Source organism: Aestuariibacter sp. GS-14, assembly GCF_006494365.1.
Lineage (GTDB): Bacteria > Pseudomonadota > Gammaproteobacteria > Enterobacterales > Alteromonadaceae > Alteromonas > Alteromonas mangrovi.
The window spans coordinates 173,014-288,356 of sequence record NZ_VHIP01000001.1; the positions used below are offsets into that span (position 1 = coordinate 173,014).

General features: G+C 47.5%; 103 protein-coding genes, 4 tRNA genes, 1 other RNA gene and 1 riboswitch (2 of these 109 only partly in view). Of the genes, 24 read left to right on the forward strand and 84 right to left on the reverse strand.

Annotated elements, in window-relative coordinates; all coding sequences use genetic code 11:
* Both FJ444_RS00695 and FJ444_RS00700 read right to left on the reverse strand, forming a co-directional pair.
* Positions 1–1,101, reverse strand: partial view of a TonB-dependent siderophore receptor gene (locus FJ444_RS00695; protein ID WP_140955991.1) — the 5' end (the start) only. Its footprint begins 1,479 nt before the window's first position; only the first 1,101 of its 2,580 coding nucleotides appear in the window; its start codon is at positions 1,099–1,101; its stop codon lies off the left edge, out of view.
* 380 nt (positions 1,102–1,481) lie between these two features.
* The gene (locus FJ444_RS00700; protein WP_181405015.1) at positions 1,482–1,829 is read right to left on the reverse strand and encodes a Grx4 family monothiol glutaredoxin; all 348 of its coding nucleotides are present in this window, start codon (positions 1,827–1,829) and stop codon (positions 1,482–1,484) included.
* Positions 1,830–2,313: 484 nt separating this feature from the next.
* Here FJ444_RS00700 and sodB point away from each other — a divergent pair, with 484 nt between their 5' ends.
* From sodB to FJ444_RS00720, 4 genes are all read left to right on the forward strand, one after another.
* Positions 2,314–2,898: a superoxide dismutase [Fe] gene (gene sodB / locus FJ444_RS00705; protein ID WP_140955992.1), complete on the forward strand. Its 585-nt coding sequence runs from the start codon at positions 2,314–2,316 to the stop codon at positions 2,896–2,898.
* A gap of 314 nt (positions 2,899–3,212) precedes the next feature.
* Positions 3,213–5,135, forward strand: coding sequence for a PrkA family serine protein kinase (locus FJ444_RS00710; protein ID WP_140955993.1), 1,923 nt, complete (start codon positions 3,213–3,215; stop codon positions 5,133–5,135).
* 42 nt (positions 5,136–5,177) lie between these two features.
* Entirely contained in the window at positions 5,178–6,467 is a 1,290-nt protein-coding gene (locus FJ444_RS00715) for a YeaH/YhbH family protein (RefSeq protein WP_140955994.1), read from the forward strand.
* Positions 6,467–7,984: a SpoVR family protein gene (locus FJ444_RS00720; protein ID WP_140955995.1), complete on the forward strand. Its 1,518-nt coding sequence runs from the start codon at positions 6,467–6,469 to the stop codon at positions 7,982–7,984. Before FJ444_RS00715 ends, FJ444_RS00720 begins: the two co-directional genes overlap by 1 nt.
* Before the next feature lie 85 nt (positions 7,985–8,069).
* Here the strand turns inward: FJ444_RS00720 and FJ444_RS00725 are convergent, their stop codons facing one another.
* The 3 genes from FJ444_RS00725 to prmB are packed head-to-tail and all read right to left on the reverse strand — an operon-like array spanning position 8,070 to position 11,322.
* Positions 8,070–9,254 (reverse strand): MFS transporter, encoded by a 1,185-nt coding sequence (locus tag FJ444_RS00725; RefSeq protein WP_140955996.1) that lies wholly within the window; start codon positions 9,252–9,254, stop codon positions 8,070–8,072.
* Positions 9,255–9,279: 25 nt separating this feature from the next.
* Positions 9,280–10,383, reverse strand: coding sequence for a chorismate synthase (gene aroC, locus FJ444_RS00730; RefSeq protein WP_140955997.1), 1,104 nt, complete (start codon positions 10,381–10,383; stop codon positions 9,280–9,282).
* Positions 10,384–11,322, reverse strand: a complete 939-nt coding sequence (gene prmB / locus FJ444_RS00735; protein WP_140955998.1) for a 50S ribosomal protein L3 N(5)-glutamine methyltransferase — start codon at positions 11,320–11,322, stop codon at positions 10,384–10,386.
* Between the two features lie 112 nt (positions 11,323–11,434).
* On the opposite strand from prmB, the gene smrB reads away from it, so the two are divergent.
* Entirely contained in the window at positions 11,435–11,989 is a 555-nt protein-coding gene (gene smrB / locus FJ444_RS00740) for an endonuclease SmrB (RefSeq protein WP_140955999.1), read from the forward strand.
* A 15-nt stretch (positions 11,990–12,004) separates the two neighbouring features.
* On the opposite strand, the gene FJ444_RS00745 is transcribed toward smrB, so the two are convergent.
* The 5 genes from FJ444_RS00745 to FJ444_RS00765 all read right to left on the reverse strand — a co-directional run bounded on the left by FJ444_RS00745 (position 12,005) and on the right by FJ444_RS00765 (position 18,087).
* Positions 12,005–12,130, reverse strand: a complete 126-nt coding sequence (locus FJ444_RS00745; protein ID WP_083271529.1) for a DUF3149 domain-containing protein — start codon at positions 12,128–12,130, stop codon at positions 12,005–12,007.
* Positions 12,131–12,293: 163 nt separating this feature from the next.
* The gene (locus FJ444_RS00750) at positions 12,294–12,710 is read right to left on the reverse strand and encodes a hypothetical protein (RefSeq protein ID WP_140956000.1); all 417 of its coding nucleotides are present in this window, start codon (positions 12,708–12,710) and stop codon (positions 12,294–12,296) included.
* 94 nt (positions 12,711–12,804) lie between these two features.
* Positions 12,805–13,443 carry a hypothetical protein gene (locus tag FJ444_RS00755; RefSeq protein WP_140956001.1) on the reverse strand — a complete coding sequence of 213 codons (639 nt, stop codon included), beginning with the start codon at positions 13,441–13,443 and terminating at the stop codon, positions 12,805–12,807.
* An 85-nt stretch (positions 13,444–13,528) separates the two neighbouring features.
* On the reverse strand, positions 13,529–15,115 hold the full coding sequence (gshA, locus tag FJ444_RS00760; protein WP_255438851.1) for a glutamate--cysteine ligase: 1,587 nt from the start codon (positions 15,113–15,115) through the stop codon (positions 13,529–13,531).
* Between the two features lie 113 nt (positions 15,116–15,228).
* Positions 15,229–18,087 (reverse strand): pitrilysin family protein, encoded by a 2,859-nt coding sequence (locus tag FJ444_RS00765; protein WP_140956003.1) that lies wholly within the window; start codon positions 18,085–18,087, stop codon positions 15,229–15,231.
* Positions 18,088–18,248: 161 nt separating this feature from the next.
* Between FJ444_RS00765 and FJ444_RS00770 the strand changes: the two genes are divergently transcribed.
* Genes FJ444_RS00770 through FJ444_RS00780 form a run of 3 tightly spaced genes read left to right on the forward strand, consistent with a single transcriptional unit; the run spans position 18,249 to position 20,424 of the window.
* Positions 18,249–18,812 carry an Hpt domain-containing protein gene (locus tag FJ444_RS00770; protein ID WP_140956004.1) on the forward strand — a complete coding sequence of 188 codons (564 nt, stop codon included), beginning with the start codon at positions 18,249–18,251 and terminating at the stop codon, positions 18,810–18,812.
* Positions 18,813–18,826: 14 nt separating this feature from the next.
* Positions 18,827–19,531 carry a TIGR01621 family pseudouridine synthase gene (locus FJ444_RS00775; RefSeq protein WP_255438852.1) on the forward strand — a complete coding sequence of 235 codons (705 nt, stop codon included), beginning with the start codon at positions 18,827–18,829 and terminating at the stop codon, positions 19,529–19,531.
* A gap of 11 nt (positions 19,532–19,542) precedes the next feature.
* Positions 19,543–20,424, forward strand: coding sequence for a ketopantoate reductase family protein (locus tag FJ444_RS00780; protein WP_181405016.1), 882 nt, complete (start codon positions 19,543–19,545; stop codon positions 20,422–20,424).
* 13 nt (positions 20,425–20,437) lie between these two features.
* Here the strand turns inward: FJ444_RS00780 and lysS are convergent, their stop codons facing one another.
* The 5 genes from lysS to prfC all read right to left on the reverse strand — a co-directional run bounded on the left by lysS (position 20,438) and on the right by prfC (position 27,163).
* Entirely contained in the window at positions 20,438–21,982 is a 1,545-nt protein-coding gene (gene lysS, locus FJ444_RS00785) for a lysine--tRNA ligase (protein WP_140956006.1), read from the reverse strand.
* Between the two features lie 26 nt (positions 21,983–22,008).
* Positions 22,009–23,107, reverse strand: a protein-coding gene (gene prfB / locus FJ444_RS00790) for a peptide chain release factor 2 (protein WP_140956007.1) whose coding sequence is annotated in 2 segments (ribosomal slippage) — positions 22,009–23,031 and positions 23,033–23,107 — 1,098 coding nt in all. Because the reading frame shifts where the segments join, the coding sequence is not laid out codon by codon here.
* A gap of 94 nt (positions 23,108–23,201) precedes the next feature.
* A complete protein-coding gene (locus FJ444_RS00795) occupies positions 23,202–23,777 on the reverse strand; it encodes an NADPH-dependent FMN reductase (RefSeq protein WP_140956008.1) in 576 nt (191 codons plus the stop codon).
* A 60-nt stretch (positions 23,778–23,837) separates the two neighbouring features.
* The gene (gene argS / locus FJ444_RS00800; RefSeq protein WP_140956009.1) at positions 23,838–25,571 is read right to left on the reverse strand and encodes an arginine--tRNA ligase; all 1,734 of its coding nucleotides are present in this window, start codon (positions 25,569–25,571) and stop codon (positions 23,838–23,840) included.
* Between the two features lie 8 nt (positions 25,572–25,579).
* On the reverse strand, positions 25,580–27,163 hold the full coding sequence (gene prfC, locus FJ444_RS00805; protein WP_140956010.1) for a peptide chain release factor 3: 1,584 nt from the start codon (positions 27,161–27,163) through the stop codon (positions 25,580–25,582).
* A gap of 313 nt (positions 27,164–27,476) precedes the next feature.
* Between prfC and FJ444_RS00810 the strand changes: the two genes are divergently transcribed.
* Both FJ444_RS00810 and FJ444_RS00815 read left to right on the forward strand, forming a co-directional pair.
* Positions 27,477–29,753 carry a CHRD domain-containing protein gene (locus FJ444_RS00810; protein WP_140956011.1) on the forward strand — a complete coding sequence of 759 codons (2,277 nt, stop codon included), beginning with the start codon at positions 27,477–27,479 and terminating at the stop codon, positions 29,751–29,753.
* Between the two features lie 264 nt (positions 29,754–30,017).
* Positions 30,018–30,749, forward strand: a complete 732-nt coding sequence (locus tag FJ444_RS00815) for a glycosyltransferase family 25 protein (protein ID WP_140956012.1) — start codon at positions 30,018–30,020, stop codon at positions 30,747–30,749.
* On the opposite strand, the gene rimI is transcribed toward FJ444_RS00815, so the two are convergent.
* The 7 genes from rimI to FJ444_RS00850 form a co-directional block, all read right to left on the reverse strand.
* The gene (gene rimI, locus FJ444_RS00820) at positions 30,729–31,202 is read right to left on the reverse strand and encodes a ribosomal protein S18-alanine N-acetyltransferase (protein ID WP_140956013.1); all 474 of its coding nucleotides are present in this window, start codon (positions 31,200–31,202) and stop codon (positions 30,729–30,731) included. The two genes, FJ444_RS00815 and rimI, sit on opposite strands and share 21 nt — an antisense overlap.
* Positions 31,195–31,689 (reverse strand): hypothetical protein, encoded by a 495-nt coding sequence (locus tag FJ444_RS00825; RefSeq protein ID WP_140956014.1) that lies wholly within the window; start codon positions 31,687–31,689, stop codon positions 31,195–31,197. Before FJ444_RS00825 ends, rimI begins: the two co-directional genes overlap by 8 nt.
* A 57-nt stretch (positions 31,690–31,746) precedes the next feature.
* Positions 31,747–31,823 (reverse strand) — tRNA-Trp (locus tag FJ444_RS00830).
* Positions 31,824–31,928: 105 nt separating this feature from the next.
* A complete protein-coding gene (locus FJ444_RS00835) occupies positions 31,929–32,714 on the reverse strand; it encodes a phosphotransferase (protein WP_181405017.1) in 786 nt (261 codons plus the stop codon).
* Positions 32,672–33,295 carry a nicotinamide riboside transporter PnuC gene (gene pnuC, locus FJ444_RS00840; RefSeq protein WP_140956016.1) on the reverse strand — a complete coding sequence of 208 codons (624 nt, stop codon included), beginning with the start codon at positions 33,293–33,295 and terminating at the stop codon, positions 32,672–32,674. The genes FJ444_RS00835 and pnuC overlap by 43 nt, the downstream gene beginning before the upstream one ends.
* A gap of 6 nt (positions 33,296–33,301) precedes the next feature.
* Positions 33,302–33,556, reverse strand: coding sequence for a YkoF family thiamine/hydroxymethylpyrimidine-binding protein (locus FJ444_RS00845; RefSeq protein WP_140956017.1), 255 nt, complete (start codon positions 33,554–33,556; stop codon positions 33,302–33,304).
* Between the two features lie 11 nt (positions 33,557–33,567).
* Positions 33,568–35,631 (reverse strand): TonB-dependent receptor, encoded by a 2,064-nt coding sequence (locus FJ444_RS00850; protein WP_140956018.1) that lies wholly within the window; start codon positions 35,629–35,631, stop codon positions 33,568–33,570.
* A gap of 57 nt (positions 35,632–35,688) precedes the next feature.
* Positions 35,689–35,788: riboswitch (TPP riboswitch) on the reverse strand.
* A 408-nt stretch (positions 35,789–36,196) separates the two neighbouring features.
* On the opposite strand from FJ444_RS00850, the gene FJ444_RS00855 reads away from it, so the two are divergent.
* Positions 36,197–37,987 carry a helix-turn-helix domain-containing protein gene (locus FJ444_RS00855; protein WP_140956019.1) on the forward strand — a complete coding sequence of 597 codons (1,791 nt, stop codon included), beginning with the start codon at positions 36,197–36,199 and terminating at the stop codon, positions 37,985–37,987.
* Between the two features lie 65 nt (positions 37,988–38,052).
* Here the strand turns inward: FJ444_RS00855 and FJ444_RS00860 are convergent, their stop codons facing one another.
* Positions 38,053–38,469 carry an acyl-CoA thioesterase gene (locus tag FJ444_RS00860; RefSeq protein WP_140956020.1) on the reverse strand — a complete coding sequence of 139 codons (417 nt, stop codon included), beginning with the start codon at positions 38,467–38,469 and terminating at the stop codon, positions 38,053–38,055.
* Positions 38,470–38,576: 107 nt separating this feature from the next.
* On the opposite strand from FJ444_RS00860, the gene FJ444_RS00865 reads away from it, so the two are divergent.
* The gene (locus FJ444_RS00865; protein ID WP_140956021.1) at positions 38,577–40,775 is read left to right on the forward strand and encodes a GNAT family N-acetyltransferase; all 2,199 of its coding nucleotides are present in this window, start codon (positions 38,577–38,579) and stop codon (positions 40,773–40,775) included.
* 70 nt (positions 40,776–40,845) lie between these two features.
* On the opposite strand, the gene FJ444_RS00870 is transcribed toward FJ444_RS00865, so the two are convergent.
* Genes FJ444_RS00870 through FJ444_RS00895 form a run of 6 tightly spaced genes read right to left on the reverse strand, consistent with a single transcriptional unit; the run spans position 40,846 to position 45,798 of the window.
* Positions 40,846–42,114 carry a lipopolysaccharide assembly protein LapB gene (locus tag FJ444_RS00870; RefSeq protein WP_140956444.1) on the reverse strand — a complete coding sequence of 423 codons (1,269 nt, stop codon included), beginning with the start codon at positions 42,112–42,114 and terminating at the stop codon, positions 40,846–40,848.
* Between the two features lie 2 nt (positions 42,115–42,116).
* Positions 42,117–42,728, reverse strand: a complete 612-nt coding sequence (locus FJ444_RS00875) for an energy transducer TonB (RefSeq protein WP_140956022.1) — start codon at positions 42,726–42,728, stop codon at positions 42,117–42,119.
* 1 nt (position 42,729) lies between these two features.
* Positions 42,730–43,128 (reverse strand): biopolymer transporter ExbD, encoded by a 399-nt coding sequence (locus tag FJ444_RS00880; RefSeq protein WP_140956023.1) that lies wholly within the window; start codon positions 43,126–43,128, stop codon positions 42,730–42,732.
* Between the two features lie 11 nt (positions 43,129–43,139).
* Complete coding sequence (locus FJ444_RS00885) at positions 43,140–43,664, reverse strand: MotA/TolQ/ExbB proton channel family protein (protein WP_140956024.1); 525 nt, start codon at positions 43,662–43,664, stop codon at positions 43,140–43,142.
* Between the two features lies 1 nt (position 43,665).
* Positions 43,666–45,027, reverse strand: coding sequence for a MotA/TolQ/ExbB proton channel family protein (locus FJ444_RS00890; protein ID WP_140956025.1), 1,362 nt, complete (start codon positions 45,025–45,027; stop codon positions 43,666–43,668).
* A gap of 6 nt (positions 45,028–45,033) precedes the next feature.
* On the reverse strand, positions 45,034–45,798 hold the full coding sequence (locus FJ444_RS00895; RefSeq protein WP_140956026.1) for a DUF3450 domain-containing protein: 765 nt from the start codon (positions 45,796–45,798) through the stop codon (positions 45,034–45,036).
* A gap of 564 nt (positions 45,799–46,362) precedes the next feature.
* Between FJ444_RS00895 and FJ444_RS00900 the strand changes: the two genes are divergently transcribed.
* Complete coding sequence (locus FJ444_RS00900) at positions 46,363–46,926, forward strand: 2OG-Fe(II) oxygenase (protein WP_140956027.1); 564 nt, start codon at positions 46,363–46,365, stop codon at positions 46,924–46,926.
* A gap of 36 nt (positions 46,927–46,962) precedes the next feature.
* Here the strand turns inward: FJ444_RS00900 and FJ444_RS00905 are convergent, their stop codons facing one another.
* From FJ444_RS00905 to FJ444_RS00930, 6 genes are all read right to left on the reverse strand, one after another.
* Positions 46,963–48,753, reverse strand: coding sequence for a putative 2OG-Fe(II) oxygenase (locus FJ444_RS00905; protein ID WP_140956028.1), 1,791 nt, complete (start codon positions 48,751–48,753; stop codon positions 46,963–46,965).
* Positions 48,754–48,759: 6 nt separating this feature from the next.
* Entirely contained in the window at positions 48,760–49,719 is a 960-nt protein-coding gene (locus tag FJ444_RS00910; protein WP_140956029.1) for an aspartyl/asparaginyl beta-hydroxylase domain-containing protein, read from the reverse strand.
* 61 nt (positions 49,720–49,780) lie between these two features.
* A complete protein-coding gene (locus FJ444_RS00915; RefSeq protein ID WP_140956030.1) occupies positions 49,781–50,044 on the reverse strand; it encodes a hypothetical protein in 264 nt (87 codons plus the stop codon).
* 2 nt (positions 50,045–50,046) lie between these two features.
* Positions 50,047–51,114, reverse strand: coding sequence for a 2OG-Fe(II) oxygenase (locus tag FJ444_RS00920; RefSeq protein ID WP_181405018.1), 1,068 nt, complete (start codon positions 51,112–51,114; stop codon positions 50,047–50,049).
* Positions 51,115–51,249: 135 nt separating this feature from the next.
* Positions 51,250–54,084, reverse strand: a complete 2,835-nt coding sequence (locus tag FJ444_RS00925; RefSeq protein ID WP_140956032.1) for a TonB-dependent receptor — start codon at positions 54,082–54,084, stop codon at positions 51,250–51,252.
* 346 nt (positions 54,085–54,430) lie between these two features.
* Entirely contained in the window at positions 54,431–57,367 is a 2,937-nt protein-coding gene (locus FJ444_RS00930) for a TonB-dependent receptor (RefSeq protein WP_140956033.1), read from the reverse strand.
* Between the two features lie 505 nt (positions 57,368–57,872).
* On the opposite strand from FJ444_RS00930, the gene FJ444_RS00935 reads away from it, so the two are divergent.
* Positions 57,873–58,145, forward strand: a complete 273-nt coding sequence (locus FJ444_RS00935; RefSeq protein ID WP_140956034.1) for a late competence development ComFB family protein — start codon at positions 57,873–57,875, stop codon at positions 58,143–58,145.
* A 27-nt stretch (positions 58,146–58,172) separates the two neighbouring features.
* Here FJ444_RS00935 and ffs read toward each other — a convergent pair.
* Together ffs and FJ444_RS00945 are read right to left on the reverse strand one after the other, a co-directional pair.
* Positions 58,173–58,269, reverse strand: an RNA gene (gene ffs / locus FJ444_RS00940) — signal recognition particle sRNA small type.
* Positions 58,270–58,336: 67 nt separating this feature from the next.
* The gene (locus FJ444_RS00945) at positions 58,337–59,395 is read right to left on the reverse strand and encodes a Glu/Leu/Phe/Val dehydrogenase dimerization domain-containing protein (RefSeq protein ID WP_140956035.1); all 1,059 of its coding nucleotides are present in this window, start codon (positions 59,393–59,395) and stop codon (positions 58,337–58,339) included.
* Positions 59,396–59,586: 191 nt separating this feature from the next.
* On the opposite strand from FJ444_RS00945, the gene FJ444_RS00950 reads away from it, so the two are divergent.
* Positions 59,587–60,054 (forward strand): Lrp/AsnC family transcriptional regulator, encoded by a 468-nt coding sequence (locus FJ444_RS00950; protein WP_140956036.1) that lies wholly within the window; start codon positions 59,587–59,589, stop codon positions 60,052–60,054.
* 45 nt (positions 60,055–60,099) lie between these two features.
* On the opposite strand, the gene maiA is transcribed toward FJ444_RS00950, so the two are convergent.
* From maiA to pspA, 9 genes are all read right to left on the reverse strand, one after another.
* Positions 60,100–60,753 carry a maleylacetoacetate isomerase gene (gene maiA / locus FJ444_RS00955; protein WP_140956445.1) on the reverse strand — a complete coding sequence of 218 codons (654 nt, stop codon included), beginning with the start codon at positions 60,751–60,753 and terminating at the stop codon, positions 60,100–60,102.
* A 112-nt stretch (positions 60,754–60,865) separates the two neighbouring features.
* The gene (locus tag FJ444_RS00960) at positions 60,866–61,876 is read right to left on the reverse strand and encodes a fumarylacetoacetate hydrolase family protein (protein ID WP_140956037.1); all 1,011 of its coding nucleotides are present in this window, start codon (positions 61,874–61,876) and stop codon (positions 60,866–60,868) included.
* Between the two features lie 12 nt (positions 61,877–61,888).
* Positions 61,889–63,019 (reverse strand): homogentisate 1,2-dioxygenase, encoded by a 1,131-nt coding sequence (locus FJ444_RS00965; RefSeq protein ID WP_140956038.1) that lies wholly within the window; start codon positions 63,017–63,019, stop codon positions 61,889–61,891.
* Positions 63,012–64,106, reverse strand: coding sequence for a 4-hydroxyphenylpyruvate dioxygenase (gene hppD / locus FJ444_RS00970; RefSeq protein WP_140956039.1), 1,095 nt, complete (start codon positions 64,104–64,106; stop codon positions 63,012–63,014). The genes FJ444_RS00965 and hppD overlap by 8 nt, the downstream gene beginning before the upstream one ends.
* 201 nt (positions 64,107–64,307) lie before the next feature.
* Entirely contained in the window at positions 64,308–65,864 is a 1,557-nt protein-coding gene (tyrR, locus tag FJ444_RS00975) for a transcriptional regulator TyrR (RefSeq protein ID WP_140956040.1), read from the reverse strand.
* Between the two features lie 157 nt (positions 65,865–66,021).
* Complete coding sequence (gene phhA / locus FJ444_RS00980; protein ID WP_140956041.1) at positions 66,022–66,819, reverse strand: phenylalanine 4-monooxygenase; 798 nt, start codon at positions 66,817–66,819, stop codon at positions 66,022–66,024.
* Positions 66,820–67,039: 220 nt separating this feature from the next.
* On the reverse strand, positions 67,040–67,489 hold the full coding sequence (gene pspC / locus FJ444_RS00985) for an envelope stress response membrane protein PspC (RefSeq protein WP_140956042.1): 450 nt from the start codon (positions 67,487–67,489) through the stop codon (positions 67,040–67,042).
* Positions 67,486–67,725: an envelope stress response membrane protein PspB gene (gene pspB, locus FJ444_RS00990; protein ID WP_140956043.1), complete on the reverse strand. Its 240-nt coding sequence runs from the start codon at positions 67,723–67,725 to the stop codon at positions 67,486–67,488. Before pspB ends, pspC begins: the two co-directional genes overlap by 4 nt.
* A 53-nt stretch (positions 67,726–67,778) precedes the next feature.
* Complete coding sequence (gene pspA / locus FJ444_RS00995) at positions 67,779–68,471, reverse strand: phage shock protein PspA (RefSeq protein WP_140956044.1); 693 nt, start codon at positions 68,469–68,471, stop codon at positions 67,779–67,781.
* Positions 68,472–68,668: 197 nt separating this feature from the next.
* On the opposite strand from pspA, the gene pspF reads away from it, so the two are divergent.
* From pspF to FJ444_RS01025, 6 genes are read left to right on the forward strand one after another with little or no spacing between them, the layout of a single operon-like run.
* Positions 68,669–69,775 (forward strand): phage shock protein operon transcriptional activator, encoded by a 1,107-nt coding sequence (gene pspF / locus FJ444_RS01000; RefSeq protein WP_140956045.1) that lies wholly within the window; start codon positions 68,669–68,671, stop codon positions 69,773–69,775.
* A 2-nt stretch (positions 69,776–69,777) separates the two neighbouring features.
* Positions 69,778–71,400: an ABC transporter substrate-binding protein gene (locus FJ444_RS01005; RefSeq protein ID WP_140956046.1), complete on the forward strand. Its 1,623-nt coding sequence runs from the start codon at positions 69,778–69,780 to the stop codon at positions 71,398–71,400.
* Positions 71,393–72,424, forward strand: coding sequence for an ABC transporter permease (locus tag FJ444_RS01010; protein ID WP_140956047.1), 1,032 nt, complete (start codon positions 71,393–71,395; stop codon positions 72,422–72,424). The genes FJ444_RS01005 and FJ444_RS01010 overlap by 8 nt, the downstream gene beginning before the upstream one ends.
* Entirely contained in the window at positions 72,411–73,304 is an 894-nt protein-coding gene (locus FJ444_RS01015) for an ABC transporter permease subunit (protein ID WP_140956048.1), read from the forward strand. Before FJ444_RS01010 ends, FJ444_RS01015 begins: the two co-directional genes overlap by 14 nt.
* The gene (locus FJ444_RS01020) at positions 73,304–74,299 is read left to right on the forward strand and encodes an oligopeptide/dipeptide ABC transporter ATP-binding protein (RefSeq protein WP_140956049.1); all 996 of its coding nucleotides are present in this window, start codon (positions 73,304–73,306) and stop codon (positions 74,297–74,299) included. The genes FJ444_RS01015 and FJ444_RS01020 overlap by 1 nt, the downstream gene beginning before the upstream one ends.
* Positions 74,296–75,102 carry an ATP-binding cassette domain-containing protein gene (locus FJ444_RS01025; RefSeq protein ID WP_140956050.1) on the forward strand — a complete coding sequence of 269 codons (807 nt, stop codon included), beginning with the start codon at positions 74,296–74,298 and terminating at the stop codon, positions 75,100–75,102. The genes FJ444_RS01020 and FJ444_RS01025 overlap by 4 nt, the downstream gene beginning before the upstream one ends.
* Positions 75,103–75,119: 17 nt before the next feature.
* Here FJ444_RS01025 and FJ444_RS01030 read toward each other — a convergent pair whose 3' ends face one another.
* The 11 genes from FJ444_RS01030 to FJ444_RS01080 all read right to left on the reverse strand — a co-directional run bounded on the left by FJ444_RS01030 (position 75,120) and on the right by FJ444_RS01080 (position 83,602).
* On the reverse strand, positions 75,120–76,250 hold the full coding sequence (locus FJ444_RS01030) for a sodium ion-translocating decarboxylase subunit beta (protein WP_140956051.1): 1,131 nt from the start codon (positions 76,248–76,250) through the stop codon (positions 75,120–75,122).
* Between the two features lie 4 nt (positions 76,251–76,254).
* Complete coding sequence (gene oadA, locus FJ444_RS01035; protein WP_140956052.1) at positions 76,255–78,039, reverse strand: sodium-extruding oxaloacetate decarboxylase subunit alpha; 1,785 nt, start codon at positions 78,037–78,039, stop codon at positions 76,255–76,257.
* Between the two features lie 18 nt (positions 78,040–78,057).
* Entirely contained in the window at positions 78,058–78,324 is a 267-nt protein-coding gene (locus tag FJ444_RS01040) for an OadG family protein (RefSeq protein ID WP_140956053.1), read from the reverse strand.
* Between the two features lie 265 nt (positions 78,325–78,589).
* On the reverse strand, positions 78,590–78,814 hold the full coding sequence (locus tag FJ444_RS01045; protein WP_140956054.1) for a helix-turn-helix transcriptional regulator: 225 nt from the start codon (positions 78,812–78,814) through the stop codon (positions 78,590–78,592).
* Positions 78,814–79,239: a hypothetical protein gene (locus FJ444_RS01050; protein WP_140956055.1), complete on the reverse strand. Its 426-nt coding sequence runs from the start codon at positions 79,237–79,239 to the stop codon at positions 78,814–78,816. The genes FJ444_RS01045 and FJ444_RS01050 overlap by 1 nt, the downstream gene beginning before the upstream one ends.
* Before the next feature lie 295 nt (positions 79,240–79,534).
* Positions 79,535–79,611 (reverse strand) — tRNA-Arg (locus FJ444_RS01055).
* 19 nt (positions 79,612–79,630) lie between these two features.
* A tRNA-Arg gene (locus FJ444_RS01060) sits at positions 79,631–79,707 on the reverse strand.
* 20 nt (positions 79,708–79,727) lie between these two features.
* A tRNA-Ser gene (locus FJ444_RS01065) sits at positions 79,728–79,818 on the reverse strand.
* 237 nt (positions 79,819–80,055) lie between these two features.
* Complete coding sequence (gene csrA / locus FJ444_RS01070) at positions 80,056–80,247, reverse strand: carbon storage regulator CsrA (protein WP_140956056.1); 192 nt, start codon at positions 80,245–80,247, stop codon at positions 80,056–80,058.
* 124 nt (positions 80,248–80,371) lie between these two features.
* Complete coding sequence (gene alaS / locus FJ444_RS01075; protein WP_140956057.1) at positions 80,372–82,969, reverse strand: alanine--tRNA ligase; 2,598 nt, start codon at positions 82,967–82,969, stop codon at positions 80,372–80,374.
* A gap of 204 nt (positions 82,970–83,173) precedes the next feature.
* Entirely contained in the window at positions 83,174–83,602 is a 429-nt protein-coding gene (locus FJ444_RS01080; RefSeq protein ID WP_255438863.1) for a regulatory protein RecX, read from the reverse strand.
* Between the two features lie 94 nt (positions 83,603–83,696).
* Between FJ444_RS01080 and FJ444_RS01085 the strand changes: the two genes are divergently transcribed.
* Together FJ444_RS01085 and FJ444_RS01090 are read left to right on the forward strand one after the other, a co-directional pair.
* Positions 83,697–84,920 (forward strand): GNAT family N-acetyltransferase, encoded by a 1,224-nt coding sequence (locus tag FJ444_RS01085; RefSeq protein ID WP_140956059.1) that lies wholly within the window; start codon positions 83,697–83,699, stop codon positions 84,918–84,920.
* Between the two features lie 14 nt (positions 84,921–84,934).
* The gene (locus FJ444_RS01090) at positions 84,935–87,001 is read left to right on the forward strand and encodes a M13 family metallopeptidase (protein ID WP_140956060.1); all 2,067 of its coding nucleotides are present in this window, start codon (positions 84,935–84,937) and stop codon (positions 86,999–87,001) included.
* Between the two features lie 58 nt (positions 87,002–87,059).
* On the opposite strand, the gene FJ444_RS21700 is transcribed toward FJ444_RS01090, so the two are convergent.
* The 6 genes from FJ444_RS21700 to metA all read right to left on the reverse strand — a co-directional run bounded on the left by FJ444_RS21700 (position 87,060) and on the right by metA (position 94,438).
* Positions 87,060–88,550, reverse strand: a complete 1,491-nt coding sequence (locus FJ444_RS21700) for a methyl-accepting chemotaxis protein (protein WP_140956061.1) — start codon at positions 88,548–88,550, stop codon at positions 87,060–87,062.
* Positions 88,551–88,558: 8 nt separating this feature from the next.
* Positions 88,559–89,080, reverse strand: a complete 522-nt coding sequence (locus FJ444_RS01100; protein WP_140956062.1) for a PAS domain-containing protein — start codon at positions 89,078–89,080, stop codon at positions 88,559–88,561.
* A gap of 146 nt (positions 89,081–89,226) precedes the next feature.
* Positions 89,227–89,814, reverse strand: coding sequence for a DUF938 domain-containing protein (locus tag FJ444_RS01105; RefSeq protein WP_140956063.1), 588 nt, complete (start codon positions 89,812–89,814; stop codon positions 89,227–89,229).
* A complete protein-coding gene (gene metH, locus FJ444_RS01110; RefSeq protein WP_140956064.1) occupies positions 89,807–92,431 on the reverse strand; it encodes a methionine synthase in 2,625 nt (874 codons plus the stop codon). The genes FJ444_RS01105 and metH overlap by 8 nt, the downstream gene beginning before the upstream one ends.
* Before the next feature lie 9 nt (positions 92,432–92,440).
* Positions 92,441–93,496: a homocysteine S-methyltransferase family protein gene (locus FJ444_RS01115; protein ID WP_140956065.1), complete on the reverse strand. Its 1,056-nt coding sequence runs from the start codon at positions 93,494–93,496 to the stop codon at positions 92,441–92,443.
* A 3-nt stretch (positions 93,497–93,499) separates the two neighbouring features.
* Positions 93,500–94,438 (reverse strand): homoserine O-succinyltransferase, encoded by a 939-nt coding sequence (gene metA, locus FJ444_RS01120; RefSeq protein WP_140956066.1) that lies wholly within the window; start codon positions 94,436–94,438, stop codon positions 93,500–93,502.
* A gap of 262 nt (positions 94,439–94,700) precedes the next feature.
* Here metA and FJ444_RS01125 point away from each other — a divergent pair, with 262 nt between their 5' ends.
* Positions 94,701–96,140: a glycoside hydrolase family 28 protein gene (locus FJ444_RS01125; protein WP_140956067.1), complete on the forward strand. Its 1,440-nt coding sequence runs from the start codon at positions 94,701–94,703 to the stop codon at positions 96,138–96,140.
* Between the two features lie 10 nt (positions 96,141–96,150).
* Here the strand turns inward: FJ444_RS01125 and FJ444_RS01130 are convergent, their stop codons facing one another.
* The 21 genes from FJ444_RS01130 to FJ444_RS01230 form a co-directional block, all read right to left on the reverse strand.
* A complete protein-coding gene (locus FJ444_RS01130) occupies positions 96,151–96,504 on the reverse strand; it encodes a DUF2802 domain-containing protein (RefSeq protein ID WP_181405019.1) in 354 nt (117 codons plus the stop codon).
* A gap of 78 nt (positions 96,505–96,582) precedes the next feature.
* Complete coding sequence (locus FJ444_RS01135; protein WP_140956069.1) at positions 96,583–97,071, reverse strand: chemotaxis protein CheW; 489 nt, start codon at positions 97,069–97,071, stop codon at positions 96,583–96,585.
* Between the two features lie 18 nt (positions 97,072–97,089).
* On the reverse strand, positions 97,090–97,944 hold the full coding sequence (locus tag FJ444_RS01140; protein ID WP_140956070.1) for a chemotaxis protein CheW: 855 nt from the start codon (positions 97,942–97,944) through the stop codon (positions 97,090–97,092).
* 2 nt (positions 97,945–97,946) lie between these two features.
* On the reverse strand, positions 97,947–98,717 hold the full coding sequence (locus FJ444_RS01145) for a ParA family protein (RefSeq protein WP_140956071.1): 771 nt from the start codon (positions 98,715–98,717) through the stop codon (positions 97,947–97,949).
* A 37-nt stretch (positions 98,718–98,754) separates the two neighbouring features.
* Entirely contained in the window at positions 98,755–99,924 is a 1,170-nt protein-coding gene (locus FJ444_RS01150; RefSeq protein ID WP_140956072.1) for a chemotaxis response regulator protein-glutamate methylesterase, read from the reverse strand.
* 17 nt (positions 99,925–99,941) lie between these two features.
* Positions 99,942–102,188, reverse strand: a complete 2,247-nt coding sequence (locus tag FJ444_RS01155) for a chemotaxis protein CheA (protein WP_140956073.1) — start codon at positions 102,186–102,188, stop codon at positions 99,942–99,944.
* Between the two features lie 12 nt (positions 102,189–102,200).
* Complete coding sequence (locus FJ444_RS01160) at positions 102,201–102,953, reverse strand: protein phosphatase CheZ (protein ID WP_140956074.1); 753 nt, start codon at positions 102,951–102,953, stop codon at positions 102,201–102,203.
* 35 nt (positions 102,954–102,988) lie between these two features.
* Positions 102,989–103,372, reverse strand: a complete 384-nt coding sequence (gene cheY / locus FJ444_RS01165; protein WP_140956075.1) for a chemotaxis response regulator CheY — start codon at positions 103,370–103,372, stop codon at positions 102,989–102,991.
* A gap of 59 nt (positions 103,373–103,431) precedes the next feature.
* Complete coding sequence (locus FJ444_RS01170; protein WP_140956076.1) at positions 103,432–104,160, reverse strand: RNA polymerase sigma factor FliA; 729 nt, start codon at positions 104,158–104,160, stop codon at positions 103,432–103,434.
* Positions 104,161–104,162: 2 nt separating this feature from the next.
* Positions 104,163–105,023 carry a MinD/ParA family protein gene (locus FJ444_RS01175; protein ID WP_140956077.1) on the reverse strand — a complete coding sequence of 287 codons (861 nt, stop codon included), beginning with the start codon at positions 105,021–105,023 and terminating at the stop codon, positions 104,163–104,165.
* On the reverse strand, positions 105,020–106,393 hold the full coding sequence (gene flhF / locus FJ444_RS01180; protein ID WP_140956078.1) for a flagellar biosynthesis protein FlhF: 1,374 nt from the start codon (positions 106,391–106,393) through the stop codon (positions 105,020–105,022). The genes FJ444_RS01175 and flhF overlap by 4 nt, the downstream gene beginning before the upstream one ends.
* Positions 106,394–106,422: 29 nt before the next feature.
* Entirely contained in the window at positions 106,423–108,519 is a 2,097-nt protein-coding gene (gene flhA, locus FJ444_RS01185) for a flagellar biosynthesis protein FlhA (protein ID WP_140956079.1), read from the reverse strand.
* Positions 108,520–108,674: 155 nt separating this feature from the next.
* Complete coding sequence (gene flhB / locus FJ444_RS01190) at positions 108,675–109,799, reverse strand: flagellar biosynthesis protein FlhB (protein ID WP_140956080.1); 1,125 nt, start codon at positions 109,797–109,799, stop codon at positions 108,675–108,677.
* A gap of 16 nt (positions 109,800–109,815) precedes the next feature.
* Positions 109,816–110,598, reverse strand: a complete 783-nt coding sequence (fliR, locus tag FJ444_RS01195; protein ID WP_140956081.1) for a flagellar biosynthetic protein FliR — start codon at positions 110,596–110,598, stop codon at positions 109,816–109,818.
* Entirely contained in the window at positions 110,599–110,868 is a 270-nt protein-coding gene (gene fliQ, locus FJ444_RS01200) for a flagellar biosynthesis protein FliQ (RefSeq protein ID WP_140956082.1), read from the reverse strand.
* Between the two features lie 9 nt (positions 110,869–110,877).
* Positions 110,878–111,639, reverse strand: a complete 762-nt coding sequence (gene fliP, locus FJ444_RS01205; RefSeq protein ID WP_140956083.1) for a flagellar type III secretion system pore protein FliP — start codon at positions 111,637–111,639, stop codon at positions 110,878–110,880.
* Entirely contained in the window at positions 111,629–112,108 is a 480-nt protein-coding gene (gene fliO, locus FJ444_RS01210) for a flagellar biosynthetic protein FliO (protein ID WP_140956084.1), read from the reverse strand. Before fliO ends, fliP begins: the two co-directional genes overlap by 11 nt.
* Positions 112,068–112,460, reverse strand: a complete 393-nt coding sequence (fliN, locus tag FJ444_RS01215) for a flagellar motor switch protein FliN (RefSeq protein WP_140956085.1) — start codon at positions 112,458–112,460, stop codon at positions 112,068–112,070. The genes fliO and fliN overlap by 41 nt, the downstream gene beginning before the upstream one ends.
* Positions 112,461–112,487: 27 nt before the next feature.
* Positions 112,488–113,546 (reverse strand): flagellar motor switch protein FliM, encoded by a 1,059-nt coding sequence (gene fliM, locus FJ444_RS01220; protein WP_140956086.1) that lies wholly within the window; start codon positions 113,544–113,546, stop codon positions 112,488–112,490.
* Positions 113,547–113,558: 12 nt separating this feature from the next.
* Complete coding sequence (fliL, locus tag FJ444_RS01225) at positions 113,559–114,095, reverse strand: flagellar basal body-associated protein FliL (RefSeq protein WP_140956087.1); 537 nt, start codon at positions 114,093–114,095, stop codon at positions 113,559–113,561.
* Positions 114,096–114,184: 89 nt separating this feature from the next.
* Positions 114,185–115,343, reverse strand: partial view of a flagellar hook-length control protein FliK gene (locus FJ444_RS01230; RefSeq protein WP_140956088.1) — the 3' portion only. It continues 1,028 nt past the right edge of the window; only the last 1,159 of its 2,187 coding nucleotides appear in the window; its start codon lies off the right edge, out of view; it ends in the stop codon at positions 114,185–114,187.

Consider the following 115,343-nt stretch of genomic DNA (forward strand, 5'->3'; position numbering starts at 1 on the left):
GCCAACCGCTGTTGAATTATCTGCAATCAATGCATAATCCGCGTTATCCAGAACGTTGCCATCGCTAATGCGCACCGCTGGACATTCAATACCTGTGCCTACGCCATCGAGGTCACCTACCAGCAGCAATGGTGTACCATCATCATCGGTACCGCCATCGTAAACACCGCCACGAGTGTGCGGGTTACGGTAGTAAAAACCGCCTTCCACTTCACGCTCAGCATAGTTACCGAACATGTACAGGCGAGAATCAGCGCTTAAGTCCATTCCCAGGTTAGCAAATAACTTCACATCGTCTTTAATTTCCGGGCTACCCCAGATTTGCGATGGATTAGCCACAAAGGTGTTGCCAGCCGCAATAAGTGCCGCAGCATCATCGCGCTGTACGCTGCGAGAAGTTGGATCAGAAGTGCGGTATTCCGCAGTAATATTGGCAAAACCATCAGAACCTAATGGCATACCTACGTTACCACTCAGTTGCAGCATATCGCCGTCACCTTCGTAGTAAGAACCAGTGCGTGCTTCAAACATGCCGCCTTCAGCTGCATCTTTGAGTACAAAGTTAACCACACCTGCGATGGCGTCTGAACCGTACTGTGCCGCCGCACCGTCACGCAGTACTTCTACCTGCTTAAGTGCTGCTGCCGGAATAGTTGAAATGTCAGGGCCTTGGGCACCGTCAGACAAGCCACCGCCCAGGAAGGTAATAACCGCAGAGCGGTGACGACGTTTGCCGTTTACCAGTACCAGCGTGTGGTCTGATGCCATACCACGTAAGTTCGCAGGACGAACCAGTGTTGAGGCATCGTTGATAGGTTGGTCGTTAACGTTCAGTGATGGCACCACTGTTTGTAACATCGATACCATGTCAGTAGAGCCCTGATTTACGAACTCTTCTTCAGAAATGATGTCGATTGGTACGGCTGAATCACCGATTGAGCGAGGCGCTGCGCGCGTACCTACTACGGCGATTTTTTCTACGTTTTTCGCTTCGCTTGTTTCCTGAGCAAGTGCAGGTGTTGCCACTACACTACCCGCAGCAACAGATGCTGCAAGAATCAGCCGAAGCTGAGAAGTCAGCTTTGATAAACTTGTGTTCATAATGGTTTCCCGGTTTATTATCAGGCCATTTTAGAGGTGCATTTGCAGTGCAAAATACGCCGGCCTTTTATGTGTAAATTTAACCTTCAACTCCATCTCGAGGATCCGAAATAGCCTTTGGGTTATAGACGCTAAACCATTAGAAAACAAACAAAATATGGGAAATAAAAAATATATTTTTGGGGTATGGAGGATCGTGTTTTGCGACTTGTCTATAATATGTTAAGCCAGATTTAACTGGTAATTTTTTAGCGCTTTTTGGGCATTATTTATACAATGCTCGCTCTGCAATAAAATGTGAAATCCGGCCGAAAAAAAACCGGCTTTTGGTAGCCGGTTTTTATAAACAGTGCGAATTTTCATCAGGCCAATGGCCCGCTTTATTCCGCTTTTTGTTTAGCAGCAGTTTCTTTAATCAGCGTTTGCAATTCACCTTGCTGAAACATTTCCAGCATGATGTCGCAGCCACCTACTAATTCACCGTCTACCCATAATTGCGGGAACGTGGGCCAATTGGCATATTTTGGCAATTCAGCGCGAATATCCGGATTTTGCAGGATATCAACATACGCAAACTGTTCACCACATGACATTAGTGCTTGTGATGCCTGTGCAGAAAAACCACAACTAGGGAGTTTAGGTGAGCCCTTCATGTATAACAGGATCGGATTTTCCGCGATTTGCTGTTGAATACGTTCTAATGTGCTCAGTTCACCGTTGTTTTCCATGAATGCCTCTTAAGATCTGTTCTGAATAGCTAAAGTAGATTACCGCTAATATGGTATTAGATTGCGCTTTTTCAAGCTGCAACAAATCAGTATTGTTCTGCCGCTGCCAGCGTTGGGAGACACTTTATCACCTTTTCTATGTTTCCCCTATGCCAGCAAGCACAACTATTAAACATTTGCTTAGATCTCATCTCTCTATGGCATGCTGTTTTGAATTGATCGATTCTGCGTGGCTCGCGGTAATATACTTGCGGCGTAACAAATATTGGCAATTGCGCAAATCATCATATAGTCTGATGATTCTTAGCAGTCGCTTTTGACGAATCAACTTTGAAAAACATCAACCCATCGAAAAATCCATATTTTGTCATTGGGTTAGTAAAATTCGTCCCTATATACAACACAGTCGGGGTAACGCCCATACAGAACAACACTTACTCTGACAACAGACTACGTACAATCAACCACGAAAATGGAGACTCAAATGGCTTTTGAATTACCAGCGTTACCTTATGAAAAAGATGCTCTGGAGCCACATATTTCAGCAGAAACGCTTGATTTTCACTATGGCAAGCACCACGCCACGTATGTAACCAAGCTAAATGGTCTAATCGAAGGCACAGACCTGGCATCAAAAAGCCTGGAAGAAATCGTTAAATCTTCTGAAGGTGGCGTATTCAACAACGCAGCTCAAATTTGGAACCACACGTTTTACTGGCACAGCCTGAGTCCAAATGGCGGCGGTGAGCCAACAGGTGCCCTGGCAGATGCCATTAAAGCCAAGTGGGGTTCTTTCGACGATTTCAAAGCGGCGTTTAACGACAAAGCAGTAAACAACTTTGGTTCAAGCTGGACCTGGTTAGTAAAAACAGCGGATGGTAGCCTGGATATCGTAAACACCAGCAACGCAGCCACCCCTCTGACAGACGCTAACCTGACTCCGCTGATGACAGTTGACCTGTGGGAACACGCTTACTACATCGATTACCGCAACGTGCGTCCTAAGTACCTGGAAGGTTTCTGGGCACTGGTTAACTGGGAATTTGCAGCAGCAAACTTCGCAGCATAACAGCACATAAGCGTTAAATTTGTCACAAAATACCCGGCTTTCGCCGGGTATTTTTTTGCCTGAATCACGAGAAATCAGCGGCGTTCAAAACGCGCTTAACTGTGACCGAAAATCCCGTAATTGATACGAAAATCCTGCATCTTATACGCAAACCATCGACGCTCTGAAACCCCAATAAAACTCTGCCCTGCATGATTTTATTAACAAAATTGTTGCAAAAATAAACGATAAATAACCGATCGTGGGCCTTTGTTTTCTCGTATTTAGGGTCTATGCTGGAACTACGGGAGACCGTTTTTTATACAGGGGTATTTATGGGTATTTTCGAGCATTACCAAGAGCGCTATGAAAAACATAAGCAAGAAGAGTTCACAATCCAGGAGTTCTTAGACATCTGTAAAAACGACCCGATGGCCTATGCAAACTCCGCAGAGCGTTTGTTAAAGGCCATTGGCGAACCCGAGATGATGGACACCTCGACAGAACCAGCCTTAAGCCGTATTTTTTCCAACCGTATCATTGCACGTTATCCGGCATTCCATGAGTTCTTTGGCATGGAAGAAGCCATCGAACAAATCGTTTCCTACCTGAAGCACGCCGCTCAGGGATTGGAAGAAAAGAAACAAATTTTATATTTACTGGGGCCGGTAGGCGGCGGTAAATCATCATTGGCAGAACGGTTAAAAGAATTGATGCAGATGGTGCCGATATACACCCTGCAAGGTTCGCCGGTGAACGACCACCCGTTTTGCCTGTTCGACGTAAACGAAGATGGCCATATTCTGGAACAGGAATACGGCATCCCAAAACGCTATCTCAAAACCATCATGTCGCCCTGGGCTCGTAAGCGCCTGCACGAGTTCAATGGTGATATTACCAAATTCAAAGTCGTAAAAACCTTTCCATCCATTTTGGATCAGGTTGGTATAGCTAAAACAGAACCCGGTGACGAAAACAACCAGGATATTTCTTCGTTGGTAGGTAAAGTGGATATTCGCCGCCTTGAACAGTTTGCTCAGAATGACCCTGACGCCTATAGCTACTCAGGTTCTTTGTGCAAGGCTAACCAAGGACTGATGGAATTCGTAGAGATGTTTAAAGCGCCCATCAAGGTGCTGCATCCCCTGTTAACCGCTACCCAGGAAGGTAACTACAATCCTACCGAAGGATTCTCTGCGCTTCCCTTTGACGGGTTAATTCTGGCCCACTCCAACGAATCGGAGTGGCAGACATTTCGCAATAACAAAAACAACGAAGCCTTCCTCGATCGTGTTTATATTGTAAAAGTGCCCTATTGTTTGCGCGTGTCTGAGGAAATGCGCATTTACAACAAACTACTTGAAAACAGTGAATTATCTGGTGCGCCATGTGCGCCGGACACACTGAAAAGCCTGGCACAGTTCATTGTACTGTCGCGCTTAAAAGCGCCGGAAAACTCCAGTATTTATTCAAAAATGCGGGTATACGACGGTGAAAGCCTGAAAGATACCGACCCGAAAGCCAAGTCGTATCAGGAATATCGCGATTACGCCGGTGTGGACGAAGGCATGGTAGGATTATCCACGCGCTTTGCGTTTAAGATCCTGTCCCGTGTGTTTAACTTTGACCATACCGAAGTAGCTGCGAATCCGGTTCACTTGTTTTACGTGCTGGAACGCCAGATAGAGCGCGAGCAATTCCCCCAGGAAACCGCAGAACGCTACAAGGAATTTCTGAAAGGCTATCTGATTCCGCACTATGTGGAATTCATTGGTAAGGAAATTCAAACCGCTTATCTGGAATCCTATTCCGAATACGGCCAGAATCTGTTTGACCGATACGTAACCTATGCAGATTTCTGGATACAGGATCAAGAATACCGCGATCCGGAAACCGGCCAGTTGTTCGACCGGGCGTCGCTGAATGCTGAGCTGGAAAAAACTGAGAAGCCAGCTGGAATCAGTAACCCGAAAGACTTCCGCAACGAAATCGTGAATTTTGTGCTGCGCGCCAGAGCCAACAACGGGGGTAAAAACCCTACCTGGACCAGCTATGAAAAACTGCGCACAGTTATTGAGAAGAAAATGTTCTCCAACACTGAGGATTTACTGCCGGTTATTTCGTTTAACACCAAAGGCAGCGCGGATGACAAGAAAAAACACGATGACTTTGTTAATCGCATGGTGGAGAAAGGCTATACCCAAAAGCAAGTACGCTTATTGTGTGAATGGTACCTTCGCGTCCGTAAAGCATCTTAAGCCAGCAGCATTACGCGTTTAGCGCTTGAATGAAGGGGTTGTATGGCACATTTTATCGACCGCCGGTTAAACAGTAAGGGTAAGAGTACGCTTAACCGGCAGCGTTTTTTAAAACGCTACAAGCAACAAATTAAACGCGCCGTGTCTGACGCTGTAGGTGACCGCTCGGTGACCGACGTAGACTCTGGCGAGCAAATCAGCATTCCAAAACGCGATATTTCTGAGCCGGTATTTCACACCGGAAAAGGGGGAAAGCGCACTGTTGTGCATCCGGGAAACGATCAGTTCATTGCCGGCGACCGCATCGACCGCCCACCTCAGCAAGGAGGGGGTGGCAGTGGTCAGGGCGACGCCAGTGACTCAGGCGAAGGCCAGGATGACTTTAACTTTTCCATTTCCAAAGATGAATACCTGGATTTACTGTTTGAAGATTTAGCGTTACCCAATCTGAAAAACAGCCAGTTCAATCAGGTCGTGCAGTACGAAACTTACCGGGCGGGATTCCAAACCGATGGCGTGCCCAGTAACCTCGATATTGTGCGTTCACTAAAAGGCTCAATGGCGCGCCGTATTGCATTAACTGCCGGTGATCGCCGCAAGCTTCGGGAATACGAGGAAGCCCTTGAAGCGCTGCACAACGACAAGCACGACAACACCGTAGCCATCATGGAACTGGAGCACACCATCGCGGTATTAAAAGCGAAAATCGCTGGCGTACCCTTTATTGATACCTTCGATTTACGCTTTAAAAACTACGCCAGAAAGCCAGTACCTACCAGTAAGGCCGTGATGTTTTGTTTAATGGACGTATCTGGCTCCATGGATCAGGCTACCAAGGATATGGCCAAGCGCTTCTATATCTTGTTGTACCTGTTTTTAAGCCGAACGTATAAAAACGTTGAGGTGGTGTATATCCGCCACCATACCCAGGCTAAAGAAGTAGATGAGCAGGAATTCTTCTACTCGCAGGAAACCGGGGGCACCATTGTATCAAGTGCGCTAAAACTCATGGACGAGATTATTCAGTCAAGGTACCGGGACAGCGACTGGAATATCTATGCCGCTCAGGCTTCAGATGGCGACAACTGGGCCGACGATTCCCCTCAGTGCAGGGAAATTCTCACTAAAAAATTATTGCCGGTAACGCGGTATTTCGCCTATATCGAAATTACCGAACGCCAGCATCAAAGTCTGTGGCGCGAGTATCAGACCGTGGAGGAAAGTTGCGACAATTTTGTGTGTAAACACATTGTTTCAGTTAACGATATTTATCCGGTCTTCCGGGAGCTTTTCGAGAAGACCAAATCAACGGGCACCGCGGGAGGAAATTAATGGCTGCAAATACTGCTGTTAAACGACAGCCTTTGAGTGACGGCCCCGACTGGACGTTTGATCTGTTGGAGCAATACGAAACGGAAATAGATCGCATCGCCAAGGCGTTTCGCATCGACACCTACCCTAACCAGATTGAAGTGATCACAGCGGAACAAATGATGGACGCCTATGCCAGCATTGGTATGCCCATTAACTATACGCACTGGTCGTTCGGTAAAAAGTTTATTCAAACCGAGCAGCAATACCGGCGCGGCCATATGGGGTTGGCATACGAAATAGTGATCAACTCCAACCCGTGTATTGCGTACCTTATGGAAGAAAACACCATCACCATGCAAGCACTGGTTATGGCGCACGCCTGTTATGGGCACAATTCATTCTTCAAAGGCAATTATCTGTTTCAAACCTGGACAGACGCCAGTTCGATTATTGACTACCTGGTGTTTGCCAAGAACTACATTGCCAAATGCGAACAAAAATACGGCTATGAAGAAGTAGAACAAACCCTCGACTCCTGTCACGCGCTGATGAACTTTGGCGTTGACCGATACAAACGGCCACAAAAGCTGTCATTGCAGGAAGAGAAGAGCCGCCAGAAGCAGCGCGCAAAATATTTACAGTCTCAGGTAAATGAGTTGTGGCGTACCCTGCCGGAAGTTAAACACGAATCCAGCCAGGAAGCACCGCGTTTCCCCGCCGAACCTCAGGAAAATCTGCTGTACTTTATAGAGAAGAATGCGCCGTTACTGGAACCCTGGCAACGCGAGCTGGTGCGGATCGTGCGCAAGGTATCGCAGTATTTTTACCCGCAAAAGCAAACTCAGGTTATGAACGAAGGCTGGGCATGTTTCTGGCATTATCACATATTAAATACGCTGTATGACGAAGGGCTGGTTACCGACCGGTTCATGCTTGAGTTCCTGCACAGCCATACCAGTGTAGTAACACAGCCGGAGTACAACAGCCCTTATTACAGTGGCATTAATCCCTATGCACTGGGCTTCAATATGTTTATGGACATCAAACGCATTTGTGAGAAACCGACAGCGGAAGACAAATACTGGTTCCCTGATATTGCAGGGAAGGACTGGCTGGACACCGTACATTTTGCCATGCACAACTTTAAGGACGAAAGCTTCATCAGCCAGTTTTTATCGCCCAAGCTGATGCGTGATTTTAAGCTGTTTGCCGTAGAAGATGACGTAAGTAAACCCTATGTGAGTGTATCAGCGATTCACGATGAGCTAGGTTACCATGCCATTCGCGAAAAGCTGTCAGCACAGTACAACCTGAGTAATCTGGAACCCAATATCCAGATTTATAACGTAGATGTGCGTGGCGACCGTTCTTTAACGCTGCGCTATGTGCCGCAAAACGGTATTCCATTGGCAGACAGTAAAGACGAAGTCATGCGCCATCTGCACCGCTTATGGAAATTTGATGTAAAGCTTGAACAACTGGAGGAAAACGGCAGCACCAAAGTGATTGCCAGTTGCCTGCGCAGCAGTGCCTGACACCCTGTTAGTTAATCTGCGAGTCGCCACCACCGGGCTATATTCTGGCCCGGTGTTTAATACCAATTGCGCAGCATACAATGGGTTACCCCTGATGTAATGGATGTCGCTGATTCATTTGCTCAGGCTTGAGTAACAACAGCAGTAACCCACCCGCTATCGCGCACATTGACGCGCAAGTAAAGGTAACGAACGCCCCACTGCCCTGTTTCCACAGATGGCCAGCCGCGAAATTCCCCAGGGCACCGCCTAAACCAAACGCTAATCCAATGTAAGCAGCCTGAATGCGACCATGGATATACGACGGAAAATAATGATGAATAAATTGCATGGAGGAAGAATGGTTCAGACCAAAACTCAATGCGTGAATAAACTGGCTAAAGAATACCAGCCAGAAATAGTCGGCAAACGTGCCGAGTACCCACCAGCGTAAACCGGTAGCCAGCAAACACAACATCAACAGACGCCACACTCCAAAACGGGTGATCAGCCGTTGAGCAATGAGGAATATTCCTACCTCAACTACAACGCCAAGGGCAATCAACAAGCCGGTTTCCATACCGCTATAGCCCAAATCCCGCATGTACAGCGCAAAGAAACCATAATAAGCACCAAAGCTTACCTGCAAGAGACCATTAACTAACAGAAATATCATGACTACCCTATGGCGCAAAAAGCGCCAAATGCTGCCCTTTTGCGTAGTATTGCGTTGCATTGTGCCTGGCTGTTGCAGCGCAAGCGTACTGATAAAAAGCGCACTTAACACCAGCATAGACGCGTAAATGGGCGTTTCAGTGGCAAAAAAATCCAGCCCTTGCCCAACTAACACCGTAAGCACAATAAACCCTACGCTGCCCCATAAGCGTACTCGTCCGTATCGTTTTGAGTCACCTTCAACAGTATGCAGGGTTAATACTTCCAGTTGAGGCAGCACGGCAGTCCAGAACATCATCATTAAGCCCATGGTTAATGTAAGGTACCAGAACGAATAAGCCCAAAAGACACCAATAAAACTCATTACGGTTAGCGCGCAGCCAAGGCGAAGAATCAACAGGATCTTACCGGTTCTGTCGGCGATGCCCGCCCACAATGATGGTCCGATAATACGCGCCAGGGTGATCACTGCAAACAGCTCACCTATTTCAGATGAAGTAAAACCACGTCCATCCAAAAAAACACCAAGATAAGGATTTATTACGCCAAGCTGCCCGAAGTAAAGCGCGTAGGTAAGGCTAAGCGCGACAACGGTAAAGCGGTTTACCGTTGTCATAGCAAAGAGATTATAAAAGGTGGGATCACTTTTTCGCGTTACCAGGGATCACGGGGGTTTTGCTGAGCACATCCGCATTTTGTGCGCGATGGCGCAAACAGTGATCCATTAACACCAATGCCAGCATAGCTTCGGCAATTGGCACAGCCCGAATACCCACACAAGGATCATGACGCCCTTTGGTAACGATATCAATCGCGTTTCCATCGATGTCGATGGTTTTGCCGGGTACAGAAATACTGGATGTCGGCTTAAGTGCCATATGTACCACCAGGTCCTGCCCGGTTGAAATACCACCTAACACCCCGCCAGAGTGATTCGATTCAAAGCCCTCTGGTGTTAGTGTGTCCCGATGTTCACTGCCTTTTTGCGTGACCACGCCAAAGCCATCACCTACTTCCACACCTTTAACAGCATTGATACCCATCATCGCACCAGCGATATCGGCATCCAGGCGGTCAAAAACAGGCTCGCCTAATCCCACCGGCATATTAGTCGCCACTACCGATACTTTCGCACCAATAGAATCACCTGATTTTTTCAGGTCGCGCATGTATTCATCCAGCGCTTCCAGTTTGCTTTTGTCCGGGCAGAAAAATGGGTTTGTGTTGATTACATCATAATCAATAGTATCAACGGCAATGGGTCCTAACTGCGACAAAAAGCCATGGATTTTAATGCCATAAACTTGTTCCAGAAATTTCTTGGCTATGCCCCCTGCCGCTACGCGAATAGCCGTTTCCCGCGCGGAAGAACGACCACCGCCGCGGTAGTCACGCAGGCCGTATTTTTGCTGATAGGTATAGTCGGCATGCCCTGGGCGAAAACGGTTGGCAATATCAGAATAATCCTGGCTGCGCTGATCTTTGTTTTTGATCAGTAAACCAATACTGGTACCCGTAGTTTTCCCTTCAAACACGCCCGACAGAATTTGCACTTCGTCGTCTTCGCGACGCGCCGTGGTGTAACGAGATGTACCGGGCTTTCTGCGATCCAAATCTACCTGTAAATCCGCTTCGCTGAGTTCCAGCCCCGGTGGACAACCGTCTACCACGCCACCTAATGCGATACCATGACTTTCACCAAAGGTACTAACGGTAAAAAACTTTCCGAATGTATTTCCGGCCATTTACACACTATTCCTGTTGTTAAATCGTACAAGAGCCGCTTTCGTAACGGCAAATATCCCATGGCCCCCTTGTGCCAGCTCTACCCATTCCAGGTCCAAACCCGGGAATCGGCTGTCCATGTGCACCAGAGAATTGCCCACTTCCACTAACAACACACCATTATCAGTAAGGTGTTGAGGGGCCTGTTGTATAATAATTTCAACCAAATCCAGACCGTCATCACCGGCAGCCAGTGCCAGTTCAGGCTCGTGTTGGAATTCGTTTGGCAAATCAGCCATGTCTTCGGCATCCACATAGGGCGGATTCGATACGATTAAATCGTAAGTCTGCCCTTCCAGATGACTGAATAAATCGGAGTAAATCGGGAACACCCGATGAGATAATCCGTGCTCCTGAATATTCATTTCGGCTACCGTAAGGGCATCTTCGCTGATATCCACTGCATCGACTTCTGCATCGTCAAACGCATAGGCCATGGCAATGGCAATACAACCACCACCGGTACACAAATCCAATATGCGTGCAGGCGGCTCGCTTAACCACTGACTAAATTTATTTTCAATCAGTTCGGCAAACGGTGACCGTGGTATCAATACCCGCTCATCGACGTAAAATGGCAGGCCGCAAAACCAGGCTTCATTGGTTATATAGGGCAATGGCAAACGCGTTTGCACTCGCTGAACAACCAGCTCAGCCACTTTACTGCGTTCACTCTGTGTCAATCTGGCGGCAAACAGCCCATCACCTGTTTGGCGGGTTAATCCGTACGGTAAATGCAGCGCCTGAAACACCAGGCTTACGGCTTCATCCCAGGCATTATCGGTTCCATGCCCAAAAAACAAATCTGCGTCGTTAAAACGACTCACCGACCATCGCACCATATCTAAAATTGAATGCAAATCGGCAATAGCCTCGTCGAGGTAAAATTTGTCTGTCATGCTGCTTACCATGCCCGGATCAAAGAAAGCTGGTATGATACATAATGTTGACCAGTTCGGACATGCTTAATTTGTCCAATCTGTATTGTAATTTCACAGAGGATAGCTACGCGTGAAGAAGACCCCGACAACGTCTGCCGAAGACCTGGACGACCTGTCTCTTTTTCAGTCAGAAGTAAAAGGGATTAAGCGCTTTATGCAGGATACTTACGTGCCACCTCAGGCAACGCGTAAAATTGCCGTAAAACGCCAGCAAAAAGCCTCGCGTCACGCCCATGCAAGCTTTGAATTTTCTGATGCATTTGAAGGTTTCATACCGCCACAAGGCGCGCTTCGTTACTGCCGGGAAGATGTTCCAGCCTACGAACTTAAACAACTCAGACGTGGCGACTACAGCCCCGATTACATCCTGGATTTACATGGCATGACGAGAAATCAGGCCAAACTCGAATTGGCCAGTTTACTGCACACGGCACAACAGGAACTGGTTGATTGCGTGTGTCTGGTACACGGACATGGCACCGGCATTCTGAAACAAGCGCTACCTCACTACCTGATTCAGCACCCGTTGGTAAGGGCATTTCACCAGGCCCCTTTGGAGTACGGCGGACAAGGGGCCTTGCTGGTATTATTAACGGTGGATTCACCGTTTGCGAAAAAGCGCTAGCTTTTTCGGGTCACCTTACTTGTGATCATCGCCACTGTTATGGATAAACAGGTAGGTGTAATACGCCATCATTACACATACAATGAAAATACCTAACAGAGAGCCCCAAACTACTGGATCTTTTAATAACATACTCCACATAACGTTCACCTTTTTTGCAATTTCTATGGTTAAAGTGTGCCCCTTTCAGACATAAAAAATGCTGATCTAAATCAATCCATAAAAGCCCGCGCGCACCACAGTATGATGTAGATCAAATGTTGGAACTTATTCATTGATATGCCGTTGTGCCAACATCGTCTCACTATGATAACGGCCTGTTTAATTGCCAAAAATTCAGTGATGGCAGCGCCGAAAACTGGCCCACTCCGGAGCTAAATAAAGAGATATGAAAAAAATAAAAGAAAAACCCAATGATTACTTGATAATAATTATCATTTAGATTACGGTAGATATGCCTGTTGGGTATCTGATGATTGACGGTCTTGGGCAGATACCCACTTTTCTGGGCAGGCATTTTGCCTGCCCGATTTTTCTTGTCGTTTATAACTAGGGCGTGTTGATCTTTGCTGTATGATTTTGCAGCAGTCTGTGCGACGTTTATACAATGAAGCGCAAGTGAAGTGTAGTCATCTACATGAACTTGGGCTGAAGCAGTAGAAATGTTGCACCGGCGCTGCCCGAAAGGTTCGCTCCAGGTGTCCACCGCTTTTTGTTGCATGCTCTTGATGCAGAACCACTGCACCTGCGAACATGCGCCGCGATCGCTGAACACCTAGAACGAACAAAATTAATACAGCAAAGATCAACACGCCCTAATCAAACAATTTCCAGAACCAGCCTTTTTGTAAATCGTCCTCGCAGCCTTTTAATTGACCGGCATAACGCAATGAGCGCTCTTTAACGCGATTTGCCACTTGTTTTAACCAGGCCTTGTTGTTGTACGTTTTTTTACGATAACCGCCCCACCCCTCGTGGTAGTTCAGGTACTGGGCATAGGCATCCCACTTCGAGATACCGTTCACGGTGTGTGTTTTACTGATAAACCAGCCCATGAAATCCATGGCATCGTCAAAATCGTCGCGATTGGCGCCGCTGTTGCCTGTTTCGCGAATATAATCGCTCCATGTGGGGGTTTTGGCTTGCGAATAGCCATAGGCAGAACTAACCCTGCCCCAGGGAATTAAACCAAACAGGATATAATCCCGTGGCGGCAAGGCGTCGTGGCGAAATGAACTTTCCTGATACATCATCGCCATGGGGACGTGAATGGGGACTCCCCATTTGTCACGCATATCCGACGCGGCGTCGTACCAATCTTCCTTTTCGTAGAATATTTCACACAGGTTGCTTGTGTCTTTCGGTGGTGTTGTGGCACATCCCACCAATATCAGCGGAATAAAAACCACCCAACCTGAAAAAAAAATACAAAATTGTTTGAACTTTTTGTACATACATTGTCCAACCTAGTGTTCCGAATGTGTGTTTCCCTGGAACGAATGCTTTATGCCTGACCCGCGTCAGGCATTTTTTTTTGCCCTAATTTTGTGGCGGACGGGCAAAATACTCCTGTATAAATGTATCAAAAGACACGTTATCAGCGGCCTCGATGTCCTTTTGTGCAATCAGAGATTGCGCCGCCTCTTCAACAAAGTCAGCTTCCGACTTATAAGTATAATCGAACGCCTTAATTTCGTTGCGATACGTATCGGCCAAAGTGCGACCCACTACGGCGTTGTCACCTTCGGCGAGCAGTTTATTTAACCAACGGCCTGAAAAGGTTTTATCCGGGTCGGTGATTTTTTGCCATTCCCGCTCTATAGCCAGACTATAGCAATTGCTGTTGTAAGCTTTATCTAACAACTGGGCTACGGTGCCAAATTTAGCAAATAATTGCTCAGCCCAGCTCTGCATGCTCACTTCCTGATCGTTATTTAACAATGTAAGTCCTGGCTTGCGCCCTTCCAGTACAATGCGATTCAGGTTTACTTCGGTTTCTTTGTAACGCTCAGCAGTGAACTCTAGGCTGTCCATCAGCAAACAACTAATCAAAAATACATCCAGGAAATCAATCTGTTCGCGCGCAATACCTGTTGGACTGAATGGGTTAACATCTAATGCCCTAACCTCAATGTACTTTACTCCGCGGGTTGCCAGTGCATCGGTAGGTTTTTCCATGGTATTGGTTGGCTGCTTTGGACGAATGGGAGAATAGAATTCGTTTTCGATTTGCAGCACGTTTTTGCTCAATTGCTGGTAGTTTCCGCCTTCACCGGCGGCAAAACCCGCGTAACGCACTGAAGGCTGGTACATTGCCTGGCGTAATAACCGGACGTAATTATCCAGCGAGTTGTAACAAATTCGCAGTGAAGACTGTTCTGTACTGGTGTACCCCAATCCGCTCATCCGCAGAGACGTGGCATAAGGCAGATAATAAGTACCTTTACCTAATTGCTTGAAATCCAAACCATGTTCACGACCGGCAACAAAAGACCGGCACAGTGCGGGCGATGCCCCAAACAAATAGGGGATCAGCCAGCAGGTTCTGCGATAGTTTCGAATTAGTTTGAAATACTGCGCCGAGATCCAATCCTGAGTGGGCTGCACCTTATGCTGCGACGCAAGCAGCTTCCAAAGGCTATCCGACACTGAAAAATTAAAATGCACACCGGCAATAGCCTGCATCATGCTACCGTAGCGATTGCGCAATCCTATACGATAGGCTTTTTTCATTTTGCCAGTGTTCGATTCACCATAATACGCGATCGGTATTTCCGCTTCATTTTTAATAAAGCACGGCATGCTCAGTGGCCATACGCGTTCTTCACCTAATTGCTGAAGCGTAAATTTGTGTACATCGGCCAGTTGCGCCAGGGTTTTGTCTGCGTCAGTTTCCGGAGGGGTAATAAACTCCAGCAGTGATTCAGAGAAATCAGTGGTAATGCTGTCGTGGGTAAGTGCCGCCCCCAAAGTCTGCGGGTGTGGCGTTTGGGCAAGCGTGCCCTCTGGGTTAATTCTGAGACATTCTCGTTCTACGCCGCGTTTGATGCCGTTAAAACTGTGTACGGCAGAGGGATCACTTAACGCGCCTATATCGTAGGTAAATTCTGAAGTCAGTGGAAGCAATGTCAGTATCCAGGTAAACCTCCGCAGCGCACCTGCTGCGGAGTGGTTAATTCTGACGGTATCTTATCAAATAAATGGCTGGTGTTAATGCCTGATTATCTGAAATTAAATGGTTATCCACCGACAAATGACACTTCATGAACCGGCATAGCCAGCGCGTCTAACTGTGGTTTGAGTACTTGCTTGTCACCCACAATGATAATTTGCAAGTCATTGGTATTAAGCAAACGCCCTGCAATATTATCTAATTCCGGTTTGGCAATATTCAGAATAATCGACTTCTGCGTTTGTTTGTAATTACTGGGCAGATCATAGGCGACCAAACGCCGAAGAAAGGCGGCTTTGTCCATCGGTGTTTCGTATTCCAGCGCTTCACTCAGGGTAAAGGCATTTTGCATAAACGACAGTTCGGCCTCAGTGATCCCCTGTTGTTTATATTGATTAATTTCCTTCATTAATTCCTGAATCCCAGCCTGCGTGTACTGCTGCTTCAGCTCGGCACCCGCCTCGAACCAGCCCAGCGATTTACCGCCATTAAATGACGAATAAGCCCCATAGGTATAGCCTTTATCTTCGCGCAAATTCTGGTTAATACGACTATTAAAGTCATCACCCAATGGAAAGTTCATCAGTTGAGCGTAAAAATAATCTCCAGTTGCATCATAAGGTAGCGAACGGGAGACCATTCGAACCGTACTTTGCGTGGCTCCTGGTACATCAACCAGGTAGATATGGTTAGACTGATACTCAGGAAAACTGCCGTAACCGGGAATGGTGTAGTCGGGTCCTTGCCAATCAGCTAAAAAGCCAAGCCGACTGATCAGTTTTTCCTGCGAAACATCCCCCACCATTACCAGCGTGCTTTTGGCTGGCACATAGTAAGTTGAATAAAACGTTTTCACATCTTCCAGGGTAATATTGCTAATGGTGTCAGCAGTACCTGTTTGCGACAAACTGATGCGGTTTTCCTTGCCCCACAACACCAGCGATGTTGCACGCTCCGCCAGCGCTGAGGGATTCGTTGCCTGTGAATTAATGCCGTCAATTACCTGCTGTTTTAACCGATTAAAATCGGTTTCGAGAAAAGCAGGTCTGAATAATTTCTCTTTCAGTAAATCCAGTGTCGCGTCGAAGTTTTCCGTTAAGCAGGAAACAAACACCTGCGAATATCGACCATTACTGGAAAAACTGATTGACGATCCCAACTTAGCCAACGCATTCGACATTGCCTCATTGCTAAAGGACTGCGTAGTTTCGTTCATCATCATCGCGGTTAGTTGTGATAACCCGGCTTTCTCCATTGGGTCGAGCAACATCCCGCCATCCATATCCAGCGTAAAACTCACGGTGGGTGTTTCGTCACTGCTCACACCAATGATTTGCATACCATTAGCAAAGGTATCCCGCCAGAACTCTGGCACATTTACAACGGGCGCAGGACCAGCATCGGGAACCAAAGAGCGGTCAATTGTGGTGTTGCTTTGAACCGGCTCAGTGCTTGTCAGCATACCGTCTGTGCCTTCATCGCTCTCATTCTGCGCAGCTATCTCCCTGGGAGGCTGCACATAAGTTTGCGGCGCGGCAGCCAGCTCAGGCTGCCCGTTTGGTACTACACTCAACACCACCGCTTTTTTGCCTTTAATGTATTTTCTGAAAACCCGGTACACGTCTTCCTTCGTCACGCTATTGTATCGGTGAATGTCTTCGTTAATGAGATCAGGGTTTGCAAAAAACGTTTCGTTATAGGCCATGGTAGACACCTTGCCACTTACGCTTTGTAAACCGTAAATAGTCGACGCTTTAATACTGGCTTTTACGCGCAACAACGCATCGTCATCAAAGGGACGGGATTCAAAACTGTCCAGCATAGACTGAATGGTGTTGTACATGCTGCTCAGACTTTCTTCTGATTCGGGTGATACCAACGCCATTAAATTGAATTCGCAAGCCAATTCGCTGCACGGATGAGAAACACCTGCCTGCACGGCCTTGCCAGTTTTTACCAGCGATTCGTAAAATAGCGAAGTTTTACCACTGCCCAGAATGTTCGACAGTACGTCCAGCGCCGCTTCATCTTCGTGCCGCGCATGCACGGTAGGCAGCACGACTTGAAGAAGCGGTAAGTGAATATTGTCTTCCAGTGTAATAAAGCGATGCTCAGCCAACTGCGGTACACCGGGTGCTTGCGCATGAACCGGTGGGCCGGGAGGAATATCATTGAAATAACGTTCAATCCACTGTTTGGTTTGCACAATATCAAGATCACCACCAATGGTTAAAACAGCATTATTAGGGCCATACCAACGTTTGAAAAACGCCTTTAAATCGTTTACGTCAACGCGGTCAAGATCGTCTACGTAACCAATGGTAAGCCAGCCATAAGGATGGGATGGCGGGTACAAGGCTTCGGCAATTTTCTCATGACGCTTGCCATAAGGCTGATTATCAACGCGTTCGGCCCGCTCGTTTTTAACGGTTTCGCGCTGGATCTCAAATTTTTCCTGGGTGACTGCGGGCAATAAAAATCCCATTCGGTCAGCTTCCAGCCACAACACCTTTTCAAGTTGATTAGACGGTACGGTTTGAAAATAGTTGGTGCGGTCCCGGTTGGTTGTGCCGTTCAGCGTACCACCCGCATCGGTTACAATTTTAAAATGCTGTTCGTCTGCCACATGCTGGGAGCCCTGAAACATCATGTGTTCAAAAAAGTGCGCAAATCCGGTTTTACCCGGCAGCTCTCTGGCTGAGCCAACGTGATAGGTCATGTCAACATGGACCAGGGGATCCGAAGAGTCCTGATGCAAAATAACGGTTAAACCATTGGCCAGCTGATACTTTTCATAATTAATGTGAACAGGTTGTGCTACACTTTTACTGGTGTCCTCCGACACGGGTAAACGTGTATTTTTAGCGAACTGGCATGCAGATATCGCACAAACACATAAACCGACTAAAATGAATCTAAACGACATGTAGTGATTCCAGGGAAATTAAATGCCAGTCTGTGAAGATAGGAAAACGTTAAACTAAAGTTGAGCACTTTAACAAAAAATATAACTAAAAGTGTACAGCAAATGCGAATACCATATACAAATACCTGACTTAACAATCCACAGTTGAAACGAAAAGCGATATGACAACAATAAATGATCCCATTAATTTCGAATTTGGCCTGAAGCAATTAAATGGCAATATTGCATTACTTTATCGTTTGTTGCGGAAATTTGCTGACGAGTACAGAGATATCGACACACGTTTAACGGCGTTGCTTGAGCAACAGGATTTCGCTGGTGCAGAAATTCTGGTACACACACTGAAAGGTGTGTCAGGCAATTTGGGGTGTAACGCTGTGTTTGATGCAAGCAAAATCGTCAATCAACAGATTAAATCGTTAGAATCCAATAGTGACGATCTCACTGTTTTGTTTACACAGGTAAATGCAACGGTGGCCATTATTGATGCGTTACCCACTGAAGGCGATGCGTCAGGTGCATCTGCAACACCCCAAAGTGACAGCAAAGCAGCGGTTAAGTTGTTAATGCAGGCACTTACCAATCATGAATTCATCAGTACGGACAAGCTTAACGGCTGGTTTGACGCCATGGGCGCAACACCGATGCAACGGCAACAGATCGGTTCCGCTATTGATGAGCTGGATTACGATACGGCGCAGCAATATCTTTCGGCATTGGCCTGACACAGACATCCAACTTGAATATTCTGTACTCTCACCCCGACTTTATTGTTATTAATAAACCGCCAGGGATAACCATGCACGACCCGCAACATGGCGTTGTGCAAAGTGTTGAACAAACTCATCACTTGCAAAGCCTGCATCTGGTGCACCGGTTAGATGATGGCACATCCGGCTGTTTGATTCTGGCAACAAACGCACAGGCAGCAGCCCACTTTGAGGTATTGTTTCGCACCCACCAGGTGCAAAAATACTATCTGGCTTTGAGTGATAAAAAACCCAAGAAGAAACAAGGCAGCATTATTGGCGATATGAAAAACCGCCGAAATGGTCAGCATATACTTCTAAAGAGCCGGGAAAATCCAGCGATTACACAGTTTCACAGTGTGGGTTTTGACGGTGCCCCCCGGGCATTCATTGTGCGTCCGTTAAGTGGCAAAACACATCAGATTCGCGTTGCCCTTAAGAGTCTGGGCAGTCCTATTTTGGGCGATACCCTTTACGCAGGCAGTAACGCGGACCGCATGTATTTGCATGCCTGGGGTATTGCATTTAGCTGGCATGGCAAGGCGATCAACGTGTTTTGCTCACCTGAGCACGGCAACGCGTATGTTCATGCTGATTTTTCTGCCTGGCTGTCACAGCAACCTAACCCCGCAACATTGACATGGCCTGCTGTGCCCGGTAAATCCACAACACCTGTTAAGACCGGACCGCAATAATGCGTTGGTGTATGAATATTGTAGGCAGCGGAGCCATTGGGGGACTATGCGCAGCGGGTGCTCAGCACGCAAATTTACCTTACCGCGCTATAGTACGTGAACACAGCAATAAACTGCGCTTCGTTGAAGGCTTGGATGGCACCATTACCCATCTCGATTATGCTGAGCATGACATTGCGAAACTGGGTGAACACGACGTATTAATTCTGCCACTAAAGGCCTTTCAGATTGGCGATGCTTTGCAGCAATGGCAGAAACGGATCAATAAAGCCACTCCTGTAATTCTGTTTCACAATGGCATGGGCGGTACTGAGCTTGCTACGACATGGCTCCCTGACAATCCGGTATTTTTAGCAACCACCAGCCACGGTGCACTTAAACTGAATGCTGACACGGTAAAGCATACCGGCATGGGCAGCACAATGCTGGGCATGGCATTTTCCCATCCGCTGGCAAAAAAACTTCAACCCGTGGTGACAGCGCTTATGGAAGCCTGTATTGGCCCGGTTACCTGGCGGGAGGATATGCAAACCGCGTTGTGGCAGAAGCTTCTCATCAACTGTGCCATCAATCCTCTTACTGCGCTGGAAAACGTAAAGAATGGGGCGCTCGCCAACCCGCAATACCGAGCAACTTTACAGTTAGTTTGCCAGGAGGTTTGTCTCACCGCTCAGGCGTGTGGCGTGCAATTGGATGAAGAAAACGCGCTGGAACAGGTACTCGCGGTAGTTCGCAATACAGCGGAAAATTATTCCAGTATGCACCAGGACATCGCCCATCACAGACCAAGTGAAATTGATGCGATTAATGGCTACGTGGTGCAACAGGCACAAAAAAAGGGTATTGACGTTCCCGTCAATACCCGCTTATTTTTGGCTATAAAGGCATTATAAATAGCGCGCTTTCTTACTGATCATGACTCTCTGGTTTCATGTGTGGGAACAGGATAACGTCTTTGATCGTCGGGCTGTCAGTAAACAGCATGGTTAAACGGTCAATACCAATCCCCTCACCTGCAGTTGGTGGCAAGCCGAATTCCAGTGCGCGGATGTAGTCTTCATCATAATGCATGGCTTCATCATCACCCGCGTCTTTTTCTTCCACTTGTTTGCGGAAACGCTCAGCCTGATCTTCCGGGTCGTTCAACTCGCTGAAACCATTCGCCAGTTCACGTCCACCCACGAAGAACTCAAAGCGGTCGGTAATGAACGGGTTGGTGTCGTTACGGCGCGCCAGTGGTGATACTTCCCACGGATACTCAGTAATAAACGTAGGCTGGATCAGTTTCTCTTCGGCTGTGGCTTCAAAGATTTCACACAGGTATTTACCTGCACCCCAGATCCCATCCACGGCAGGCTCTTTAATGTGCAGCTTTTTCGCCATGGCTTTCATTTCGTCCAGGTGACCTTCAGGATCGCGAATGGCCGCTTCGTTAGCCTCCGGCCAGTATTTCAGAATCGCTTCACCCATACTCAGGCGCGTGAAAGGCTGACCAAAATCATATTTCACTTCACTTAACACGTTGCCTTCTGCATCTTTCGTGGTGTTAGTGATTACCGTATTGCCCAGAATGTCTTCTGCCAACGTTCGCAGCATATCTTCTGTCAGGTTCATCATGTCGTTGTAGTCAGCATAAGCCTGATAGAACTCCAACATGGTAAATTCCGGATTGTGGCGGGTTGACAAACCTTCGTTACGGAAGTTGCGGTTAATTTCGAATACGCGTTCAAAACCACCCACCACCAGGCGCTTGAGGTAGAGTTCAGGCGCAATTCGCAGGTACATATCGATGTCGAGCGAGTTGTGGTGTGTCACGAATGGCTTGGCAGACGCACCGCCAGGGATAACCTGCAACATCGGCGTTTCCACTTCGATATACTTACGCGACGTCAGGAAATTGCGAATACCATTAACGATTTTGCTTCGAACAACAAACGTTTCGCGGGTTTTCTCACTGGTGATCAAATCCACATAGCGTTGACGGTACTTTGTTTCCTGGTCGGTCAGACCGTGGAATTTCTCTGGCAAAGGGCGCAGTGACTTGGTAAGCAGTTCATACCGCGTCATGTTCACATACAAATCGCCTTTGCCTGATTTGTGCAATGCACCTGCTACACCAATAATGTCGCCGATGTCCAGCGAGCCGTAGCGCGCCTTGATATCTTTTTGGGTGTCTTTGTCGGCATAGGCCTGAATGCGTCCAGTCATATCCTGTAGTAACAGGAATGGACCACGCTTAGCCATAATACGGCCAGCAATGCTCACCTGATTGTCTTGTTCAATCAGCGCATCTTTGTCCAGTTCGCCAAATTGCTGTTCCAATTCGTCGGCATAATGTTCGCGACGAAAGTGGTTAGGAAAGCCATTAGCACGGCAGTTTTCCCGGATCGCGCTTAATTTAGCGCGGCGCTCAGCAATCAATTTGTTTTCGTCGAGTTGTTGGTCGCTCATATTCTGTTCACTTTCAGTTAAAAGGCTTAAAGACCTGATTTAAGGCTGGCTTGAATAAACTTGTCTAACCCGCCGTCGAGTACCGCTTGCGTGTTGCGAGTTTCAACGCCGGTGCGCAAATCCTTAATACGGGAATCATCCAGTACGTAAGAGCGGATCTGGCTACCCCAGCCGATATCAGATTTATTGTCTTCCATCGCTTGTTTCTCGGCAGTTTGCTTTTGCAGCTCAAACTCATAGAGTTTGGCTTTTAATTGCTTGAATGCCTGATCTTTATTTTTATGCTGCGAACGGTCATTCTGACATTGCACTACTATGTTGGTAGGCAAGTGTGTGATCCGTACGGCAGAGTCGGTTCGGTTTACGTGCTGACCACCTGCACCGGATGCCCGGTAGGTATCAATTCGCAAGTCCGCCGGATTAATTTCAATTTCAATGTCATCATCGATTTCAGGGTACACAAATGCTGACGAAAACGACGTATGACGACGGTTACCAGAGTCAAACGGCGATTTGCGAACCAGGCGATGTACACCGGTTTCGGTGCGCAACCAGCCGAAAGCATACTCGCCTTCAAAGCGGATGGTGGCGCTTTTAATACCTGCCACATCACCGTCGGATACTTCAATCAGCTCAGTTTTGAAACCGTGATCTTCACCCCAGCGCAAATACATTCTTAACAACATATTTGCCCAGTCCTGGGCTTCTGTACCACCCGAACCGGCCTGAATATCCATGTAACAACTGCAACTGTCGTTCGGACCCGAAAACATGCGGCGAAACTCAAGGACTTCCAGTTGCTCAATCAGTTCGTCAAGCTCGCTTTTTGCCTCATTGAAGGTATCTTCATCCTCGGCTTCTATTGCCAGTTCCAGTAAGCCTTCAACGTCGTCTGCGCCTTGCTCGAGTCGCAGTATGGTGTCAACCACTTGCTCCAACGCTACCTTTTCTTTGCCTAAGGCTTGCGCGCGCTCCGGATCATTCCAAACGTCCGGACTTTCCAGCTCGCGATTAACTTCTTCTAAGCGCTCCGATTTAACATCGAAGTCAAAGATACCCCCTAAGCGCTGCGCTGCGCGCCCGGATATCCCGAATCGCATTATGCACTGGGTTAACTTCAAACATGGGTAACCTTAATTCATTGGTGTAGATAAGACGCGCGATATTACCCAATTTAGCCTGTATTTAACAGTCGTTTGTGGGGATCGCGCGTGCAGGATTACGCGCTTTTTAGCTTAGTAGCCAGTTCGACAACCTGTTTGGCCAAACCGGCGAGTTGTTTTTTCGTTTTTTCATCGCTGATTGCACCTGACTCATCAACTTTGTCAGCCACATTACCCACCGCAACCTGCGCTGGCGCAACGATACAGCTTAAATTTTGCATTAACATACGCAGTACCACCAGCACCCGCATGCCGCCTAATGCGCCAGGTGAAGCAGCCATTAACCCAACTACTTTTTGCTTATAAGCAGCTAACACAGCTTCATCGCCCGTTTTACGCGACGCCCAGTCAATGGCATTTTTGAGTACCGCAGGATAACTACTGTTATATTCCGGACTGGCAATCAGAATACCATCGTGGTCAATCATCAACTGCTTAAACGCTTGCGCTCGCTCTGGAATGCCAAACTCCGCCTCTTCATCTTCGTTGAAGATAGGCATGGCATAGTCTGCCAGATTGATTACGGTAACGTCAGCACCTGCGTCGCGCGCTGCTTGTGCGGCACATTCAACTACTGCCTGGTTGTATGAGTTGCGTCGTGTACTGCCTGAAAAAGCAAGGATCCTGGTCATAGTAAAGCTCTGTTTAAGGTTAATACTGTCGTTATGGAGAAATGCGGCCTCTGTGGACCGCTACATTTTATCCAGTGTTTCAATGCCAAGCAGATCCAAACCCAGCTTAAGCTGTTTGGCTACCAGTGCACATAACGCCAAACGGCTGGCTCGCGTGCTGCTGTCGACATCATCTTTCAATATCGGACACGCCTCATAGAAACTCATGTAGTGGCTGGCCAAATCATACAAATAAGCACACAGCACATGAGGTGTTGCATCGCGGGCGACGACGGCCAGTTGCTCTTCAAACTGCAGTAATTGCACGGCTAAAGCATGCTCCTGAGGATGAGCAATACAGATTGATGGAGATAGTTGAGAGGCATCGACACCGGCGTTGCGAAACAAGCTTTGTGTGCGAGCAAAGGCATACTGTAAGTACGGTGCCGTGTTGCCTTCAAAGCTTAACATGGTATCCCAGTTAAACATGTAATCGGTTGTACGGTTCTTGCTCAGGTCGGCATACTTCACCGCGCCAATACCCACTTTACGCGCAACCACGTTAAGTTCATCTGCATCAAACGCTGAACCGCGGTCCGTGAGTAGCTTTGCAGCGCGCTCTACGGCTTCATCCAGCAGTTCCACTAATTTAACTGTTCCGCCAGAACGGGTTTTGAACGGCTTGCCGTCGCTGCCCAGCATCATGCCAAACGGACAATGCTCATAGCTTTGCTGAGGCTTCATAAAGCCTGCTTTACGGCCTACAATTTCGGTTTGCTTGAAGTGCAACGCCTGACGCGCATCGGTAAGGATAAGCGTGCGGTCTGCATTCAGCGTACCGCTGCGATAACGCATCGCGGCCAGATCCGTTGTGGCATACAAATAACCACCACCGGATTTTTGCACTATGTACACCGCCGGATTGCCTTCTTTATCAGCCAGCTCAGGAATAAACACCACCTGCGCGCCCTGATCTTCAACGGCGATACCTTTTGCCTTTAACTCTGCCACAACATTTGCCAGATCGCTGTTGTAGGCCGATTCCCCCATAATATCATTGCGTGTGAGGCTCACGTTCAGCTTGTCGTACACTTCCTCGCTATGGGAAATAGACACATCAATAAACTGTTGCCACAGTGCAAGACATTGCGCATCACCGCCTTGCAGCTTTACCACATATTCGCGTGCGCGATCGGCAAAGCCGTCTTCTTCATCAAAGCGTACTTTGGCTTCACGGTAAAAGTCTTCCAGGTCGGATAACGCCGTTTCTGCCACTTCATTGTGACTGAGCTTGTCGCTAAGGTGGGCCAACAACATACCAAACTGCGTTCCCCAGTCTCCCATGTGATTCTGACGAATCACACGATGCCCCAGAAATTCGAGCAGTTTTACTACTGCGTCACCGATGATGGTGGTACGCAGGTGTCCAACGTGCATTTCTTTGGCGAGATTGGGTGACGAGTAGTCCACTACAACCGTTTGAGCAGATTGCGCAGGAATACCAGCCCGCTCATCGCTCAGGGCAACATTACACTGGGCCGCTAACCAGTCATCATTCAGGTGGATATTGATAAATCCCGGTCCTGCAATTTCCAGTTTACTGGCAACATCGTCCAGTGCTACCTGCGCTAAAATTTGCTCGGCAATATCCCGGGGCTTTTGCTTGAGCGCCTTTGCCAACGCCATAGCACCGTTAAACTGATACTCACCAAATTCCGGGCGACCGCTACGTGCCACTGGTACGGGGGCATCGGAAATGCCCATTGCGGTTAATGCTTCGGAAAAACGTGATATTAGTAAAGCGTGAATATTCATATCGGTGTTTAGTGCTCGCGTGTTGTAGTAAATTCAATATCCGGATAACGCTCCTGCGCCAATTGCAGGTTTACCATGGTAGGTGCGATATAGGTTAAGTTATCACCGCCGTCCAGTGCCAGGTTTTGTTCGGCTTTACGTTGGAATTCGTCGAGTTTTTTAGCGTCCTTACAATACACCCAACGGGCCGTAGAAACGCTGACATGCTCGTATATCGCATCCACGTTATATTCAGATTTCAGGCGTGCCACTACCACGTCAAACTGCAGCACACCCACGGCGCCTACAATTAAATCGTTGTTAATCAGCGGTCTGAATACCTGCACAGCACCTTCTTCAGATAACTGAATCAGTCCTTTTTGCAGTTGCTTTTGCTTTAACGGATCTTTTAAGCGGATACGTTTAAACAGTTCCGGCGCGAAGTTAGGAATTCCGGTAAAACGATAATCATCACCCGATGTAAAAGTATCGCCGATGCGGATAGACCCGTGGTTGTGTAAACCAATGATGTCGCCGGCATAGGCTTCTTCCAGCAAGGAGCGATCGCCTGCCAGGAATGTCAAGGCGTCGGAAATCCGGACGTCTTTGCCTATGCGGGTATGACGCATCTTCATGCCTTTTTCGTACTTGCCAGAAACAATTCGACAAAACGCAATGCGGTCGCGGTGTTTGGGGTCCATATTGGCCTGAATTTTAAACACAAACCCACTAAATTTATCGTCTGATGCGTCCACTTCGCCAGCGTCTGTTTCTCGGCCCTGCGGTGCGGGTGCCCAGGCAACCAGTCCGTCCAGCATGTGATCAACACCGAAATTCCCAAGCGCGGTACCAAAGAATACCGGCGTAATCTCACCAGCCAAAAACAGTTCCAGATCGAATTCGTGAGATGCGCCCATAACTAATTCAAGTTCGTCACGAAACTCCGTCGCCAGGCCGCTCCCTACTTCCTGATCCAGTTCAGGATTATTCAGCCCTTTGATGATCCGCACGTCCTGAATGGTATGACCCTGACCCGATTTGTACAGAATGGTTTCGTCGCGATGCAGATGATAAACACCTTTGAACTGCTTACCACAACCTATTGGCCAGGTGATTGGCGCACAGGCTATTTTTAGCTCAGTCTCAACTTCGTCCAGCAATTCCATTGGATCGCGGATATCGCGGTCGAGCTTGTTCATAAAAGTAATAATAGGCGTATCGCGTAAACGGGTTACTTCCATGAGTTTACGGGTACGATCCTCAACGCCTTTTGCAGCATCGATTACCATCAGGCAGGAGTCTACCGCCGTTAACGTACGATAAGTATCTTCCGAAAAGTCTTCGTGTCCGGGGGTGTCGAGCAGATTTACCAGGCTGTCGGCATACGGGAACTGCATAACCGAGGTGGTTACCGAGATCCCACGCTCTTTTTCCATTTCCATCCAGTCTGACTTAGCGTGCTGACCGGATTTTTTACCTTTTACCGTGCCCGCCACCTGTAAGGCGTTTCCGTATAACAACACTTTTTCAGTGATGGTGGTTTTACCGGCATCCGGGTGCGAAATAATCGCAAACGTGCGCCGACGGTTGATTTCTTGTTGAAATGTACTCATTAATCCAATGCTTTTCGGTTAAAGAACTGCGATTTGGAGCCTGGCTCCACTCATTTAATGGGCGCGATTATATAGGTATTTATGCAGGGTTGGTAGGCTGGCAAGCCTGATTCCTTGATTACGCTGTAAGTTACAAACCTGAAGGAATGTGAATTCTCTAACACCATTGTGCCTAACCCATTATTGCTAGTAAATTCATAACATTAATAAAGCACTAATCATGAATTAAATAAATTTATTACTTTCTATGATCTCATCCTCCGGCGCAAACGTTAAAACGATGTAAAAATTGATACAGCCAATGGAGAACACCATGAATCTACATAAGTTTGCTGTCATCGGTTGCGCGGCATTTTTAACCGCCTGTCTGCATGACGACGATAAAAAGGAAGAGACGGTTACGCCTGCTCCGCCTACGTTCACTGCCAGCACCACGTTTGAGGTTAATTTAACCGGTAAACAGCAGGTTCCGGCCAATATGTCTGCTCAAATGGCCACAGCAACAGTTGAACTTGACGAGAATTTGGGTCTGCTCAGAGCCACTGTTGACGTTAGCGGTGTTGAAGGCGTTCAGGCGGTTCATATTCACGATGGCGATATCGGACGTAACGGTGACGTTGCATTTGGCTTTGAAGCGGGTTCCACTGGTACCTACACGCTGGCAGAAACCAGTGTAAGCAGTGAACTCATCACCGATTTACTTGAGGGTGAATGGTACATAAACGTACACACTGACGCCTACGGCGATGGTGAACTACGCGGTCAGATTGTGACCGATGACATGGCGGTAGTCACCTTCAGACTTGATGGTGATCAGGAAGTGCCTGCAGTATCAACGCTGGCAGACGGTTACGGGTATGCGTTGGTATCAACTGCCACGTACGATTTAGACTTAGTGATTTATACCGACGGCATTGATGATGCTACTGGCGCGCATATTCACACTGGCCGTCCAGGAAATAATGGCGATGTACTGGTAGCCCTGGAACAATCTTCCGAAGACATGACCATGTGGACGACGCCTGAAGGCACCATGATTGATGCTGATATATTTTCTGTACTGGCATCAGGCGGTCATTACGTAAACGTTCATTCACCTGCGTTTCCAAGTGGTGAGATACGCGGACAGATCCTCACCGATGACTACCACCTGGCCACCTTTGCCTTGAGCGGTGAACAGGAGGTCCCTGTGGTGGACACCGACGCCAGTGGCAGTGGTTACATGCTGGTGAACACCTCTACTTACTCTGTAGAAATTACCGTAGTAACAGAAGGCGTTGATGATGCCACTGGTGCACACATTCACACTGGCCGGGTAGGTACCAATGGCGATGTATTAGTGTCGTTATCACAAGCGGCCGATGACATGGGTAAGTGGGTAACGCCTGAAAACCTGGCCATTGAGGCATCGATTTTTGATGTGTTGTTGTCCGGCGGTCATTACATCAATGTGCATACGCCCGCTAACGGAAGTGGTGAACTTCGCGGTCAGATTCTGACAACTGAATATGCGCTTGCCACCTTTGAGTTAAATGGCGATCAGCAGGTACCCATGGTATCAACATCAGCGTCGGGCAACGGTTACGCTGTTGTTAATACATCAACTTACGATTTGGAATTAGTGGTGCATACTACCGGCGTTGATGATGCGACAGGCGCACATATTCACACCGGTGGTATAGGAATGAATGGCGATGTTCTGGTTGCATTAGAACAATCCATGACGGCCCCGGGCACGTGGATGACACCTGCAGACACAGCAATAAACGCAGACATTCTGGCAGTACTTGCAGCCGGCGGTCACTACGTGAACGTGCACACACCGGCTTTCCCAAGTGGTGAAATTCGCGGTCAAATCGTCACGTCTGATTATGCCATTGCCACTTTTAACTTAAGCGGTTCACAGGAAGTGCCAGCCGTATCCAGCGCTGCGTCGGGTCGCGGATATGCTCTGGTAAACACACTGAGTTACGCACTGAATCTGGTGGTTCACACAGACGGCGTTGACGATGCAACTGCCGCCCACATCCACACCGGAAGAATTGGTACTAATGGCGATGTGCTGGCTGCGCTGGAACAATCCATGGACGATCCGGGCATGTGGATGACACCAGACAATACCGTTCTCAATGCTGACATTTTAAGTGTACTGGTTTCCGGTGGTCATTACGTAAATGTTCATACGCCAGCGAATCCGAGTGGCGAGCTACGCGGACAGATTCTCACTGATAACTACGTACTGATTGCATTTGGCTTAAGTGGCGAACAAGAAAATCATGCGGTTACCACCTCAGCCACAGGCAGCGGTTATGCGCTGGTAAACACCGACGACTATAGTCTGGAACTACAGGTTGTCACCTCAGGCGTAGCAGACGCTACTATGGCCCATATTCACACTGGGGCACTCGGTGTAGACGGTCCGGTATTGCTGGCACTTGAGCAAGACAGTACGGATATGAACAGATGGATGGCACCGGACAATGCCATGCTTGATGCTGCAATATTTGCAGTACTGGCTTCAGGTGGGCACTATGTAAACGTACACACGCCAGCCTATCCGGCGGGTGAACTGCGCGGTCAAATCCAGTAGCTCAGGCTGAACTCGTATTAACCAACAATAAAGGGGCCTTTCACAGGCCCTTTTTTATGAATGACAAACAGCTAATTCAGTAACGGGTATAGACAAAAGCAGGATGATTAGCGTCGATTCCGCGCGAATAGTATTATTTTTATAACTTACGTTTGCTGTGGCTTGAGATATTACCGGCCACTATTTATCATCCTGATACGACGCGTATTTACCTGCTTTACTGATAACGCGAACAATTACAACACCAATCTAAGGGATTACCGTTTGTTACCTATTATTATTATAAATTTAGACGACAGCATTCAACGTTGGGAAAGCCTTAGCAAACAGGTGGCTGAATTAGGCCTTAGTTGCTCCCGATTTTCAGCTACCTTGGGCAGTGCACTCAGTGTTCAGGAAAAGCAATCATGGTATGACTCTGCAGCCAATACAAAGCGACATCATCGCAATTTAACTAATGGCGAAATTGGCTGTTATGTTAGTCACTATCGGATTTGGCAAAAAATCGTCAATGAAAACATTCCGTGCTGCATTGTGCTGGAAGATGACCTGACGATTGATAACGCCTTTCCGCAGGTCGTCGATGTAATTCAGTCGCTGGATACTAACTGGGATATGATAAAGCTGTACGACGGACGTCCAACACCGTTCTTTGAAAGCAAACAGCTGGATAATGAATTTACATTAGGAAACTACAAAGAAGTGCCTAACGGTACGCAAGGGTATGCCATTACCCTGGAAGGTGCCCGTAAGCTACTCAAACGGAAGCCTTTCTTTCGGCCGGTTGATGTGGACATTCAATTCCATTCTGAATTGTCTCTCAACGTCCTCGGTATCAAACCGTATAAAATCAGTGTTGATCAACGCTTCGAAAGTGACATCATTCGCATTAATAAAGGCCAGCACAACAATCACAGCTCAGCACTGCGCAATTTAAAATACCGCATCAAGATGTTTTTGGAGCGACGCAAAGTGTCAGGCAGACTGCCCGACTAACTCACACATCATTACAATGGCATCTTCACGACCCGATGCTGTCGGATAATAGCCTTTGCGGGTTTCTATTACCTGAAATCCGTGGCTGGTATATAACTGAATCGCGCGCTGATTGGATGCGCGTACTTCTAACCAACAGGTGTGCATACCCTTTGTTTTACAGTGTTCTAATGTAGCGTTTAGCATTGCCTTACCCAACCCTTGGCCTTGCGCTTCAGGTGCAACGGCAATTTCCATTAGCGTTACTTCATCCAGTACAAACAGCAAAATACAAAAGCCCAGTACCCTGCCCTCGCGCTTAATCATCCAGCCTTCATAGGGCGGCGTTAAACAGTCATCAAAGGTACTTTGAGACCAAGCCGTATATTGAACAGCTTCATGTATAGCATGCGCCTGAACAGAGTCGGCGGTGGTTAACGGTAACAGTGTCATCGCATCGTTAACATCAGGCAAGGGCAATTATCGCCTGCCAGAGCTGGCGTTTTTGCTTGGGTGATAAGGTATCAGGTTGTGCGTTAAACACGATTTCGTCTTTGCCCACGTGTAGCTGCTCACCCACAAATAGCAACGGCGATGCTTTCACGTTTATCAGCTCGAATGCCACGGCGATATCCTGCTTAAATGCAGAAAGTGACTCACCAACAGGCTGCTTGTTGGGTTTATTGATTTCAGCCATTGGCTTTGATTCAGAGGCGTCATTTACCGGGGCTGTGGTTGCAGAATTGCTTTTTGCTGCCGGTGACATGGACGCTTTTAAACTTGCCAGACGCGACTGTGCATCCGCTTTTGAGACAGTTTTAGGCTTGATGCTCGATGTGATTGCAGGTTGTGTAACCTGAGACTGCGGAGATGTTGGCTTATGTACTTCCTGTTTTTGCAATACCTGAATATTCATGGCTTGCAATACAGCGATTTGATAATCAGACAATCCCGTTGTCATGCACGACACCTGACTGCTATTTAAGATGAAATGAGTGTATCAGCTTAGAGAGAAAAGTGGCAGGGGTGGAGGGACTCGAACCCCCAACCATCGGTTTTGGAGACCGCTGTTCTACCAATTCGAACTACACCCCTAGCGCGCTGTGAATTATACGTATGCCCGATCAAAGGTAAAGTAATTTTATCCGAATTTCACCAAATTTGATTTAAGCGGGCAATTAATAACCACATCCGGCGAATTCAGGGTAATGCGGCTGTCCATAAGTCGTTGGTAAATTGAACAATGGGCAGAAATATCTCGGTTTGCTGACGCACTGTTTCGCGCTGAAAGCCCGACACCCCGGCATAGGCATCACACAAACTGTTGATTTGCGTGGTATCAAGTTCATTAATGACAATACAAGCAGCCAAATCGAAATACCGGTTACCAATCGCTGCGTATTCCCAGTCGATTACCTTGTCTCGGTTTTCGCCAACCAAATGCGCAAACGACAGATCATTGTGACAAAAGCAGTAATCATCGTAGCGACTGTGTTTTGCCAGCATCTGGGTTAGCTTGTCGCGCTGAGCCACAAATGGCCGGGCTTCTCTTGATGGTAACTGTTCGAGATAGTGTTGCCACACAGGAACCAGGGCCAACGTGGGCGCATCAACATCACATTGATGTACCCGCCATAGCGCAGTGGCTAATAAAGCGGTATCAATACATTGCTGACCAGGTGTTTCAATCCACGACTCCACCCAAATTCGCGCGTGTTTATCAAAGCCTTTCAGCGCTGGCGCAACGCCCACATCACTCAGTTGTTGCTGTAAGCGATATACGTTGGGGTAATCAACTGCACTAAACGTATCAGGCCCGAGTTGCTTTACGGCCCAGGCCTCAACATCATTACTGGCTTTAAACACGCGATTGGCTGGGCCCTGTCGAATCAGTTGCCAGCTCAGTGCAGAAGCGTTGGGTAAAATGGGAACCAGTGTCCGTACTAACTCATCGCCGGGGTATGACTCACCCACTCTTTTTTCCACTGCATATATCCATAAAGAGAGAATCCCACATAGCCAACAAACAGGCAAGCAGACAATACCAGACCACTCTGCCAGTATAAGTAAACTGCGGCGCAATTAATGAAAAACCAGTATACCCAGTTTTGCAATACTTTATGGGCAACCATAAAGGTAGTCACCACACTAAAAACATTTACCGCGGCATCTAACCACAAATGTTCGTGGTTAAACTGTGTTGCTGCCAGTTTTCCTAACAACACCACCACGCCAACTAATGCGATTACCAGCAAGCCATGCAGCCAAACCGGCCAACTCACCACACCGCCTGTGTCGCTGGGCTTGTGATGCCATTGCCAGTAGCCATAAACGGCCATTATCATGTAGAACACATTTAACGCAGACTGAAATGGCAGGGATACCTGCCAAAAAATCCAGGTATACAGTGCGGTACTGGTAAATGCCGCAAACCAGCACCACACGTTTTGACGGGCAGCCAGCCACACATACGCAATGGCCAGAACCACGGCCAGCCACTCTGGTAACGATGTCTGAGTTACTTGAGACATAAACTGCGTTGCTAACTGCGTTGCTAACTGCTCCATCGTTATTTACCTGCTTTGCATTGCGTCAAAATTCAGGAACTTGGCTACGAATACCGCCTGCCCGACTTCCTCGTGCACTCGCTGCATCTCAGTGCCCAGAATGCGCATTACCGACTGATAATCTCCGGTTACCTGTGTGCTGGTAGAACAGGTGACAACCGTGAGTTCCTGATAAGTATTCAACCGCTCAATAAAGCCCTTGATGGGCGGAATAAACTCATTCACCAGCGGATAAAGCGACAACTCAACCATCACTTGCATAGTATTAGCTCCTAAAACTGATAACGCACTGACACGCCAAACTGACGACCATTACCCAACTGATAGTAGGGTTCTTCAAATTCGTAATAATCACGAGGATCATTACTGAACCCTCCAAAGCCACGCGTGTAGTACGTTTCGTCAAATACGTTGTTTACCCACAAGGTGGTTTCCCAATCCGATTGCTGCCACACTACCTGTGTATGTACCAGCGTAGTAGCCGGTGATTTTACATCGTGGCCGTCGGAGAAACGATAGCGACTGGTGTAGTCGATTTCCAGATTCCACATCCAATCCGAGGCGAATGCAAACTGACTGAAAAGGTTAGCAGTAACCGACGGTGCCTGGGCCTGTGTTTGTCTTGCTACAAAGCTGCCATCTGCACGGGTATATTTTTCAATATAGGCATCGAGGTAACCCAACGATGCATTTACCTGCCAATTATTGGCTGCCTGCCAGCTGAGTTCCAGTTCCGCACCTTGGTTTGTGCCTAAATCAGCGTTATCGATAATATCGATAAACTCGGCTGAGTTGTCGTCGCGGTATTGCACATCGTAATCGCTCACCTGGGTGTCTTCGCGTTTCATCACGAATACCGCCGCACGCAAATTAACCGTATCGGCCAATGGCGCTTTTACACCCAGCTCGTAGTTCCAGTTAAACTCGGCGTCGTAAAAACGGCTTGCCTCCTGCACATTCTGGTCAGGGTTAATCCCTGCCCCTTTAAATCCGCGGGAGATACTTGCATACCACAACTGCTCGCCCATCAGGTAATTCAGTGCCAGTTTACCACCCAGCATGGTTTCATCGTGTTCACGGGCTAAACCCGCATTATCAGCATAAGAGAAATCGTAATTTTCAGCACGAATGCCGAAAGACAAGTTCAGATTGTCAGCCAGTTCACTGTCTAACTGACCGTATACCGCCATGGTGACAGGCTTGTACTCACTGATGAAATCTCCATCTGCGTAAGTATATTCGCGCAATACCTGCTCTTCGGTACCTTCAAGACGCGCGCCCACAACCCAACGGGTAGTGTTGTTAAACAACTTTACCTGTTCGTTGCCAATAAAACGGATTTCAGCGGTTTGGGTATCAATTTCGCGGTAATAGTGATCGGTTGAGGTATAACCCCAGGGATGGAAACCCGTATAGGTCCAGTCTTCATCATAGCCATAACCAATATTGTGACTGGCGTGGGTAACGATAAACTGCAATTCACCCGAGTCGAGTTTGGCGGCTAAATTGGCGCTTACGGCGTGAGTTTGCTGGCGGTCGAATCCCGGTTCGTCGCTCTGGGTAATATTGTCGTTATCCAGTGAAAATGCGTCGTAACCATTGTCGATATCGTACCAGCGATAGGCCACATTTAATGTGGTGGCATTGTCGATTTGCCACTTCGCTGCCAGCTTAACAGCGGACTCATCAATATTGTTGGTATCTTCGCGTTGCAAAAACGCGTTTTTAACAAAGCCGTCACTGCGATTGTGATAAACCGCGGCACGCACTGCCAGGCTATCGTTTACAGTAACACTGTTAGCCAGTTCTACCCGGTAGCTGTCTTTACTGCCCACCCTCGCACTCACATAGTTATTATCTGTTGCGTCTGCGTCATTGGATTTGATCAGCACGGCTCCTGCTAATGCGCCGGTGCCGAATACGGTGGCTTGTGGACCACGAAAGACTTCAACCTGTTGAGTGTCAAACAATATACCGGACGCACCCAGACCAGAAAAATCGAAATCATCGACCATGAGCGCAACAGAAGGATTAATCGGCTCAGCGTATTGTGAACGCTCGCCAATCCCGCGAATTTGCAAGAACCGACCGCGCGATGCACCGGCATTAAAGTTCACGTTGGGTGCTACTCGCAGCAAACCATCAAGGTGGTCGGCCTGACGGGACGACACACGGGTATCACTGATCACCGACGCACTGGCGCTGAGCTGAGCTAAACTCTGCTGATAAAAATCACCATATACAGTGACGCGTTCAATGTCGGATTCGGTTTGTGCTGTCGCTTGAAGCGCGACGCTTAATAATGATAATGAAAACAGTTTCTGTGAAACGTTCATACAGGATCTCTTGTGCAATAGTTGACCAAAAGATCCGGCTTTTACGGCAGGTGATAAGGCTGTATTGTAAACCATCCCTACGCCGGTATTATCCGGATCAGGTAAAAGGGTTCCCGCTTAGCGGATCTCAGCCTGTTTGGCACCCCTTGGTACACGTCAGTTACCTGAAAAGTACAATCAGGTATCAAAACGCGGGGGCAGTCTACCAATACGCAGCGCGAATGCAAGAGATTCTGTATTCAGAAAATAAAATGCCCGCCTGTGACGTGGCGGGCATAACTGTTATCGCTGCCCTTTAACGGACAGTTACCGGTGGTGACGTCACCGGTCGCTACAGGCACTAACTACACGGAGTAACATCGCGGTTGGCATCGCATACTCACTAGTGCCGGCAACGCAATCCGTACTACACATATCGGATTGGGTATGGTGTAACTATAGCGGCAAGCCAAAAAGGAAAGTAGGACAATTAAAGCCAGACTTTAGGACATTTTTGTTCAACTTCCTTCGAAATCTGAACGTTATATGCAATGATGGACAAAGATAAACGACGAGGAGCATTGGATTGGCCTACACTGGAACCTTCTGGTCCGCCGTATTACGCGCTTTACTTAGTCTTCGAAGAGACAAGCAACTGAGTAGTCTGGATGATGAGCAGGTAGTTGCATTACTCCCTCGGGTTGAGTCAAATGAACTTACGGCCGAACAATTGGCTGAACTAGGCGATTTATTGCTGGCAGAACACTCTGCCCTCATAGGTCAGTCTTTACTGGGCTACCTGGATTTTAACAAAATGGGTGCAGTGCATTGCTATGCCTCGTTGAGCAAAGACATCCGCTCTGCATTACAAGCAAGTGAAAACATTACCCAAGCTTGGTTTCAACCATGCGAAACCCTAACGCTTACCCTATCCGGTAACAGCGCCGCCTTGTTGGTAAATACGTCACTTCCTGTGTCACTTGTGCCTTTTCAGATTGCGTTTTTCCTGCTGTTATTCCGCCACCTTGCAGGTCGCGACTTTGAATTTCAGCAAATTGAAGTGCCACACAATGCCAATCTGGGTTTACTTATCCCCATTAGCAAAGCACCTGTAGTGGTAGTTGCCCACGAACAACATCACCCGGGAATGGTAAAACTCACGTTTGCTGAAGACTGGCTCGACAGACAGTCTTTTTTCCACAGCCCGAATTTACAACAAATCCTGGCCCGTAATTTTCAGCAATACGCCCATCAGGACCCCGAGAACTCACTCCTTGTTTCACTGTTAAAAGCCTTTGATTCGGTACCCCAGCCTGCGCGGATCCGAGCCGAAGGGATAGCTGACCAACTCAACATGAATATGTCTACCTTCCGGCGCACGTTGCGTCAGGAAGACATATCGTTTAGTGCTGTACTGAAAAGTTACATTCACGAAAAAAGTGTTCATCACTTGTTGAGCGGCAAAAAAGTGGACGACGTATCCGACTTGTTGGGATTTTCCGACCGTCGGGCTTTCGACAGAAGTTTTAAGGAGTTTACCGGTGTTAACCCTGGCCAATTACGTCAGGTAGGTAGCCGCTTGCGTTTCCAGCGGGGCAATCAGGCATTGGTTGAAATATCAGACAACCTGCCGCCCTTACCTGAAACCATTAATCAGATTATCAAGCTGCCAGAAGCACAACAAACCGTTAGCGCCTTGGTGTCGTTAATCGCTACCGATCCGGTATTTCAAGCCCATATTATGGGCAAGGCCAGCCGGGCTATATACGGCACAACACCCATTTCGTTGCAACAGGCTATCGGCCGCAATCTGGGCGTAAGTCAGGTGCGCCATTTAGCGGTATTATTTGCCGCTCAACAGTTTTTAACGGTGCAAAGTGTGCACCCGGATGTTGCTAAACTGATTGACGCCATGTTGCTCAGCCATTCCTTGTTTAATGCGCTGTTTGCCAGCGAATATGCTGAATCGCAAAGGGAAATACTCAATCAGGTTGTGATGTTTGGGCCACTGTCTTTACTGTTGCTATTTCATGCGGAGCACGTTGCAAGTAAACGCATTTACTCGGCCTGGTCGCATTCAGACGATTTCGACAGATTTATACAACAGTTGGATGCCGAGTTTAACGTGTGCCTGTATGGCGCGTCATCATTACTATTAATTAACTGGGGCATTACCAGTGAAGTCAATCAAATGCTTTGGCAGTTGTGCCGGGGCGGTGAATCTCAGGTGCTTCAGCGAATATTGTTTTGTCACAGGCTGGCATTCAACAGCCTGTTTTTTGAAAACAGTCACTTCGATGGTTTTGCAGAAGGACAAGATAAGCCACTCACACCTATGCAAATATCAATCATGCAATCGCTGATCGAGCGTTGGTAACATTAATTGAGCACCAGGTTATTTAGCCTGAGTTCTGCGCATTGGTATTCTGCACAACGGGCGCACTACACACCAATATTCAGCTTGCCGATTTCTTCGGCAGTTTGCTGTGCCAGTAATTCCATGGTTTTGCCATGAGGTGCAGGTAAACGCGTTTCAGGATCAACTTTAACAAACACGATATCGTCAGCCAAACAAATTGTTTTCTTGGTTGCTTTGTTACGCACCAGACAGGAGACACTGATAGAAGTTCGCCCCACCCCTTTGGTTGCCAGACCAAACTCTACAATATCCCCCTGCAACGCTGGTGACTCAAAACTAATCTCGCCAATGTGCTTGGTTACCAGGCAATTGGTTTCTAACTGGCAAATTGCATAAATCGCCGCTTCTTCATCTATCCACTGTAATAATCGGCCACCAAATAAAGAATGGGCATAGTTAAGATCATTTGGCATCACCAGCCGACGCGTTAAAAATCGCATTGATAGTCTCTGTGTTGTAGTGCAATTGCGGTATTTTACCTTAACCAACAAGTCTGTGAAAATGATAAACTCTGCTCGTAAACACAACCTTTGGAAATACAGGCGCGATGGCAGTCGCAATAAACCACAGTGCGTTCGGCGAAAAATTAACTACATGGCTGGTATCACGAGAGAAACAGGTATGCCACCGACAGTTGCTTTTGATCAGCGGCAGCAAAGCATTCTGCGAGCAACAACTGGCGTTTGTTACAGCACATTTCAACAATCGAACGATACATGCTTCGGGCTGTGTACTTAACACTGTGCCACAGGCGTTGGCGCTTAAGCAGACTACTCAACTATTGGGTTCAACCTGCTCACTGGCTATTTATGATGCGTTTGATGCATTCAGGCCAAGCGCACTGCTTGCGTTGGCGGGAACCGTTTCAGGTAACGGGTTGCTGGTAATTTGCACTCCTGACTTGAAAGATTGGCCTGAATATAAGGAACTCACCACAAATCACTACCTGAGTTATGGACACGATTGCACGTTTAGCGCCTTCCGCAATTATGTCGCAACAGAATTCAGGGACAACGAAGCGACGGCATTACTACAGGAAAACGGAATTTGCAGACTTCCGCCACCACTACCGGTTACCAAACCAGATTCAGTCAAGCTGCTGACGCCCTTTGCATCGTTGGACCAACAAACAACGTTTGCAGCAATGAGCAATCTTTCCGGAGAAGGCGTCAGTTTGCTAACCGCTGACCGGGGTAGAGGTAAATCCACACTGTTGGGCATGCTAGCCGCTCGCTGGTTACTATCAGGCAATTCCGTGAGTATATGTAGCCGATTTCCTGACTCGGTTTCCGCCATTTTCGAAGGTATAAAACGCATTGCACCCAATTTAGAAATCAAAGCAGACCGGTCAGTTGTTTGCGGTGAAAACGCAATAAGCTGGTTACCCATAGACCATCCTCAATTGATGGACGACACGTCTGCAGTATTAATAATTGATGAAGCAGCAAACCTGCCGATCCCTGAACTCAAATTACTATGTGAACACTTCAGCCGGGTAATACTCAGTACAACGATGCGAGGTTATGAAGGCACTGGTCGGGGATTTTTAACACGCTTTATCCCATGGCTGACCAACACTTTCTCCAGGGTTAATTATTATTCCCTCGTTACGCCGATAAGATGGTCTGAACACGATCCGGTAGAAGCGTTGTTAAATACTGTATTTCAGTTAACTACAGAGCCGGTTGAAGAACTAATAAGGCCGAAAATACCGCGCAAAACGCACAGCATATCAAGCAATGAACTGTATTTTTCTGAAGTGACCGACAAATCTCCTGAAGCCTTTGCTTCAGTACTCACGCTGCTGATGAGTGCGCACTACCAAACAACTGTTGATGAATTAGTGAGACTATGCGACACGCCCGACAACCATACCCTGGTTGCTAGGTTGAATGGCCGCGTAGTTGGCGTGCTCAACATTCAATTTGAAGGCGGAGATTTGCTGCAATCCCTTGCACAGGATGTTGCGTCGGGCAAACGGCGGCTAAATGGTCATTTGTCTGCTCAATCCATCAGCCATTTCATCGCCTCTGCAGATATAGCAAGCTATCGTTACTGTCGTGTAAACCGAATAGCGGTTGAACCGGATTACCAACGTAAAGGTATAGCGACATATTTACTTAATTCGCTTGTTAAGTGGCTCGAACCATTTGAAGTAGATGCAATAACCACCTCTTTCGGGGCAACACCGGAACTCATCGGCTTTTGGCGTACATGCCATTTTGAACCAGTAAAAGCAGGATTAAAACGCGACGCCTCCAGCGCCGAATACAGCCTGTTAATGTGGCAACCTGTATCAGGCAACGCGACAGCGCTTGCTCCCTTGGTAGCTGCTCGCTTTACTCAGGAATTAATGCTTCATCACGAACGCCACATATTTAACCTACCCGAGCACCTTCATTCGGACACGAATAGTAGCAATTCGGCTCAAGCAACGGCCTTTACCAACTGTAATATGGCTATACTCCAGCAAGTAATCAGCAAACAACGGCACATACAACATGCCAGAGGCAGTCTTGTATGGCTACTTAATCGATACAATACACTTTATGGCACACGGGACTTTGCGTTGAGTCAGGCAGTAGCAGTACTGACAAATTTTGCATTGTACTTCGATGACTTGCCAACATTTATAAGCCACTATCACTTAACCGGAAAGAAGCAGGCCTACGATTTTGCCACAGCGAAACTAATTGAAGTGATGGAGTGGGATGATGAGGGATTTCATCATCGCTTACGGCATTAATGACTGTAGAGAGATCCGAAACACAGTGGTATAACAGACCAAAAAAAAGCGCCCGAAGGCGCTTTTTTAATTAGATATTGATACCGCGATTCTTCGCTTTCTGCTTGATGTAAGGTTCCCATGCGTTCGCATTACGACGCATTGACGAATCCTTCTTAGCTTCCTTAACATGCTCGAAGGCTTGTTTAAAGTCGCCAGCGTAGAAGTTAGCTTCCATTAAGCTGAAATGTACTTTACCTGGTTCATCAGTACCACGTGCTAAAGCATTGTTTAACGCTTTGATTGCACCTTTGTAGTCTTCTGCTACCAGTAACAGTACGCCTTGCTTGCGGTAGAATTCAGGATCAGAGGATAACTCAGCCGCTTGCTCGTAATACTTCGCAGCGTCCTTGTATTCCATTGCCTGGTGATAGCTATTCGCAATCGCCGCATAGTTTTCAGCAGTCTTTTCAACCACGCCTTTCTTAATATTTTCTGCTAGAACTTCAGCAGATTTGAACGGCATGTTGTTAGTTGAATATAACTGAGACAACATCTTAATCAGATTAGGCTTGTTGAGGTGCCCATGGTTGTAGGCAATTTCCAGCGTAGACAAAGACTTTTTATAATCTTCAACCATCAGGTAAAACTGGCCTAACTGAACCCACCACTTGCCCTCTTCAGGGAACGTGTTAACAATATCTTCTGCCACTTTAACCGTTTCAGGATACATCTTACGTTCATAGTAAGCTGAAAGTTTCAGAACATACGGGTTCTTATTGGGTTTCTCATACAAAGCAATGGCTTTATCTGCCGGAGCGATCAGTTTATCGTACTGCTTAAGTTCGTAGTAAGCGTTAGCCATACGGGTATAAACTTCTGGATCTTCCATACAGGTAAAATCCAACCACGCCTGATAATACTTAACCGCCTCAGAGTACTTTTTCTCCTGAAGGCTCAAATCAGCAATCAGCTTTAACGTTTGAGCGTGTTCAAGGTCATTCAGTACTTTTGGGTTAACGGCTGAAGTCAGATAACCAAGTGCCTTCGGCCCTTGCTCATCTTTAGTCGCCAGCATGTTACCCAATAAACGGTTAACGTAAGCCTTATCGAAGTCTTCAGACGGATCAATGTCCATCAACTGAGCAATGGCGTCATCTACCAGATCTTCGCCGTAAGCTTCGTACGCTTTTTGTACTTTTTTACCAACGCGTTCGCCAACCAGCTGAGTTGTACCCTTTTCATAACCAGGACATACCACTGGCGATGACACTTGTGCCAGTGAAGGCGCTGACATTACAGCGCCTAAAGTGAATGCCACGGCAACAAGTGACTTTTTGAACATTACTGATTTCATCATCATTATTGCTCCAGTTTAAAGTCAAGTTGTACAAACATTTTAGGTTGTTTAACCGGCTTACCATCAACAATTTTTGGCTTGTATTTCCACTTTGCAAGAGCACGACGTGCTTCGCGATCGAAAATACGCTTAGGATCAGCATCGAGAACTTCGATGTCACCTACCGAACCATCTTCGTTAATCGTAAATTCCAGTTTAACCCAGCCTTCTTTACCATCACGCGCAGCTTGAGGTGGATATTTAGGATCGATACGAACGATTGGTGTAGCATCACCATCCGTTTGCATTGCACCTACACCACCAATGTTTACACCGACACCGCCGGTATCAACATTAGGGATATCCAAACTAAAACCATCTGCATCCGGCTCAGCATCTTCCGGCTCAACAGGCTCCAATTTTGGAGGCTGTTGTGGCGGCGGAGGAGGCGGTGGTGGAACACGGGTACGTGTCTGCACATCCTCTTCCTGCGGCTGCATTACGATATCAATTACGGGGGCATCCGGCACTTCGTCTGCAGGGGTGGCAGAGTTTTCAATCAACTTTGCCATTACCACGAACAGAACGAATGCGACTGCTGCACCTAATAAAAGAGAAGCAATAAATCGTACCATGTTAGTTCCTCGCAGCTACCGCTATACGGTCAATGCCTGCAGCTTTAACCTGGTCCATCACTTCAACAACAATACCGTGTTTCGCTTTAATATCCGCCTGGATAAATACGTAGTCGGTAGGTTGCTCCGTAAGTAATCTCTCTAAGTTTGCCCTGACGCTGTCTAAAGACACCTCACGTTTATCTAACCAAACATCACCATCTTCAGTAATTGCAATGAAAATGTTGGCATTTTTGTGTAGGAACGCTCGGCTCGCATCGGGCTTGTTTACTTCAATACCGGCTTCTTTTACGAAAACCGTTGTCACGATAAAGAAGATAAGCATGATAAACACGATATCCAGCATGGGTGTCATGTCAATCGCTGCATCTTCCTCTTCGGTTCTGACTTTTCGAGCCATAATCTCTCTCTCTATTGATACGGTAGGCTATCGACTAGCTTTTCCCGCGCAATCTTAACTTTTGCCTCAATACGAGTACTGACGAACAGTCCAGACAGCGCAGCTACCATTCCGGCCATAGTCGGAATTGTTGCCATCGAAATACCACCCGCCATCAAGCGAGCGTTACTTGTGCCTTGTGTTGCCATCGTCTCGAAAACGCTAATCATACCAGTTACTGTACCAAGCAGACCGATTAACGGACACATGGCTACCAGCGTACGGATGATCAACATTCTGGCATTCAGTTCATCTGAAGCCTCTGAGATCCACGTTTCACGGATTCTATGCGCATACCAAGACTTTTTATCTTCACGCGCGTTCCAGTTTTGGATGATTTGATTTCTCATCTTTGGAAACACTGCGGTCAGAAACCAGTAGCGCTCAATCATTAATACCCACATGAGAAAGAGCGCGGCAGCAACGAAATAGAGTACGTCACCGCCGGTAGCGATAAAGTCCCTGACCGATTCGAATAATCCAATCAGGTAAACCATATTATGCCTTCTCCGACTCAGCGTGAGCAGCAATGATACCCGCAGTCTGCTCGTCCAGGATGTGAACGATTGACTTGCTCTTAGAGGCAACGATGCTGTGCGTTAAGATCAATGGCAGAGCTGCAATGATACCTTGAGCGGTAGTTACAAGTGCCATTGAGATACTTCCCGCCATCATACGTGGGTCACCAGTACCGAACAGTGTGATGGTTTGGAAGGTTGCAATCATACCCAGTACTGTACCTAACAGACCCAGTAACGGAGCAATTGCAGAGAAGATCTTGATGATGTTGATACCTGCCTCAATGCTTGGCAGTTCTTTCAGAATTGCTTCGTCAAGTTTCAGCTCAAGGTTTTCAGCATCGGTGTTTTTGTTGTTTTGATACACTTTCAGGATACGACCCAGTGGATTGTTCTCTGATGGTGAACCAGGGTTTTTAAGCTGTGCACGGATTTTGCCGCCAATCAGAGACAGAGTCAGTACTTTGTACACACCGATTAACAAACCCAGTGCCAGCATAGCAGTGATGATGTAACCAACTACACCACCAGCGTGGTAACGTTCCATCATTGTCGCTTTTTGCTTCAACAGGCCCAGGATTTGACCACGTGATGGGTCAGCGTAGAAACCTACAAAACCTGAAGTTGCTGAACGCAGGTCAGCAGTTGAGTCAACCATGTAGCCGTCAGGCTGACGACCCAGAGGCTGAACTACTTTGTTTACGTCGTCGTAAGTCAGGTAACCTTCGTCACCAATCAGGTTAAATGTACCAACACGCACAACTTCCTGAGTGTTTGTACCACCGTCAAGGTTGATAACGTCAGTGCTGAAACGAACTACCTGGCCTTGTTCAGTCATTTCTGTCTGAAGTGAAAGCCACAGTTCTTCCAGCTCTGCAATGTTAGGCAGACCACGAGATTCTTCTGACATGCGTGACAGGAACTCGTCACGGCCAGGGTACTGAGCACTTACCACAGACGTTGCAATACGACCGTAAGCTTCAGAAGCAGCCTGACGTACCACACCAAACATTTCACCCAGTGTACCGGTAGCTTGATCCAGCTCTGCAGCTTTTTCGTTCAGCTTAACTTCGTTGTCAGCAAATTGCTTTTGCAGACGGTCACCACGGCCTTGCTCAGCCTTCAGGTCAGCTTCAGCTTTACGCAGCAACGCTTGCTTGTCTGCGCGGGCAGAAGTGAACTCTGCTTCGCGCTGTGCATTGATTTTTTGCTCAGATGCACGATTAGCCTTAACAGAATTTAGCAGGTCTTGCAGAGACGCAGGCTCTTGAGCCTGAACCGCTGTAGAAGACATAACCGCTACCGTTGCAGCGGCAAGTAGAGATTTAAATACTGGTTTCATTAACGCTTACTCCGCTGCTTTGATAGGAAGTTTAATCAGGTCAGCTGGAATCAGCTGTTTCGCCATTTTCACAGCGTCATTCACTGAACCTAGGTACTCATCACCCAGTTCTTCCCATGCGCGCGTGTCGTTGTTCCAAACCCAAGCGTGTTTTTGGTCCAAAGACAGTGCCAGCATTGAAGTACGGCCCATGTTGAAGAAATCAACAGTAACCGTTGTACCTGCGCTTTCCAGTGTACCCTGGTAAGACGCAATACGCGTGCCGTATTCTGTTTCGATTAAGTAAGCGTCAAGTACCTGACGGAACTGCTCAGAAACAGTAACGTTAGAGTTTGACATCAGGTCGCGCAGTCTTTCAACGCGCTCTTTACGCTCTTCCAGACGCACAGGAACGTCAAGTTCGATAAACTTGTCGAGGCTGTCGATCATGCGGAACATCAGAGGAACGATACCTTTTTTGGTATCTTCGATGCTGTCGATTTGCTTCTGTAAAGAGTCAATACCACGCTGCTGGTCAGCAACCAGGCTTGCAAGGTAATCGTTATAAATTTTCAGGTTTTCCGTTTCGTCAACAACACCACGGTATTCAACCAACAACTCCTGTGACTGCTCGAAAAGCGAGTTGATTTTTTCTTGAGATTTCGCTGCAGCCGCGTGAATCTTCGCTTCTTCGCTATGAAGATCGCTCAGCGTAGTTGCAGAGACGACTGCGCTACCAGTCAGTGCGAATGCACCCATCACAGTAGAAGCAATAAGAGTTCTCTTGCTCATTTTGGACATAGTTCCCAACCAATTTCTTATTTGAATCCTTGCGCCTGTAATAAAAATACTCAGTCGCAAGGGGCGTATAAAATTTCTATATTTAGGAAGGTAGTAATTGCCGTACGAACGCCAATACTACGAACGTCTTATAGTCACACGAGATTGTGGAAAGAGTCAAGTAACAAGCTCTTTACACACACCCGATCACCGGTTGTTTGCTCAGTGAATAAACAATAGCGAAGGGGATTATGTGAATAATTACCATTGAAAGTGTAAATAAATTACAAAACCTTAACAACACATGTAACTATAATGCGCCTAAACATCCGACCAGCTGTCTAAACATCGAGAAACGTTTACAAGCCGCACCGAACCGGCAGTAATGTAATAACGCAAAGCCGACTTTGTTACAACAGCCTGCCCTTTATTATTTAACTGACGCTTTATGCTTGCACAGTGAGGAATTATTGGGGATGCTGTTAGTCTCTTAATTTCGCCGATATAACTCAGGCGTGAAATTAATGTCATCTTTTACAATTAATCAGTTCGGAAAATAACTAATAATTAACTACTATGCCAAGTATTACACCTACGCACAGCAAGCAAATCGACGGCAAACCACTTTGGGTGGTAGACAATATTGCCAGCGCAAACGAAATAGCCAATTTATTTAATGGTCTGGAAGCCAGTGCGTTCAAGCGCAATGAAATTGCCCGTCCGGACACCGCTAGTTTTAAACATTGGGCGTTGAATCTGCAACCCCAACAGTTCAGCCAGTTGCCGTTTTTCCCGAGACTACTGGAAACAGTGAATCAACTCACCGCCGATCAGTACCAGGTTTATCGTGGCTACGTAAATTACAGCAGTTACGGTGATATGTTATTTACGCACACCGATTGTTTGCCTGAGCACCATGAAATGACGGCACTCATGTATGTTGCACCGCACTGGGATATTGAATGGGGTGGCGAAACGCTCTATTACAACAAGTTTGACGATTGTGAATTTGCTTGTACACCCAAACCCGGGCGCCTGGCGATTTTTCACGGCGCAATAAAACACGCAGGCCGTCCACCCAACAAAGTGTGTACCATGCCGCGTTACACCCTTGCGTTTAAACTTGAGAAAGTGAAATAGTCTACTAAATACTTCTACATACCGGTCCCGACGGCACTATTGCCGCTCGGATGCCGGAATCAAATCAAAGGCCACCGTTAAACGTGTTTCATCCGATGCAAATGCACGTGTGCCATGCCACATGTAAGATGGAAACAGAATTAATCGACCAACTTTAGGTTTAACTACGTATTCTGGCTCGTCGTGTAACCCGGTAATATTCGGGCGGCCAAACTCTATCCATCCTTGCCCATCCTCGTCCACCGCATCTGGTACTCCCAGATAAATTACGCCACTCAACCACCCTGCCGGATGAAAATGCGGCTTGTGATATCCGTTTTGGTGCAATCTTACAGACCATGAACCGGTGAAGAAATAATCATGTGTGTCAGGTAATCGAGACAGCAACGGGTGATTGGCATCGCGGGCTAAAGAAGCAATATGTGATTCAATCGTACTTAGAATATGTTGTTTAAGATTAACAACGGGCTGATCGGGAATATCAAAGAGTTCTTCCAGCGTTTGCGTGCCTTGTTGTAACGATTGCCCAATGGGTTGTCTCTTGCCGGAATGACTGTTTTGTAAATACTTAACCAGTGTATTGATAGTGTCAGGATCTGCCTGCCAATCGGTAATGCTCACCAACTGTTGATAGTTACATAACGCATTGTATGCTTTCGACTTATCCAGTTTACGCAAGCAGGTTACATAAAGATTCCACCATCCTTGATCCTTAGGTTCCCGTTTTATGAGCAATTGAGCACACTGAAGTGCCTGCTGATACAAGCCGTTAGCCAAAAGATTATAGCTGTGTTCGTTAATGAGCGCGGTTGCGTGAGGCTTAGGCTGCAGTGACATAGCCTTTTCGGTACATTGCAAAGCCTGAGCTAAATTACCGCATTCTCTTTCAATGGTGGATTGCAATAACAGAATATCTGCCGTGGGTTTATGATATACCTGCAACTGTTCAAACTGCTCCCTTGCCTGGTGCCAGTCGTTGCATTTGGTCAACAAATGGATGAATGCCAACCAGAAAGACAAATTTTGGGGCTGCGATACTATGGCCTGTTTAAAATATCTGAATGGATGGTCATCCCCACTGAACCACAGCCAGTTTGCCAGTTCGATATGTAGTTCACTATTCGGCCCCGCTAATGCTAAAGCCCTTTCGTACGCACTCAAGGCCTCTTCGGCATTGTCCGCAAGCGCAAGACTTCCGCCAAGGTTCCGCCATGCGCCCAAATCCTGAGGATACAACTGGGTACGGCGTTTATCCAAACTCACTGCGTCGCTGTATTTGTGGAGTCGACGGCACACCATACTGGTGTGCTGTAACAATCGGGGATGCTGGGGTGCATAGGGTAATAGCTGTGCGGCGATTTCATAACTTTGCTGTAACAACCCTCTGCTGGCAACACACTCGGCGATACTCACCCGCGCTTCAAATGCGTTGGGATTCAGTTGTAAAGCCTGAGTGTAATATTGCTGAGCCTGAGCAAACTGCGATGATCGTTGCATTGCCCGGGCAGCATTAAAATAAAACTCATACTGAGGGCCAATTCGGCTTAATCCATTTTTAAATACGCTAATCGCCTGGGAAAACTGATTCAGTGCAATAAGTAAATTGCCATAACCGTTTACCACAAAAGCCAGGTGCGACGACGTCTTGTACAAGCGTTCATAGCCTTTTTGTGCTTTTTCAACTAACCCCTGATGGCGCAACGCGTTTAAATACAACGAAGTGACCAGAGGGTCGACTCGCAGGCTGTTTTCCGGTGACTCGAAAGCAACAATTAACTGACCATATTGCTTTTGCTGATATAACGTTTGAAAAAGATGTTGATTCACAGTGAATTAATACGTTCCTCTATCGACATTTGCCAGCATACCATAGCTTTTATGCCACTGCTGCTGCGACGCAATCAGTGCTGAAATGGCAATACGCTCTTCTGAGGTTAAATCCGGATGCCATAGATCAAATATTAATACAGCACGCTCCTCTGTATGCGGGTTACCCGCACTGTGCTGAAGCGAATCGTCAAAAATCAGGTAATCCCGGTTTGCCCAGTCCCGTCTTTCGCCTTTAACTTCCAGCCATGCGTTTTTATTCACTTTTAACGGAAGGTGTGCAGTAACCTTTACATTAGATAAACCAAAATGCGGTGGTATATAGGCGCCGGGCTTAAGCACCGAAATAAACATCTCTGGCGCGTGAGGTGGACAAGTGGCCAAATCGTTCTGAGCAACGAGTTCTCGTATACGCACAAGCCGCTCATCTTCTAAGGGCATATAGTTGCCGCCCTTGATGAGAGTGGTAGACATCCACTTATTCTGGTTCAGCGCCTGCCACTGTTCCGTGCTGGGTAGATTGGCAAAATCGTCAAGATAATTTTGACTACCTAACTGCTGATTTGAGCTTGCGTAGTCGGTGAGTAGCGATGATACCAGTTCCTTAATGGTGGCAAACCCTTTGAACTCTGATTCATCATAAAATGCGCTGTCGCGTAAACCAGGTACGTAAAAATACGAAGGACGTTGCAGCTCAGGCAACGCTAACGGCTTTAGCCCCACCAGGTTTTCTATTGCAGCATTCAGTCTGCCAGAGCAAGTGCCAAAAGGCTGAATCCTGGTATAGAGGTCACGACGCGCCAGATTCGCCGCGTTTTGCACGTGCGTACGGTGATTGTTATTTTGGAATGGCCGTTGCCTGAAAAACGCAGGATTACTGCTGTGCAGTGCGGCATAATAATTTAAGGCAGAATCAAAATCAGATACAGCCAGGGCTTTTTCAATGTTTAAAAGTAATTCATTCATAGATAACAAAAGAGGTGCATGTTGCACCTCTTCGAAAAAATTCAAATTAATGTAGAAGCGACTAGTTATCTGCGCCCGTCGTCATACGAGTACGGCCGTAACGCGTCATCGCTTCATTTGCGGCTTCACGTTCTGCATCTCGCTCTTCGGCGGTACGACACACTTTCGTCATCATATTAGAACCCACCCGTTTTTCAAGCTTACACACTACGCCGTCATGTTCTTCAGCGTTAGTGTCTGCCTGAGCAGTAGTAACTGAATCTGTCGAATTACAGCCCATCATGACAAGGCTAACCATGCCTATTACTGCCAACTTTCCTTTCATTGTTATTTCCTCTTTAGAGTGTAAATACTGTGACCATAGTGCGTTGTTTCCGCCCTTATCCATTTGGTCATAATCCATTTTGTTCCTTTTACTACCGGCATTCCCGCATGATATGACGCAGTTAATACATTGAGATCGTCATCAACGTTGTCAAACATCAGTACACTGCCAGCAGGCGGATTTACCGTCAAGCCTTTACGCAAAAAGGCGGTTTCGCCTCCTTCCTCGGCTGGCTGTAAATAGCATATCTGCGTTTTAATTCGCTGACCGCCATCCTTTTGCATTTCGTGTAAAGCAGCATCGTTACCCACAAAGGCGTCGTAATGCGGCTTGTACTGCTGATATTGCTCATACTTCAGCACACTTAACGGTTCGCCCTGCGATGCGGGCAAGCCCGACAAGCTGGCAAGACGTTTCTCCACTTCAAGAGAAAACCAATCAATATGTGCACCACTGACCTGCAAATACGTACTGGTTCGTACTGAATTTGGTTTACCTTCGCCCGAAATCGGGTCGAAAATTAACGACGGCTGCATGTGAGGATTAAACTTTAGTACAAAATGCCTGCATATCATAGGGCTGAACACATTTTGATACAAAGCAATACCGACATCCTTCATTTCCAGTGTAGGTTTCAATACCCTGTTTTTATTGTAGTTATTTAGGATTTCTGGAAAAGCGACCTCTCCTACCTCAGACTGTTTTGCGACAGAACGCGGCAAGTTAAGCTGAGTGGCAGTATCAGGGGCTATCGTCCAAAGCTGATTTACATAGTAATTGTAATAGTCGGTGTTCTCCGACATCATCAGTAATACCAGCAACGCCTCAATATTAGCCTTATTAGCCTCGGCATTGAGCCAGGCAATATCTGCACTGTCGGGGGCATCAGCGCTGAAGAATACTTTATTCAACACTGCGCGATAGGCTGCCCCAATCAATCCCTGCAGAAATTTGTCAGTAAGGTATTCATATGACGCTGAAGGACTGTCGTCTAGCAACGCATCAGCATATGCAAATGTGGCGGGCACATGACGCTGCTCTGCAAGCTTGCTGAGGGTTGCTATAGCCATTGACCGCTCTGGTCCTCGTAATGCCTGAAGCGCCCAATTAAAAGATTCTTGTGGGTTCATGAACTTGTATTAACTATGTTTTGGCAAAAAAAAAAGCCTCTTTTCAGAGGCTTTTTTAACATGTTTAGCTAATTCTTAGAAGCTCATGTTTACGCGAGCGTAACCAAAGCGTCCAGGTACTTCGTACATTGATGGGTCGAAGCTATTAGCGAATGTGCTGTACGATACTTCTGGATCAGTATCCCACACGTTGTTAACACCTACAGTAAAGCGCAGGTTGTCATTAAAGTGGTAGCTGAATGAAGCGTCGTGGTAAGCCATTGCTTCCAGTTCGTTTGTGCTGCCGCCATCTGGGTTGTAATCAGAACACAGATCGTCGTCATATCCACCACCGATTGAACATGATTCAGTAGTGTTGCCGATGTAACGGATCAAATATGTTGCTGAGAAGTCTTCGTAGTTCCAGATTGCAGACAGGTTAGAACGTACGCGAGGCACAACGTCACGGTCGCCAGCCTGACCAGCATCGTTAAACTTAGTTACTTCTTTAGATACCGGGTCGATTACCAGCGTAGTACGCTCGTCAACATAAGTACCATCCATTTGCAGGCGGAAATCACCCACAGAAGTTTCGAAGTTATACGCGATTTCCCAGTCGAAACCAGAGGTAGTTTGACCACCCAGGTTTACCAGACCATTGTACAGATCAACAATGTTACCTGCAGAACCACGTTGAATTAACGAACACAGTGTTACGCCATCGCCAGCACATGCATTCAGGATAGTTTGTGCGCCAACAGACGATACTGCGTTAGTTACTTCGATATCAAACATATCGAATGTTAAAGACAGGCCTTCTACAAACTCAGGGCTGTACACGAAACCAACTGTTGTACTTTCAGCTTCTTCAGCCATCAGATCCGGGTTACCACCAACGGTGATACGGATCTGAGAGTTAGGCTGCGTGTAGCCTGCTGGAATTCCCGCACAACCAGGCAGTGTTGGGTTTGCAGCTGCGCCGCCATTACACGGGTCAGTCAGTGGAGGGAAGCTGTCGCTTTGTCCACGGAACAATTCAGAGATAGTAGGAGCACGGAATGCTTCAGACCATGTACCACGTAATAACAGGTCTTCTGTTACCTGCCACTTCACACCCACTTTAGAGTTTGTAGTGTCACCGAAGTTGCTGTAGTCAGAGTAACGAGTAGCCAGTTCAAGATCTAAGCGCTCAACTAATGGCAGACCTTCTAATACTGGTACAGCTAACTCTAAGTAAGCTTCTTCTACGCTGAATGAACCAGCTGTAGGCTGACGAGAGTTACCAGAAGTGATACCCGCTGCAATCAGCGCATCTGGCTGGTCATAACCAGACTGCCAGCGTTTTTCATAACCAGCAGCGAATGCCAGGTAGCCAGCAGGCAATTCGAACAGATCACCAGTAATGTTTGCTTGGTAGCTTTCAAGATTTGTACCCGCTGCATCCTGTGCAGTGAAGGTAATATAATCCAGCATTTCCTGCGTGATTGAACCTTCATACAGACCAGTAGAACCACCGAACAGATCTAACGGCACACAACCATCGCTGGAAGAGTTACATACGTCAACATCACCAATAGCTTTCGCTACGCGGTCCATGTTCAACAGACCTTCAGTAATTTCGTTCTGAGCGATGTCTGCATAAGTATAGCCAACATCCCAGTAGAACTCTGAGCCTCCAACTTCAAGGATACCTTCGAAGCCACCGTTGAATTGGAACTGGTCAACGTTTTGAGAGAAAATACGGTAACCCGCTTCCATCATACGACGACCAAACAGGTACATTACCGCTGCGTCCTGATTGAAGCTGCCATCAGCATTTTCATAAACGCTTGCATCAGTACTGATGTCTAAACCAGTAGGGTTGTAAGGGTTGTTAGCTGCCAGTGTGAAACCTTCATCACCAAACGCTGTACCGATGAACAGAGGCGTAGGAGCAAGTGCCTGTGCAGATTTACGGTTGTTGTAGAATGCAGTGGCAGTGGCAGTAATGTTATCAGTCAGTTCATAACGTGCCTGCGTGTAAACTGCAGTACGTTCCTGTGGTGTTGACAGGTAGTTAAATGGCGCGTAGTTAAAACGGCTGTCTGGTTCAACCCAGCTATTGATGCCACCATTGCCGTCACCCTGACCATTTACACCCCAGAAATCACCCGCCTGGTCGTAACCGTAGTAGTAGAAACGGCCTTGTGGTGGAGCAGAAGAACCGCCGAAAGTAGGCGCTGTACCAAATACTGGAACTGCAGAGATCGCACGATCACCTGCCAGTGTTTGCTCTTCTTCTACATAGCTAACGTTCATGTAAACACTGCCGCGATCGCCAGCGAAACCGAAACCTACGTCGTATTGTTCTTTGTTACCGTCGTTGTAGCTTAAGTACTGACCTTGGTATGCACTTGCGTGGAAACCTTCAAAATCAGTACGAGTAATGATGTTAACAACACCGGCGATCGCATCAGAACCGTATACTGCAGATGCACCGTCTTTCAGTACTTCGATGCGGTCGATGATGCTGGAAGGGATGTTGTTTAAGTCAACAGCACCGCCCAGGCCTGGTACCCAGCGCTTGCCGTTTACCAATACCAGTGTACGGCCAGAACCGATACCACGGATGTTGATAGTAGTAGTACCGTCACCACCGTTGTTGTTGTTGGTGTTGATTGCAGAACCAGCAGAAGGAATTGCCTGAAGAACGTCACCGATTGAGGTAATACCGAATTTTTCGATATCTACTGCTTCCATGACGGATACTGGGTTTGCACCCTCGATTTCTGTACGTTTGATACGAGAACCTGTTACGGAGATTTTCTCAATCGGCGCATCAGCTTCAGCTTCTTGAGAAAACGCAGCGTTTGGCGCTACCAATGCAGCAGACGCAGCACCGAAAGCACAGGCCAGCTTTACTGACTTAGCCAGTTTAGAGTTTGTAAACATGTATTGTCTCCCTGGACCACTATTTACTTGTTATGTATGTCGATTAAACACGACTTTTTATAGACGAGACGCAATGCGTCAGCCACGATAATAACCAGATAGCGCCAAAGGGGTCAACACTCATAGAGGCTTGTATTCCGAAAAGTTCCGGAGAATTGCTAATAAAAAATTCTTATCGTAAAGTTATCCTTACAGTGTGTTAATAAAAATTCACTAAATTGATGTTGCCATTTTAACCAGACCAACGCACTTGACCCAGCATCTTTAAGCATTTTTACCTTTAATTTCATAACCTTTACGTAAAGGTTATGAAATTAAAGCCCCTGAAATCAGGGGCTTCGACTAATTAATATCTCAGGCTTGCACTAAAACGGAAGTATCTTGGTGTTTGCCAGTTTGTTGGCTGACCATAGAAGCTATCCATTGTAGGCATCACTCCCAAAGCGTGATCCGAACTTTCGTCATCGTAAATCTCATACACTTCGGTTACCGTGTCATTGTTAAATACGTTGAACACATCTGCACGCAGTGTCAGATCGTAATCATCGCCCAGATCCATGCTATAACTTGCAGTCAGGTCCAACGACCAGTTGCTTGGTGTGGTTCCCAGTGAACCGCGTGGTACCAGTTCACCCTGTGCATAGAACGATTCTGAACCGTATTCACGGGCGAATTCGTCGGTTGGGTGATAACCAAACGCGTTGATAGGACGACCACTTTGCCACTGTAAATTGGCGCCGATTAGCAAACCATCTGCAACCTGGTATGAACCAAAGATTTTCACCATATGGCGGCGATCATTGGGCAGGTTACCGTAGGCACCATCCAATAACCCTGGTTGGTCGAATAAGGTAGTTAAACCTGCATCATCCTGACCGTTGTCTGAGCGGACATAACCTTCGTTGTTACCCCAGCTATGCGACCAAGTGTATGCCGCATTTAATAACCACTCACCATCCCAGGCTTTCTGGAATGTCAGGTCAATGGCCGCATACTTACGAATAGACTCAGGATAACCTAAATCATCGGCAGGAATTGTATAGGTATCCAGTGCTAACGGACCATCTCCATCCGGATCGGTTGTAATCGTAATTGCACTACCAGGGTTGGTCAGTACATAGTAATGGAAACCGGTACACTCGGTACAAGACTCACCATATTCACGTTCCAGATACTGGTTGAAGCCATAGTCAATTGCCACGTCCTCGATCGTCGTAGCCAGTTCACGGTAAGTCCCCTGGATTGCTACACTCCAATCATCGGTAAGTTGCAATTGATAGCCGGCAATAAACTCATCTGAGTACATTGGGTCGATATCGGCGTCTACAATTTCATCAGGTGATGGAACATCGCCATCGGAGTAAATAATGGTTTCACGAGTTTGTTCGCCGTCAAAGTTTGGAATATCCAGTGACTCATCTGCATAACCAGTCCAGGCGCGGAATTCGTGGATGTAGGTTTCTGCACCTGACAGGCGAATGTTAGTATTCGCAGCAATTGGAAGGTAGTAGCGGCCAAAGCTACCCCACACTTTAGACTCCCCATCGCCATTCACGTCGTATACAAAACCAACACGCGGCGCCCAAAGATTATCCAGTTTAATAAACGTATCACCCGCACCGTTGAAGTTCTCAAAAGAGTCGTTACGCAACCCGAGGTTTAATACCAGATTATCGGTTACTTGCCACTGGTCCTGAATGTAGAATGCGAGGTTTTCAGATTCAAAAGCCCCACCAGAAGAGTAAGTCCGTCGACGAACTTCAGTTGGCGTTGGATTTGCGGGATCAGTTACATCGTCAATGTAGATAAGGTAATACGCGCCACCAGAGTTAATAGTAGTTTGCACTGCCGTTAACTTTTCAAAATCCACACCAAAACGAATTTCGTGATCGCCCAGATACCAGTCTGCATCTAAACGCAATACTTCGCGCTCGTCATTACCTTGACCATAAGTAAAGTTCGCCCAGTTACCTACTGCAGTGTAAAGCTGATTAGCATATGAGTATTCATAGACAGCCGGGTTTACATCTAACGCGCTGGTTACTGAACGATTAGCTTTGTTCAGACCCCATTGGGCAGATACCGAAAAGTCGTCTGTAAGGATACTGGTGTATTTTACGGTATAGTTTTTACCGCCTTCCTGAGTAAGACCAACTGCATCCGCATCAGGATTGTACACACCGCTCTCGTAACGGTAAGAATAGTTAACCTGATCACTTTCATCAGAGAAACCGGTAAATTCCAGAATGTTAGAGTCGTTGATGTACCAATCGAGTTTTACGCCCCAAAACGCGTCGTCGTCTTCATCTTTGTATTTATAAGTGGTATCACCCAGAGTGTTGCCTGAATATTTAAATACATCTGAGCGTGGGTTGTACAGCACATAGAAAAACAATTCGTCTTCAATAGCTGCACCACTAGCCCACAGGTTCACATCCCAATAATCATTTTGGTCATCGGTATTATTTATGCGTAAGCCATCACCTTGTTTGGTACTTGGCTTGTCTTCGCGCAGCGCATCTGGTTCGTAAATGGCGTTCACGCCCCATTTAAATTCGTTTGAACCAGACTTGGTTTTGGCGTTAATTACACCACCAGTCACACGGCCAAACTCAGCAGAATATCCACCGGTTTTAACTTCGAACGATTCAAACATTTCAAATGGCGGGTTTGATGAACCCACACCAGTACGGAAGTTCGTCAGGTTCAAACCATTCACGTAGTAAGCGTTTTCCGCAACCGAAGCGCCACCAATTGACGGCAAATCGCCAAACGCAGAGTCGCCTTTAGTAGTGCCCGGAGCGAGTAATGCAACACCGGTAAAATCGCGTGGTACGGGCACTTTGTCCAGTGTTAACGCGTCAACTACAATACCGGTACTGCTGCTGGTAACGTCAACCATAGCTACCGTTGTTCCGACAACAGAAATGCGTTCTACGTTGTCTTCCAGTAATGTGATATCAATATTAGTTTTGCCACTGATACCTACTGTGATTTCATCCTGAATAGTGGTTTGGAAACCTACCTTTTCAGCAGTAACCTTATACGTACCGGGTGGTAGTAATGGGAAACGGAATACGCCGTTTTCCCCGGTAGTAACCGTACGCACCAAACCCGTATCCACGTTTTCAATTGTCACCGTGGCGCCGGTTAATACCGAACCTTGACTTGTTACTGCGTTACCAGTAATGAACCCGTTTGTGTTTGCCGCCAGAACGGGCATTGCCATTCCCAGCGTTGCCGCAACTGCTAGTGCAGTAAGGCTTCTTTTCATTTTTATCATGCTTGTCTCCCTGGACCACTGAAGTGCTAACTTCGTCGTAATCGATTCGTTTTTTAAACGATATTTTAGAGTTGAAGTGGGAAATCCCCGGGAGAATGGTAATAGCTAAATAGACTTTAGTTCAATTTGTAGGATGAAAAGATTGTGTAAAGTATACAATTTAAACCACTGATTAGAATAAATTAATCTACTACCAAGAACGAATAAAACAACAACTAAACAAAAAACAAACATTATTGATACATTGAAGTGGAAATAATAACCAGCCAAATATGGTTGGTTTCATTTAGCCTGATTTCGAGACGATTTGTCGCATCTTTAACAAACCTTTTCAATTGCCGCTTTTTTAGGCCTGTTTCGCTGTCAATTTCATCAGTTTTTCACATTCATTTAATAAATTTTGCGCACTTGTACTCGACATCCCAATCAGACAAGCTATAAATGAAGTGGACATAACAATCAGACAAGCTATAAATGAAGTGGACATAACAATAAGGAATATTCCGTGAAGTTAGATGACGACATTCATAATTATTACGAACATCTGGTATTGGATCGTATTTCGCATTTAGGTCTCGACCAAACTAAAACGGCGGATTACCTTGCCGATTTATGTTGTCTTGCGTTGAATCAGGTGCCGCCTCGCTACATTCGTTACGAAGTAGACATGGCGTTTTATTTACCGCAAAGCGAACGTCAGCAAATGGAAATGAACGTTGAATATGCGGTTGAGAAGGCGATTAAATTTTTAGACCAGGTTTCCCGTAAAGAAAGATAACCTGAAGTGTGAGGGATTTGGGTGGCAGACTCCCAGCCACATCCCGGCACATGAGTCGTCTGCTGCGGCTGCTCCCTTCCAGGCCTGACCGGGTTCACAGAGTATCATTGCGAGAGGACCAAGAGTCCACCATAGAAAACTGCGCTCCTTTCCAGGAGCGCGGCGCATTATGACGACTTGTGTCGCAAAGTTCAACCCTGAGTTGTAAAACGTTCTTCCGCGATTTGATTTGCAACCAGATTAGTTGCGCGATTCTCCGCTTCTGCGCGTTGGTATATCTCTACCAGCGTATCGCCAATCTTGGCAATATGAGCGCGCATAGCATCGTCAGACGAGTCATCCAGTTTCTGATGATATATATCAATAATCCCGCCGGCGTTGATCACGTAGTCAGGCGCGTACACTATGCCCTTTTCTTTTAATGCTGTGCCAAGTGATTCCCTGGCCAGTTGGTTGTTTGCTGCACCCGCGATAATTTTTGCACGAATATCGGGTAACGACTCATCATTTATGGAGGAGCCCATGGCGCAAGGTGCGATAACGTCTACCGGCAGCGTCAGGATTTCTTCTGGCGCGACAATGGTTGCTCCCAGTTCTTCCTGAGCACGCGCAAGGCCTTCCGGATAGATATCAGCTACATACAATTGCGCCCCTTCAGCATGCAACTGCTTCGCCAATCGGTATCCCACATGCCCCATCCCCTGTATGGCAACTTTTACGCCGCGCAAGTCACTTTTCAGTACGTGTTGTACCGTGGCTTTTAATCCAACAAACACACCGTATGCCGTTGATGGCGCAGGGTTACCGGTAGGGGCTTCCCCCAGGGCGTTATACTGAGCAGATGTCCCTGCAATGTGCGACGACTGTGTTGCCATTACCTGCAGATTCTCCACGCTGATGCCTGAGTCTTCCGCGGTAATGTATCGGCCGTTCAGACTTTCTACAAAGCGTCCCATCGCGCGCATCATGTCATCCGTTTTCACTTTACGTGGGTCACCAATGATCACCGATTTACCGCCGCCCTGCTTCAGGTTGGCCATGGCTGCTTTGTACGTCATGCCTTTTGAGAGACGCAACACATCGGTTAGCGCTTCGGCACTATTAAGGTACGGCCACATACGACATCCGCCCAACGCAGGACCAAGATGAGTGTTGTGGATAGCAATAATAGCCTTCAATCCGCTGGCTTTATCATGACAAAACGCCACGTGCTCGTGGCCATCAAATTCCGGGTGATCAAAAACAGACATAGGGTAAACCGTTCCAGTGCAAGAAAACGCTATACTAGCGCACAGTGCTGAGGACAGTTTTTGCGAGTTTTGTGCGTTTAATTTACGCCGGAGAACGGCAATTTTTTTCGCCAGTACTTTGTAGGATGTATATCCTAGTATTATAATGCTCACATAATAACTATCATAACGACTTACTCACGAGCACATTAATGAAACTGGACAAATTCGACCGCGAAATCCTACGCGTGCTTCAACAGGATGCCACTATCTCTATGGCTGATCTCAGTCAGCAGGTGGGCTTGTCACATACCCCGTGCTGGCGTCGGGTGAAACGCCTTGAATCAGAAGGGATCATTCTTAAAAAAGTCACATTACTGAATGGCAAAAAACTCAATTTGGGTGTGTCGGTATTTATTTATGTTTCACTGAAAAATCACGATGGGGATTCGTTAACCGATTTCGAAAAAGCCGTGCAGTCGATTGATGAAATAGTAGAGTGCCACACTACCAGTGGTGAAAAAGACTACTTGTTAAAAGTGATTGTAGAAAGTATTGAAGAATACGAGCACATTCTGAAGACCAAACTCACTCACCTGCCCTGTGTAGACCATTTAAGTTCAACGTTTGCGTTAAAGCAGGTGAAAAATACCACCGCGTTGCCCATCAAGAATCAGTAACGATTCGCGAATTATCTATTTAACTACAAGGCTCGTAACCCGACGCTATTGCGCGTCGGGTTGGTTTTCTGGTTCTGCCTGCTGAAAGGCTTCCAGCGCCTGACAATTATTGTAAATGCGGGTGATCAGTGGGTATTTCTCCATATCCACCCCGAACCGTTTGGCATTGTATACCTGCGGTACCAGGCACACATCAGCCAGTGTGACATTAAAATCGAAACAGAATCGGCCAGCCTGAGTTTGCAGGCGACGCTCGATACCATCGAAGCCTTTTTCAATCCAATGCTTACACCAGGCATTATTCTGCTCAGACGACGCGTCAAACTGTTGGGATAATGTTTGCAATACACGTAAATTTGCCAGCGGCTGAATATCACAGGCAATATCCTGAGCCAAACTGCGCACCCTTGCCCGTTCTACTGTGTGGGCAGGGATCAGTGGAAACGGTTCCGAATATCGTTCATCGAGAAATTCAATGATACTCAACGACTGGTTAAGAATAATATCCTCATCGTCGTCAACAAACGTGGGAACCAGATGCGAGGGGTTGAGTGAATCGTAAGCGGCCTGATGTTGTTCGCCGCCGTCTTTCACCAGGTGCACTGGCACGTATTCGTACTCTAACCCTTTCAGGTTCAGTGCAATGCGAACCCGGTAAGTTGCCGAGGAACGCCAGTATCCATATAACTTCAGACTCATCATGGATTTCCTAATTGTGCGGTACCTGCATGAAACAGGTACCGGTTTAGCAGTTTAACGCTGGTTCATAACGTTAGTTCTTAACGCTAGTTCGTAACGCTAGTTCGTGATACTAGTTCAGCACACGCACCCTTTGTTCAATCGCGCCAAATATGCTGTTGTGTTGATTGTCGAGCATTTCAATTCGCACTGTGTCACCATTTGACATAAAGCTGGTTGATGGCTTGCCATCGCGAATAGTTTCAATCATGCGTACTTCTGCAATACACGAATAACCAACCCCTCCCTGAACTATAGCAGATCCGTAGTCAGTGCCCTGTTTATTTGACACTGTACCTGATCCAATAATAGTGCCAGCACCTAAATTGCGGGTACGGGCCGCATGGGCAATGAGCTGCGCAAAATTAAACGTCATATCCACGCCAGCATTGGGCTTGCCAAACAGTTCATTGTTGTAATGCGTGAGTAGCGGCAAATTTACCTTGTTGTTCATCCAGCTGTCGCCCAGCTCATCGGGGGTAACAGCAACCGGCGAAAAGGCACTGGCAGGCTTGGACTGATAAAAACCAAACCCCTTCGCCAGCTCACCGGGAATCAACCCGCGTAATGACACATCGTTCACCAGCATAAGTAATTTAATGTGTTGGCCTGCAGTTTCGGGCGAAACACACATCGGCACATCGTTGGTCACTACCGCAATTTCTGCCTCAAAATCGATACCCATGGTAACGTCGGGCACCACTACATCATCGTAGGGACCAATAAAATCGTCGCTGCCGCCCTGATACATGAGCGGGTCGGTCCAGAACGATTCAGGGATTTCTGCGCCACGTGCTTTGCGAACCAGCTCTACGTGATTTACATAAGCACTGCCATCAGCCCAGTGATAAGCCCTTGGCAACGGTGAATGACAACGCTTGGCATCGAAAGCTTCGCTGTCGATTTCGCCGTTATTCAGTTGTGAATACAGTGCTTGCATCGGTGCTTTCAATGCATCCCAGTTGTCGATGAATTGCTGCATGGTTTGGGCAACCGGTGCAGCGGAAACCGCGCGCGTTAAATCGCGGCTTACCACCATTAATGCACCATCTCGCTGTGCATTCTTGTAAGTAGCAAACTTCATTCTGTTCTCCTGTTAACCTTTCCAGCTGTACACGTATTCGGCGTTCTCAACGGCCTGACTTGCGGCAGTAATATCCAGCGCATCCCGCGTATCCAGCATTACCGCCACTTCGTCGGTAAAGGTTTTCTTATGGGCCTGTCCGGCAGCGAAGGCTTTCGGGTGCGGACCGTGTGTAAAGCCAGCAGGATGGAATGTCACCATACCTGCTTCAATATTGTCGCGACTGAAAAAATCGCCCGCGTGGTAGAACAACACTTCGTCGAAGTCGTCATTGCTGTGATAAAAAGGCACTTTTAATGCACCCGGATCACTTTCAATAGGACGCGGTACAAAGGTGCAAATCACAAAGCGCTTAGCCACAAAGGTTGTGTGCGCCGATGGCGGCAAGTGATAGCGATGGCTCATAAGTGGGCGAATATCGCGCCAGTTGATCTTCATTACCGTAAGATCACCATGCCACCCCTGTGCATCCAGCGGATTAAACGGATAAGTGATCCGCGACAAACGCTGATGACGCTTTACTTCCACCTGCCAGGTATTTTCATCCTGCTGCGATAGAAACGTATCGTTGATTTCAGGAACCTTTAGCATTGCCGGGTCGAAGATGGCGTGGTTGCCAACCAGTCCTTTATCAGGTAACTGATAGCTGTCGTCCGTAGCTTCAATCATCAGCAACTGCATTTTCGAATGCGGTTCCAGTCGCCACATGGTTGAACGGGGTATCACTATGTAGTCGCCTTCGGTTACCACAAAGTGCCCGTAATCACAGAAGAAGTCGCCCTCGCCTTTGTGCACGAACAATAAGTCATCGCCATCAGCATTTCTGGCCAGTTTCCGCATTGGCTCATTGCAGTGCCAGAACCGGTATTGGCAATGTGCATTGTGCAATATCACTGGCGCACAAAACGGTGAATTGGCCTCGGCAAGCTGGTTTAATTGAGTAAGATCGAATGCGCGTGGGCGCAATTCGCCTTCCCATTCACACCAGCCAGTTGGGGCGTGTTTGTGATGCAAATGGGTGGCAGGACCGAAAAAGCCCTCCCGCCCCACTTCGCGCTCGTACAGCGCCTGCTCAGGTAAGTCAGCGTGAGCCTGACTTGAATGCAGACCCTGCTTTATGGGAAACCGCGCCGGATTACGCATTATCACCCTCAACGTTTAATACGCCACGACGGATTTGGTCCTGCTCGATACTCTCGAATAACGCTTTAAAGTTCCCTTCGCCAAAACCTTCATTGCCTTTGCGCTGAATGATTTCGAAGAACACCGGGCCAATTACCGTGTCTGTGAAAATTTGGAGCAAAATGCCGTCCTGCTCCGGCGCACCATCTATCAGGATACGCAGGTCGCGAAGCACATCTACCGACTCGCCGTGGCCAGGAATGCGAGTATTTACCGCATCATAATAAGTGTCAGGGGTATCCATAAACGCCAGACCGCGGCCTTTCAGCTCTTTCACGGTTTTGTAAATATCGTCGGTAGACAACGCGATATGCTGGATCCCTTCACCATTGTAGGCCTTGATAAACTCTTCAATTTGCGAATGATCGTCAACCGATTCATTGATTGGAATACGAATACGACCGCACGGGGAAGTCATGGCTTTACTCACCAGTCCGGTTAACTTACCTTCGATATCAAAATAACGGATCTCGCGGAAGTTACCGATGTTCTCGTAGAAGTTGGCCCACACTGCCATATTGCCGCGTTTCACATTGTGTGTGAGGTGATCGATCAATTGTAAGCCGGCATCGACATTGGCAACGCGTTCCTGCCAGTCGGGGTAGAAAGTAAAATCGACGTCGTAAATGCTTTCTGAGCCGTAACGGTCAACAAAATATAACGTGCTTTCGCCGATACCGTAAATCGCAGGAATATTCAGTTCCATGGGGCCGAGGTTTCCGCGGAACAATTTACCGCCATGAGCCAGAGCGTGTTCAATCGCTACGCCAGCATCCTTTACACGAAATGCCATACCGCATACGCTGGGCCCGCGTAATCGGGCAAATTCTTCAGCCTGTGACGCTGGTTCAGCATTAACAATGAAATTGATGTCGCCCTGACGGTACAACCATACGCGCTTTGATTTGTGTTTTGCCACTTCGGCAAAACCCAGCGATGAAAACAGCGCTTTGAGTGCGTTGATGCCTTCTTCGTTAGCAGCCGTATACTCGACAAATTCGAAGCCGTCAGTGCCCAGAGGATTGTAGTTATTAGAATGTGTTGTCATTGATGTCTCCGATTAACATGATTGCAACAATATAATCAGAGAACCTATTGCGACAGAAGCCCGCCAAATAAGAGAGTTAACGGCGGGAATTTACAGCTTTTGTAAACAAAAAGTAACAGCGAAAAACACACTTTTTGCAACCCATAAAAAAAGCCGTTCTGCGCCTGTCAGAACGGCTTTGCAAGATTCATCAACCTGTAACTATAACTTTACAGTGGCTTTATTGATGCCATATTCTCGCAGCTTGTTTGCAATAGCTGTGTGACTTAACCCGAGCTTTTTCGCCAGTTGACGGGTGCTAGGATAGGATGGATACAGTTTCTTCAACAGCTCCCGTTCGAATTTTTTCACTTCGTCGTCCAGACTGCCTTCAAAATTCTCATCTACATAGGTCATGCTGGGCGTGCAGCTGGGTAATTGAATATCTTCCTTGGTAATTTCATTACCATCGAGCAGCGACAACGCGCGGAATAAAGCATTCTGAAGCTGTCTGACATTGCCCGGCCATGGATAGTGTTGCAAAAAATCCACGCAGGATTTGCTGAGTTTAGCCGGGCGACGTCCCAGCTTTGCGCTGTGCTGCAAAATAAAGGCTTCAGATAACGGCACTATGTCGGAACGACGCTCACGCAGCGACGGTACAACCAATCCCAACACGTTAAGGCGGTAATACAGTTCTTTGCGAAACTTACCATCTTCCACCAATTGCCCCAAATCCTGACAGGTAGTGCAAATAAATCGCACGTCCACCGCTACCGGGTTTACATCACCAATGCGACGAAACGCACCGTCTTCCAGTACCCGAAGCAATTTGGCCTGCAACTGACTGGACATATCGGCAATTTCATCGAGCAGCAGCGTTCCACCGGCAGCCTGTTCTAGCAGGCCGGCTTTTGCCTGCGTCTGATTAAACGTACCCGCGGCATAACCAAACAATTCTGTTTCGGCAACGTTATCCGGAATAGCACCACAGTTCAGCGCCAGGAAAGGTTTATCGGCACGGCGGCTACTTTGGTGGCAGGCTTTCGCCAGCATCTCTTTACCCGTGCCGGTTTCACCGAATATCAGAATGGGCGCATCGAGATCGGCAATCCGCTTAGCTTCATCGATGGTTTGTTGCATGCTGGGCGACTGCGTGATCAGCTTGTCGAAGCTGCCCTTGCCATGCTGATGAAACACCGTAATTTGCTGACCAAGTCGCACTTCCGATTTAAGCATCACAACAGCACCCGCCAGAATGGCCTTATCATCTGAATCATCTACCGTAATGGGCAGAATATCGGCTACGAAGTCCTGTTGAATAAACTTCACCTTTGTACTGTGAGGCCCCGGATTTTTACTTTCTAACCAGCGGCCAAAGTTGAAGCCTTTCACGTATTCGCCAATTTCGGTATGCAACAGATCCTGTTCGTCCATTTCCAGTCCGCTGGTTACTGCATCATTGCACAACAATAACTTTCCGCGGTTGTCGATAGAAAACACCGGATCAGGTAAGGTTTGCACAATTGCAAACAGCTGATTTCGCTCGCGCTCTCCTGGCATGAATAACGTTGTTTTAACGTCTTCTATACCCGGGATTCGCCGAATTTTAGGCATTAAGTGCTGAAAATCTTCAAACTTAATGTTGGGGAAGTTAAGAAAAATTTTACCGCCTTCGTCAATCTCAATACCACGGAGGTCAATGTTATGGGTAACTAAAATATCCAGAACATCCTGGGTTATCCCAAGCCTGTCCTGACAACTGATTTCTAAACGCATCCAAACACCTGGCAGCTGTAAACTATATTTTACAGAATATCACATTTTAATAACTATTCTAGGCTAATACGCAATTAGAAACTGAATTGTTCATTTTTTGAGAAATGCGCAAAAAACCGTGCATATCAGGTATGCACGGTGAGGATTTTTAGTACAGTTAGCTTGCTTTTTTCTTGGGTTCAAATAGGGGTTCAAACAAGCCGAGTTGTTTGGCATCCTGAACCAGTGCCATTAGATCCATCGCGGAAATGTCCAGTAACTGGTCGAAGTTTTCAAGGATGTAGTAAAGCGGTTGCAATATGTCAATGCGATACGGTGTGCGAAGCACATCCATCACGTTTATGTTACGGCGTACCGGGACTTCACTTTCAAGGGCATACAGCGTTTCCTTGGGAGACGACATAATGCCCCCTCCTACAATACGCAAGCCATCGTGTTGTTTCACCAAACCAAACTCTACGGTAAACCAGTACAACCGGGCCAAAAACACGCGATCCTCTTTACTTGCCTGCAACCCTAATTTGCCATAAGTTTCAGTAAAACTGGCAAACGCCGGATTGGTTAACAGCGGGCAATGCCCCATCACTTCATGAAAAATGTCCGGCTCTTGCAAATAGTGGAAGTCTTCTTCACTGCGTATAAAGGTGGCGACAGGAAATTGCTTGTTCGCCAGTAATTCAAAAAACTCTGCGAAACTGATCAGTGCTGGCACCGCGGCAGTCTTCCACCCGGTTGCAGCTTGTAGTGCTCTGTCTATATCCGGAAGCTGTGGGATCACATCAGGTTGCAGGCCGAGTAAAGTCAATCCGTGAAAGTACTCATCACAGGCTCTGCCAGGCAACAACGCCATTTGCTGCTCGTACAGTGCCTTCCACACCTTGTTCTCAGCGTCAGACCATTGAATTATTCCGCCAGGACCAGGAGTTTTTGAATGATATTTTGATTGCTTAGCCATACACCGAATTTAGTTAACAATTTATTCACCAAAGTGTAATGATTTTAGCGTTTGGAAACACGTCTGTGACGCTTTGCTGTAGGCTTTCCCATGTAACATAAAATTTACATGCGGGGTATTTATTCGCTGCGCAGAGAATCGGTATGGCTAACGAAAAAGCCCGCTAAAACAACGTTTAGCGGGCTTTTAAAAGTGCTTGTATCGGCGTTTCGGTAAGCCGTTACAGACGGCTGATTTCCCGGTTTAACTGATACTCACGTGACGTTACATAAGTCTCAATTTTGCGCAATCGTTTCTCAATTCCCTGAAATCGATTAGCAATGTCGTGGAAGGCCTGTCTTGGTGGCTCGCCTGCCTGCCATACCTTGGTTTTTACTTCCACCCGTTCATTGTCTTCGGTATTACTTACGCTACTGTTACGCCATCCTTTACTGGTATCGCTGCTTTCGCGATGCGCAGTGACATGCGGTGTATTTTCAGGTCGTTTGTCAAAAATAAACCAACACGCGATATAGGTAACAAATACAAAGGGCCCTGCCAGTAAGAAAAACGCTGTGACGGTAAGGATACGTACTAACCAGACTTCCAGTCCAAAGTACTCGGCAATCCCGGCACACACACCGGCAATGCGGCCGTGTTTGGCATCACGATACATCGTTTTCTTGGTCATGCGCGATTTCTCCACTCCGGGGCCTCAGAATCCAGAATCGCTTCCAGGGTTTTAATTCTGTCTGCCATGACTTCGGCTTTACCAGCCAGGTCTTGCAGTGCGATTTGATCTTCGGCCGTTAACCCCTGGTTAACCTGCTTCTTGCTGCGATAGTGCAGGATTAACCATATTGGCGCCACAAAGATTAAGAATATAATCAGTGGTGCAAGTATTACTGCAACCGTGCCCTCATCCATAATATACCTCCGATATGACGCGCTGATTCAAATCAGCCAAATACGTTAATGACTTACTTTGCATTAGCTGATTTTTCAGCAGACTTTGCAGATTGCTTCATTTTGGCTTTTAACGCTTCCAGCTCATCGTTAATTTTATCGCCTGCTTCTAACTCTGCAAATTCATCGTGCAAAGACTTTTTACCCAAATCATAGGCTTCAACCTGCGATTCGATGTCGTCAATCTTGCGCTCATATTGTTCAAAGCGACCCATTGCTTCGTCAATTTTGCCACTGTCGAGTGTTTTGCGCACTTCGAGACGTGACGCTGCCGTTTTCTGACGCATCACAATGGTTTTTTGACGCGCTTTAGCATCGGCCAGTTTTTCCTGCAGCTGAGCTGTTTCGGTTTGAAGCTTACTAATTTGTTCTTCAACAATTTTCAGCTCTTTACCCAATGTCTCAGCGGCTTCATTGCTTTTCTTCTTTTCCTGCAGTGCAGCTCGCGCCAGGTCTTCGCGATCTTTGCTAAGTGCAAATTCCGCTTTAGCCTGCCAATCGGCAGCATCCGCTTCCATTTTGTTGATTTGCGCCGCAATATCCTTTTTGCTGGCAATGGTTTTGGCTGACGCAGAACGCACTTCTACCAGTGTGTCTTCCATCTCCTGGATGATCAGGCGAACCATTTTCTCCGGATCTTCAGCCTTGTCGAGTAATGCATTAATATTTGAGTTCACAATGTCAGTGAAACGCGAGAAGATACCCATAATTACTTACCTCTGGCTCGTGTTGAAAACGAATGGTTAATCTTGGTTATAACCATACAAATACCCTGCCAACTTCAAAAAATATTTTAACACTTTGTTTTTAAAGAGTTTTAATTGATAAAAAGAAATACTCGAATCGGCTTCTTTTTTAATCTACACTATTAATTGGTCGATTTGGCTATTTTTTGAGGGAATTAATGAGTCGGTTTCGCCAACAAGACAATTTACTCGGGCAAGCAAACAGCTTTTTAGAGATTCTGGAACAGGTATCTCAGATTGCGCCACTTAATAAGCCCGTGCTTATCATCGGTGAACGCGGTACAGGTAAAGAGCTGATTGCCGCACGTTTACACTTCCTGTCGAAACGCTGGGATCAAAACTACGTAAAGCTAAACTGTGCTGCACTGAACGAGAACTTACTTGAAAGCGAATTGTTTGGTTATGAGGCAGGCGCATTTACTGGCGCAGCCAAACGCCGGGAAGGTCGATTTGAAGTAGCACACAACGGCACGTTATTCCTGGACGAACTGGCAAATACCTCCGGGATGATTCAGGAGAAGCTCCTGCGCGTTATAGAATACGGAGAGTTTGAGCGCGTAGGTGGTAGTCGTTCATTGAAGGTAGATGTGCGCCTTATTGCTGCTACCAATGAGGATTTACCGTCGCTTGCCGAAAGTGGTGAATTCCGCGCTGATTTGCTGGACCGACTGGCGTTTGACGTTATTACCATTCCTCCCCTTCGGGAACGTCGCGAAGACATTTTACTACTGGCAGAAACCTTCGCCATTAATATGGCGCGAGAACTCGAAATGGAGTTGTTCAGCGGATTCACGGCCAAAGCCAAACGCATCTTATTGGAATATGACTGGCCGGGTAATATCCGGGAATTGAAAAACGTGGTGGAACGCGCGGTATACCGGTGTAATAACCCCCACCTGCCAGTTCACGATATCATATTGGATCCATTTGAATCGTCGTTCCGGCCACTGGCACGGGTTAAAACACAGGATCGCATTGCTCAGCCGCCAACTCCTGGCAATAAGGAGCAACAGCCTCTCTCTGCGCCCGTTTCCGCCCCTGCGCCATTAGCTGAACCGGCATCGTTAATGCCAGCCACCACAGGCTATCCATTAGATCTGAAACAGCTCAGCCAGGATTACGAAATCAATATGATTCAGCAGGCGCTGGCAGACAGCCAGTACAATCAGAAAAAAACCGCCGAAAAGCTGAGCCTGACCTACCACCAGTTGCGCGGTTATTTGAAAAAATACAACCTGCTTGATTCTGCGGCCGAGGAAAATTAATCATGCGCAATCCGTCAGCCGGAAAACTGCTTGCAGTGCTTTGTCTGTGTAGCCTGGCTGGTTGCTCTCCACAGAAATACAGCGAAAAGTTTCAGGAAGGACTGGTGTATTGCTCTGAGAGCGATCCGTTGTCGATGAATCCGCAATTAGATACCTCAACCACAACGGCTGATGCAACCGCTCACCAGATTTATGACCGCCTGCTTGAATTTGATACCGAAACGGGGCGCATACAGCCGTCACTGGCCAGTAAATGGTCGGTGAGTAAAGACGGCCTGAAATACCGCTTTACCTTGCGTCCTGACGTGGTTTTTCATTCCACCCCGTATTTCAAACCCAGTCGAACCTTTAATGCTACCGATGTGGTGTTTTCGTTTAATCGATGGCGTCAGCCCGATCACCCTTTTCATAAGGTATCGGGTGGCAACTATCCGTATTTTGAAAGTCTGGGTCTGGCATCCAATATTGCTGATATACACCCATTGTCGCCTTCTGAAGTAGAAATTGTGCTCAACGAGCGCGACAGTTCATTCCTGGCCAACATCGCCAGTGACTTTTCAGTGATCCTTTCGGCTGAATATGCTGACTATTTAATGTCGATGGGCACTCCCGAAGAACTTGACGAGTTGCCGGTAGGCACTGGCCCGTATCAGTATGTGAGCTATAAAAAGGACCATTATATTCGTTACCTGGCAAATCAATCCTATTGGCGGGGCAAACCTAACGGTGATTCACTTATTTTCGATATCACCCCCAAGAGTTCACTACGACTGGCTAAACTGATGACTGGCGAATGCGACGCCATTGCGTTTCCAGCCCGAGTGGATCACGAGATTATTCGCGAGCGCGACGACCTGGTATTGGCCGAGAAAGCCGGCCTCAATATCGGATTTTGGGCTTTTAATACCGAGCGCCCACCATTCGACAATCCCGATGTTCGCAAAGCACTCGCCTATGCTATCGACAAAAATACCCTGTTGGAGGCCGTGTATTTCGACAGCGCTACGCGCGCGCGCTCACTGTTGCCTGCCGCCAGTTGGGCTTATCAGGCAGACGCCGATGATACCGGCTACAACCCGGTTCTTGCCCGAAAACTACTAGACAACGCAGGGGTTCCACCGGGTTTCACCATGGATGTATGGGCCATCCCGGTAGAACGGGCATATAACCCGAATGCCAGAAAAATGGCCGAGCTGATTCAGAACTATCTGGCGGAAATAGAAGTCAACGTTAACATAATAAGTTACGACTGGACGACGTTCAGAAGGTTACTTCGCGAGGGGAACCATGACTCAGTGCTTATCGGTTGGTCTGCCGACAATGGTGATCCAGACAACTTTTACCGACCATTGCTGAGTTGCGGTGCCATTCCATCTGGTACCAACCGCGCGCGCTGGTGTGATCCCGCCTATGATGAAATCCTCGATAAAGCACTGCAAACCGAAGACATAGAGGCTCGAAAAGCGTTATATTTGCAGGCTAATCAGTTAATTTTTGAGAAACTACCGTTAGTGCCTATAGCCCATGCTTATCGCTACCAGGCCTACCGGAAGGAATTAAACGGCATGATCATCAATCCTTTCGGTGGTGTCAGATTAGGCGGAGTCAGCAAACCCCGTGATTAATATTCTGCTGCGATACACAATTCTGTTCACTTTGACATTGCTGGCATTGTCAGCCATGTCCTTCACGCTGATTTACCTGTTTCCGGCCGATCCAATCACCAACCTGACAGGGATTACGCCGCAAAATACCATTCAACATGATGCACTCGTTCGTCAGTATCGCCTTGACAGTGCTTATTTAATTCAATTCTGGCACTACCTTGAACAATTGTTCAGTGGCAACTGGGGCTATAGTCTTATTTCAGGAGAACCGCTCAAAGACGAAATTCTGTATGCGCTTCCTGCCACGGTTGAGCTCAGTGCTTACGCTATGCTGATTGTAGTGCTTATCGGTATTCCGATTGGCTGTTACAGTGGGCTTAGGGCATACACCAATGCCGATTTTGCGATCAATTCCATTAGCGTGTCGGTATATTCAGTGCCGGTTTTTTGGCTGGCTGTCATCTTTATACTGACCTTCAGTTTACAATTTGGCTGGCTGCCGCTTTCGGGCAGACTGAACCTGTTGTTTGATATTCCCAACCACACCGGATTTTTGTTTATCGACATACTGTTGTCCAACGAGCCTGACAAATCACTCGCCATGCGCGATGCGCTGTTACACTTGATTCTGCCCACATTGTCGATAGCCTGTATTTCTACCGCTGCAATTATTCGTGTTACCCGTCGCTCTATTATTGATGTACTAAATCAGCCATACATCACCGCCGCTAAAGCCCGGGGACTCACCAACCGTCAGATATTTTTCCGCCATGTACTACGCAATGCACTGCTGCCAATCCTTCCGTTGATGGCCATGCAAATTACTACGTTGATTACTAACGCGATGATTGTGGAAACCTTGTTCTCCTGGCCCGGTATTGGCAACTGGCTGATTCAGGCGATTTATCAGCGCGATTATTCTGCACTGCGCATTGGTATGCTTGCGGTATCAACCCTGGTAGTCATTATTACCATTGCGATAGATTTGTTTAACCGGTTAATTGACCCCAGCAGGGAAAAATTCGAAAGTGTCACAATTTAGTTTGTACGATGACGAAACCCGTCCCTCCCCTTGGCAACACACATGGCGGGAATTTAAATCCAGTCACGTGGCGTTGATTGGGTTGGCCATTCTGATGCTGTTTGTTTTCTTTGCCTTCTTTGCACCGCTGGTGACACCGTACGATCCCATGCATCAAAATACTGAAGCGATTCTGGTGTCACCCAGTTGGCATCCCAATGGCTCTATCGCCCATCTGTTCGGTACCGACGCGTTGGGAAGAGATCTATTTTCGCGCATTATGTATGGTTGCAGGGTCACCTTCGGCACAAGTCTGCTGGTTGTTATCACAGCCATGGCGGTAGGCGTATCAATTGGCACCGTTGCAGGTATGTTAAGCGGCGTACGCTCCAGCGTGGTAAACCACTTGCTGGACTCCCTTATGGCAATCCCCACGCTGCTAATAGCGATCATCATTGTAGGCATTCTGGGTAGTGGTCTGGTAAACAGTATGTGGGCAATTACACTGGCACTCATTCCCCAGTTCATTCACCACACCCGCGCATTTGTGAGAGCGGAAATGAAAAAAGACTACATCCAGGCTTCTACTCTGGATGGGGCAAATCGATTGCAACTTTTCTACTACTCCATTTTACCGAACATGATTGAAATGCTGGTAGTACAAGGTACGTTGGCGCTGTCAGTGGCCGTTATCGACATCAGTGCACTGGGATTTCTCAATCTGGGCGCACAAGCCCCGCTGCCTGAACTAGGGGCAATTTTAGCGTCAGGCCTTGATGTGGGATACCTGTCGCCATGGAATATCGCCATCCCAGGCATAGCCATTTTCCTGATGGTGTTGTCAATTACCATTGTAGGTGACGGTTTGCGGTCAGCGTTAAGAAAGAGGGTGAATCGCTAATGCCATTACTCGACATTAAAAACCTTACCCTGGAAATTAATAATGGCGCTCAATCTATCAAAGCGCTGGATAAAATTAACTTAACCGTAAACGCTGGGGAAATTCGCGCTTTGGTTGGCGAATCAGGCTCTGGAAAAAGTTTGATTGTGCAAGCCATTGCCGGTGCAACACCCGGTAACTGGCACCTGACAGCTGATCGCATGAGCTGGAATGGAGAGAATTTATTGTCGATGTCTGTGGAGCAGCGCCGCAAAGTGCTGCGTAAAGACATTGGCGTGGTTTTTCAGCATGCTATTGCATCGCTCGACCCATCGGTAACACTGGGTGAGCAGCTTGAGGAAGCATTACCGGATGAACTGATCGACGGAAAATGGTTCTGGCAGCGCGCACAACAACGACGCAGAGCCGTGATCAGTACTGTTCACAAAGTAGGCATTAAAGATCACAACCAGTATCTGCGCGCTTACCCCCACCAGATCCCGACTGACATTGGCCAAAAACTGATGCTGGCCATGGCACTGGTCAATCAGCCTAAAATGCTGATTGCGGACGACCCGACTCGGGGGATGGAAACCACCACTAAAGTACAGGTGTTAAAACTCCTTTCGCGTTTGAATCAAACCCGTTCGCTGGGTATTTTATTCGTCAGTCACGATCTGCTGGCTATTTCGAGTATGTCGCACACCATGACCGTACTGTATTGCGGGCAAACCGTTGAGTCGGGCAAAATGAAGCAAATTCGCAAGCGACCACTCCATCCTTATACCAAGGCATTGTTAGACAGCGCCCCGAGTTTTAGTAAAGATTTGCCGCCCAAGTCTCAGTTGTCTACGCTCGCAGGCACTATTCCAACCCTTCAACACTTGCCAATTGGCTGCCGTTTAGGGCCTCGCTGCCCACGTGCACAGCGCGCTTGTGTTAACGTGCCTGCGGTAAGAAAGATCCACGACCACAGCTACAGCTGCCATTTCCCGCTGCACATGGAGAAAATATGAAGCAGGTACTGGACGTTAGCGGCCTGGTGTTTCGGCACAGCAGCAAAAAACGCTGGCTCAAAAAACCCGAAATATTCTCCCTTGGCCCGATTGATATGCAGGTTACCAAAGGTGAAACCATTGCCATTATAGGGCAGAACCGGTCTGGCAAATCGTTGTTAGCAAGAATGCTGGCTGGTGCCGTTGAGCCAGACGAAGGTCATATCCATTTGATGGAAGAAAAATACTGGTCGGTAAGACACCGTACCGCACGAAAAAGTGCCGATATCACCGGTATCCGAATGATTTTCCAGCATAGTAGTGAATCGATGAATCCGGGTATCACTGTAGGTCAAATTCTCGATGAACCGCTGCGTTTAAATACGAACTTGTCTGAGCCAGAGCGCAAGGCATTAATAGCCGATACCTTGGTAAAGGTAGGTTTATTACGTGAGCATTTTTATTTCTACCGCCATATGTTGTCAGACGGACAGCAACAGCGTGTAGCACTGGCAAGGGCTATCTTACCAGAACCTAAAGTGTTGATTGCCGATGAACCCTTTGCAGCTCTTGACCCCACTATTCGTTCTCAAACGGTAAACCTGATATTGAAACTTCAACAGGAAATGGGCCTGGCTTTCATTTTTATTTCCCACAATCTGGGGATCGTAAGACACATTGCAGACAGAGTGATTGTGATGGATGGCGGACAGATTATTGAGAGTGGAAAAACAGAGACCATCTTCCGATGGCCTCAGCATGAAACAACCAAAAAACTGGTGTTGTCGTATCAGTCTTTGATCCCGCAGCATTCGCTGCGGTGATCTGCATTTGAGATAAATTAACCTACCAGAGCCAACAATACACCTGCGGCAACGGCTGATCCAAGTACCCCTGCAACATTGGGCCCCATGGCATGCATTAACAAAAAGTTGTGTGGGTTTGCTTCCAGACCCACTTTATTAGCCACCCTTGCTGCCATAGGTACAGCAGACACGCCTGCCGCACCAATCAGTGGATTAATAGAAGCGCTACTAAAGCGGTTCATTATCTTGGCCATTATTACACCTGCAGCAGTACCAATTGCAAACGCGATTGCACCTAATCCGAGGATCCCCAGTGTTTCAACGGTAAGGAACTTATCGGCAGACAGTTTTGACCCCACCGCTAAACCAAGGAAAATAGTAACAATGTTAATTAACTCATTCTGAGCCGTTTTGCTTAAGCGGTCTACTACACCACATTCTTTCATCAGGTTACCAAAGCAGAACATGCCCACTAATGGCGTCGCTGAGGGTAAAAATAGAATGGTTAGCAGTAACACACCTAAAGGAAACAGAATCTTCTCTTTTCTGCTGACATGGCGCAGTTGTGCCATTTCAATTTTCCGCTCTTCCGGCGTAGTCAGAGCTTTCATAATTGGCGGCTGAATGATCGGTACCAGCGCCATATAGGAATAAGCTGCTACAGCAATGGCACCCAGTAAATCAGGAGACAACCGGGAGGCCAGGAAGATCGCCGTAGGCCCGTCTGCGCCACCAATGATGGCAATGGCCGAGGCATCTTTAAGCGTAAAATCAAATCCGGGAATGAAATTAAGTGCAATCGCACCAAACAAGGTGGCAAAAATGCCAAATTGAGCAGCCGCCCCCAGCAATAACATACGCGGATTGGCTATGAGTGCGCCAAAATCGGTCATTGCCCCAACGCCCATAAAAATGAGCAACGGGAAAACCCCAGAATGGATACCTACTTCGTAAATGTAATACAACAATCCACCGGGTTCAGTAAATCCAGCCAGGGGAATGTTAGTAAGAACCGCACCAAAGCCAATTGGGAACAACAGCAAAGGCTCAAAGCCGTGCACAATCGCCAGATACAGTAGTAAAGCACCTACTGCCATCATAATCACCTGACCCAGCTCAAAATGCGCCAGGGCGGTGCTATCCCATAAAATTGCTAATTGTTCCATGGAATTACCCTAACTCAATCAGCGACTGTCCGCTGGTTACGCTGTCGCCGTCTTTAACCAGAATCGCAGACACTGTGCCGTCAAACGCACTGCGGATTTCTGTTTCCATTTTCATGGCTTCCAGAATAATCACCACATCGCCATTACTGACTTGCTCTCCCGGACTTACCAACACTTTAAATACATTACCTGCCAGCGGCGCTTTTACGGTTTGACCGCCAGTTGATACGGGTGCAGCAGGTGCCGGTGCCGCAGCAGCCACAGGCGTAATAGCGCCTAACTGGCCAGAAGCAGCCACCTCCACACTGTACACCTTGCCATCTACGCGTACATCGTAACTGGCTGGCGCACCGGCTGAAGAAGCTGTTGATGCAACCGGTGTGGGTTTAACATCTGATTGCGCTGTTGGTGCTGGTTCAAACGCATCGGGGTTACCGCGATTTTCCAGGAACTTAAGACCAATTTGCGGGAACAGTGCGTAGGTCAGTACGTCATCGATTTTGTCTTTAGCCAGTGTAATGGCTTTTTCTTTTGCCAGCGTGTCCAGTTCAGTTTCAAGCTTAGCCAACTCTGGTTCAATCAAATCCGCCGGACGACAGGTTATTGCCTCGCCACCATCCAGTACGCGTTGTTGCAATTGGGCATTTACTGGCGCAGCTGTCGCACCGTATTCACCTTTCAGTACGCCAGCAGTTTCTTTGGTAATACTCTTATAGCGCTCACCGGTAAGCACGTTCAGTACCGACTGTGTGCCAACAATTTGCGAGGTTGGAGTAACAAGAGGAATAAAGCCCAAATCTTCGCGTACACGTGGAATTTCCAGCAGTACTTCGTCAAACTTGTCTTCCGCACCTTGTTCTTTAAGCTGGCTTTCCATATTGGTTAGCATACCACCAGGTACTTGTGCCAGCAGAATACGGGCATCTACTCCTTTCAGGCTGCCTTCGAATTTTGCATATTTTTTGCGAACTTCACGGAAGTAGGCCGCAATCTCACTTAATTCAGGCAGTGACAGACCCGTATCGCGTTCTGTACCTTCCAGAATCGATACAATGGTTTCAGTTGCAGAGTGACCATAAGTCATACTCATTGAAGAAATAGCGGTATCCAGAATGTCGATACCAGCATCAATGGCTTTCTGATAAGTTGCCGTGCTCAGTCCGGTCGTTGCATGGCATTGCATTGCGATGGGTACCTGAACGGTTTTCTTCAGCTCTTTAATCAGCGTTTCGCATTCATAAGGCTTTAATAAACCGGCCATGTCTTTAATACAAATGGAGTGCACACCCATGTCTTCGAGCTGCTTGGCCATATCCAGCCACAATTGCAGGTTGTGAACCGGGCTCACTGTGTAGGAAATCGTTCCCTGAGCATGTGCTCCGCAGTTCACAGCGGCTTTTACTGCCGTCTCCAGATTGCGCACATCGTTCATTGCATCGAAAATACGGAATACGTCTACACCGTTGTCGTGCGCGCGTTCTACAAAGCGTGTTACCACGTCGTCGGCATAATGGCGATAACCCAGCAGGTTTTGACCGCGCAGCAGCATTTGCTGAGGCGTGTTTGGCATTGCCTTTTTCAGCAAACGGATACGCTCCCACGGATCTTCGCCTAAATAACGAATACAGGAGTCGAATGTAGCCCCACCCCAGGATTCGATAGACCAATAGCCCGCCTTGTCGAGTTTTTCAGCTATGGGTAGCATATCCTCTATACGCATTCGGGTAGCAAGCAGGGACTGATGTGCATCCCGAAGCACCAGTTCGGTAATGGCCAGTGGCTTTGACATGTGAGCTCCTAAAGTGTGTTAACGGTTAGCTTGGCGGTGTGCATGCACGGCGGCAGTAATAGCGGCAACGATATTTTTATCTTCATTTACCTGTGCTGGTCGTGCAGTCTTGGACGGTGTTCTGGTTAGCGTTTTAGGCTCCTGACCCGGAAAACGTTCACAGAACACTTTCAGTAAATTTACCGCCACGATCAATAGAGTAAGAAATACGAATACAAAGCCCATCCCTACCATGAGTAACGTTGCGGCTTCGAACAATAATTCGTTTATAGATTGTGCGGACATAAATTTTCCCGGCCAAATTTTGGAACAGAATAAGTACCACGACGGTACGTAAAACACAATACAAACACCTGTTTGAAATGCATAAAAAACCAATTAAATTGCGTTAACTGAAATATTTATTCGCTTTTATGAATAACATATTCATCAGGTGATACCTCTTATAGATTTCATGAATACCAAAACCATGTTAGCAAGTAGCACCCAAAACCTCACCTTAAACATAAATAGAATTTATTTAGCACATAGATTTACGTGATAATTCTATTTATACCGACGATTCATCCCACTCAAAAACGTCGTTAATACTTACCTTAAATTCCCTTGCAATCCGAAATGCGGTTTCCAAAGAGGGAGAATAACGCCTCTGCTCAATAGCAGCGACAGTTTGACGTGTTACACCTACGGCTTCCCCCAACTGTGACTGTGTCATTTCACCATTGCGTTCTCTGAGCGTCTTTATACAATTTGATATCGGAAGTAGCTTAGCCATCAGAACAACGCACTCCGATGCAACACAATGCGATAAACATAGTCCACGATAGCTGAAAGCGCCGTACTTCCGAGCACCATATAAAACAACAGATCGCCATCGTTCCAGTGCAAATAGTTCAATAAGGCTGACACAACACCAATGCCAATCACCCAACCCGACGTATAGCCAGAGCGACGCTCTATGGCTATCTCACGCTCATCGGCTGGTGTGGCTGCTTGTTTGGGTGAACGAATGCTAATGACAATTTGCCCAACAACCACTATTACGACCAGCATCAACGTATAGGATGAAATCATCGATAAGTTGGGTGACACAAGTTCCCCGGCAGCAACAGAGGCTTCGTACACGGACCAGCTACACATACCCGTTGTAACAATTAGCGCCAAGGCCATGATCCAGGCTGACTTTTCCTGAAATGACATAATGTTCTCCATGTTAAATATTTTTGACATGGCCATTATTCGCTCACCATTAGTCAATGTCAAAAATTTTTAACATGCCAAACTGTTAGCAAATATGTCGAACCGCATTCACGATAGAAAAATTGCCCGGGGAATGTCGTGATCCAGGTCATAAAGATAGATGAAACGCAACCGCTATGTGGGTGATAATACACGGTGCGATGAATGACACGTTATGAATAGCGAAGCTGGTATTGAATTGCTATAAGAGCCAGAAACAAAAAAGCCCGTTCGCTTTGAACGGGCTTTTGGAATGTGGCGCGTGTGGAAGGATTCGAACCTCCGACCGCCTGGTTCGTAGCCAGGTACTCTATCCAGCTGAGCTACACACGCGTTGTGCTAATTTAGTGAGTGGCGCGTGCGGAAGGATTCGAACCTCCGACCGCCTGGTTCGTAGCCAGGTACTCTATCCAGCTGAGCTACGCACGCGCTGATACACTAAATTAAGATGGCGGAGAGGGAGGGATTCGAACCCTCGATACCAGTAATAGGTATGGTTCCTTAGCAGGGAACTGGTTTCAGCCACTCACCCACCTCTCCGTCATGTGGGGCTGCATTCTAAAGACTAACGGATAGAAGTCAATGCTTTTTTAAGGAAAAACAAACCGTCTGCCGGGATTTTGTGCAATCCGGATTTTTTGCTTAAAAAGCCAGCAAACCAAATGGTAGTTCTGATTAATTATAGTGCAGTTTGCATGAAATACCCCATCACGTAATGCAAACGACCAATTATTGCCCGGACACAAAAAAGGCCGGGAAATACCGACCTTTGTTTGATTACTCAGCGTCTGAAGGATGCGATCCTTTTTCAGCCTGAATTCTCATATAAATTTCTTCGCGATGAACCGATACTTCTTTCGGTGCATTAACACCAATGCGCACCTGATTTCCCTTAACACCTAAAACGGTTACTGTGACATCGTCACCAACCATTAGTGTTTCACCCACACGACGAGTTAAAATAAGCATTCTTTTGCTCCTGTTCCTTTAATACGGCGCCATCCTGGCCAATCTGACGTCTCCGTCCGTTCAGACGCGGTGATGGACGCTGAAACCCTGGTGTCACGACAGGGTTTCTCCATCGATACTTGCATTATAGCTTATCTTTCAGCCATGCGTTAACCGACTGCAATGCTTCTGTTAATTTTTCTGGCTGACTACCACCAGCCTGGGCCATATCCGGGCGACCGCCGCCTTTACCACCAACCTGCTCAGCAATAAAGTTTATTAGTTCGCCAGCTTTTACCTTCCCAACTAAGCCCTTAGTTACACCCGCAATCAGGCTAACTTTGCTGTCTTCTGGCACGCCCAGAACAATGACGCCTTCACCAATGCGATTTTTCAGGTCATCCACCATGCCGCGCAGCGACTTGGCTTCAACACCCTCCAGCTCGGCTATAAGCACTTTAACGCCGTTGATCTCAACAACATTAGACAACACATCTGCACCTTGTTGGCTGGCCACTTTCTGCTTAAGGGCAGTCAGTGCTTTTTCCAGTTCTTTTTGCTGAGCCTGGCTTTGTGCTACTTTGTCAGCCACGCTAAGCGTATCGGTTTTCAGCAAACTGGCAGCTTGTTGCAGTACAGCCTGTTGCTGCTGAACATAAGCCAGTGCGCCCATACCTGACACCGCTTCGATACGACGCACACCAGAAGCAATACCGCCTTCTGAGATAATCTTAAACAAACCGATGTCTCCGGTTTGTTTGACATGCGTTCCGCCACACAGTTCCGTAGAGAATGGTCCCATCGACACTACGCGTACTTTTTCATCGTACTTTTCACCAAATAATGCCATGGCACCTGACGCTTTCGCTTCATCCAAATCCATTAACTGGGTAGTAAGCGCATGGTTCGCCTGAATTTCACCATTCACGCGTTGTTCAATTTCCACTAGCTGTTCGGCGGTAACCCCCTCAAAATGAGAAAAGTCAAAACGCAAACGATCGGCATTTACCAATGAGCCCTTCTGGGTAACATGCTCACCCAGAATCTCGCGAAGCGCTGCATGCAACAAGTGAGTAGCACTGTGGTTTTTACGAATCGCTGTCCGCTTGGTGTCATCAATGCTGGCAACGGCTTTGTCGCCTTTACGGATAACGCCTTTTACTGTGCCTTTATGCGCAAACGCATTACCCAGCTTTTGTGTATCTGTAACCAGGAATTCTCCGTTGGCCACTTTTAACACACCGGTATCACCCACCTGGCCGCCAGATTCTGCGTAAAATGGTGTGGTATCGAGCACCACTACGCCTTCCTGACCGTCAGTGAGTTCTTCACAGAATGCGTCACCCGAAATGAGTTCAACAACATTGGAATCCTGCTCACCCATATCGTATCCAGTGAACGCGGTTTCCTGCTCCACTTTCAACAGGTTGTTGTAGTCGGCACCAAACTGACTGGCTTCCTGGGCACGCTTACGCTGTGCCTGCATTGCTGCTTTAAAGCCTTCTTCGTCAATGGTGTAATTGTGTTCACGGGCAACGTCGTTGGTTAAATCAGTTGGGAAGCCGTAAGTGTCATACAGCTTAAATACCAGTTCACCTGGGATCACTGTGCCTTCCAACGCTTCCAGTGCTTCGTTCAGAATGTTCATACCACGTGACAGCGTTTTACTAAATTGTTCTTCTTCTACACGCAGTACTTTTTCAATAACCGGTTTCTGATCTTTCAGTTCAGGGTAAGCTTCGCCCATTTCTTTGGTTAACGCTGCCACCAGCTTATAGAAAAAGATATCACTGGCACCCATTTGGTATCCGTGGCGCACTGCACGACGAATAATACGGCGCAGCACATAACCCCGCCCTTCATTGCTCGGCATAACGCCATCGCACACCAGGAATGCACAGGAGCGGATGTGGTCTGCAATTACGCGCAGTGATTTATTCGACAAATCTTCAGTGCCAACAATAGAGGCAGCCGCTTTGATTAGGTTGTCGAAGAGGTCAATCTCGTAGTTGCTGTGAACGTGCTGCATAATGGCAGAAATACGTTCAAGCCCCATGCCAGTATCAATAGAAGGCTTGGGCAATGGTTCCATTGAGCCGTCGGCCTGACGGTTGAACTGCATGAAAACCAGATTCCAGATTTCAATGAAACGGTCACCATCTTCTTCAGGTGATCCTGGAGGGCCACCCCAGATGTGCTCACCGTGATCGTAAAATATTTCAGAACATGGGCCACAGGGACCGGTATCGCCCATTGACCAGAAGTTGTCGGTCGTACCAATACGAATGATCTTTTCTTTAGGAACGCCGATTTGCTTTTCCCAAATATCAAATGCTTCGTCGTCTTCGGCATACACGGTTACCAGCAGTTTTTCTTTTGGTAACTTTAATTCGTCGGTTAAGAACGACCATGCAAACTGAATGGCTTCCTGTTTGAAGTAGTCACCAAAGCTGAAGTTGCCCAGCATTTCAAAGAAAGTATGGTGACGGGCTGTATAGCCTACGTTTTCCAGATCGTTGTGCTTACCGCCAGCACGCACGCAACGCTGAGATGATACCGCGCGGGTATAGCTGCGCTTTTCGGTACCCAGAAAAACGTCTTTGAACTGGTTCATACCGGCATTCGTGAACAACAAAGTAGGATCATCTGCCGGGACCAAAGAAGAACTGGCAACAGCCTGATGGCCATTACGACTAAAATACTCGATGAATTTGCGGCGAATATCAGCAGTTGATAGTGTCATTGATAACCTAAAATCCTTTGTTGTTTATAAAGCCTGTATGCAGCGAAGTGGCACAGAAAACTCAGTCTGGCGAATCGAATACCGCATGTTCTTGAGGGTCGCAACAATACCACGGATGATGGCGCTTTGTTAAGCAATGGCGAGGTTACAGCATAGAAATAATTACTATCAGGCTAATTGATTGAGTCGATTACACCTGTGTGATTATTCCTCAGTTACCGACATAGCATAGTCAATCTGATCCTGATAAAAGCCGCGGTACTGTAAAAAGCGCATTTGCTTGTAGCGTTGCTCCCGATTTGTCACCAAACTAATACCAAATTTTTTCGCCCGCACCTGTAGTGCCAGTTCAAACCAGTCGAGGTTATTTTCGCGAATGGCCTGCTCGAACAAGGATTCACTAATTTGCCACTGCTGGCAGTCTGTTTTCACCCTGCCCGGCCCATGGCCTTTAGCAAAGCCCGCGCGCACTTTCATTTCGGCAAAGCGAGCATCACTTTGAATGCCCGCCTCGCGAAATTCATTCAAAACTGGCAGAAACGTATCTGATTGAAAGCCTTTTTGCTGTAATTTACGTACAACTTCAGCAAACGCATGTTCTCGTCGTGACAACATGCGGGTAATCGAATCCATAATGATTTTGCGGTCGCTATCTGACATGGTTACATTTAATGGTTACGTTTAATGGTTATATTTATTTTTTTGGTCAACGGGGCATACTAACGAAATGGCGTACGAAGTAAATATTCAAGGCTACCGTTTGTGTTGCCTGGATGCCATTTCAGCCGTATCTCAAACCGAGTGGGATCGGCTTGCCCGTTATGCAACAACCGGCGGCCCATTTGTGCAGTATAGCTGGTTAGCCTTACTGGAAGACACTGGCTGTGTGGGTCAGGATACAGGCTGGCAACCTGCGCATTGGGTTATCTACGAGGGCAATTCATTGGTTGCCGCCATTCCCGGTTACATTAAAACCCATAGCTATGGCGAATATGTATTTGATCACAGCTGGGCAAATGCTTACCACCAGCACGGTTTTGCTTACTACCCCAAATGGATTGCCGCCATTCCGTTTACCCCGGTAACCGGCCCGCGAATACTACTGGATGCCAACGCCGACTTTACCCGTTGTCTTCAGGCACTTTCTTCGGCGTTACAGAGCTGGGCAAACCAACAGGGGATTTCCTCTTTGCACTGGTTGTTTCACAATCACAGTCGCGATGCGTTCGAAGGGATAGGTTTTCCTACCCGTCGCAGTGTGCAGTTTGAATGGGTTAATCGCAAATACAGTCAGTTTGACGACTTTCTGAATGTATTAACCTCGCGCAAACGCAGAGACATCCGAAAGACACGGTCACGTGTGTTAAGCGGTGGTATGCAAATACACACCCTAACCGGTGACCAGCTCACCACAGCGCATATGACTACCTTTATTGCATGTTATCAGGATACCTATTTAAAGCGCAGTGGTCACAAAGGCTATCTCACACCCGATTTTTTCTTTGGTTTGTTAACCTGTATGCCAGACAATATTTGCCTGGTATTAGCCAGCCGCTCAGACAAACCTATCGCTGCAGCGCTCTTTCTATACGATAAAACCGGACTATATGGGCGCTACTGGGGTTGTCTGGAAGACATTGATTCGCTGCATTTTGAATGCTGTTATTTTCGTGGTATCGACTTTGCCATTGCGCAAAACCTGCCGGTTTTTAATCCTGGTACACAGGGAGAGCATAAAATACTTCGCGGTTTTGAACCCAAGTTTTGCTATTCACAGCACCAGTTACTGCACCCGGATTTTCACTCAGCTGTAGAAAAGTTTTTACATCAGGAAATGCCAGCTATACAACAGTATTTCAATCAGGCTCAGGATGTATTACCTTTCAACAGCGATTATATAAACACATTTGTAAACACTAACGATAAACCGTCGGATTCCGACCATACCTAACACAGAGTATTATAATGAAGTACACGCTAATCGCAGCGTCAGTTGCCGCCACTCTGGCACTGACAGCCTGCAGTAAATCTGAGAACACACAAGTACAGCAAACCCAGGCGCAAGCACCGGCAGTAGCGCAAATTGGCACCTTCGGTGTTGACCTGAGCGCCCGTGATTTAGCCGTTAAACCCGGCGACGACTTTTTCATGTATGCCAGCGGTACCTGGTACAAAAACTATGAGTTACCTGCTGATAAAACCCGTTTTGGCGCGTTCAGTGAACTGGCTGATCGCAGTGAAGAGCAAGTGAAGCAAATCATCGACGACATTATGGCGTCGGACAGCCTGACTCCCGATGAGAAATTGGTTCACGATTATTACCATGCCTACATGGACACCGACACCATTAACGCCAAGGGTATTACCCCTATTAAACCTATTCTGGAAGAAATTCAGGGGCTGAATTCGGTGGACGCGTTAACCGTCTTTTTCGGTAAGAGCTGGTTGCATGGTGCCAGTTCACCGCTATGGGGTGGCTTGTGGTACAACCGTCTTGACCCTAACGAATATCAGTTGTCTGTGGGCGTAAGCGGATTGGGCTTACCTGATCGCGACTATTACCTGAGCGATGCTGAGCGCTTCGTAAACATTCGCCAGGCGTATCTGACGCACATTGCACAAATGCTGAGTTTTGCTGGCGAAACCGATACCGAAACAAAAGCACAGACCATTCTGGCATTGGAAACCGCGATTGCTGAAATTCAGTGGCCACGTGAAAAGCGCCGGGATCGCGACTTAACGTTAAACCAAATCGCCCGTGAAGAATTAAGCGATGCCTATGCAAACTTTAACTGGAATGCCTGGTTAAATGCACAAGGTTACAAGGCGCCCGAGCTGAACATTACCCAGCCGGAGCCAGTAAAAGCAGTCATTGAGATCATTAATGATACGCCAATGGCCGATTGGAAAACGTATCTGACCTACCACACGATTTCTAATAATGCGTCTATGCTGTCTGACGACATCTACATGGCGAACTTTGAATTCCAAAGTAAAACACTGTACGGCCAGCAAGAGCCCCGCCCTCGCTGGAAGCGCGCGCTGGCATCAATGTCTGGCACCGAGTCGCTGGGTTTTGCCATTGGCAAGAGCTATGTTAAACGTTTCTTCCCAGAGAGTTCTAAAACCCAGATGGCCGAACTGGTTGAAAACCTGCGTACCGCGTTAGGCGAGCGCATTGATGGCCTGGATTGGATGGGTGAAGAAACGAAAGTGAATGCCAAAGCCAAACTGGCTGCCTTCCGCCCGAAAATCGGTTATCCGGATGAGTGGTTGTCATACGAAGGACTGTCTGTTACTGCCGATGATCTGCTCACTAACGAACACAACATCCGTAAGTTCTTCCGTGCACTGGAGCTGGAAGAAGAACTTAAACCCACTAACCGCGAACGTTGGGGTATGACACCACAACAGGTGAATGCGTATTACAACAGCTCGTTTAACGAAATCGTGTTCCCGGCTGCGATTCTGCAACCGCCATTCTTCGACCCAAATGCCGATGCTGCAGTAAACTACGGCGCAATCGGTGCGGTAATCGGTCATGAGATGGGACACGGATTTGATGATCAGGGTTCTAAGTCAGATGCCAATGGTATTCAGCAAAACTGGTGGACCGATGAAGACCGCGCTGCATTTGAAGCGAAAGCAGACATGCTGGCAGCTCAGTACAGTGCGTATGAGCCAATCGAAGGCAACTTTGTTAATGGCCGCAACAGCTTGGGTGAGAACATCGGTGACGTAGGCGGCCTGGCTATGGCATATCACGCCTATCAATTGAGCCTGAAAGGCAAAGAAGCCCCGGTGATTGACGGCTTAACCGGTGATCAGCGTTTCTTCCTGGCCTGGGCTCAGGTTTGGAAAGAAAAGCGCACAGAAGAGAGCATGCTCAATCAATTACGCGCGGGTACTCACGCACCAGGACAGTCACGTGCCCTTGCGCCACGTAACCACGATGCATGGTACAAAGCCTTCGACGTACAGCCAGGTGATGCACTTTATCTGGCACCAGAAGAGCGCGTACGCATCTGGTAATTAATGTACCAATAGCAAGAAGGCCAGCGTTTAGCTGGCCTTCTTTATTGTGATTACTCTACCTTACGGCTCGACCGTGTTTTTGATCTACCAGCTCTGTAAGACACTGAATGACGTGTGAACTGGCATTTTCTGCCGCTTCCACATGATGCAGAATACCTTGAAATATATCGTCGTTGCGCAACCAGTCCTGTTTTACCAGAGCAATGGCTTTGTGCACATTCTGATGCACGCCGGCGTGATAGTTTTCCAGCGTTCTGAATGCAGGTAACCCATTGAACATATCCTTGCCACTGCCCTCGTAATACCATTTGCCCAAACGACAGGAGAAGTGATCCACTTTTACGGCTTCGGCTTCATTGCCTTCACCATTGCGCTCCATGCCTATGTAAGCGTTTTGCATGTACACAATGTGATCCAATTTAACCAGTGAAGCAAATGAGCGGTCTTTGGTTTGGCCAATCAGATGAATAGTTTTATCGGCTGCCTGGGCTACAAATTCAAAATTGGTATAGAACTTACTCACTTCGTCGCCAATTACCTTGGTACTTTGCCCAACTTCCAGGGTTTGGCTAACCATGGTGTCAATTTTACCCGTCAGGTTATAAATAATATCGCTGATCTCTGCGGTAGACTGACGTGTCCGGTCTGCCAGGTGGCGCACTTCGTCGGCAACAACCGCAAACCCCCGGCCTACTTCCCCTGCCCGGGCCGCTTCAATTGCGGCATTCAGGGCTAACAGGTTAGTTTGCTCGGCAATATCACTGATCAGTTTCACAGTAGCGGCGATGCGGCCACTTTCCTGCCCCAGCAGGTTTGCTGTATTTTCTACCGAGACCATTTTTTGGTTTACTGAATCGAGCGATCCCTTTAGCTCTGCCACGGTCTGACGACTTTGGTTTGCACCATCACGACTTTCATTGGCAATAGATAACACATCGTCCATGTCGGTCGATAACTTCACCATTTCCTGCTGACTGTTTTTCAGATTATCCAGCAAATTACTGGTATTGAGGTGATGCATTTCGCTGAGCAATCGATTTTGACGGGCGAAGTTATCAGCCTTCTCCATCGATGAAATTGCCATATTCACGTTTTTCATGATATCGGCAAATTCACCCGGCAGGCCTTTCACCAGCCCTTTGCGATAAAACTCGCGTTTACTGGCGCGTTCAAAACTGTTCGACAATTCTTTAAAGTTGGTTTCTACCACATCTAAGAAGTCATTTAGTTCCCAAGCGACTTTTCCCACTTCACCCAGGCCCTTTGTTCTGGTTACCCTGACATGCGTATTGCCCTCTATGGCGGCAGACAAGGTTTCGTGAATGGCACTGAGTGCCTGTATCGGCTTTTTATGGTCCCGGTAAGCATAAAACGCAAATACCATTGCCACCACCGGCGACAGAATGTTCAGCAGCGTAAACCCACCTCGCCACACATTACCTGCGGCGATAAAAAAGGTAATTCCCACAAACACAATGCAGATAATCAGAAATTTCTGGGTTAAAAATGGAATATTTTTACTGACCTGGCTGGTTTGAATAATCATTGCCCTTCCTATAAATATTGCTCGTACAAACCCAACACAAACTCGTCATAACTCACACCGTGTTGTGACTCAATATGCTCAGACAACCACTTCCACGAACTACTTGCCGCGGTATCTGCTGACAAACCCGCTTCTTTTTTTCGCATTTCAGCATAAATAGCTTCAATTGCTTTCACTGCCGCTTCCGGGGCTTTTCTTCGCACTGAAAAGAAACCCTCGACTTTACCGTTCACTACATCAGGGGTTACGTTAGCAAACACCCAGTAATAATCGCCGTCTGACGTTAGGTTTTTTACAAAACCAAAAAATTCCTGGCGGGATTTGAGCGTTTTCCACATGGCGTAATACACCCCTCTGGGCATATCGGCATGGCGAATAATGTTATGAGGCTTTCCGAGTAATGCAGTTTCCGGGAAGTTAGAAATTCGCATAAAGTGGCGATTGGCATAGGTTATATTTCCCCGCAAATCGGTTTTGCTGACTATCAGAATCTTGTCTGAAAACGTAATGTTTTTGGCAACCACAGGCATTACCGTCCTTTGTTCATGTTATTGGCAGGTGATCACGTTATTACTTAAAGATTGCACGCAAACTTCAATGTGTCCAATTCGAAATCAAGCATGAAAGAACACATTGCGCCGTCACAAAGTGCGGCAGTCTGCCAGAACCCGACGAGCTATTCTTTGACCCAGATTAATAACAGATTGTTTGCAGGCATGTGCACAGTGTGTTTGAGTATTAAATCCTCACCGGCCCAGGTGATTAACTGGTTAATATCTTTGTATCCACCCAGCCCGCGGCTCAATAAATCCAGATGAAAAAGCTGGTTACTTTGAGAAGAAAATTCCCCGTTTAAGGTAAACGGCCCGTACTGACAAAACACGCCTTGCTTAGGTAATCGCTGCGCTACACTTTTCATCATCAGTGCCACTTCATCGGCAAACATGATATGCCCAGTATTGGCAGTGTAAACGGCATCGAAAGGCAACGCCGGTAAGTCATGTTTGCCAATCATTAATTCAATTGGGCGATGCAAGTTAGTGAGGTCAGCGTCGTCCAGCCAGGCGTTGATGCCCACATGATTGTGTATAACATCACTGGTGTGCCAGTGAAGGTGAGGTAAATAGCGGGCAAAATGCACGGCATGTTGCCCGGTACCACTGCCAATTTCCAATACAGTGGCACTGTTTGAAAATGCCCGTGATAATTCAGTCAGAATTGGCTGTTTATTGTTCTCACAGGCCTGGCTAAAGGGTTTAGTCATTCAGGTTGGGGCCTAACCAGCGCTGGGCAGTTTCGATATCCCAGCCTTTGCGGTTAGCGTAGTCTTCCACCTGATCAGGCTGGATTTTCGCTACTGCAAAATAACGCGCCTCCGGATGCGCAAAATACCAGCCGGATACCGACGCCCCCGGCCACATGGCATAGCTTTCAGTGAGCTTCATACCGGTGTTCGCTTCTGCATTAAGCAAATCCCAAATCAGTTGCTTTTCAGTATGCTCAGGGCATGCTGCATAGCCTGGCGCAGGTCGAATGCCTTGGTATTTCTCGCGAATCAGATCATCGTTGCTTAGCGACTCGTCTGGCGCATAGCCCCAGTAATGCTTACGCACTTGCTCATGCAGATATTCAGCGAACGCTTCAGCTAACCGGTCGGCTACGGCTTTTACCATTATGGCATTGTAGTCGTCGCCGTTTGCTTCATAAGCGGCTGCCAGTTCATCTTCACCAATTCCGCCCGTCACTGCAAAGGCACCAATGTAGTCTTTAATACCTGAGCCTACCGGTGCTACAAAGTCACTTAAACAGTAATTCGCGCCTTTGGGCTTGTCCGTTTGCTGACGCAGGTGATGGGCAATGCCCAACGTTTCAGTTCTAGTCTCATCGGCGTAAACCACCACATCGTCGTCCTGACGGTTTGCCGGGAATAAACCAATAACGCCTTTGGCCTGCAAGCTTTGGTCAGCAATCACTTTATCCAGCATGGCGTTAGCATCATCAAACAAACTTTGAGCCTGCTCGCCCACTACTTCATCAGTTAAAATCCGCGGGTACTTACCGGCAAGCGACCAGGTTAAGAAAAACGGTGTCCAGTCGATGTAGTTTCGCAGGGTTTCAAGCGCTACTGACACAGGTGTTACACCGAGCTTTTTGGGCGTTACCGGCGCAGTGCTGAAATCCGGTACATGGGCATTGTCGCGCGCCTGCTGCAAGCTCACCGGTTTACTGCGCGGCTGTTTGCGAGCGTGTTGGTCGCGTACAATGTCATATTCTTTGCTAAGCTGCTCAGCAAACTCAGCACGGGATTGTGCATTCAATAATTTCTGACACACACCTACCGCACGACTGGCATTCGGTACGTACACTACCGGAGCATGATAATGCTGTTCAATCTTAACCGCCGTGTGTGCTTTAGAGGTGGTTGCACCACCAATCAATAACGGCAGGTCGAAGTTCAAACGCTCCATCTCTTTGGCTACATGTACCATTTCGTCCAAGGATGGCGTAATTAACCCCGACAGGCCAATCATATCAACATCTTCTTCCTTGGCACGTTGCAGGATACTGGCACAGGGTACCATTACCCCCATGTCGATCACCTCAAAGTTGTTACATTGCAGAACCACACCCACAATGTTTTTACCGATGTCGTGTACATCGCCTTTAACGGTTGCCAACAGGATTTTACCGTTACTCTTCTGGCCTTCTGATTTTTCGGCTTCAATGTAAGGTTGCAGATACGCAACGGCCTTTTTCATTACGCGCGCTGATTTTACTACCTGCGGCAGGAACATTTTTCCTTCACCGAACAAGTCGCCCACCACGTTCATGCCATCCATTAATGGCCCTTCAATAACGTGAAGTGGCTTGTCGGCTGCTTGTCTCGCCGCTTCGGTATCTTCTTCTATAAAATCAGTGATCCCTTTAACTAACGCGTGTTCAAGTCGCTTGTTAACCGGCAACTCACGCCAGGCGAGATCTTCCTTAACCACCGTTTTACCGTCGCCCTGATATTTAGGCGCAAGCTCAAGTAGCTTGTCTGTAGCGTCATCATGGCGGTTAAGGATCACATCTTCAACCGCATCTCGCAGTTCTTTGGGGATCTCATCATACACTTCCAACTGTCCGGCGTTCACAATGGCCATATCGAGGCCTGCGCGGATAGCGTGGTACAGGAAAACAGAATGCATGGCTTCGCGTACCGGGTTGTTTCCGCGGAACGAGAACGAAATATTCGACAAACCACCCGATACGTGTGCATAAGGACAGGTTTTGCGGATCACTCGTGTCGCTTCAATAAAATCAACAGCGTAGTTGTTGTGCTCTTCTATACCGGTGGCAACTGCGAAAATGTTGGGGTCGAAAATTATGTCTTCCGGCGGGAATCCCAATTTTTCAACCAATAATTTATAACTGCGCTGACAAATTTCTACTTTGCGCGCCTGGGTATCCGCCTGGCCGGTTTCGTCGAAGGCCATCACTACCGTGGCAGCACCGTAACGTTTAATCAAGCGTGCCTGATATAAAAAGGGTGCTTCGCCTTCCTTTAAGCTAATGGAATTAACAATCGCTTTGCCCTGCACACACTTAAGGCCGGCTTCAATCACTTCCCATTTTGATGAATCAATCATGATCGGCACGCGACTGATATCAGGCTCAGACGCAATCAGGTTCAAAAAGGTAGTCATCGCGCTTACTGAATCCAACATGGCTTCGTCCATGTTGATATCAATAATTTGCGCACCGTTTTCAACCTGCTGGCGGGCCACATCTAATGCAGCTTCATAGTCGCCGTTTAAAATAAGGCGTTTGAATACGGCGGAACCCGTGACATTGGTACGTTCACCGATATTTATAAAATTTGAAAATTCTGCTGACACGTCAATACCTTAATGCACGAATGGTTCTAAACCGGACAACCGCATTTTTGGTTCAAATGCGGGGACTGCCCGTGGAGTGACACCTGCAACGGCGTTGGCTAAATCCCGGATATGTTGAGGAGTGCTGCCGCAGCATCCTCCTACAATATTCACTAATCCTGAGCCTGCCCATTCTTTCAGGTGACTCGCCATTTCAGGCCCTTCCATATCGTATTCGCCAAATTCATTGGGTAAGCCCGCATTTGGATGCGCCGACACCAGGCATTCTGACACCGTTGAAATTTCGTCAACATACTGGCGCAACAGATCAGGACCCAGCGCACAGTTAAGGCCAAATGACACCGGCTTTATATGACGCAGGGAATAATAAAACGCTTCGGCTGTCTGCCCGGAAAGGGTGCGGCCCGATGCATCGGTAATAGTACCAGAAATCATCACCGGCAAACGGAATCCCAGTTTTTCAAACACGGTTTCAACAGCAAATGCCGCGGCTTTGGCATTCAGGGTATCAAATATGGTTTCAATAAGAATGATGTCTGAGCCGCCTTCGATGAGGGCTTCACAAGATTCAGTGTAGGCTTCTACGAGTTGATCGAAGGTAACGTTGCGTTTTCCTGGATCATTCACATCCGGAGATATAGACGCAGTGCGGTTTGTTGGACCCAGCACACCCGCTACAAAACGCGGCTTTTCAGGGGTCTTTGCCGTAAATTCATCGGCAGCTCTGCGCGCCAGTCTGGCAGCAGCCAGATTAATGTCACGAGACTGTGCTTCCATGTCGTAATCGGCCATGGCAATGGTGGTGGCATTAAACGAGTTGGTCTCGATGATGTCTGCACCGGCTTCGAGATACTGACAGTGAATATCGTAAATAATATCAGGCTGTGTAATAGACAAGAGATCATTGTTGCCTTTTATATCACAATGCCAGTCGGCGAATTCCTTGCCCCGGTAATCTTCTTCTTCCAGTTTGTGGCGTTGGATCATAGTGCCCATTGCGCCGTCTAAAATCAGAATGCGTTTTGCCGCCAGGGCATAAAATTGCTCGTCAGTTAACCTGCTCACGTGTTACCTCTTATGCTGGTTTTTCTCTACCAGCTGATTCAAATCATACGGCGTTGTCTGGTAAACATAGTAGTTTATCCAGTTCGTGAAAAGAAGGCTGCCGTGTGAGCGCCATCTTACTAAAGGAGACTGGCTTGGGTCATCTCCCGGAAAGTAATTACAAGGAATATTTGGTTCTATACCGGCCTGCACATCGCGCTGATATTCATCAGACAGGGTTTCAGGATCGTACTCCGGGTGCCCGGTAATGAACACCATGCGCTTGTCGTCAGAGGCAACCACATAAGCCCCCGCCTCTTCCGACTCAGCAATCACCTTCAGGCCGTCTACGCTGTCGTAGTCTTCAGTGGCAATATAGCCGTATCGCGAATGAGGGGCGAAAAACTCCGGGTCAAAACCTCTGAGTAATTCATTGTGGGGATCTTTCACTTTGTGGTGATACACACCAGACAGTTTTTCGTCGCGTAATTTACGCTGAATACCATAAAAATGGTACATGGCGGCATGCGCTGCCCAACACAAATAGAGCGTAGACTGCACATGACGATTGGCCCATTCAAGAATGGTTTTCATGGTGTCCCAGTAATTTACATCCTCATAGTCCAGCAGCGCCAACGGTGCACCGGTAACAATTAGCCCGTCATAACGCTTGTCTGCAACATCATTAAAATCCAGGTAAAACGCATCCATGTGCGACTGCGGCGTATGTTTGGGTGCCATGTCATTAATACGGATCAAATCTACATTGATTTGCAATGGAGTATTGGATAACAGACGTAAAAGCTGCACCTCGGTAGCAATCTTATTCGGCATAAGATTGAGAATAGCCACCTCCATGGGTCGGATATCCTGACTCGCAGCACGCTGGCTATCCATGGTGAAAATGTTCTCACCTAATAACACGTTTTGTGCAGGTAAGTTTTCTGGGATCCTGATAGGCATAGTCACTCCGGGCGATTATCTAGTTGTGCTATTGTCGCTAAAGTTAGGGCAATGTCAACATCTTTACGTCTAGACGTCTAAATGTTTATACGGACGTAATTCTTTACAAGGCACGCCAAACGTTTCGCATCCGGAAGTAAAATCAAATTCCCCTGTCAGAATACAAACAACACTTTTACACCACTCGTATTTATATTATAGCTGGGTACCATTCTGCCCTTTTAATCCTGCGTTACAAAGAGAAGTAAATGGAAATATTGATATGCCGCAATTACCTCAAATCTCTCCCTTGTCTCGTCGTCGTTTGCTACAGGGCAGCCTTGCCTGCCTGGCCTTACCCGGATGTACTGCTGTGACGATAAATAGTCAGCCAATAAAACCAGCAACGCAATTCGTTGCGATTGACGCGCCATTCGACATGCCAGTGATCGAAATTCCTGACTTTACTGACGTTGCTAATTTCAACATCCGGGATTTTGGTGCTGCTGAAAATAATCAATCAAGCACACAAACAGCACTGCGTAACGCCATTGCCGCCGCTAGCCAGGCTGGTGCAGGCAAAGTGATTGTTCCATCAGGTACCTGGCCATGTGGGCCGGTTCATTTGCTCAGTAACGTGAATCTGCATCTGGAAGAAGGGGCTACCCTGTTGTTCTCAGCAAATCCGGCAGATTATTTACCGCCGGTAAAAACAACCTGGGAAGGCATGGAATGTTTCAACTACTCGCCACTTATTTATGCTTACCATTGCAATAATATTGCTATTACTGGTAAAGGCACACTACAGGCAAAACTGGATGTATGGCAAGCCTGGTACGCTCGGCCTAAAGCACACATGGATGCCCTGGCCGATTTGTATCACATGGCGTCACAGGATGTGCCTGTTGAACATCGCCTGATGACCTACGCCGGGGCCAATCTGCGGCCGCACTTTGTGCAATTTAATCGCTGTCAGCATATATTAGTAGAAGGCATACACATTCAGGACAGTCCGTTTTGGGTGCTGCACCCGTTTATGTGTAAAGACGTCGTGTTTCGCCACGTGAGTGTATCGGCACATGGGCACAATAACGACGGTGTTGATCCGGAGATGACACAAAACATGCTGATTGAACACTGCACATTCGATCAGGGAGATGACGCGATTGCAGTAAAAGCAGGCAGAAACCGTGACGCGTGGCGACTGAATATGCCATGCCGCAATATTGTGATGCGTCATTGCCGAATAAAGCGAGCCCATCAATTGCTCGCCGTCGGTAGCGAGCTATCCGGCGGTATCGAGAATATATGGGTACATGATTGCCATTTCGACGGCAGTGAAGTGTTCCAGTCTGACGCTCTCCCCTACAGCGGCACTGGGAATATCGTGTTCATAAAAACCAATGAGCGACGGGGCGGTTTTGTTCGCAACGTTATTGTTGAAAATGTAAAAGCCGATAGCATTGGTGGTGGCATTCTGGCAATAGACACCGATGTGTTATATCAATGGCGCCATCTTGTACCTACCTATGAACGCCGTTTAACACCCATAGAGCATATTCACATTGCCAATGTGTCGGTGAATAACGCTGCCTTTATCAGTCAGATAAAAGGGCAAGCTGAGCTACCGGTAGATGAGGTCTACTTACGTAACTTAACTGTAGAGTCAATTTCGGGACAGGCTTACTCTCACGACCACGTGAAGCGCATCGAAATTAAGTAATACGGATTTGTTAAGCGGGCTTGTGAATATTCATCAGTAGTTGTAGCTCGGCTGCCGGCAGATCGCAACTGTGCATGACTTCATCAATACTGGCACCGGCTTGCAACATCTCTGCAGCACGCTGATATAACCGGCTGTCTGGGTCCTGCTCGCTTACCGTTTTAATTTGCTTTGCCAGTGCGCTTATTTCACTTTCCAGCGATGTTACTGAGCGGGCGACGGCCATACTGCGGGCCTGTCCTTCCTCAATGGTGTTGTAGAAGTTTTGCTGCGCTTTGGTGAGCTGTTGAATTAACTTTTTATGCGCTTCGAGCTCGGCAGAGAGCAAGCGAATTTGTTTGCGCGTTACCAGCCAATTGAACACAAAGCCTCCTGTCGCCAGGAGGCAGGCAAACACTGCGATAAGAAGGGGTTTTGATACTTCCATGTAATAGTCAGGCCGTTACAGGCTGCTTAATTCGTCCCATTCTTCATCGCTTAATAATTTATTCAGGTCAACCAGAATTAACAGTTCACCGTCGCGGTTGCTTACACCCTGGATGAACTTGGCGCTTTCTTCTGTACCCACATTTGGCGCGCTATCGATCTCAGACGATCTCAGGTACACGACTTCTGCCACGCTATCAACCAGAATACCCACTACCTGTTCATCAGATTCGATGATCACAATACGGGTATTGTCAGTCACTTCTTCTGGCGGTAACCCAAAGCGGGCGCGGGTATCGATAACCGTTACAACGTTGCCGCGCAGGTTAATAATACCTAATACGTAATCCGGTGCACCTGGCACAGGGGCAATCTCGGTATAGCGCAGTACTTCCTGTACTTGCATTACATTGATGCCATAGGTTTCTTCACCCAAACGATAGGTAACCCACTGCAATACCTGATCATCTACGTTCGATGCGTTACTATTTCTGTCATCACTCATGTACTTGGCTCCAATTGACTATGGCACCTGGTCTTTACTGCCCAAGCCTTTATTCAGCATTGCAATTAACTCATCAACGTCAAGCAATGCACACATTTTATCTTTCACCATACCTGCTAACCATGGACGCTTGCCTGCTGACGATTCACGCCATTTAACATCGGCCTTTGTTAACGATACGGTATTAACTAACTTTTCGCTGGCGAGCCCCCAGGAACTATCGCCTAACATAATAAGATATTGATAGTTTAGCTGATCTGCCAGTTTTTGATCGTATTTTTCTGGCATTACCCATTGCGCAGTATCAACTACGCTTAATTTTTCTTCTCTGTGCAGCATTACGCCCATAAACCATTTAGGCTTACCAAATAGCGGGCCAATCTTTGAAATCCGGTGAATGCCACCCAAAGTGATTAATGGCACCGCCAGCGTTAACCCTGCCACTTCAAAAAACAATGCCTGAAATTTATTGTCTAACCGCTTTTCTAACGGCAATACCGGTGCATTTGGCGGCCCTTCCGCCTTGTGCTGTGCGGCCACCTGCTCTTCTACTCTTTTAAGCAGACTTTCCTGAGGCTCAGAAACCTTTCCGGAAACCTTGCCGGAAACCTTTCCGGAAACCTTGCCGGAAACCTTGCCGGACACATTGGCAACCACACGCTCGCGGGGCTTTTCCGCAATTCGATTATCGGTTGTTGGCATGTCAATGACGGGTGGGGCACTTATTGAAACATCCGGTACAACAACCGTAGCCTGTTCGAGCAATTTTGCCGTGCGCGCGGTGACTTCTGCTGGATCGTCAACATCCCGCAGCAAGCTGCTGAGGTACTCTTCCATTACCTCTTCTTTTGCAAACGGCGTATTCTTACTCATCGTTAGTCGTCACTGTCCAAAGTATTCAATAATTTCTGATACGCAAACACGCCCCGCGCTTTAGGGTAAGCAATTGAGGCCGGTGTCTGCATCTGGCTGGCATCCCTGAATCGGGTATCAACCGGAATCATGCCTTTCCAGGTTTGTTCCTTGTAATCTAACAGCAATTGTTTGTGTGCCGCTATCGCTGCATTAATCCGACGATCGAACATCGTTGGCACAATCAGCGTATCAAATTCACGCTCCAGCATCTTGCTCATAATGGTTAACGTGTGCATCATGCGGTCCAGTCCTTTTAGTGCCAGAAACTCGGTTTGAACCGGTACCACCACTTTTTGGCATGCAGCAAGGGCATTTACCATTAACACACCCAATACCGGTGGGCAGTCAATTAACACGTAATCAAATTGCGACTCAATTTGTTTCAGGGCCTTCTTTAATACCAGCCCCATACCCATTTGATTGCCCATGGAACGGTCCAACGTAGCCAACGCCATGGTGGACGGTAAAATAAACAGACTATCCAGCTTACTTGGACACAAACAATCTAAGACTTTATCGTCGCTCATGCCGGAAGGATTAGCAAAAATATCGTAAACTGAATGCAATAACTCTTCAGAATCAATGCCAAAGTAATAGCTTAACGAGGCATGGGGATCCATATCTACCAATAATACATTGTGCCCCCGCCTGGCAAGCAGTCCGCCCAATGTCACGGTTGTAGTTGTTTTCCCTACCCCGCCCTTTTGGTTGGCAATGGTCCAGATTTTCACTGCTACTCTCCCACCAGCGCTAATATCGGCTCACCGGTTACATCTCGGTGATTATGCAGCTACCTATATCATCTATACTAATATTCACTTCCGCCAGCTTATCCACGGTTACCGCTTGCGGCATACCGTAAACCACACTACTGGCTTGATCCTGTGCCCATATTTTGGCTCCTAACCCTTTAAGCGTTCGACACCCCTCACGGCCATCGGCACCCATGCCGGTTAAAATAACGGCTAACGTGTCGCCACCATAGACATTCGACAAACTATTAAAGGTAGTATCAACACTGGGTTTGTAGCCAATATCAGCGGCGTCTGATTCTGTGATCACAATTCTGGGTTGCCCAGATAACTTATCAACAGTCATCTGCTTTCCACCCGGAGCCAGGTAAGCCCAGCCATTTTGCACCACATCGCCGTGTTCCGCTTCTTTCACCCGAATCTGACAATGCTGATTCAGTCGCTCCGCAAACGCTTTGGTAAACGTACCTGGCATGTGTTGCACCAGGAATACCGGATAAGGAAATCCTTCGGGCAGAACACTAAGTACTTTTTGTAATGCAACCGGACCACCTGTTGAGGCGCCTATCGCCAGGCAACGATAACGTTTCCCGCTTCGACGAACCTGAGTAACTATCTGGGGTTCAACGGCTTCTGTGCGTCCAGCTAATAGCGAAGAACTTCTGACAAATGCTGTTTTAGGTGCATTACTGGGTAATGCCCTTGACGGGGCCGATGGAACGGGTACTGCAGTACGCGCGGTAATACCACCAGGCGATGTCAATGGACGTCGCTGGATAGATAACGGTGTACGCCTTGCCAGTAACCTGACTTTAGTTCTCAGAATAGTTGCTGCATCACTGCGATCTTTTGCGATTTCTTCAAATCGCTTGGGCAAAAAGTCAACGGCTCCCGCATCCAGCGCATCCAAAGTGGCTTTTGCCCCTTGATGAGTGAGGGAGGAAAACATAATTACGGGAACAGGACATTCATCCATAATCCGTCTCACCGCAGAAATGCCGTCCATAACCGGCATTTCCACGTCCATGGTGACGACATCCGGCCGCAGCGACTTGATCATATCAATTGCTTCGCGTCCGTTTCTGGCTTCGCCAACCACCTCAAGAGAACGGTCTTCATTTAGAATATCTTTAACCCGGCGGCGATAAAAACTCGAATCGTCGACCACCAGGACTTTGAAGGCCATTTAGCAATATTCCTCAGTTATTTTTTGAGTGCTTTTCGCGCATAGCGTTTTAACAGACTTGGAATATCCAGTATCAGTGCTATACCGCCATCAGAGGTTATTGTAGCGCCAGCCATGCCAGGCGTGCCTTGTAGTAACGCATCTAATGGCTTAATCACCACTTCTTCCTGGCCAATAAGTGCGTCAACAACAAAACCAACCTGTTGTGTACCAATTTGCACTACTACGACATGGCCTTTCTTGCGGTCGATGTTTTTGGGACCGCGGATTAACCATTCGCCGAGGAAGAATAATGGGATTGCTTTTGAGCGCACAATCATGGTTAGTTGACCATCAACAGTGTTGGTCTTCTTGATATCCATGTTAATTATTTCATTTACAGCACCCAGCGGCAGTGCAAATGTCTGTTTTCCAACCACAATCATCAGCGTAGGCAAAATAGCCAGAGTAAGCGGAACTTTGATTTCAAGGCGGGTACCCCTGCCAAGCTGAGAATCAATATTCACTGTACCGTTTAACTGATTAATCTTGGTTTTAACAACGTCCATGCCCACACCACGACCAGAGATATCGCTTATCTCTGTCTTGGTTGAGAAACCTGGAGCAAAAATAAGATTGAACGCTTCCACATCTGACATGCGAGCAGCGGCATCAACATCCAGTACACCGCGGGATATCGCAATTTCTTTCAGCTTTTCCGGATCCATGCCCTTGCCGTCATCTTCAATAACAAGCAGGATATGATCCCCTTCCTGAGAGGCAGAAAGCTTCACCGTACCCATTCGGGGTTTACCCGCTGCGGCACGGTCTTCAGGCATTTCAATACCGTGGTCAACTGAATTTCGAACCAAATGCACCAGCGGATCAGCCAAGGCTTCTACCAGGTTCTTATCCAGATCGGTCTCTTCACCTTCCAGTTCAAGCGTAATTTCTTTTTTCAGGCTTCTCGCCAAATCCCGCACAACGCGTGGGAATCGGCCAAATACCTTTTTGATAGGCTGCATACGGGTTTGCATTACTGCGCCCTGCAAGTCACCCGTTACTACATCCAGGTTTGCAATTGCCTTGGACATAGATTCATCGTTGATATTAATACCAAGACTAATTAACCGGTTACGAACCAATACCAATTCGCCTACCATATTCATAATCTGATCTAATCGGCGCGTATCAACACGAACTGTCGTTTCAGCTGGAGGCGGCGCAGCGGCAGCTTTCTTATCATCTTTCTTAGCGGGCGCAGGATCTGCGGCTGGTGCTGCTGCAGGCTTACTGGCAGCTGCGGGTTTTGCAGCGGCCGGTTTTTCCGTTGCTTTAGGCGTTGCCGCTGGCTTGCTATCGTTTTCTACTTTAACCCGTGGTTTTTCTGGCGCAGCAGGTTTTACCGGTGCTTCAGCTTTGGTTTCAGCTTTGGCTTCACCAGGGGCTTTGCCCTGACCATGTAGCTGATCAAGCAGCGCTTCAAATTCATCGTCGGTTATTTCGTCGTCGCTGGCAGTAACCGCTGCTGGCGGCGGCGTGGCAACAGGAGCAGCTTCGCTTTCCCCACCAAACTTACCTTTGCCATGTAATTCGTCCAGTAACGCTTCAAATTCGTCGTCGGTAATGTCTTCGCCACCCGCAGATGAAGCTGCAACAGGTGCTGCCTTTGGTGCAGGTGCAGGCGCTTTTTCCTGCTTACCTGGCGCACCGCCAGTGCCGTGCAGTTCGTCGAGCAGGGCTTCAAATTCATCTTCGGTAATGTCATCGATTAAACCCGATGCATCGGAAGCACCCGTATCCTCTTCCGCTTCGTCTTCCAGCTCGAAGGTTTCCTCTTCATCTGCTGCAGGCGCTGGTGCGGCTGAACCATCAAAAATACTCTCATCCGCAGATTCGGGATGGCTAAGCTTGTGCAGAATATCCACCAGAGTCGCATCAGCTGGCTCCAATGGTTCCTTCTGTTTCACTTTCTCGAACATCTCTACTACAACATCGGTTGCCTGTAGAATTACGTCCATTAACTCTGGTGTAAGTGAGCGCTGGCCATTTCTCATGACGTCAAAGACATTCTCGGCGCCGTGACAAATTTCAACTAACTCGGTTAGTGACAAGAATCCGGCACCGCCTTTCACCGTGTGATAACCACGGAAAATCGCGTTTAGCAGATCTTTATCTTCTGGGTTGTTCTCCAGATCTACCAGTTGCTCTTGTAATTGTTCGAGGATTTCACCGGCCTCAACCAGAAAATCCTGCAATATATCTTCATCGACATCAAAAGACATGTACCCGCTCCCCTAGAACCCTAAGCTGGACAAAAGGTCGTCAACATCATCCTGACCAGATACCACATCATCACGTGACTCTGCGTCAATAATTGGTCCTTCAGCTTTGATTTCATCCTTATCGGCTTTCTTGGCTGAAGCTTTGACGTTTTTCGTCACTTCAGAGCCGCCGAATACCGTTAGCATATGAACCAAACTGTCTTCGACTTCTTTTACCAATTCGATGACCCGGCGAATAACCTGTCCGGTCAAATCCTGATACCCTTGCGCCATCAACACTTCGGTCAGTAACGACATCAGTTGTTCAGCATCGCCGGTAGAATCTTCAAGTAACTTATCCAGGTCCATGCATAACGATTTAAAATCACCGATCTCGATTTCGCGATTCATCAGCTTTTTCCATTCTGGCATCACGGTATCAAGATGTGCCTTCATGGTTTCTACAATCGACATACTGTTTTCAACAGCGTCCATAGTAGTATTAGCTGCTTTTTCAGTTTCTTCAATAACGTAAGTCAAACGACTTTGCGCATCGGGAATCTCTTCATTGGCGAGACCAGCAATACGCTCGTCCAATTGAAAATTATTGAGCGCATTGTGTAATTGGCGGGTAAGCTTGCCAACTTCGGCAAATAACTCGACAGACTCTTTCATCGCCACAGCATCTAACAATGCATTGGCTGATTCGTTATCTCCGTTCTCCAGAAATACTACCAACTGCTTTGCTTCTTCCAGAGTCATAGGAACTTTTCTGTTTTCTGTCATCCAGTTATCCTCAGGCGGTTAAACACTTAACTGGATTAACCTAAGCGTTCAAAGATCTTCTCTAATTTTTCTTTTAATGTTGCTGCAGTGAAGGGCTTCACTACATAGCCGTTAACACCGGCTTGGGCAGCAGCAACAATTTGTTCTTTCTTCGCTTCTGCAGTTACCATTAACACTGGCAAGTGCTTTAATTTGTCGTCGGCGCGAATAGCACGCAACAAATCGATACCCTGCATTCCCGGCATATTCCAATCGGTTACCACAAAGTCAAAATCACCTTGTATTAACATGGGCAGTGCCGTGCTGCCATCATCGGCTTCCTGGATATTGGAAAAGCCCAGATCTTTGAGTAAGTTTTTGATAATACGTCTCATTGTAGAAAAATCGTCTACAACAAGAATTTTCATATTCTTATCCAAAATTGCCTCCAGTGAGGATAGTCATATTGTTAGTATAGTTATACGAATCCGTATAGATGTTACTCACCAGTCCGCCAGGACTTCATTCGAGCTTTTAATTTCAACATCGCCTGACTGTGAATCTGGCTCACTCTCGACTCACTGACTTCCAGAACTTCACCAATCTCTCGCAGGTTCAGTTCTTCGTCGTAGTATAGCGAAAGCACAATCGCTTCACGATCTGGTAATGTAGTAATAGCATGTGCAAGCGCTTTTTGAAATGCACCTTGCATTAAATCATCTAATGGCGAATCAGTGCCACGGGTATCTTCGGTCGTGATCACATCTTCCGTGACACCCAAATCTTCTATGCCCACCAACTTGCCTGAATTGACTTCAGACAACATCTGATGATACTCGGCCAATGTTACATTCAGTTTTTCTGCAATGTCTACATCGCGGGCATCACCACCGGTTTCTCTTTCAACCTGTGCAATGGCCTCTGAAATAGCTCTACCGTTCTTGTGCACCGAACGCGGTGTCCAGTCGCCCTTGCGAATTTCGTCGAGCATTGCCCCACGAATACGAATACCTGCGAAAGTTTCAAAACTGGCGCCTTTGCTACCATCAAAATTCTTAGCGGCTTCCAACAAGCCAATCATGCCAGACTGGATCAGGTCGTCTACAAGCACACTGGATGGCAAGCGCGCCATTAAGTGATGGGCTATACGCTTAACCAAGGAAGCATGTCGCTCAACCAGTTGCGCTTTGTCTATTTGCTGTTGATACGCTGCGGCTCTGCTATTCACAGTCAGTTACCTGCCACCTTACCTGCAACCAGTTGTTCTACAAAAAATTCCAAGTGTCCTCCCGGCTGAGCGGGAATCGGCCAGCTTGCCGCCTTGGCAGCTAACTGGCTAATGGCTACCGCAGCTGGTGATGCTGGAAACGCATCAACAATAGCACTTTGTTTGCGCACTGCCCGGCGAATATTTTCGTCAAACGGTACCGTTGCCACTAATTCTAATGCAACATCCAGAAAACGCCCGGTCACTTTTGATAATTTACTGAATAATTCCTGTCCTTCCCGAATATCGCGCACCATATTCGCAACAATTTTGAAGCGGAATACGCCGTAATCGCGGTTCAGAATTTTTATGAGGGCATAGGCATCAGTAAGTGAGGTGGGCTCATCACATACCACCACGAGGATATCCTGGGCAGCTCGGGAGAAGCTCAATACCATGTCAGAAATACCGGCAGCGGTGTCAACAATCAACACATCTACTTGTGAACGCAACTCGCTGAACGCGCGAATTAACCCGGCGTGTTGAGTAGGAGATAGTTCAGTCATCGACTGTGTACCGGATGTCGCAGGCGCAATTTTAATACCATGGGGGCCGGTAACCAGCACCTCATCCAGGGTGCATTCGCCAGACAACACGTGAGACAGGTTTTTCTCTACCCGCAGTCCTAACATGACATCAACGTTTGCCAGGCCGAGGTCAGCATCTAATACCATAACCCGTTTGCCCTGCTTTGCCATCGCAATAGCAGTATTCAGGGTAATATTGGTTTTCCCTACGCCACCTTTACCGCCCGTTACGGCGATAACTTTGATTAATCGAGACTGATTCATCTTTCTTAAGCTACTCGCTTGGTCTTCAATCATACTGCCTGTGCTGAATTTACTGCTGTATTGTCATTAGTATGATTCAATCCATACTTTTTATAAAGCTTTGCTGCTAAAGAGATTATAGATTTTGCATTTGCCACATGAATATCTTCTGGCACCTGCTGTCCATCGGCCACGTAACTCACCGGAAGCTGCGCTTCGATGACGCTACTGATCACCTCTCCCAAACTATAGCATTCATCTAACTTAGTGATGATGCAACCCTGTATATCAATGCTGCGGTATGCGCCTATGATATGCTTTAGTGTAGCCTGTTGCGTATTGCCCTGCACAACTAAATAATTTTTTATTGTTTGTCCACCCGCTTGTTGGAAAGTAGCTAACTGACTGATTAAACGGCTATCACGCTGGCTAAAGCCCGCAGTGTCTACCAAAACCAGTCTTTTGTCGCGGAATTGAAACAATAAATCGGCCAGTTGCTCACCTGATTGCGCTTTGCGCACCGGACAACCAATAATTTTTCCGTAAGTAGCTAACTGCTCGTAGGCCGCAATACGATAGGTATCAATGGTGATTAATGCAACCTGTTCGGCACCATATTTTTGCGCATATTTGGCTGCCAGTTTTGCAATAGTCGTGGTTTTACCGGTGCCTGTTGGACCTACCAGGGCCACTACGCCTTTCTGAGTGAGGATATCATCATCGTTTGTCATTAATCGATTAGACAGAAGTTTGAGCAGGTACAACCACGACTCACGCTCATTCGCCTGGGCCGGTGCATAACTCACCAACTGACGGGCCAGTGAGGCAGAAATACCCATGTCGATCATTTGTTGATTCAGAAAACGCTGAAGTGGCTTCATGCGTGACTGGTGCTGTTGCTGCATATCCGATAGTTGGAACTGTAATACATTGCGCAATGAGGCCAGTTCGGCTCGAATATCGTCCAATCCACTTTGCGGGGCGTCTGATGTAACATTGTGATCAAACGGCGATTCCATATCTGATTCGAATCCACCCAACGTTTTTTTAGCGGTAACCGGCGCGGTGTGGCTGCGCGCTGACGTTACCGCTACCGGCGTCGGTGTAACTGATGGTGCAGGATTGCCGCGTTGATTACCCGCTTGCTTTTCAAGCAATTCACGTAAACTGTCCGGGCCATCATCGCCAATAATCTCGCTCAGTGTGGGCAACGGCTTGTTACCTGAGTGCGCGGGCTTGCCAGACTGGGGTTTTGACGCCTGCAAATCCAGCCGTGCAGCAGGCTCTTTGTCGTAAGCAGCAACCAGTTCCACGCCGTCTGCCACTTTGCGATTAGACATAATTACCGCATCGGCACCCAGCTCATGCTTTACCTGATTTAGCGCTTCGCGCATGTCTTTGCCAAAAAAACGTCTGATTTTCATAATGACCTCATTGAATCGGGTGCGTCAGATTATTGACCCACCGATGCCACAATTTTTACCTGCTTGTCGTCGGGAATTTCCTGATAAGACAACACGTGCAGCCCGGTTACTGCGTTTTTCAGGAATCGGGATAACACCGGACGCAACATGCCCGATGTCAATAATACTGCGGGCTCACCCGCTAATTCCTGCTGCTGAGCGGCTTGTTGAAGCGACTGTTGCAGACGCTCAGCCAAGCCAGGTTCAATACCAGCGCCATCTTCGCCACCGGCTTGCAATGACTGATGCAACATTTGCTCCAACTCTGGCGCCATTGTAATGACAGGCAATTCGCGGCCACCATTGTTGATTTCCTGAACAATCAGGCGTTTCAGTGAAATGCGTACTGCCGACACCAGCACATCCGGGTCCTGGCTCTTCGGCGCGTATTCTGTGAGTGTTTGCACTATCGTGCGCATGTCGCGGATGGGTACGCCTTCATACAACAGGGTTTGCAATACTTTTACTACGGTAGCCAGTGATACCAGGTCTGGCACCAGACCTTCCACCAGCTTAGGATTGTGTTTTGCCAGCATGTCCAATAACTGTTGCACTTCTTCAAAGCCCAGCAACTGGTATGCATTGGTGGTTAACAACTGGCTTAAATGGGTTGCTATCACGGTAGCAGCATCAACTACTGTGTAGCCTAATGTTTGGGCATGTTCACGCTTGCCGGGTCTTATCCACACAGCATCGAGCCCGAACGCGGGATCTTTTGTGGCACGCCCCTCCAGCTTGCCAAAAACCTGCCCCGGATTAATCGCCAGTTCTTCATCGTGACTGACTTTGGCATCGCCGATGGTCACGCCCAGCATGGAAATGTTGTAGGCGTTGGGATCCAAATCCAGGTTATCGCGGATGTGCACCGGCGGAACCAAAAAGCCCAATTCCTGTGACAATTTTTTACGCACGCCTTTGATGCGGCTTAGCAATTCTCCGCCCTGAGCTTTGTCTACCAACGGAATCAGACGGTAGCCAACCTCAAGACCAATGGTATCCACATGCTGTACGTCGTCCCAACCAAGTTCTTTGACTTCGGCAGGCGTTTTGTCCTGATCAATTACAACGGGTTTAGGTGGCTCTTTAGCGCGTTGTTTTTCTGCATAATCCTGGTAATACGCATACCCCCCCGCCAGGGCGGCAAAAGTTAAGAACGCAAGGTGTGGCATACCAGGCACTATGCCCATAACGAATAAAATAACAGCGGCGATAGACAACGCTTTTTTGTTACCCAGTTGCTCTTTTATTTCCAAGCCCATTTCCTGGGTTTCATTTTCACGTGTCACAATAATGGCGGTAGCAACCGACAGTAGCAGTGACGGAATTTGCGCTACCAGGCCGTCACCGATGGTTAGAATAGTGTACACTTCAAGTGCATTGGCGAAGCCCAAATCGTGCTGAATCATGCCAATGAACAAGCCGCCCACTATGTTGATCAGCATAATAAACAAGCCGGCAATAGCATCGCCCTTCACAAATTTTGACGCACCGTCCATGGAGCCATAGAAATCAGCTTCCGCGGTGATATCTTCGCGACGACGACGCGCTTCGTCCTGATCGATATAGCCCGCGTTCAAATCGGCATCGATGGCCATTTGCTTGCCCGGCATCGCGTCCAGGGTAAACCGCGCGCTTACTTCTGAGATACGTCCTGCACCCGCGGTAACTACTTTAAAGTTGATAATCAGCAAGATGGCGAAAACCACCACACCCACGGCGTAGTTGCCGCCAATAACGACTTCACCGAACGCTTCGATTACCCGACCCGCAGCATCACCGCCTTCATGCCCGTATAACAACACTACCCGTGTTGAGGCAACATTCAATGCCAGTCGCAATACGGTAGCAATCAACAGAACCAATGGAAATATACCAAAATCAACCGGTCGTTGTGTCAGTACAGCTACCAGAATAATGACCAGAGACAGCGCAATATTGAAGCTGAATAGTATGTCCAGTAACAAAGGAGGCATAGGCAGGATAACCATGCCCATAATCGCCAGTAAAACTAACGGTACACCCATTCCCTGAGTCAGTCGTTGCAACTGCGCTTTATCTACGCGTTGAAAATAATCAGATAGCACCATAAGTCACATTCTTACCAACAGATTTTTGACACAAAAACGTCGCATACCAGAGGTATATCAATCGGCGTGCCAGCTTTTCGGTAGAAAATGTTAACTGACGACTTATTCATCACTCGTAGCAATACGCCTGCAAAAGCAGGCGTATTGGCAGGTGATTAATAGCGCATATCTGGTGGGATGGGCAGGTTTCTGGCCAACGGCTTGGGCCGTTTGCCTTTACCCGATTTATAGGCTTTCAACTGGAACACATAGGCCAGCACCTGAGCCACAGCCATAAACAGCTTGTGCGGTATTTCTTCATCCACTTCGGTGGTGTAATAAATGGCCCGGGTAAGCATAGGCGTTGCTACTAAAGGCACGCCATGGGCGTTTGCAATTTTTCTGATGTGCATAGCAAGCTCATCGCCCCCTTTAGCCACCACTACAGGCGCACGATTGCCGTTCTGATCATACTTCAGCGCCACTGAGTAGTGAGTTGGGTTGGTGACTACCACATCGGCTTTTGGTACTTCCTGCATCATACGACGGGCGGCAGCCTGATATTGCAAGCGGCGGATCCGGCCTTTTACCTGTGGATCACCGTCGGCATTTTTACGCTCATCCTTCACCTCTTGCTTGCTCATTTTCATTTCTTCATTGTGCTTATACGACTGGTATGGCACGTCAATAAGGGCAATTGGGATCATGCCCAGTGTCAGAAAGAAAAACGCCCATTCGATCATGTCTAGCGCGTGAAACACGTTGAGCGGAAAAATCTCCTGATCCAGGTGTAAGGCCTGATCCTGAAAGAACGACAGCGATAACAGCGCCATGCCGGCAATCACGAAAAACTTGGCAATGGCCTTAAGCAACTCAACCAGGCCGTTCATACCAAACATCCGCTTAAACCCTGACATTGGGTTGAGCTTACTCCAGCGCGGTTGAGCCGAATACCAGGTAAAGTTGTACCCACCCAGCGCAATTGAACCGTATATACCAGCAATCATGGCTACAATCATGTAACCAATCACCGGAATACTCACCGCCATAAGAGCTTCCCCCCAGGCAGAAAACATGTGAGTGGGATCGTAAGTTTCATCCCGCGATAAAGTAAATACGCGCTGCATCACGGCAAATAGTGCTTCAGCTATGTAGCCGCCCATTAGCAAAAACATGACGCTACTAACAATCAGTACCAGAGCGGTAGACAGTTCACGGGAGCGGGCAATCTGCCCTTTTTTACGGGCATCGCCCAACCGTTTCGCCGTCGCGTCTTCTGTTTTATCACTCGAATCAGCCACGTTGGCCTACCTCCGATCAGGTTGGACACACGGCCAGCAGTTCACACATAAACTGCAAGGCTCGCTGCCATAGATTTTCAAAGTGCGTGGTAAAGTTATCCAGCGTGAGCCAAATAATGAATAGCCCCATAATTTGGGCAATGGAAAAACCAATACTGAAAATATTCAACTGTGGCGCAGCTTTGGTCATTACGCCAAACGCCAGGTTCACAATGAGCAACGAAATGATAGGTGCCAGCGCCAGAGTGAGTGACGCAACGAACATCCAGCCAGCCCATTGGGCGATATCGCGCAGCTGTTCGGGTTCAAACCAGCTTTCGCCGATCGGAAACGCTTGAAAGCTCATCACCATCATTTGGATCATGGACAAATGACCATCCAGTTGCCAAAACAGCAGCGTGGCTAATATCAGGTAGAACTGGCCCACCGCTGGCACGTTTATCCCGTTTACCGGATCAACGATACTGGCGAACCCTAAACCGGTTTGCATGGCGATTACCTGACCAGCAAGTACAAAGGTATTCAGCACCATCATGGACACAAAGCCAATTGCAATGCCAATCAGCAATTGCTGAATACCAATTACAAACACACCTAGATCCATCAGGTTGTTCACTGGCGAGGGAGGAACAACCGGCATGATCACCAGCGCAAGGAGAATAGACAACAATCCGCGAACCGGCGTTGGAATAGACTTGGCACTTAAGCCAATCATGGCAGCGAACATGCCGCTGATACGCATAAATGGCAGCAACAAATCAGCCAGAAACTGATTAATGGCAACCAATGAGACTTCCATTTAGCCAATCACCTGAGGAATTTGTTCTACCATATGGAAAGTGAAATCCATCAGTTTCTGTACCAACCAGTTGCCGCCCCAGCTCAATGCCAGCAGCGTAACCAGCAAACGCGGCAAAAAGCTCATGGTTTGTTCGTTAATGGAAGTAGCAGCCTGGAACACCGCCACAATCAGACCGACTATCAGACTCGGTACAATTACCGCTGACACCAGCAGGATTACCATGAACATAGACTCGCGAAGAATTTCAACAAAGACTTCTGGTGACATGATGCGCTCCTACACACCCATACCAAAACTGGTAGCCAGGGTGCCAAAAATCAGGTTCCAGCCATCAACCAGCACGAACAACATGAGTTTGAACGGCAACGATACAATCATCGGCGATAGCATCATCATACCCATGGCCATCAGAATAGAGGCCACTACCAGGTCGATGATCAAAAACGGTATAAACAGCATAAAGCCAATTTGAAATGCGGTTTTGAGCTCGCTGGTAACAAAAGCCGGGATCAGAATATTTAACGGTACATCAGCTGGGTCCTGGTATTTGTCCTCGTCGCCGGCAATAGACACAAAGGTTTCCAAATCCTTAACCCGCGTTTGCGACAACATAAACGCTCGCATCGGCCCTTTGGCTTGTTCAAACGCTTCCAATGAGGTCATTTCCTCTGCGAGATAGGGCTGCAATGCGCGTTCGTCAATTTCCTCGAAGACCGGGGTCATAATAAACATCGACAAAAACAAACTCACACCAATCAGGATTTGGTTAGAGGGCGATTGCTGCAAGCCTATGGCCTGACGCAAAATCGACAACACCACGATGATCCGGGTGAACGACGTCATCATCATAATAAACGCAGGCAACAGGCTCAGCGCAGTCATGATGAACAGCGCCTGCAGGGTCATGGTATAATCCTGGCTGCCATCGCCATTGGTGGTAACCGTCACCGCCGGAATACCCTGTTGAGCCAGTACCGGAGCAGCAAGCAAATAAATGGGCAACGCCAACGCCAGCCATTTCGCGAATTTACTTGTCATCACCGCTCTCCTTCAGCGATGGGTTCATTTTTTGTGCCATCGCCTGTACCAGTTTCTGTTTGAACATGGCACCGCCAGGATTGTGCTGTTGCGTCACAATCGGCGTGGCCAATTTACTTAAGTGGTTAATGTTTTGCGCGGTAACGCCAATTAAATGTTGCTCGTCGCCAACCTGGATCACCATTACCCGTTCTCTGGCGCCAGCCGACAAACTCGCTACGACTTTTAAATGCTGGCTGTTACCGGGAGTGACATTAAACCGACGCATCACATACGCCAGCGAAAAAATAATCCCGACAATCAGCAAAAGTGATAGGAAAATTGACAGTACAGAGGTGGGGTTAGTAATACTTGCTGCGGCGTTTGCCGTGGGGGTAAGCAGGATTGTCAGCGGGGCAACAAAATACCCCACTGATTTTAATAGGTTTTTACCTGAGCTTTTTAATTCTTTCGATTTGACTAATAACATCCGTTAACCGAATACCAAATTTATCGTTAACCACTACTACTTCTCCATGAGCAATCAACGTGCCATTTACAAGCACGTCCAGTGGTTCACCGGCAACCCGGTCCAACTCAACCACAGAACCCTGGTTAAGTTGCAATAAATTTCGGATACTGATTTTACTGCGGCCCACTTCCATAGAAATGGTCACAGGAATATCCAGGATGGTATCTAATTTTTTCTTTTCTTCCTGAGTAATCGGCGCGTCATCAGAGAGTTCGTCCAGTTCTGCGACTTTTACACCATCATCGGCCTCAGCTTCAGCCTGTTCAGCCATGGCTGCAGCCCAATCGTCCATACCGTCATTCTCACTCATGATCCTGCCTCTTTCTGTTGCTTAGGATTATAAATCTTCTTCTAATACCTGCAGTTCGGCGTCATTATCGATAATGCGGCCGCCGCGGGTAAGTAACTGTAGTTCCGACTTCACGGAAGTCGGACGCGCAATCTTCTCGGTAATTTTCAGCGCCAGATTCTCTCTGGAGCGACCGAGCTTGGCCCTGAACGAGGGCAGTTCTTCAATTAACACCGTAATATATTCCGGCATTTCAACCGGAATGATATCGCCGGGTTTAAAATTCATTACATCGCGCAGGGTTAAATCAAAATCCAGCATGTGGGTGGTTAATGCCACTTTCACATCCATAATTTCATCGCGCAGCGCTTTACTCCAACGCAGATCGGTGTCTTCTTTATCGCTTTGTACACCGGCATCCAGCAGTTCGCGGATGGGCTCCAGCATTGAGTAAGGCAACGACACGTGGAAATCACCGCCACCACCATCCAGCTCAATATGGAATGAGCTGATCACCACGACTTCCGTTGGGCTCACAATGTTGGCCATCGCCGGGTTAACTTCTGAGTCGAGATATTCAAACGACACATCCATTACCGGAGCCCAGGCTTCCTTGTAGTCCTCAAAGATGATTTTCAGCAGCATCTGAATAATTCGCCGTTCAGTGGGCGTAAATTCGCGGCCTTCAATTTTGGCATGATAGCGTCCATCGCCACCAAAGAAGTTGTCTACCAGAATAAACACCAACCGGGCTTCCATGGTAATCAAACCGGTACCTTTGAGCGGTCTGAAACGCACCATGTTAAGACTGGTGGGTACAAACAGGGTGTGTATGTACTCACCAAACTTGATCATCTGGATACCGTTAATCGATACCTCAGCACTGCGGCGCATCATGTTGAACAAACTCACCCGCAAATGCCGGGCAAAGCGCTCGTTCACAATTTCCAGGGTTGGCATGCGGCCACGAACAATCCTATCCTGGGATGAGAAATCGTATTCCAGCGCCGAGGAATCGCCGGGCTCGTGGGAGACCTCTTCTTCTTCAACGTCATCTACCCCGTGTAACAGGGCATCAATTTCATCTTGGGATAATAAATCGCTCACGGCTCGCTCCGGTTATTGCATCACAAAATCGGTAAACAGCACGCGTTCTACCACTTCACTGCCTGCGATGTCTTTCAAGGCGGCCTGCACGGATGTCAGAGCATTTTCGCGCAGTTCAATTTTTCCAGCCTCGGTAACAAGGTCATCGGCGTTACTGGAACTGAATACTTGTAACAAGGTACCTTCAATTAGCGGTATATGGGTTTTGGCAGCCTCTTCGTTATCGGAGCCACGCACCATAAGTTGCACCTTGATTTGCACCAGGCGATCACGACCTGATCCTGGCACGTTAAACACTATCGGACGCGGCATCGCAACGTACAACGCGGTGCCAACACTGGCATTTGACGGCGCTGCCGCTGTTGCAGCAGGTGCTGCCCCGCCTTCTGCGGCTAATTGCTCTGCCGCAGTGGGTTCATCGCCACCGGCAAACAGGAAGAAATAAGCTGCTGCACCACCACCGATTAATACCACGGCAATAATGATGATCAGCATCAGCTTGCTTTTCTTACCGCCTGCTTCTTCAATTTGTAACTCTTCTTCCGCCATTTCACACTACTCTCAAAACTAAACTAGGCGTATTATCTATTACGGCCAGTAAATGGCAATGACAAAAACCAGTCATCTGCCTGTTCACTTTAAACATAGTCGTCAATTAACGCATTTGCCCGGCGAACCACTCGCGTTTCGTTCATTTTTGTATCTTCAGGCAAGGCGTCGTTTAATCCACCACCCGACTTGCCACCTGCCTGTTGTTCTCCGGCCTCGCCCGATTGTTGCTGGCTCACGAAAGATTCACCCAAATCAATCCCCTGCTCTGAAAACATCTCTTTGAGCCGTGGCATGGCGTCTGCCAGTATGTCCTTTGCGTGTTGCGACTGTACAATAAAGCTTACCGAAGCAGTGTCACCCGATATATTCAGACGAATTTGCATACTGCCCATTTCAGGTGGGTCCAAACGAATTTCCGCCATTGACTGACGGCCATTGACCATCCAGCGGATTTTTTCAGCTAACTGTTGTTGCCCCTGGGGCTGATTCAGCGGAACCGGCTTATCCATGGCAGCCTGTTGTTGCAAGGATTTCACATTTTCAGACTGCTGTTGGCGGGTCTCCTGCGTCATCAGGTCACGCGACGCGTGTAATAATTCATTCAACTGTGTTTCTTTTTGATCTGACATCACCGAGTTAGCGGCAAGCTGCGCAATATGCTGAGCATCCTGTAACAATTGCTGTGGAATAATCTGTTGCTCTGGCTGAACCTCTGTAGATACCTGCGCTACCAGGGCTGTAAGGTCAATGGCTGGCTGATGCCCCTGCTGCATCTGAGCCCGCATTTCCTCCAGGCCATTTATCAGCATACCTTTCATTTGCGCTTGCTGCGCCGAACTCAAGGCCGGGTTAGCGGCGGCAGCAGTGTCTGTAATCACTTGTGCCAGTTGCGACAGCGTGTCGTCACTGGCCTGCGCTACCATTGCTTGCAACGCAACATCATTGCTGATTGCATCTGTTGCAGCTTCCACTGCAACGGCTGGTTTGCTGCCAGGCGAGGAAGTGGTGGAGGCATTACTGTTTTGTTCACCCGCTTGTTGAGTCATTAATCCCAACAATAACGCGGCCTGATTTAATAGTGGATCAGCACTTTCTTCCACTTCGATAACAGCGTCAGTTAATTGCTCTGCATCCAGCGTTAACGCTGTTAACTGCTCGGATACCATATCGGCGGCTTGCACTGATTGCGCCGGCGAGTTTGTTGCACTTTCGCTGTTCAATGCCTGGATCTTTGACAACAGACTA

What these genes read in the sequence shown, in the direction of transcription:
- FJ444_RS00720 (WP_140955995.1), top strand. Translation starts at nt 6,467, where the DNA reads ATGGCTGCAAATACTGCTGTTAAACGACAGCCTTTGAGTGACGGCCCC.
- FJ444_RS00845 (WP_140956017.1), bottom strand. Translation starts at nt 33,556, where the DNA reads ATGCAAGTGATGGTTGAGTTGTCGCTTTATCCGCTGGTGAATGAGTTT.
- fliL (WP_140956087.1), bottom strand. Translation starts at nt 114,095, where the DNA reads ATGGCGGAAGAAGAGTTACAAATTGAAGAAGCAGGCGGTAAGAAAAGC.
- FJ444_RS01025 (WP_140956050.1), top strand. Translation starts at nt 74,296, where the DNA reads ATGAAGCAGGTACTGGACGTTAGCGGCCTGGTGTTTCGGCACAGCAGC.
- FJ444_RS00875 (WP_140956022.1), bottom strand. Translation starts at nt 42,728, where the DNA reads ATGGTACGATTTATTGCTTCTCTTTTATTAGGTGCAGCAGTCGCATTC.
- FJ444_RS00700 (WP_181405015.1), bottom strand. Translation starts at nt 1,829, where the DNA reads ATGGAAAACAACGGTGAACTGAGCACATTAGAACGTATTCAACAGCAA.
- csrA (WP_140956056.1), bottom strand. Translation starts at nt 80,247, where the DNA reads ATGCTTATTTTAACTCGTCGTGTGGGTGAAACACTAATGGTTGGTGAC.
- FJ444_RS01030 (WP_140956051.1), bottom strand. Translation starts at nt 76,250, where the DNA reads ATGGAACAATTAGCAATTTTATGGGATAGCACCGCCCTGGCGCATTTT.
- FJ444_RS00715 (WP_140955994.1), top strand. Translation starts at nt 5,178, where the DNA reads ATGGCACATTTTATCGACCGCCGGTTAAACAGTAAGGGTAAGAGTACG.
- FJ444_RS00710 (WP_140955993.1), top strand. Translation starts at nt 3,213, where the DNA reads ATGGGTATTTTCGAGCATTACCAAGAGCGCTATGAAAAACATAAGCAA.
- FJ444_RS01040 (WP_140956053.1), bottom strand. Translation starts at nt 78,324, where the DNA reads ATGTCCGCACAATCTATAAACGAATTATTGTTCGAAGCCGCAACGTTA.
- FJ444_RS01100 (WP_140956062.1), bottom strand. Translation starts at nt 89,080, where the DNA reads ATGCCTGTGGTTGCCAAAAACATTACGTTTTCAGACAAGATTCTGATA.
- FJ444_RS00960 (WP_140956037.1), bottom strand. Translation starts at nt 61,876, where the DNA reads ATGAAGTTTGCTACTTACAAGAATGCACAGCGAGATGGTGCATTAATG.
- FJ444_RS01020 (WP_140956049.1), top strand. Translation starts at nt 73,304, where the DNA reads ATGCCATTACTCGACATTAAAAACCTTACCCTGGAAATTAATAATGGC.
- FJ444_RS01085 (WP_140956059.1), top strand. Translation starts at nt 83,697, where the DNA reads ATGGCGTACGAAGTAAATATTCAAGGCTACCGTTTGTGTTGCCTGGAT.
- FJ444_RS00860 (WP_140956020.1), bottom strand. Translation starts at nt 38,469, where the DNA reads ATGCGATTTTTAACGCGTCGGCTGGTGATGCCAAATGATCTTAACTAT.
- FJ444_RS00915 (WP_140956030.1), bottom strand. Translation starts at nt 50,044, where the DNA reads ATGAAAGGAAAGTTGGCAGTAATAGGCATGGTTAGCCTTGTCATGATG.
- FJ444_RS00770 (WP_140956004.1), top strand. Translation starts at nt 18,249, where the DNA reads ATGACAACAATAAATGATCCCATTAATTTCGAATTTGGCCTGAAGCAA.
- FJ444_RS00795 (WP_140956008.1), bottom strand. Translation starts at nt 23,777, where the DNA reads ATGACCAGGATCCTTGCTTTTTCAGGCAGTACACGACGCAACTCATAC.
- fliQ (WP_140956082.1), bottom strand. Translation starts at nt 110,868, where the DNA reads ATGTCACCAGAAGTCTTTGTTGAAATTCTTCGCGAGTCTATGTTCATG.
- FJ444_RS00900 (WP_140956027.1), top strand. Translation starts at nt 46,363, where the DNA reads ATGCCAAGTATTACACCTACGCACAGCAAGCAAATCGACGGCAAACCA.
- FJ444_RS01105 (WP_140956063.1), bottom strand. Translation starts at nt 89,814, where the DNA reads ATGACTAAACCCTTTAGCCAGGCCTGTGAGAACAATAAACAGCCAATT.
- FJ444_RS21700 (WP_140956061.1), bottom strand. Translation starts at nt 88,550, where the DNA reads ATGATTATTCAAACCAGCCAGGTCAGTAAAAATATTCCATTTTTAACC.
- FJ444_RS01090 (WP_140956060.1), top strand. Translation starts at nt 84,935, where the DNA reads ATGAAGTACACGCTAATCGCAGCGTCAGTTGCCGCCACTCTGGCACTG.
- prfC (WP_140956010.1), bottom strand. Translation starts at nt 27,163, where the DNA reads ATGAGTACATTTCAACAAGAAATCAACCGTCGGCGCACGTTTGCGATT.
- pspA (WP_140956044.1), bottom strand. Translation starts at nt 68,471, where the DNA reads ATGGGTATCTTCTCGCGTTTCACTGACATTGTGAACTCAAATATTAAT.
- FJ444_RS00965 (WP_140956038.1), bottom strand. Translation starts at nt 63,019, where the DNA reads ATGCGTAATCCGGCGCGGTTTCCCATAAAGCAGGGTCTGCATTCAAGT.
- FJ444_RS00930 (WP_140956033.1), bottom strand. Translation starts at nt 57,367, where the DNA reads ATGATAAAAATGAAAAGAAGCCTTACTGCACTAGCAGTTGCGGCAACG.
- FJ444_RS00745 (WP_083271529.1), bottom strand. Translation starts at nt 12,130, where the DNA reads ATGTGGAGTATGTTATTAAAAGATCCAGTAGTTTGGGGCTCTCTGTTA.
- hppD (WP_140956039.1), bottom strand. Translation starts at nt 64,106, where the DNA reads ATGACAACACATTCTAATAACTACAATCCTCTGGGCACTGACGGCTTC.
- pspB (WP_140956043.1), bottom strand. Translation starts at nt 67,725, where the DNA reads ATGGATGAGGGCACGGTTGCAGTAATACTTGCACCACTGATTATATTC.
- fliR (WP_140956081.1), bottom strand. Translation starts at nt 110,598, where the DNA reads ATGGAAGTCTCATTGGTTGCCATTAATCAGTTTCTGGCTGATTTGTTG.
- FJ444_RS00880 (WP_140956023.1), bottom strand. Translation starts at nt 43,128, where the DNA reads ATGGCTCGAAAAGTCAGAACCGAAGAGGAAGATGCAGCGATTGACATG.
- FJ444_RS00825 (WP_140956014.1), bottom strand. Translation starts at nt 31,689, where the DNA reads ATGACAACGGGATTGTCTGATTATCAAATCGCTGTATTGCAAGCCATG.
- pspC (WP_140956042.1), bottom strand. Translation starts at nt 67,489, where the DNA reads ATGACCAAGAAAACGATGTATCGTGATGCCAAACACGGCCGCATTGCC.
- sodB (WP_140955992.1), top strand. Translation starts at nt 2,314, where the DNA reads ATGGCTTTTGAATTACCAGCGTTACCTTATGAAAAAGATGCTCTGGAG.
- FJ444_RS00870 (WP_140956444.1), bottom strand. Translation starts at nt 42,114, where the DNA reads ATGATGAAATCAGTAATGTTCAAAAAGTCACTTGTTGCCGTGGCATTC.
- FJ444_RS00865 (WP_140956021.1), top strand. Translation starts at nt 38,577, where the DNA reads ATGGCAGTCGCAATAAACCACAGTGCGTTCGGCGAAAAATTAACTACA.
- FJ444_RS00850 (WP_140956018.1), bottom strand. Translation starts at nt 35,631, where the DNA reads ATGAACGTTTCACAGAAACTGTTTTCATTATCATTATTAAGCGTCGCG.
- FJ444_RS01135 (WP_140956069.1), bottom strand. Translation starts at nt 97,071, where the DNA reads ATGAGTGATGACAGAAATAGTAACGCATCGAACGTAGATGATCAGGTA.
- argS (WP_140956009.1), bottom strand. Translation starts at nt 25,571, where the DNA reads ATGAATATTCACGCTTTACTAATATCACGTTTTTCCGAAGCATTAACC.
- pnuC (WP_140956016.1), bottom strand. Translation starts at nt 33,295, where the DNA reads ATGGAGCAGTTAGCAACGCAGTTAGCAACGCAGTTTATGTCTCAAGTA.
- FJ444_RS01155 (WP_140956073.1), bottom strand. Translation starts at nt 102,188, where the DNA reads ATGTCTTTTGATGTCGATGAAGATATATTGCAGGATTTTCTGGTTGAG.
- FJ444_RS01005 (WP_140956046.1), top strand. Translation starts at nt 69,778, where the DNA reads ATGCGCAATCCGTCAGCCGGAAAACTGCTTGCAGTGCTTTGTCTGTGT.
- FJ444_RS01140 (WP_140956070.1), bottom strand. Translation starts at nt 97,944, where the DNA reads ATGAGTAAGAATACGCCGTTTGCAAAAGAAGAGGTAATGGAAGAGTAC.
- FJ444_RS00920 (WP_181405018.1), bottom strand. Translation starts at nt 51,114, where the DNA reads ATGGCTATAGCAACCCTCAGCAAGCTTGCAGAGCAGCGTCATGTGCCC.
- FJ444_RS00755 (WP_140956001.1), bottom strand. Translation starts at nt 13,443, where the DNA reads ATGTACAAAAAGTTCAAACAATTTTGTATTTTTTTTTCAGGTTGGGTG.
- FJ444_RS00885 (WP_140956024.1), bottom strand. Translation starts at nt 43,664, where the DNA reads ATGGTTTACCTGATTGGATTATTCGAATCGGTCAGGGACTTTATCGCT.
- FJ444_RS00950 (WP_140956036.1), top strand. Translation starts at nt 59,587, where the DNA reads ATGAAACTGGACAAATTCGACCGCGAAATCCTACGCGTGCTTCAACAG.
- lysS (WP_140956006.1), bottom strand. Translation starts at nt 21,982, where the DNA reads ATGAGCGACCAACAACTCGACGAAAACAAATTGATTGCTGAGCGCCGC.
- aroC (WP_140955997.1), bottom strand. Translation starts at nt 10,383, where the DNA reads ATGGCCGGAAATACATTCGGAAAGTTTTTTACCGTTAGTACCTTTGGT.
- phhA (WP_140956041.1), bottom strand. Translation starts at nt 66,819, where the DNA reads ATGGCTAAGCAATCAAAATATCATTCAAAAACTCCTGGTCCTGGCGGA.
- FJ444_RS01125 (WP_140956067.1), top strand. Translation starts at nt 94,701, where the DNA reads ATGCCGCAATTACCTCAAATCTCTCCCTTGTCTCGTCGTCGTTTGCTA.
- FJ444_RS00895 (WP_140956026.1), bottom strand. Translation starts at nt 45,798, where the DNA reads ATGAGCAAGAGAACTCTTATTGCTTCTACTGTGATGGGTGCATTCGCA.
- FJ444_RS01050 (WP_140956055.1), bottom strand. Translation starts at nt 79,239, where the DNA reads ATGTCATTTCAGGAAAAGTCAGCCTGGATCATGGCCTTGGCGCTAATT.
- fliP (WP_140956083.1), bottom strand. Translation starts at nt 111,639, where the DNA reads ATGACAAGTAAATTCGCGAAATGGCTGGCGTTGGCGTTGCCCATTTAT.
- FJ444_RS00925 (WP_140956032.1), bottom strand. Translation starts at nt 54,084, where the DNA reads ATGTTTACAAACTCTAAACTGGCTAAGTCAGTAAAGCTGGCCTGTGCT.
- tyrR (WP_140956040.1), bottom strand. Translation starts at nt 65,864, where the DNA reads ATGCGTTTAGAAATCAGTTGTCAGGACAGGCTTGGGATAACCCAGGAT.
- FJ444_RS00945 (WP_140956035.1), bottom strand. Translation starts at nt 59,395, where the DNA reads ATGTCTGTTTTTGATCACCCGGAATTTGATGGCCACGAGCACGTGGCG.
- pspF (WP_140956045.1), top strand. Translation starts at nt 68,669, where the DNA reads ATGAGTCGGTTTCGCCAACAAGACAATTTACTCGGGCAAGCAAACAGC.
- FJ444_RS00890 (WP_140956025.1), bottom strand. Translation starts at nt 45,027, where the DNA reads ATGAAACCAGTATTTAAATCTCTACTTGCCGCTGCAACGGTAGCGGTT.
- oadA (WP_140956052.1), bottom strand. Translation starts at nt 78,039, where the DNA reads ATGTCAAAGCCACTGGCCATTACCGAACTGGTGCTTCGGGATGCACAT.
- flhA (WP_140956079.1), bottom strand. Translation starts at nt 108,519, where the DNA reads ATGGTGCTATCTGATTATTTTCAACGCGTAGATAAAGCGCAGTTGCAA.
- alaS (WP_140956057.1), bottom strand. Translation starts at nt 82,969, where the DNA reads ATGACACTATCAACTGCTGATATTCGCCGCAAATTCATCGAGTATTTT.
- FJ444_RS00780 (WP_181405016.1), top strand. Translation starts at nt 19,543, where the DNA reads ATGAATATTGTAGGCAGCGGAGCCATTGGGGGACTATGCGCAGCGGGT.
- FJ444_RS01045 (WP_140956054.1), bottom strand. Translation starts at nt 78,814, where the DNA reads ATGGCTAAGCTACTTCCGATATCAAATTGTATAAAGACGCTCAGAGAA.
- FJ444_RS01175 (WP_140956077.1), bottom strand. Translation starts at nt 105,023, where the DNA reads ATGATTGAAGACCAAGCGAGTAGCTTAAGAAAGATGAATCAGTCTCGA.
- FJ444_RS00765 (WP_140956003.1), bottom strand. Translation starts at nt 18,087, where the DNA reads ATGTCGTTTAGATTCATTTTAGTCGGTTTATGTGTTTGTGCGATATCT.
- FJ444_RS00725 (WP_140955996.1), bottom strand. Translation starts at nt 9,254, where the DNA reads ATGACAACGGTAAACCGCTTTACCGTTGTCGCGCTTAGCCTTACCTAC.
- flhF (WP_140956078.1), bottom strand. Translation starts at nt 106,393, where the DNA reads ATGAAAATCAGACGTTTTTTTGGCAAAGACATGCGCGAAGCGCTAAAT.
- fliO (WP_140956084.1), bottom strand. Translation starts at nt 112,108, where the DNA reads ATGTTATTAGTCAAATCGAAAGAATTAAAAAGCTCAGGTAAAAACCTA.
- FJ444_RS01160 (WP_140956074.1), bottom strand. Translation starts at nt 102,953, where the DNA reads ATGACAGAAAACAGAAAAGTTCCTATGACTCTGGAAGAAGCAAAGCAG.
- FJ444_RS01080 (WP_255438863.1), bottom strand. Translation starts at nt 83,602, where the DNA reads ATGGATTCGATTACCCGCATGTTGTCACGACGAGAACATGCGTTTGCT.
- maiA (WP_140956445.1), bottom strand. Translation starts at nt 60,753, where the DNA reads ATGAGTCTGAAGTTATATGGATACTGGCGTTCCTCGGCAACTTACCGG.
- prmB (WP_140955998.1), bottom strand. Translation starts at nt 11,322, where the DNA reads ATGACAGACAAATTTTACCTCGACGAGGCTATTGCCGATTTGCATTCA.
- FJ444_RS00910 (WP_140956029.1), bottom strand. Translation starts at nt 49,719, where the DNA reads ATGAATGAATTACTTTTAAACATTGAAAAAGCCCTGGCTGTATCTGAT.
- FJ444_RS01150 (WP_140956072.1), bottom strand. Translation starts at nt 99,924, where the DNA reads ATGGCCTTCAAAGTCCTGGTGGTCGACGATTCGAGTTTTTATCGCCGC.
- FJ444_RS00810 (WP_140956011.1), top strand. Translation starts at nt 27,477, where the DNA reads ATGAATCTACATAAGTTTGCTGTCATCGGTTGCGCGGCATTTTTAACC.
- FJ444_RS00750 (WP_140956000.1), bottom strand. Translation starts at nt 12,710, where the DNA reads ATGCAACAAAAAGCGGTGGACACCTGGAGCGAACCTTTCGGGCAGCGC.
- metA (WP_140956066.1), bottom strand. Translation starts at nt 94,438, where the DNA reads ATGCCTATCAGGATCCCAGAAAACTTACCTGCACAAAACGTGTTATTA.
- fliN (WP_140956085.1), bottom strand. Translation starts at nt 112,460, where the DNA reads ATGAGTGAGAATGACGGTATGGACGATTGGGCTGCAGCCATGGCTGAA.